The sequence below is a fragment of the Streptomyces sp. NPDC048185 genome (assembly GCF_043202495.1).
Classification (GTDB): Bacteria; Actinomycetota; Actinomycetes; order Streptomycetales; family Streptomycetaceae; genus Streptomyces.
On the sequence record NZ_JBIDAN010000008.1, the window covers coordinates 1 to 110,431 of the forward strand.

Annotated in this window: 113 protein-coding genes, 1 rRNA gene and 2 riboswitches; of the genes, 62 read left to right on the top strand and 52 right to left on the bottom strand. The window is 73.4% G+C overall.

The features are described from left to right. The 11 genes from rrf to ACGF3H_RS23165 form a co-directional block, all read left to right on the top strand. Window positions 1–95, top strand: a 5S ribosomal RNA gene (rrf, locus tag ACGF3H_RS23115); the annotation flags it as partial. Window positions 96–204: 109 nt separating this feature from the next. Then, a complete protein-coding gene (locus ACGF3H_RS23120) occupies window positions 205–813 on the top strand; it encodes a CDP-alcohol phosphatidyltransferase family protein (protein WP_362487849.1) in 609 nt (202 codons plus the stop codon). 110 nt (window positions 814–923) lie between these two features. Next, window positions 924–3,419, top strand: a complete 2,496-nt coding sequence (locus tag ACGF3H_RS23125) for a mannose-1-phosphate guanyltransferase (RefSeq protein WP_362487847.1) — start codon at window positions 924–926, stop codon at window positions 3,417–3,419. A 105-nt stretch (window positions 3,420–3,524) separates the two neighbouring features. Continuing rightward, window positions 3,525–4,421 carry a DUF881 domain-containing protein gene (locus ACGF3H_RS23130; RefSeq protein ID WP_362487845.1) on the top strand — a complete coding sequence of 299 codons (897 nt, stop codon included), beginning with the start codon at window positions 3,525–3,527 and terminating at the stop codon, window positions 4,419–4,421. Next, window positions 4,418–4,750 carry a small basic family protein gene (locus ACGF3H_RS23135; protein ID WP_003977440.1) on the top strand — a complete coding sequence of 111 codons (333 nt, stop codon included), beginning with the start codon at window positions 4,418–4,420 and terminating at the stop codon, window positions 4,748–4,750. The genes ACGF3H_RS23130 and ACGF3H_RS23135 overlap by 4 nt, the downstream gene beginning before the upstream one ends. A gap of 5 nt (window positions 4,751–4,755) precedes the next feature. Further along, the gene (locus tag ACGF3H_RS23140; protein ID WP_362487841.1) at window positions 4,756–5,616 is read left to right on the top strand and encodes a DUF881 domain-containing protein; all 861 of its coding nucleotides are present in this window, start codon (window positions 4,756–4,758) and stop codon (window positions 5,614–5,616) included. Window positions 5,617–5,806: 190 nt separating this feature from the next. After that, complete coding sequence (locus ACGF3H_RS23145; RefSeq protein ID WP_393585283.1) at window positions 5,807–6,637, top strand: FHA domain-containing protein; 831 nt, start codon at window positions 5,807–5,809, stop codon at window positions 6,635–6,637. A gap of 43 nt (window positions 6,638–6,680) precedes the next feature. After that, a complete protein-coding gene (locus tag ACGF3H_RS23150) occupies window positions 6,681–7,418 on the top strand; it encodes a MerR family transcriptional regulator (RefSeq protein ID WP_362487838.1) in 738 nt (245 codons plus the stop codon). Between the two features lie 83 nt (window positions 7,419–7,501). Then, entirely contained in the window at window positions 7,502–7,975 is a 474-nt protein-coding gene (locus ACGF3H_RS23155) for a bifunctional nuclease family protein (RefSeq protein WP_188183535.1), read from the top strand. Between the two features lie 205 nt (window positions 7,976–8,180). Beyond that, the gene (locus ACGF3H_RS23160; RefSeq protein WP_362487835.1) at window positions 8,181–8,864 is read left to right on the top strand and encodes a MerR family transcriptional regulator; all 684 of its coding nucleotides are present in this window, start codon (window positions 8,181–8,183) and stop codon (window positions 8,862–8,864) included. A gap of 64 nt (window positions 8,865–8,928) precedes the next feature. Then, window positions 8,929–10,377, top strand: coding sequence for a DNA polymerase IV (locus ACGF3H_RS23165; protein WP_362487832.1), 1,449 nt, complete (start codon window positions 8,929–8,931; stop codon window positions 10,375–10,377). Window positions 10,378–10,499: 122 nt separating this feature from the next. Here the strand turns inward: ACGF3H_RS23165 and ACGF3H_RS23170 are convergent, their stop codons facing one another. Continuing rightward, a complete protein-coding gene (locus ACGF3H_RS23170) occupies window positions 10,500–10,877 on the bottom strand; it encodes a PRC-barrel domain-containing protein (RefSeq protein WP_239770187.1) in 378 nt (125 codons plus the stop codon). A gap of 157 nt (window positions 10,878–11,034) precedes the next feature. Continuing rightward, window positions 11,035–11,130, top strand: a riboswitch (glycine riboswitch). A gap of 174 nt (window positions 11,131–11,304) precedes the next feature. Here ACGF3H_RS23170 and gcvP point away from each other — a divergent pair. Then, a complete protein-coding gene (gene gcvP, locus ACGF3H_RS23175; protein WP_362487830.1) occupies window positions 11,305–14,190 on the top strand; it encodes an aminomethyl-transferring glycine dehydrogenase in 2,886 nt (961 codons plus the stop codon). Window positions 14,191–14,238: 48 nt separating this feature from the next. Here the strand turns inward: gcvP and ACGF3H_RS23180 are convergent, their stop codons facing one another. The 5 genes from ACGF3H_RS23180 to ACGF3H_RS23200 all read right to left on the bottom strand — a co-directional run bounded on the left by ACGF3H_RS23180 (window position 14,239) and on the right by ACGF3H_RS23200 (window position 18,070). Beyond that, window positions 14,239–14,667: a TOBE domain-containing protein gene (locus tag ACGF3H_RS23180; protein ID WP_362487828.1), complete on the bottom strand. Its 429-nt coding sequence runs from the start codon at window positions 14,665–14,667 to the stop codon at window positions 14,239–14,241. 26 nt (window positions 14,668–14,693) lie between these two features. After that, window positions 14,694–15,779, bottom strand: a complete 1,086-nt coding sequence (locus ACGF3H_RS23185; protein ID WP_362487826.1) for an ABC transporter ATP-binding protein — start codon at window positions 15,777–15,779, stop codon at window positions 14,694–14,696. Further along, the gene (locus tag ACGF3H_RS23190) at window positions 15,776–16,594 is read right to left on the bottom strand and encodes an ABC transporter permease (RefSeq protein WP_362487902.1); all 819 of its coding nucleotides are present in this window, start codon (window positions 16,592–16,594) and stop codon (window positions 15,776–15,778) included. Before ACGF3H_RS23190 ends, ACGF3H_RS23185 begins: the two co-directional genes overlap by 4 nt. Before the next feature lie 44 nt (window positions 16,595–16,638). Continuing rightward, a complete protein-coding gene (gene modA / locus ACGF3H_RS23195) occupies window positions 16,639–17,472 on the bottom strand; it encodes a molybdate ABC transporter substrate-binding protein (RefSeq protein ID WP_362487823.1) in 834 nt (277 codons plus the stop codon). A 202-nt stretch (window positions 17,473–17,674) separates the two neighbouring features. Beyond that, window positions 17,675–18,070, bottom strand: a complete 396-nt coding sequence (locus tag ACGF3H_RS23200) for a helix-turn-helix transcriptional regulator (RefSeq protein WP_362487820.1) — start codon at window positions 18,068–18,070, stop codon at window positions 17,675–17,677. 280 nt (window positions 18,071–18,350) lie between these two features. Here ACGF3H_RS23200 and ACGF3H_RS23205 point away from each other — a divergent pair, with 280 nt between their 5' ends. From ACGF3H_RS23205 to ACGF3H_RS23220, 4 genes are read left to right on the top strand one after another with little or no spacing between them, the layout of a single operon-like run. Beyond that, a complete protein-coding gene (locus tag ACGF3H_RS23205) occupies window positions 18,351–19,643 on the top strand; it encodes an extracellular solute-binding protein (RefSeq protein WP_362487817.1) in 1,293 nt (430 codons plus the stop codon). Between the two features lie 6 nt (window positions 19,644–19,649). Next, on the top strand, window positions 19,650–20,648 hold the full coding sequence (locus ACGF3H_RS23210) for a sugar ABC transporter permease (RefSeq protein ID WP_362487814.1): 999 nt from the start codon (window positions 19,650–19,652) through the stop codon (window positions 20,646–20,648). After that, window positions 20,645–21,484 carry a carbohydrate ABC transporter permease gene (locus tag ACGF3H_RS23215; RefSeq protein ID WP_362487811.1) on the top strand — a complete coding sequence of 280 codons (840 nt, stop codon included), beginning with the start codon at window positions 20,645–20,647 and terminating at the stop codon, window positions 21,482–21,484. The genes ACGF3H_RS23210 and ACGF3H_RS23215 overlap by 4 nt, the downstream gene beginning before the upstream one ends. 55 nt (window positions 21,485–21,539) lie before the next feature. Next, window positions 21,540–22,628 carry an endo-1,4-beta-xylanase gene (locus tag ACGF3H_RS23220; protein WP_362487808.1) on the top strand — a complete coding sequence of 363 codons (1,089 nt, stop codon included), beginning with the start codon at window positions 21,540–21,542 and terminating at the stop codon, window positions 22,626–22,628. Window positions 22,629–22,719: 91 nt separating this feature from the next. Here ACGF3H_RS23220 and ACGF3H_RS23225 read toward each other — a convergent pair whose 3' ends face one another. Beyond that, window positions 22,720–22,923, bottom strand: coding sequence for a DUF5999 family protein (locus tag ACGF3H_RS23225; RefSeq protein ID WP_362487805.1), 204 nt, complete (start codon window positions 22,921–22,923; stop codon window positions 22,720–22,722). A 265-nt stretch (window positions 22,924–23,188) separates the two neighbouring features. Then, window positions 23,189–23,773, bottom strand: coding sequence for a hypothetical protein (locus ACGF3H_RS23230; protein WP_362487803.1), 585 nt, complete (start codon window positions 23,771–23,773; stop codon window positions 23,189–23,191). 577 nt (window positions 23,774–24,350) lie between these two features. On the opposite strand from ACGF3H_RS23230, the gene ACGF3H_RS23235 reads away from it, so the two are divergent. Together ACGF3H_RS23235 and ACGF3H_RS23240 are read left to right on the top strand one after the other, a co-directional pair. Continuing rightward, window positions 24,351–25,868 carry a glutamate--cysteine ligase gene (locus ACGF3H_RS23235; protein ID WP_362487800.1) on the top strand — a complete coding sequence of 506 codons (1,518 nt, stop codon included), beginning with the start codon at window positions 24,351–24,353 and terminating at the stop codon, window positions 25,866–25,868. Window positions 25,869–25,950: 82 nt separating this feature from the next. After that, on the top strand, window positions 25,951–26,778 hold the full coding sequence (locus tag ACGF3H_RS23240) for a type II CAAX endopeptidase family protein (RefSeq protein ID WP_362487797.1): 828 nt from the start codon (window positions 25,951–25,953) through the stop codon (window positions 26,776–26,778). Between the two features lie 40 nt (window positions 26,779–26,818). Here ACGF3H_RS23240 and ACGF3H_RS23245 read toward each other — a convergent pair whose 3' ends face one another. Further along, on the bottom strand, window positions 26,819–27,628 hold the full coding sequence (locus ACGF3H_RS23245; RefSeq protein WP_362487794.1) for a PhzF family phenazine biosynthesis protein: 810 nt from the start codon (window positions 27,626–27,628) through the stop codon (window positions 26,819–26,821). A gap of 164 nt (window positions 27,629–27,792) precedes the next feature. On the opposite strand from ACGF3H_RS23245, the gene ACGF3H_RS23250 reads away from it, so the two are divergent. The 4 genes from ACGF3H_RS23250 (at window position 27,793) to ACGF3H_RS23265 (ending at window position 31,453) form a co-directional block, all read left to right on the top strand. Next, window positions 27,793–28,446 (top strand): PadR family transcriptional regulator, encoded by a 654-nt coding sequence (locus tag ACGF3H_RS23250; protein WP_362487791.1) that lies wholly within the window; start codon window positions 27,793–27,795, stop codon window positions 28,444–28,446. Window positions 28,447–28,707: 261 nt separating this feature from the next. Then, a complete protein-coding gene (locus ACGF3H_RS23255; protein ID WP_362487788.1) occupies window positions 28,708–29,247 on the top strand; it encodes a Clp protease N-terminal domain-containing protein in 540 nt (179 codons plus the stop codon). A gap of 84 nt (window positions 29,248–29,331) precedes the next feature. Next, window positions 29,332–30,336, top strand: coding sequence for an EamA family transporter (locus ACGF3H_RS23260; RefSeq protein WP_362487785.1), 1,005 nt, complete (start codon window positions 29,332–29,334; stop codon window positions 30,334–30,336). Between the two features lie 181 nt (window positions 30,337–30,517). Beyond that, window positions 30,518–31,453, top strand: coding sequence for an EamA family transporter (locus ACGF3H_RS23265; protein WP_362487782.1), 936 nt, complete (start codon window positions 30,518–30,520; stop codon window positions 31,451–31,453). Between the two features lie 65 nt (window positions 31,454–31,518). On the opposite strand, the gene ACGF3H_RS23270 is transcribed toward ACGF3H_RS23265, so the two are convergent. Next, window positions 31,519–32,205, bottom strand: coding sequence for a pyridoxamine 5'-phosphate oxidase family protein (locus ACGF3H_RS23270; RefSeq protein ID WP_362487779.1), 687 nt, complete (start codon window positions 32,203–32,205; stop codon window positions 31,519–31,521). 35 nt (window positions 32,206–32,240) lie between these two features. Between ACGF3H_RS23270 and ACGF3H_RS23275 the strand changes: the two genes are divergently transcribed. After that, window positions 32,241–33,572 (top strand): aminotransferase class I/II-fold pyridoxal phosphate-dependent enzyme, encoded by a 1,332-nt coding sequence (locus ACGF3H_RS23275; RefSeq protein ID WP_362487777.1) that lies wholly within the window; start codon window positions 32,241–32,243, stop codon window positions 33,570–33,572. 357 nt (window positions 33,573–33,929) lie between these two features. Here the strand turns inward: ACGF3H_RS23275 and ACGF3H_RS23280 are convergent, their stop codons facing one another. Beyond that, window positions 33,930–34,901 carry a DMT family transporter gene (locus tag ACGF3H_RS23280; protein ID WP_362487774.1) on the bottom strand — a complete coding sequence of 324 codons (972 nt, stop codon included), beginning with the start codon at window positions 34,899–34,901 and terminating at the stop codon, window positions 33,930–33,932. Between the two features lie 74 nt (window positions 34,902–34,975). On the opposite strand from ACGF3H_RS23280, the gene ACGF3H_RS23285 reads away from it, so the two are divergent. Next, on the top strand, window positions 34,976–35,878 hold the full coding sequence (locus ACGF3H_RS23285) for a LysR family transcriptional regulator (protein ID WP_362487771.1): 903 nt from the start codon (window positions 34,976–34,978) through the stop codon (window positions 35,876–35,878). Between the two features lie 9 nt (window positions 35,879–35,887). Here ACGF3H_RS23285 and ACGF3H_RS23290 read toward each other — a convergent pair whose 3' ends face one another. Both ACGF3H_RS23290 and ACGF3H_RS23295 read right to left on the bottom strand, forming a co-directional pair. After that, on the bottom strand, window positions 35,888–36,355 hold the full coding sequence (locus tag ACGF3H_RS23290; RefSeq protein ID WP_362487768.1) for a pyridoxamine 5'-phosphate oxidase family protein: 468 nt from the start codon (window positions 36,353–36,355) through the stop codon (window positions 35,888–35,890). Between the two features lie 52 nt (window positions 36,356–36,407). Continuing rightward, complete coding sequence (locus tag ACGF3H_RS23295; protein ID WP_362487765.1) at window positions 36,408–36,848, bottom strand: Rieske (2Fe-2S) protein; 441 nt, start codon at window positions 36,846–36,848, stop codon at window positions 36,408–36,410. Between the two features lie 219 nt (window positions 36,849–37,067). On the opposite strand from ACGF3H_RS23295, the gene ACGF3H_RS23300 reads away from it, so the two are divergent. From ACGF3H_RS23300 to ACGF3H_RS23310, 3 genes are all read left to right on the top strand, one after another. Beyond that, window positions 37,068–38,588 carry an MFS transporter gene (locus ACGF3H_RS23300; protein WP_362487762.1) on the top strand — a complete coding sequence of 507 codons (1,521 nt, stop codon included), beginning with the start codon at window positions 37,068–37,070 and terminating at the stop codon, window positions 38,586–38,588. Window positions 38,589–38,688: 100 nt separating this feature from the next. Then, entirely contained in the window at window positions 38,689–39,444 is a 756-nt protein-coding gene (locus ACGF3H_RS23305) for a HipA family kinase (RefSeq protein ID WP_362487759.1), read from the top strand. Beyond that, entirely contained in the window at window positions 39,441–39,824 is a 384-nt protein-coding gene (locus ACGF3H_RS23310) for a DUF3037 domain-containing protein (protein ID WP_362487756.1), read from the top strand. Before ACGF3H_RS23305 ends, ACGF3H_RS23310 begins: the two co-directional genes overlap by 4 nt. A gap of 20 nt (window positions 39,825–39,844) precedes the next feature. On the opposite strand, the gene ACGF3H_RS23315 is transcribed toward ACGF3H_RS23310, so the two are convergent. Continuing rightward, a complete protein-coding gene (locus tag ACGF3H_RS23315; protein WP_362487754.1) occupies window positions 39,845–40,708 on the bottom strand; it encodes a hypothetical protein in 864 nt (287 codons plus the stop codon). Between the two features lie 271 nt (window positions 40,709–40,979). Between ACGF3H_RS23315 and fabG the strand changes: the two genes are divergently transcribed. The 5 genes from fabG to ACGF3H_RS23340 all read left to right on the top strand — a co-directional run bounded on the left by fabG (window position 40,980) and on the right by ACGF3H_RS23340 (window position 45,714). Then, window positions 40,980–41,741 (top strand): 3-oxoacyl-ACP reductase FabG, encoded by a 762-nt coding sequence (gene fabG / locus ACGF3H_RS23320; protein WP_362487752.1) that lies wholly within the window; start codon window positions 40,980–40,982, stop codon window positions 41,739–41,741. A gap of 11 nt (window positions 41,742–41,752) precedes the next feature. Next, window positions 41,753–42,514 (top strand): SDR family oxidoreductase, encoded by a 762-nt coding sequence (locus ACGF3H_RS23325; protein ID WP_362487749.1) that lies wholly within the window; start codon window positions 41,753–41,755, stop codon window positions 42,512–42,514. 200 nt (window positions 42,515–42,714) lie between these two features. Continuing rightward, window positions 42,715–44,301: an ABC transporter substrate-binding protein gene (locus ACGF3H_RS23330; protein WP_362487748.1), complete on the top strand. Its 1,587-nt coding sequence runs from the start codon at window positions 42,715–42,717 to the stop codon at window positions 44,299–44,301. Between the two features lie 104 nt (window positions 44,302–44,405). Next, window positions 44,406–45,089: a uracil-DNA glycosylase gene (gene ung / locus ACGF3H_RS23335; RefSeq protein WP_362487746.1), complete on the top strand. Its 684-nt coding sequence runs from the start codon at window positions 44,406–44,408 to the stop codon at window positions 45,087–45,089. Window positions 45,090–45,189: 100 nt separating this feature from the next. Continuing rightward, the gene (locus ACGF3H_RS23340; RefSeq protein ID WP_362487744.1) at window positions 45,190–45,714 is read left to right on the top strand and encodes a hypothetical protein; all 525 of its coding nucleotides are present in this window, start codon (window positions 45,190–45,192) and stop codon (window positions 45,712–45,714) included. An 86-nt stretch (window positions 45,715–45,800) separates the two neighbouring features. Here ACGF3H_RS23340 and ACGF3H_RS23345 read toward each other — a convergent pair whose 3' ends face one another. The 3 genes from ACGF3H_RS23345 to ACGF3H_RS23355 all read right to left on the bottom strand — a co-directional run bounded on the left by ACGF3H_RS23345 (window position 45,801) and on the right by ACGF3H_RS23355 (window position 47,569). Beyond that, window positions 45,801–46,292, bottom strand: a complete 492-nt coding sequence (locus ACGF3H_RS23345) for a hypothetical protein (protein WP_362487742.1) — start codon at window positions 46,290–46,292, stop codon at window positions 45,801–45,803. Between the two features lie 113 nt (window positions 46,293–46,405). Then, on the bottom strand, window positions 46,406–46,918 hold the full coding sequence (locus tag ACGF3H_RS23350) for a DinB family protein (RefSeq protein WP_362487740.1): 513 nt from the start codon (window positions 46,916–46,918) through the stop codon (window positions 46,406–46,408). Window positions 46,919–46,969: 51 nt separating this feature from the next. Then, window positions 46,970–47,569 (bottom strand): TetR/AcrR family transcriptional regulator, encoded by a 600-nt coding sequence (locus ACGF3H_RS23355; protein WP_362487738.1) that lies wholly within the window; start codon window positions 47,567–47,569, stop codon window positions 46,970–46,972. 95 nt (window positions 47,570–47,664) lie between these two features. Between ACGF3H_RS23355 and ACGF3H_RS23360 the strand changes: the two genes are divergently transcribed. Both ACGF3H_RS23360 and ACGF3H_RS23365 read left to right on the top strand, forming a co-directional pair. Beyond that, complete coding sequence (locus ACGF3H_RS23360; RefSeq protein ID WP_362487736.1) at window positions 47,665–48,864, top strand: FAD-dependent monooxygenase; 1,200 nt, start codon at window positions 47,665–47,667, stop codon at window positions 48,862–48,864. Continuing rightward, window positions 48,861–49,766, top strand: a complete 906-nt coding sequence (locus ACGF3H_RS23365) for a Gfo/Idh/MocA family oxidoreductase (protein ID WP_362487734.1) — start codon at window positions 48,861–48,863, stop codon at window positions 49,764–49,766. Before ACGF3H_RS23360 ends, ACGF3H_RS23365 begins: the two co-directional genes overlap by 4 nt. Here the strand turns inward: ACGF3H_RS23365 and lnt are convergent. Next, window positions 49,690–51,264: an apolipoprotein N-acyltransferase gene (gene lnt / locus ACGF3H_RS23370; protein WP_362487731.1), complete on the bottom strand. Its 1,575-nt coding sequence runs from the start codon at window positions 51,262–51,264 to the stop codon at window positions 49,690–49,692. The genes ACGF3H_RS23365 and lnt overlap by 77 nt on opposite strands. Window positions 51,265–51,540: 276 nt before the next feature. On the opposite strand from lnt, the gene ACGF3H_RS23375 reads away from it, so the two are divergent. The 3 genes from ACGF3H_RS23375 to ACGF3H_RS23385 all read left to right on the top strand — a co-directional run bounded on the left by ACGF3H_RS23375 (window position 51,541) and on the right by ACGF3H_RS23385 (window position 53,354). Beyond that, on the top strand, window positions 51,541–51,825 hold the full coding sequence (locus ACGF3H_RS23375; protein ID WP_362487729.1) for a hypothetical protein: 285 nt from the start codon (window positions 51,541–51,543) through the stop codon (window positions 51,823–51,825). Window positions 51,826–51,983: 158 nt separating this feature from the next. Beyond that, window positions 51,984–52,550: a hypothetical protein gene (locus ACGF3H_RS23380; protein ID WP_393816533.1), complete on the top strand. Its 567-nt coding sequence runs from the start codon at window positions 51,984–51,986 to the stop codon at window positions 52,548–52,550. A gap of 63 nt (window positions 52,551–52,613) precedes the next feature. Beyond that, a complete protein-coding gene (locus ACGF3H_RS23385) occupies window positions 52,614–53,354 on the top strand; it encodes an SDR family oxidoreductase (protein ID WP_362487725.1) in 741 nt (246 codons plus the stop codon). Between the two features lie 57 nt (window positions 53,355–53,411). On the opposite strand, the gene ACGF3H_RS23390 is transcribed toward ACGF3H_RS23385, so the two are convergent. The 3 genes from ACGF3H_RS23390 to ACGF3H_RS23400 all read right to left on the bottom strand — a co-directional run bounded on the left by ACGF3H_RS23390 (window position 53,412) and on the right by ACGF3H_RS23400 (window position 55,502). Continuing rightward, entirely contained in the window at window positions 53,412–53,591 is a 180-nt protein-coding gene (locus ACGF3H_RS23390) for a hypothetical protein (protein ID WP_362487723.1), read from the bottom strand. A 64-nt stretch (window positions 53,592–53,655) separates the two neighbouring features. Beyond that, window positions 53,656–54,531 carry an undecaprenyl-diphosphate phosphatase gene (locus tag ACGF3H_RS23395; RefSeq protein WP_362487721.1) on the bottom strand — a complete coding sequence of 292 codons (876 nt, stop codon included), beginning with the start codon at window positions 54,529–54,531 and terminating at the stop codon, window positions 53,656–53,658. Between the two features lie 191 nt (window positions 54,532–54,722). Then, the gene (locus tag ACGF3H_RS23400) at window positions 54,723–55,502 is read right to left on the bottom strand and encodes a VTT domain-containing protein (RefSeq protein ID WP_362487718.1); all 780 of its coding nucleotides are present in this window, start codon (window positions 55,500–55,502) and stop codon (window positions 54,723–54,725) included. A gap of 49 nt (window positions 55,503–55,551) precedes the next feature. On the opposite strand from ACGF3H_RS23400, the gene ACGF3H_RS23405 reads away from it, so the two are divergent. The 3 genes from ACGF3H_RS23405 (at window position 55,552) to ACGF3H_RS23415 (ending at window position 58,809) form a co-directional block, all read left to right on the top strand. Continuing rightward, complete coding sequence (locus ACGF3H_RS23405; RefSeq protein ID WP_362487716.1) at window positions 55,552–56,274, top strand: DNA alkylation repair protein; 723 nt, start codon at window positions 55,552–55,554, stop codon at window positions 56,272–56,274. A 278-nt stretch (window positions 56,275–56,552) separates the two neighbouring features. Next, window positions 56,553–57,731: an elongation factor Tu gene (gene tuf / locus ACGF3H_RS23410; protein ID WP_362487714.1), complete on the top strand. Its 1,179-nt coding sequence runs from the start codon at window positions 56,553–56,555 to the stop codon at window positions 57,729–57,731. Window positions 57,732–58,017: 286 nt separating this feature from the next. Continuing rightward, a complete protein-coding gene (locus ACGF3H_RS23415; protein ID WP_362487899.1) occupies window positions 58,018–58,809 on the top strand; it encodes a fused MFS/spermidine synthase in 792 nt (263 codons plus the stop codon). A gap of 21 nt (window positions 58,810–58,830) precedes the next feature. Here ACGF3H_RS23415 and ACGF3H_RS23420 read toward each other — a convergent pair whose 3' ends face one another. After that, window positions 58,831–59,865, bottom strand: coding sequence for a hypothetical protein (locus tag ACGF3H_RS23420; protein WP_362487712.1), 1,035 nt, complete (start codon window positions 59,863–59,865; stop codon window positions 58,831–58,833). An 88-nt stretch (window positions 59,866–59,953) separates the two neighbouring features. Continuing rightward, window positions 59,954–60,901: a hypothetical protein gene (locus ACGF3H_RS23425; RefSeq protein WP_362487709.1), complete on the bottom strand. Its 948-nt coding sequence runs from the start codon at window positions 60,899–60,901 to the stop codon at window positions 59,954–59,956. A gap of 92 nt (window positions 60,902–60,993) precedes the next feature. On the opposite strand from ACGF3H_RS23425, the gene ACGF3H_RS23430 reads away from it, so the two are divergent. Further along, window positions 60,994–61,431, top strand: a complete 438-nt coding sequence (locus tag ACGF3H_RS23430) for a DUF4442 domain-containing protein (protein WP_362487897.1) — start codon at window positions 60,994–60,996, stop codon at window positions 61,429–61,431. Between the two features lie 141 nt (window positions 61,432–61,572). After that, entirely contained in the window at window positions 61,573–62,208 is a 636-nt protein-coding gene (locus ACGF3H_RS23435; protein ID WP_362487707.1) for a DedA family protein, read from the top strand. A 22-nt stretch (window positions 62,209–62,230) separates the two neighbouring features. On the opposite strand, the gene ACGF3H_RS23440 is transcribed toward ACGF3H_RS23435, so the two are convergent. Next, complete coding sequence (locus tag ACGF3H_RS23440) at window positions 62,231–62,758, bottom strand: gamma carbonic anhydrase family protein (RefSeq protein ID WP_362487895.1); 528 nt, start codon at window positions 62,756–62,758, stop codon at window positions 62,231–62,233. A gap of 107 nt (window positions 62,759–62,865) precedes the next feature. Here ACGF3H_RS23440 and ACGF3H_RS23445 point away from each other — a divergent pair, with 107 nt between their 5' ends. After that, entirely contained in the window at window positions 62,866–63,663 is a 798-nt protein-coding gene (locus ACGF3H_RS23445) for an acyltransferase (protein ID WP_362487705.1), read from the top strand. 42 nt (window positions 63,664–63,705) lie between these two features. On the opposite strand, the gene ACGF3H_RS23450 is transcribed toward ACGF3H_RS23445, so the two are convergent. Continuing rightward, window positions 63,706–64,563 (bottom strand): DMT family transporter, encoded by an 858-nt coding sequence (locus ACGF3H_RS23450; RefSeq protein ID WP_362487702.1) that lies wholly within the window; start codon window positions 64,561–64,563, stop codon window positions 63,706–63,708. Window positions 64,564–64,660: 97 nt separating this feature from the next. Here ACGF3H_RS23450 and ACGF3H_RS23455 point away from each other — a divergent pair, with 97 nt between their 5' ends. After that, window positions 64,661–65,233: an XRE family transcriptional regulator gene (locus ACGF3H_RS23455; protein ID WP_362487893.1), complete on the top strand. Its 573-nt coding sequence runs from the start codon at window positions 64,661–64,663 to the stop codon at window positions 65,231–65,233. Between the two features lie 43 nt (window positions 65,234–65,276). Continuing rightward, entirely contained in the window at window positions 65,277–65,834 is a 558-nt protein-coding gene (locus ACGF3H_RS23460; protein WP_362487700.1) for a YbaK/EbsC family protein, read from the top strand. Between the two features lie 13 nt (window positions 65,835–65,847). Here the strand turns inward: ACGF3H_RS23460 and ACGF3H_RS23465 are convergent, their stop codons facing one another. After that, window positions 65,848–66,888, bottom strand: a complete 1,041-nt coding sequence (locus ACGF3H_RS23465) for a cation diffusion facilitator family transporter (protein ID WP_362487698.1) — start codon at window positions 66,886–66,888, stop codon at window positions 65,848–65,850. 97 nt (window positions 66,889–66,985) lie between these two features. Between ACGF3H_RS23465 and ACGF3H_RS23470 the strand changes: the two genes are divergently transcribed. After that, window positions 66,986–67,345 carry a metalloregulator ArsR/SmtB family transcription factor gene (locus tag ACGF3H_RS23470; protein ID WP_362487696.1) on the top strand — a complete coding sequence of 120 codons (360 nt, stop codon included), beginning with the start codon at window positions 66,986–66,988 and terminating at the stop codon, window positions 67,343–67,345. Window positions 67,346–67,354: 9 nt separating this feature from the next. Here the strand turns inward: ACGF3H_RS23470 and ACGF3H_RS23475 are convergent, their stop codons facing one another. Both ACGF3H_RS23475 and ACGF3H_RS23480 read right to left on the bottom strand, forming a co-directional pair. Next, entirely contained in the window at window positions 67,355–68,578 is a 1,224-nt protein-coding gene (locus ACGF3H_RS23475; protein ID WP_362487694.1) for a 4-hydroxybenzoate 3-monooxygenase, read from the bottom strand. 169 nt (window positions 68,579–68,747) lie between these two features. Continuing rightward, a complete protein-coding gene (locus ACGF3H_RS23480; RefSeq protein WP_351013661.1) occupies window positions 68,748–69,155 on the bottom strand; it encodes a CoA-binding protein in 408 nt (135 codons plus the stop codon). A 129-nt stretch (window positions 69,156–69,284) separates the two neighbouring features. Here ACGF3H_RS23480 and ACGF3H_RS23485 point away from each other — a divergent pair, with 129 nt between their 5' ends. The 6 genes from ACGF3H_RS23485 to ACGF3H_RS23510 all read left to right on the top strand — a co-directional run bounded on the left by ACGF3H_RS23485 (window position 69,285) and on the right by ACGF3H_RS23510 (window position 76,681). After that, the gene (locus tag ACGF3H_RS23485) at window positions 69,285–70,001 is read left to right on the top strand and encodes a hypothetical protein (RefSeq protein WP_362487691.1); all 717 of its coding nucleotides are present in this window, start codon (window positions 69,285–69,287) and stop codon (window positions 69,999–70,001) included. A gap of 53 nt (window positions 70,002–70,054) precedes the next feature. Continuing rightward, the gene (locus tag ACGF3H_RS23490; protein ID WP_362487689.1) at window positions 70,055–70,681 is read left to right on the top strand and encodes a YigZ family protein; all 627 of its coding nucleotides are present in this window, start codon (window positions 70,055–70,057) and stop codon (window positions 70,679–70,681) included. Window positions 70,682–70,891: 210 nt separating this feature from the next. Beyond that, complete coding sequence (locus tag ACGF3H_RS23495; protein WP_362487687.1) at window positions 70,892–72,055, top strand: exonuclease SbcCD subunit D; 1,164 nt, start codon at window positions 70,892–70,894, stop codon at window positions 72,053–72,055. Next, window positions 72,052–75,045, top strand: coding sequence for an SMC family ATPase (locus ACGF3H_RS23500; RefSeq protein WP_362487685.1), 2,994 nt, complete (start codon window positions 72,052–72,054; stop codon window positions 75,043–75,045). The genes ACGF3H_RS23495 and ACGF3H_RS23500 overlap by 4 nt, the downstream gene beginning before the upstream one ends. Window positions 75,046–75,262: 217 nt before the next feature. Then, window positions 75,263–75,796 carry an immunity 21 family protein gene (locus ACGF3H_RS23505; RefSeq protein WP_362487683.1) on the top strand — a complete coding sequence of 178 codons (534 nt, stop codon included), beginning with the start codon at window positions 75,263–75,265 and terminating at the stop codon, window positions 75,794–75,796. Window positions 75,797–75,835: 39 nt separating this feature from the next. After that, complete coding sequence (locus ACGF3H_RS23510) at window positions 75,836–76,681, top strand: SDR family oxidoreductase (RefSeq protein ID WP_362487681.1); 846 nt, start codon at window positions 75,836–75,838, stop codon at window positions 76,679–76,681. A 7-nt stretch (window positions 76,682–76,688) separates the two neighbouring features. On the opposite strand, the gene ACGF3H_RS23515 is transcribed toward ACGF3H_RS23510, so the two are convergent. After that, window positions 76,689–78,377, bottom strand: a complete 1,689-nt coding sequence (locus ACGF3H_RS23515) for a DUF885 domain-containing protein (RefSeq protein WP_362487679.1) — start codon at window positions 78,375–78,377, stop codon at window positions 76,689–76,691. 78 nt (window positions 78,378–78,455) lie between these two features. Beyond that, on the bottom strand, window positions 78,456–78,947 hold the full coding sequence (locus ACGF3H_RS23520; protein WP_362487676.1) for an Lrp/AsnC family transcriptional regulator: 492 nt from the start codon (window positions 78,945–78,947) through the stop codon (window positions 78,456–78,458). 60 nt (window positions 78,948–79,007) lie between these two features. On the opposite strand from ACGF3H_RS23520, the gene ACGF3H_RS23525 reads away from it, so the two are divergent. Next, window positions 79,008–80,228: a PLP-dependent transferase gene (locus ACGF3H_RS23525; RefSeq protein ID WP_362487674.1), complete on the top strand. Its 1,221-nt coding sequence runs from the start codon at window positions 79,008–79,010 to the stop codon at window positions 80,226–80,228. A 24-nt stretch (window positions 80,229–80,252) separates the two neighbouring features. Here the strand turns inward: ACGF3H_RS23525 and ACGF3H_RS23530 are convergent, their stop codons facing one another. The 4 genes from ACGF3H_RS23530 to ACGF3H_RS23545 form a co-directional block, all read right to left on the bottom strand. Continuing rightward, complete coding sequence (locus tag ACGF3H_RS23530; RefSeq protein ID WP_362487891.1) at window positions 80,253–81,596, bottom strand: GNAT family N-acetyltransferase; 1,344 nt, start codon at window positions 81,594–81,596, stop codon at window positions 80,253–80,255. 141 nt (window positions 81,597–81,737) lie between these two features. Beyond that, window positions 81,738–83,324, bottom strand: coding sequence for an alkaline phosphatase D family protein (locus ACGF3H_RS23535; protein WP_393816529.1), 1,587 nt, complete (start codon window positions 83,322–83,324; stop codon window positions 81,738–81,740). Window positions 83,325–83,449: 125 nt separating this feature from the next. Continuing rightward, window positions 83,450–84,916 carry a PLP-dependent aminotransferase family protein gene (locus ACGF3H_RS23540; protein WP_362487670.1) on the bottom strand — a complete coding sequence of 489 codons (1,467 nt, stop codon included), beginning with the start codon at window positions 84,914–84,916 and terminating at the stop codon, window positions 83,450–83,452. A gap of 323 nt (window positions 84,917–85,239) precedes the next feature. Continuing rightward, window positions 85,240–86,118, bottom strand: coding sequence for an alpha/beta fold hydrolase (locus ACGF3H_RS23545; protein WP_362487668.1), 879 nt, complete (start codon window positions 86,116–86,118; stop codon window positions 85,240–85,242). Window positions 86,119–86,297: 179 nt separating this feature from the next. Here ACGF3H_RS23545 and sigJ point away from each other — a divergent pair, with 179 nt between their 5' ends. Then, complete coding sequence (gene sigJ / locus ACGF3H_RS23550) at window positions 86,298–87,182, top strand: RNA polymerase sigma factor SigJ (RefSeq protein WP_362487666.1); 885 nt, start codon at window positions 86,298–86,300, stop codon at window positions 87,180–87,182. A gap of 254 nt (window positions 87,183–87,436) precedes the next feature. Further along, window positions 87,437–88,198, top strand: coding sequence for a GntR family transcriptional regulator (locus ACGF3H_RS23555; protein WP_362487664.1), 762 nt, complete (start codon window positions 87,437–87,439; stop codon window positions 88,196–88,198). 31 nt (window positions 88,199–88,229) lie between these two features. Here the strand turns inward: ACGF3H_RS23555 and ACGF3H_RS23560 are convergent, their stop codons facing one another. From ACGF3H_RS23560 to ACGF3H_RS23570, 3 genes are all read right to left on the bottom strand, one after another. Next, window positions 88,230–89,384, bottom strand: a complete 1,155-nt coding sequence (locus ACGF3H_RS23560; protein WP_362487662.1) for an ROK family transcriptional regulator — start codon at window positions 89,382–89,384, stop codon at window positions 88,230–88,232. 100 nt (window positions 89,385–89,484) lie between these two features. Further along, complete coding sequence (locus tag ACGF3H_RS23565) at window positions 89,485–90,147, bottom strand: response regulator transcription factor (RefSeq protein ID WP_362487659.1); 663 nt, start codon at window positions 90,145–90,147, stop codon at window positions 89,485–89,487. A 14-nt stretch (window positions 90,148–90,161) separates the two neighbouring features. Then, window positions 90,162–91,319 carry a histidine kinase gene (locus ACGF3H_RS23570; RefSeq protein WP_362487657.1) on the bottom strand — a complete coding sequence of 386 codons (1,158 nt, stop codon included), beginning with the start codon at window positions 91,317–91,319 and terminating at the stop codon, window positions 90,162–90,164. Window positions 91,320–91,426: 107 nt separating this feature from the next. Between ACGF3H_RS23570 and ACGF3H_RS23575 the strand changes: the two genes are divergently transcribed. The 3 genes from ACGF3H_RS23575 to ACGF3H_RS23585 are packed head-to-tail and all read left to right on the top strand — an operon-like array spanning window position 91,427 to window position 93,581. Next, window positions 91,427–92,356, top strand: a complete 930-nt coding sequence (locus ACGF3H_RS23575; protein ID WP_362487655.1) for an ABC transporter ATP-binding protein — start codon at window positions 91,427–91,429, stop codon at window positions 92,354–92,356. Window positions 92,357–92,358: 2 nt separating this feature from the next. Continuing rightward, entirely contained in the window at window positions 92,359–93,084 is a 726-nt protein-coding gene (locus ACGF3H_RS23580; RefSeq protein WP_362487653.1) for an ABC transporter permease, read from the top strand. 56 nt (window positions 93,085–93,140) lie between these two features. Beyond that, window positions 93,141–93,581 carry a hypothetical protein gene (locus tag ACGF3H_RS23585; RefSeq protein ID WP_362487651.1) on the top strand — a complete coding sequence of 147 codons (441 nt, stop codon included), beginning with the start codon at window positions 93,141–93,143 and terminating at the stop codon, window positions 93,579–93,581. 7 nt (window positions 93,582–93,588) lie between these two features. On the opposite strand, the gene mug is transcribed toward ACGF3H_RS23585, so the two are convergent. The 7 genes from mug to ACGF3H_RS23620 all read right to left on the bottom strand — a co-directional run bounded on the left by mug (window position 93,589) and on the right by ACGF3H_RS23620 (window position 100,382). Further along, the gene (mug, locus tag ACGF3H_RS23590) at window positions 93,589–94,140 is read right to left on the bottom strand and encodes a G/U mismatch-specific DNA glycosylase (protein WP_362487889.1); all 552 of its coding nucleotides are present in this window, start codon (window positions 94,138–94,140) and stop codon (window positions 93,589–93,591) included. Next, window positions 94,137–95,579 carry an adenylosuccinate lyase gene (purB, locus tag ACGF3H_RS23595; RefSeq protein ID WP_362487649.1) on the bottom strand — a complete coding sequence of 481 codons (1,443 nt, stop codon included), beginning with the start codon at window positions 95,577–95,579 and terminating at the stop codon, window positions 94,137–94,139. The genes mug and purB overlap by 4 nt, the downstream gene beginning before the upstream one ends. Window positions 95,580–95,667: 88 nt before the next feature. Further along, window positions 95,668–96,447 (bottom strand): SGNH/GDSL hydrolase family protein, encoded by a 780-nt coding sequence (locus ACGF3H_RS23600; RefSeq protein WP_362487646.1) that lies wholly within the window; start codon window positions 96,445–96,447, stop codon window positions 95,668–95,670. A gap of 65 nt (window positions 96,448–96,512) precedes the next feature. Then, complete coding sequence (locus tag ACGF3H_RS23605) at window positions 96,513–97,535, bottom strand: hemolysin family protein (RefSeq protein WP_362487644.1); 1,023 nt, start codon at window positions 97,533–97,535, stop codon at window positions 96,513–96,515. Then, on the bottom strand, window positions 97,532–98,881 hold the full coding sequence (locus ACGF3H_RS23610) for a hemolysin family protein (RefSeq protein WP_362487642.1): 1,350 nt from the start codon (window positions 98,879–98,881) through the stop codon (window positions 97,532–97,534). Before ACGF3H_RS23610 ends, ACGF3H_RS23605 begins: the two co-directional genes overlap by 4 nt. A 94-nt stretch (window positions 98,882–98,975) precedes the next feature. Beyond that, on the bottom strand, window positions 98,976–99,401 hold the full coding sequence (locus tag ACGF3H_RS23615; RefSeq protein ID WP_362487639.1) for a GNAT family N-acetyltransferase: 426 nt from the start codon (window positions 99,399–99,401) through the stop codon (window positions 98,976–98,978). Window positions 99,402–99,491: 90 nt separating this feature from the next. Further along, window positions 99,492–100,382, bottom strand: coding sequence for an LLM class F420-dependent oxidoreductase (locus ACGF3H_RS23620; RefSeq protein WP_362487637.1), 891 nt, complete (start codon window positions 100,380–100,382; stop codon window positions 99,492–99,494). A 141-nt stretch (window positions 100,383–100,523) separates the two neighbouring features. Between ACGF3H_RS23620 and ACGF3H_RS23625 the strand changes: the two genes are divergently transcribed. Then, complete coding sequence (locus tag ACGF3H_RS23625; RefSeq protein WP_362487635.1) at window positions 100,524–100,751, top strand: toxin-antitoxin system HicB family antitoxin; 228 nt, start codon at window positions 100,524–100,526, stop codon at window positions 100,749–100,751. 4 nt (window positions 100,752–100,755) lie between these two features. Continuing rightward, window positions 100,756–101,130, top strand: coding sequence for a fic family toxin-antitoxin system, toxin component (locus tag ACGF3H_RS23630; RefSeq protein ID WP_362487633.1), 375 nt, complete (start codon window positions 100,756–100,758; stop codon window positions 101,128–101,130). 69 nt (window positions 101,131–101,199) lie between these two features. Here ACGF3H_RS23630 and ACGF3H_RS23635 read toward each other — a convergent pair whose 3' ends face one another. The 4 genes from ACGF3H_RS23635 to bioB form a co-directional block, all read right to left on the bottom strand. Continuing rightward, the gene (locus ACGF3H_RS23635) at window positions 101,200–101,889 is read right to left on the bottom strand and encodes a class I SAM-dependent methyltransferase (RefSeq protein WP_362487630.1); all 690 of its coding nucleotides are present in this window, start codon (window positions 101,887–101,889) and stop codon (window positions 101,200–101,202) included. A 543-nt stretch (window positions 101,890–102,432) separates the two neighbouring features. After that, complete coding sequence (gene bioD, locus ACGF3H_RS23640) at window positions 102,433–103,149, bottom strand: dethiobiotin synthase (RefSeq protein ID WP_362487628.1); 717 nt, start codon at window positions 103,147–103,149, stop codon at window positions 102,433–102,435. A 1-nt stretch (window position 103,150) separates the two neighbouring features. After that, window positions 103,151–104,437 carry an adenosylmethionine--8-amino-7-oxononanoate transaminase gene (locus ACGF3H_RS23645; RefSeq protein ID WP_362487626.1) on the bottom strand — a complete coding sequence of 429 codons (1,287 nt, stop codon included), beginning with the start codon at window positions 104,435–104,437 and terminating at the stop codon, window positions 103,151–103,153. Further along, complete coding sequence (bioB, locus tag ACGF3H_RS23650; RefSeq protein WP_362487624.1) at window positions 104,430–105,638, bottom strand: biotin synthase BioB; 1,209 nt, start codon at window positions 105,636–105,638, stop codon at window positions 104,430–104,432. The genes ACGF3H_RS23645 and bioB overlap by 8 nt, the downstream gene beginning before the upstream one ends. Window positions 105,639–105,788: 150 nt before the next feature. On the opposite strand from bioB, the gene ACGF3H_RS23655 reads away from it, so the two are divergent. After that, window positions 105,789–106,916, top strand: a complete 1,128-nt coding sequence (locus tag ACGF3H_RS23655) for an 8-amino-7-oxononanoate synthase (RefSeq protein WP_362487622.1) — start codon at window positions 105,789–105,791, stop codon at window positions 106,914–106,916. Between the two features lie 42 nt (window positions 106,917–106,958). Here ACGF3H_RS23655 and ACGF3H_RS23660 read toward each other — a convergent pair whose 3' ends face one another. Further along, window positions 106,959–107,198 (bottom strand): DUF397 domain-containing protein, encoded by a 240-nt coding sequence (locus tag ACGF3H_RS23660; RefSeq protein ID WP_362487620.1) that lies wholly within the window; start codon window positions 107,196–107,198, stop codon window positions 106,959–106,961. 9 nt (window positions 107,199–107,207) lie between these two features. Continuing rightward, a complete protein-coding gene (locus ACGF3H_RS23665; protein ID WP_362487618.1) occupies window positions 107,208–108,068 on the bottom strand; it encodes a helix-turn-helix transcriptional regulator in 861 nt (286 codons plus the stop codon). Window positions 108,069–108,281: 213 nt separating this feature from the next. Between ACGF3H_RS23665 and ACGF3H_RS23670 the strand changes: the two genes are divergently transcribed. Then, window positions 108,282–108,785: an ATP-binding protein gene (locus ACGF3H_RS23670; RefSeq protein WP_362487616.1), complete on the top strand. Its 504-nt coding sequence runs from the start codon at window positions 108,282–108,284 to the stop codon at window positions 108,783–108,785. Here ACGF3H_RS23670 and ACGF3H_RS23675 read toward each other — a convergent pair. Together ACGF3H_RS23675 and ACGF3H_RS23680 are read right to left on the bottom strand one after the other, a co-directional pair. Next, complete coding sequence (locus ACGF3H_RS23675) at window positions 108,776–109,390, bottom strand: DUF6328 family protein (RefSeq protein WP_362487887.1); 615 nt, start codon at window positions 109,388–109,390, stop codon at window positions 108,776–108,778. The two genes, ACGF3H_RS23670 and ACGF3H_RS23675, sit on opposite strands and share 10 nt — an antisense overlap. Window positions 109,391–109,485: 95 nt before the next feature. Further along, window positions 109,486–109,959 (bottom strand): C40 family peptidase, encoded by a 474-nt coding sequence (locus tag ACGF3H_RS23680; protein ID WP_362487613.1) that lies wholly within the window; start codon window positions 109,957–109,959, stop codon window positions 109,486–109,488. A 3-nt stretch (window positions 109,960–109,962) separates the two neighbouring features. Further along, window positions 109,963–110,107: riboswitch (cyclic di-AMP (ydaO/yuaA leader) on the bottom strand. Between the last annotated feature and the right edge of the window lie 324 nt (window positions 110,108–110,431).

A 110,431-nucleotide genomic window follows, 5' to 3' on the forward strand; every position in this document is an offset into this window, starting at 1 on the left:
AAACGCCCGGTTACATTCCGAACCCGGAAGCTAAGCCTTACAGCGCCGATGGTACTGCAGGGGGGACCCTGTGGGAGAGTAGGACGCCGCCGAACTCCTTTTAGAGCTCTGGCTCTTGGGCACGCAGCCCAAGAGCCAGAGCTTTTTTGCGTTGAGGTAGGGTCGGGGAGCATCATTGGCTCGTTTCTTCCAGGAGGCCCCCGCGTGGAGGTCCAGGAGACCCGCGTGCAGACTGACCGGGTCCTCACCATTCCCAACATCCTCAGCATGGCACGCCTCGCCGGCGTGCCCCTCTTCCTGTGGCTGATCCTCCGGCCCGAGTTCGGCGGCCCGGAGAGCGACGGCTGGGCGCTGTTGGTGCTGGCCCTGAGCGGAGTCAGTGACTACCTGGACGGAAAGCTCGCGCGGCGCTGGAACCAGATCAGCAGCCTCGGCCGGCTCCTGGACCCCGCGGCCGACCGGCTCTACATTCTGTCGACTCTGGTGGGCCTCACCTGGCGGGAGATCCTTCCGCTCTGGCTGACCCTCGTGCTGCTCGCCCGCGAAGCGGTCCTGCTGGTGATGGTGGGGATCCTCCGCCGCCACGGCTACCCGCCGCCGCAGGTGAACTTCCTGGGGAAGGCAGCCACCTTCAACCTGATGTACGCCTTCCCCCTGCTCCTGCTCAGTGACGGCAGCGGATGGATCGCGTCACTCGCCGCAGTTTTCGGATGGGCGTTCGCCGGATGGGGTACAACCCTGTACTGGTGGGCAGGTGTTCTCTATGTGGTTCAGGTCCGCCGCTTGGTCCGTGCGGACACCCTGACCGATTGAACTCGCCCCCTGTGCGGCCTCCGCCCGGATGGCCCGCGCCGCAAAAGTGCGGCACGCTGGACGGGTGAAGTCGGTCAGACCTTCATCTCTTAGAGGAGGACGCTTCCGACATGAAGGCCGTCGTGATGGCCGGAGGCGAAGGCACACGCCTTCGCCCGATGACCTCGAGCATGCCCAAGCCGCTCCTGCCGGTGGCCAACCGGCCGATCATGGAGCACGTTCTGAGGCTGCTCAAAAGGCATGGGCTCAACGAGACGGTCGTCACCGTGCAGTTCCTGGCCTCCCTGGTCAAGAACTACTTCGGTGACGGCGAAGAGCTCGGAATGGAGCTCACCTATGCCAACGAGGAGAAGCCACTCGGTACCGCCGGAAGCGTCAAGAACGCCGAGGAGGCGTTGAAGGACGATGCCTTCCTCGTCATTTCCGGTGATGCCCTGACCGACTTCGACCTCACCGACCTGATCAACTTCCACAAGGAAAAGGGCGCGCTCGTCACCGTGTGTCTGACACGCGTGCCCAATCCGCTGGAATTCGGTATCACCATCGTCGACGAAGAGGGCAAGGTCGAGCGCTTCCTCGAGAAGCCGACCTGGGGCCAGGTCTTCTCGGACACCGTGAACACCGGCATCTACGTCATGGAGCCCGAGGTCTTCGACTACGTCGACCCCGACGTGCCCGTCGACTGGTCCGGCGACGTCTTCCCGCAGCTGATGAAGGAAGGCAAGCCGGTCTACGGCTATGTCGCCGAAGGCTACTGGGAGGACGTCGGCACGCACGAGAGCTACGTCAAGGCCCAGGCCGACGTCCTCGAGGGCAAGGTCGACGTCGACATCGACGGTTTCGAGATCTCTCCCGGCGTATGGGTGGCGGAAGGCGCCGAGGTCCACCCCGACGCCGTGCTGCGCGGCCCGCTCTACATCGGCGACTACGCCAAGGTGGAAGCCGGCGCCGAGATCCGCGAGCACACGGTCGTGGGGTCCAACGTCGTCGTCAAGAGCGGCGCCTTCCTGCACAAGGCCGTCGTCCACGACAACGTGTACGTCGGGCCGCACAGCAATCTGCGAGGCTGCGTCGTCGGAAAGAACACCGACATCATGCGGGCCGCGCGGATCGAGGACGGCGCGGTCATCGGTGACGAATGCCTGGTCGGTGAGGAATCGATCGTCCAGGGCAACGTACGGGTGTACCCGTTCAAGACGGTCGAGGCCGGTGCCTTCGTCAACACCTCGGTCATCTGGGAGTCGCGGGGGCAGGCCCACCTGTTCGGTGCCCGCGGGGTGTCCGGAATCCTCAACGTGGAGATCACACCGGAGCTGGCCGTGCGGCTGGCCGGCGCGTACGCGACCACGCTGAAGAAGGGCTCCACCGTCACCACGGCCCGCGACCACTCCCGCGGCGCCCGCGCACTGAAGCGGGCGGTGATCTCCGCGCTGCAGGCCAGCGCCATCGACGTACGCGACCTGGAGAACGTGCCGCTGCCCGTCGCGCGGCAGCAGACCGCGCGGGGCAGCGCCGGCGGCATCATGATCCGCACCACGCCCGGTGTGCCGGACTCCGTGGACATCATGTTCTTCGACGGGCAGGGCGCCGACCTCTCGCAGGGCAGCCAGCGGAAGCTGGACCGGGTGTTCGCGCGGCAGGAGTACCGGCGCGCGTTCCCCGGCGAGATCGGGGACCTGCACTTCCCGTCCAGCGTCTTCGACTCGTACACCGGATCGTTGCTGCGCAACGTCGACACCACCGGGATCGCCGAGTCCGGGCTCAAGGTGGTCGTGGACGCCTCCAACGGCAGCTCCGGGCTCGTCCTGCCCAGCCTGCTCGGCAAGCTCGGCGTCGACTCGCTGACCATCAACCCCGGACTCGACGAGTCGAGGCCGACGGAATCCGAGGACATGCGGCGGTCGGGGCTGGTGCGCCTCGGGGAGATCGTGGCGTCCTCGCGGGCCGCGTTCGGTGTGCGCTTCGACCCGGTCGGCGAGCGCCTCTCGCTCGTCGACGAGAAGGGCCGCATCATCGAGGACGACCGGGCGCTGCTGGTCATGCTCGACCTCATCGCCGCCGAGCGGCGCAGCGGACGGGTCGCGCTGCCGGTGACGACCACCCGGATCGCCGAACAGGTGGCGGCGTACCACGGCACCCAGGTCGAGTGGACGACGACCTCGCCGGACGACCTCACGCGGGTCGGCGGTGAGGAAGGCGCGATCTTCGGCGGTGACGGCAAGGGCGGCTTCATCGTCCCGGAATTCAGCAGTGTCTACGACGGCACGGCGGCGTTCGTGCGGCTCATCGGCCTGGTGGCGCGGACGCAGCTCACGCTCAGCCAGATCGACGCGCGGATTCCGCGGGCACACGTCCTCAAGCGGGACCTGGCCACTCCGTGGGCCGTCAAGGGGCTGGTGATGCGGCGGGTCGTCGAGGCGGCCGGAGACCGCTTCGTGGACACCACCGACGGTGTCCGCGTGGTGGAGACCGACGGGCGTTGGGTGATGGTGCTGCCCGACCCGGCCGAAGCCGTCACCCACCTGTGGGCCGAGGGACCCGACGACGCCTCCGCGCAGGCGCTGCTCGACGAGTGGTCCGCGGTGGTGGACAGCGCGGGCCGGTAGGACACCGCACGCGCGCGTGCCGGACAAGTGTCCCCAAGGGGGCCTGTCCGGCACGCCGGTGGGGCCGTTCGGAGGTAGTGGCCGTGGCGTGCGACGATGTGCGGCATGCCGCAGCAACCCCCCGTTCGGAGCACATCCTCGCGGCCCGCGCGTCCGGACGCGTCCATGTCGTTGCTCACCAACGTGATGGACCACAGTCTCGACGACGGATACGCCGAGGCCGCCGCGCGGAAGAAGGCCGAGGGCGCCGGTGGTATGCCCAGGACGCTCCGCGCCAAGCTCGCACTGGCGGCAGGACTGGTGCTCGCCGCCCTGGTGGTCACGGTCGGAGCGGCGCAGGCGCGCGTCGCGGCCCCCGTCGTCGCCAAGGAACGTGAGGAGCTGGTCGACCGCATCGAGGGAGAGACCTCGGCGGCCGACAAGCTCGAGGAGAGCGTCGACGAACTGCGCGACGAGGTGAGCGCGCGGCAGCGCGAGGCGCTGGACAAGAGCGGCGAAGGCGACCGGGCCGACCTGGTGAGCGTCCTGGCCGGGGCGGTCGCCGTGCACGGCCCCGGCGTGAAGCTCGTGGTGGACGACGCCAAGGAGGTCGGCAGCGGCAGCGACGGCCGGCCGCGCGGCACCTCGGGCTTCTCCGACACCGGCCGGGTACGGGACCGGGACATGCAGCGCGTGGTCAACGGACTGTGGGAGTCGGGGGCCGAGGCGATCTCCATCAACGGGCAGCGGCTGACCGCCCTGTCGGCGATCCGCGCCGCGGGTGACGCGATACTGGTCGACAACAGGCCGCTCGTACCGCCGTACACGGTGCTCGCGGTGGGGGACGGCAAGCAGCTCGGCAGCACGTTCCAGGACAGCGCGGACGGGCTGTACCTGCATGCCCTCCAGGAGAGCTACGGCATCCGGACCGCACTCTCCACGGAGGAAGAGGTCCGGCTCCCGGCCGCACCGAGTGTGATCGTACGAACAGCACAACCGATATCCGAGAAGGGCACATCGTGATCGCCGTACTGGGCCTCGTCGTGGGAGTCGTGGCCGGCCTCTTGGTCCGGCCCGAGGTGCCGGCGGCCGTCGAGCCTTATCTGCCGATCGCCGTCGTCGCGGCGCTCGACGCCGTGTTCGGCGGACTGCGGGCCATGCTCGACGGCATCTTCGACGACAAGGTCTTCGTGGTGTCGTTCCTGTCGAACGTGGTCGTGGCCGCACTGATCGTGTTCCTCGGCGACAAGCTGGGCGTGGGTGCCCAGCTGTCCACCGGAGTGGTGGTCGTCCTCGGCATCCGCATCTTCTCCAACGCCGCGGCGATCCGCCGGCACGTGTTCCGGGCGTGAGGCCGATGAGCGACCAGGGCGGGCAGCCGGCGAACGGGCTGCGCAGGGAACTCCCCGAGGAGGTGCCGCAGACGCACCCCCCGGCCGCGGACGTTCCAGCGGAGGACGGCCCCCGGGAGGAGCCGTCCCCGTCGCGGACCGGCCTCACCGGACGGCAGCGGCTGGTGAAGGGGCTGTGGCCTCCGCGCGCCACCCGGGCACAACTGATCGTCGCGCTGCTCCTGTTCGGCCTGGGCTTCGGTCTCGCGGTGCAGGTCGCGTCGAACAGCGACAGCGACAGCGCGCTGCGGGGCGCCCGGCAGGAAGATCTCGTCCGCATCCTCGATGAACTGGACGACCGTACTCAGCGTCTTGAAGACGAGAAGCAGGGCCTCGAGAAGCAGCGCGACGAGCTGGAGAACAGCTCCGACCAGGCGGAGGAGGCCCGCAAGCAGACGCTGGAGAAGGAACGGCAACTCGGCATTCTGGCGGGCACGGTGGCCGCGCAGGGGCCGGGCATCACGGTGACGATCGAGGACACGAAGGGAACGGTCGAGGCGGACATGCTGCTCGACGCGGTCCAGGAATTGCGCGCGGCCGGCGCGGAGGCGATCCAGGTGAACGGCGTCCGGGTCGTCGCGGGCACCTACCTCACCGACGCCGACAAGAGTGTCAGCGTCGACGGGAACAAGATCAACGCGCCCTATCGTTTCCAGGTCATCGGCAAGCCGCAGGACCTCGAACCGGCGCTCAACATCCCTGGAGGCGTGGTGCAGACTCTGGAGAAGGAACAGGCCACCGTTACTGTTGAGCGGTCGAGCAAGATCGTCGTGGACGCCTTGCGAGCGGCGAAGCGGCCTGACTACGCTCGGTCGTCGTCCCGGTGAACCGACGGTGCATGGGGGTCGTCCGGCGAGGGCATGAGGTTGCGGGGGGTCGACGCACCGATTGGGTGGTGCGTGGTGGAAACTGTCTGGTGGAGGCGGACGTTGTGAAGGTGTCCGGGTCGGCCAGTAGGTTCAGTCAGGGTTCGTCCTGCCCCACGGGCGGGTCTGTTTCGGTCAAGGGGAATCGCCCGTGAAGTTGTTTGCGAAGTTGTTCGGCAAGAGCGCGCGAGAGGGCAGCGACAACGCGACCGCTCGCCATCGCGCACAGCCAGACGCAGAGGGCCAGCGCCCGATGTTCCGGGACCAGGTGGGTGGTCCAGGCGGTGACATTTCCGGTGGTCAGGGCGCGCCGTCTGTTGACCCTGCGCAGTCCGGCGGCATAGGTTTCGGCCAACCCTCGGCCTCGGGTACGGGCGGAGGGTTCAACCCCGGCCCGTACGCGTCGAACGCCCCGGCGGGGCAGCCGCGGCAGGAGGATCCGTCCATGTCGGCCCTGGTGTGTACGAGGTGCGGCAACCGCAACGCGGAGAACAGCCGCTTCTGCTCCAACTGCGGCGCCCCCCTGCGTCCGGGTGCGGTCCCGGAGCGCGCGTCCGAGACGACCTCGACGATCTCCATCTCCGGCCTGGAGGCGTACGACGCCGAGATGACCGGCCAGACGGCGGTGCCGGCGCTCTCTCCCGAGGCGCAGGCGGCCGTGGACGCGCTGCCGCTGGGTTCGGCGCTCCTGGTGGTGCGCCGTGGCCCGAACTCCGGCAGCCGCTTCCTGCTGGACGGTGAGCTGACCACGGCCGGGCGTCACCCGCAGAGCGACATCTTCCTGGACGACGTGACGGTCTCGCGCCGGCACGTGGAGTTCCGCCGCAGTCCGGACGGTTCGTTCACGGTGGCCGACGTCGGCAGCCTGAACGGCACGTACGTCAACCGCGAGCGGATCGACCAGGTCGCGCTGTCGAACGGTGACGAGGTGCAGATCGGCAAGTACCGGCTGGTCTTCTACGCGAGCCAGCGGGGCTACTGACCGTCCCCGGACTCGTTCCGGGGGAGAGTCCCAGGGAAGGTCCATGCTTCGAACACCGAGCGGCGGTGCCGTGCCCGGAGCCGCCGCCACGGACAGTGGGCTGATGAGCATCGGCACCGTGCTGAACACGCTCCGTGACGAGTTCCCCGACATCACCATCTCCAAGATCCGCTTCCTGGAGTCGGAGGGTCTGGTCGAGCCGCGGCGTACCCCGGCGGGGTATCGCAAGTTCAGTGCCGGCGACATCGAGCGCCTCGGTCATGTCCTGCGCATGCAGAGGGACCACTACCTGCCGCTCAAGGTGATCCGCGAGCATCTGGACGCCATGGAGCGTGGTGAGGCGGTCCCTCTGCCGAGCGTGGGCCGACAGCGCGACGGGGAGGCCGTGCCGGAGCCCGACGAGGGGCCCACGGCGGCCCGGATCGGGCGGGACGAGCTGCTCGCCGCCGCGGGGATCGGGGAGCAGGAGCTGGCGGAGTGGGAGTCGTACGGGCTCGTCACTCCACTGGCCGAGGGCGTGTACGACGCCGAGGCGGTCACCGTCGCCTCGCTCGTGGTCCAACTGGGAAGCTTCGGCATCGAACCACGGCACCTGCGGCTGATGAAGGCCGCCGCCGACCGGGAGGCGGGGCTGGTGGACCAGGTGGTGGCTCCGCTCAGGCGCCATCGCAACCCGCAGACCAGGGCACATGCCGAAGCCCGCACCAAGGAGCTGGCGGGGCTGGCGGTGAAGCTGCACGCGGCGCTGGTGCAGACCGCCCTCGGCGTTCGGCTGCCCTGAAAGGGGCGTCCGCGGGGCCCGGGTCGCCCACCCGTTCCCGGCCCGACTACCCAAACGTCCCGGGCACGGCCTAGGGTTGCTGTGTGAACGAGCTCGATGTCGTAGGTGTCCGGGTCGAGATGCCCTCCAACCAACCGATCGTGCTGCTGCGCGAAGTGGGAGGCGACCGCTACCTCCCCATCTGGATCGGACCGGGGGAGGCGACGGCGATCGCCTTCGCCCAGCAGGGCATGGCCCCCGCGCGGCCGCTGACCCACGACCTGTTCAAGGACGTGCTGGAGGCCGTCGGCCAGGAGCTCACGGAAGTACGCATCACGGATCTGCGTGAAGGGGTCTTCTACGCCGAGCTGGTCTTCGCCAGCGGCGTCGAGGTGAGCGCCCGGCCGTCCGACGCCATAGCGCTGGCGCTGCGTACCGGAACGCCGATCTTCGGCAGTGACACGGTGCTCGACGACGCGGGCATCGCCATTCCGGACGAGCAGGAGGACGAGGTGGAGAAGTTCCGCGAGTTCCTCGACCAGATCTCGCCGGAGGACTTCGGTTCCAGCAACCAGTAGTCACGCACGCGGGCCGGGGACGGAGAGGGGCCGGACCACCGTCGTCCGGCTCCGTCCGAGCGCATTCGGCTAGCCTTTCCCCGCGACGGGGCACGCGAAACCACTCTTAGGGTGATTATCACTCGGCGTGCCGAGTGTGGCGATCGTTGACGCACCCTTGGTGACTGCCTACCGTCGAGGAGGCAGGTCAAGGACGGAGGTCGGCGTGAGAATGAGCGGCGACGGTACGGCTGGGGGTGGCCCCGGACGCGGCCTCGGGGTGGGCGGCTCGTACCCTTCCCCGAGCTCTCGGCTCCGCTCGAGCGGGGGGTACCCCCAGCACGGCGACGCGGCCGACCATGCTTCGCAGCGGCCGGCGGCCGTGCCGAGCGGCGGAGGGGCGACGCCCATGGCGTCCGAGCAGATCGGCTACCGCGGGCCGACGGCCTGCGCCGCCGCGGGCATCACCTACCGGCAGCTCGACTACTGGGCGAGAACGGGCCTCGTCGAGCCCAGCGTGCGGCCCGCCCACGGGTCCGGCACCCAGCGTCTCTACAGCTTCCGCGACGTCGTCGTGCTGAAGATCGTCAAGCGGTTCCTCGACACCGGGGTGTCGCTGCAGAACATCCGCACCGCCGTCCAGCACCTCAGGGAACGCGGCTTCCGCGACCTGGAGCGCATGACGTTGATGAGCGACGGCGCCACGGTCTACGAGTGCACCTCGCCCGACGAGGTGCACGCCCTCCTCCAGGGCGGCCAGGGCATCTTCGGGATCGCCGTCGGCGTGGTGTGGCGGGACGTCGAGAGCGCGCTGTCCCAGCTGCACGGGGAGCGGATCGACACGGGGGAGACCCTGGTGGGTCCCAATCCCGCGGACGAACTGGCGCGGCGCCGCAACCGGGCGGTCTGAGCACCGCCCGGACCCGCGGGGGAGCGTCGGCGCATTGTCAGTGGCGTAGGGCAGCATCGGAGATGTGAGAACCGCGCCCACGATCCTGCATCTCGACATGGACGCCTTCTACGCCTCGGTGGAGCAGGCGTCCAAGCCGAGCCTGCGGGGAAAGGCCGTCGTCGTCGGCGGGCTGGGGCCGCGGGGAGTGGTCGCCACGGCCTCCTACGAGGCGCGGGTCTTCGGTGTCCACTCGGCGATGCCCATGGGCCAGGCCCGCCGGCTCGCGCCCAACGCCGCCTACCTCGTCCCGCGCTTCGAGCTGTACCGGTCGATCAGCGAGCAGGTGATGCGGCTGCTGCGGGCGCTCTCTCCGCTGGTGGAGCCGCTGAGCCTGGACGAGGCGTTCGTGGACCTGGAGGCGGGCGGGACGGCCTGGGACGCGGACTCGGCGCGGCTGGTCGGGGCGAAGCTGCGCGCGGACATCCGGGCCGTCACCGGCCTCACCGGCTCGGTGGGGCTCGCCGCCTCCAAGATGCTCGCCAAGATCGCCTCGGAGGAGGCCAAGCCGGACGGGCTGGTGCTCATCGCTCCCGGGACCGAGCGGGCCATGCTCGGGCCGAAGTCCGTCCGGATCCTCCCCGGGGTGGGACCGGCGACGGGCGACCATCTGCGCAGGGCCGGGATCACGACGGTCGAGGAGCTCGCCGAGGCGGGCGAGGACGAGCTGGTGCGGCTGCTCGGCAAGGCGCACGGGCACGCGCTGTACGCGATGGCGCTGGCGCGTGACGACCGTTCCGTGGTGGCGGAGCGGGAGACCAAGTCGGTGTCGGTGGAGGACACCTACGACGTGGACATCCACGACCGGGTGCGGGTCGGTGTGGAGGTGGCGCGGCTGGCCGACCGGTGCGTGCGGCGGCTGCGCGGGTCCGGGCTGTCGGGCCGGACCATCGTGCTCAAGGTCCGGCGGTACGACTTCTTCACGCTGACGCGCTCGGAGACCCTGCGCGGGCCCACGGACGACCCGGCGGTGGTGCGGGAGGCGGCGGCCCGGCTGCTGGACTCGGTGGACACCACGGGCGGTGTGCGGCTCCTGGGGGTCGGCGTCAGCGGGCTCGCCGACTACACGCAGGAGGACCTGTTCGCGCAGGCCGCGGGGGAACGGGTCGAGGAGCTCGCGGAGGAGCCGGGCGAGAAGCCCGCCGAGGAGGTGGGACGGACGCCCGTGGAGCGCCGCTGGCCCCCGGGGCACGACGTGCGGCACGCGGAGCTCGGGCACGGCTGGGTGCAGGGCAGCGGCCTGGGGCGGGTCACGGTCCGCTTCGAGACGCCGTACTCCGGGCCCGGCCGGGTGCGGACCTTCCCCGTCGGCGACCCTCTCCTGACCCCGGCCGAGCCGCTGCCTCTCGTCGCGTCCGCGCCACCTGGCCCCGGGGAGGGGGCCGGCGGCGCGGACGGCTTCGAGGTGGCCCCCTCGGACTCCGCGGCGGCCCCGGCCGCCGGGGCCGCCGATCCCGGGGGCGCGGTCTCCTGAGCCGCGGCCGTCAGGACACGGGGCTGTCGTGACGTGACACGGGGCTGTCGTGAGGTGCGACGGGTGTGAAGGACCCTCGGCCGGGGCGGTGTGCCCCGTGGCCGGCGTCGGGGCGCCGGGCCTCAGCCCTCCTCGTTGCCCGTGCCCGCCAGCTTGCCGAAGTCGTGGTCGGGGAGCGGGGGAGCGGCGGCCACGTCGAGACCGTAGTGGTGGTAGAGCTGGAGTTCCTGCTCGGGGGAGAGATGGCGTCCGACGCCGAAGTCGGGCGCCTCCTTGATCAGGGACCGGTCGAAGGGCACGCGCAGGGCGCCGTCGACCAGCTCGCTGGGCTCCAGGGGCACGAAGGCGTCCCTGCTGAACAGGCCCGTGCGGATGGCGGCCCACTCGGGGACGCCGGTGGCGTCGTCGAGGTAGACCTCGTCGACGGTGCCGATCCTGGTGCCGTTGCGGTCGAACGCCTTGCGGCCTATCAGATTGCGCGGATCGATGTCGGTACGCACGGGCCCTCCACTTGGTCGCACTCCGGTCGCAAACCATCCGGCGAATCATCCGCCAGTACTACAAAAAGGCACATTGGGGAGAGCGGCCACTCGAAGGTGCGCTCGGTCACTCGCAGACCTGTGCGTCCGCCTCGCTGGTAGGCTGGCTAACGGCTGCTGACCCCGTGCGGGAGAGTCCTCCAGACACCATCGGAGGCGCCGAAGGAGCAAATCCTCCCCGGAATCTCTCAGGCACACGTACCGCACGGACGAGGTCACTCTGGAAAGCAGAGCGGGTGCCGACGGCCCCTGCTCTCACCGACGGTGAAAGCCGGCAGCCCTCGGGCGGCCCGGTGAAGCTCTCAGGTCGAGATGACAGAGGGGGAGGCCGTCCGGGCACCCGCGCCGTGGTGCCCCTCGAAGGTCGTCAGACCAGGAGGCCTCCGCAATGACCGCCCCTCGCATTCCGCTCTCCGAGCTCGAACAGGCAGCACCCTTCGAGCAGCGCCACATCGGCCCCGACCACGAGGCCCAGGCCAAGATGCTCGCGCAGGTCGGCTACGGCTCGCTCGACGAGCTGACGGCCGCCGCGGTACCGGATGTGATCAAGAACGCCGACGCGCTGGACCTGCCGGGCGCCCGCTCCGAGGCCGAGGTGCTGGCCGAGCTGCGCTCGCTGGCCGACCGCAACCAGGTCCTCGACTCCATGATCGGCCTCGGCTACTACGGCACCTTCACCCCGCCGGTGGTCCTGCGCAACGTCATGGAGAACCCGGCCTGGTACACCGCGTACACGCCGTACCAGCCGGAGATCTCCCAGGGCCGCCTGGAGGCCCTGCTGAACTTCCAGACCATGGTCGCCGACCTCACCGGCCTGCCCACCTCCGGCGCCTCGCTGCTCGACGAGGGCACCGCCGCCGCCGAGGCCATGGCCCTGTCCCGGCGCATGGGCAAGAACAAGAAGGGCCTCTTCCTGGTCGACGCGGACGCCCTGCCGCAGACCATCGCCGTGATCCAGACCCGCGCCGAGCCGACCGGCGTCGAGGTCGTCGTCGCCGACCTGAGCGACGGCATCCCGGCGGAGGTCGCCGAGCGGGAGATCAACGGCGTCCTGATCCAGTACCCGGGCGCCTCCGGAGCCGTCCGCGACATCAAGCCGGTCATCGAGCGGGCGCACGAGCTCGGCGCGCTCGTCACCGTCGCCGCCGACCTGCTCGCCCTCACGCTGCTCACCTCGCCCGGCGAGCTCGGCGCGGACATCGCCGTCGGCACCACCCAGCGCTTCGGCGTGCCGATGGGCTTCGGCGGGCCGCACGCCGGCTACATGGCCGTGCACGAGAAGTTCGCGCGCAGCCTGCCCGGCCGCCTGGTCGGCGTCTCCGTGGACGCCGACGGCAACAAGGCCTACCGTCTGGCCCTGCAGACCCGCGAGCAGCACATCCGCCGGGAGAAGGCCACCAGCAACATCTGTACCGCGCAGGTGCTGCTCGCGGTCATGGCCGGCATGTACGCCGTCTACCACGGCCCGGAGGGACTGCGGGCCATCGCCCAGCGCGCCCACCGGTACGCCACCGTCACCGCCGCCGGCCTCGCGGCGGGCGGCGTCGAGATCGTGCACGGCGCCTACTTCGACACGGTCACCGCGCGCGTGCCCGGCCGGGCCGACACGATCGTCCACGCCGCCCGCGAGAACGGCATCAACCTGCGCCTCGTCGACGCCGACCACGTGTCGTTCGCCTGCGACGAGACCACCACGCGCGCCCAGGTCGGCGGCGTGTGGAACGCGTTCGGCGTCGAGGGCGACGTCGAGGCCCTGGACGCCGCCACCGAGGAAGCGCTGCCCGAGGCGCTGCTGCGCACCGACGACTTCCTGACCCACCCCGTCTTCCACGCGCACCGCTCCGAGACCGCGATGCTGCGCTACCTGCGCCGCCTCGCCGACCGCGACTACGCGCTGGACCGCGGCATGATCCCGCTGGGCTCCTGCACCATGAAGCTCAACGCGACCACCGAGATGGAGCCGGTCACCTGGTCCGAGTTCGGGCAGCTGCACCCCTTCGCGCCCGCCGAGCAGGCGCAGGGCTACCTCACCCTCATCCGTGAGCTGGAGGAGCGGCTCGCCGAGGTCACCGGCTACGACAAGGTGTCGCTCCAGCCGAACGCCGGGTCGCAGGGCGAGTTCGCCGGGCTGCTCGCCGTCCGCGGCTACCACCGCGCCAACGGCGACGACCAGCGCACCGTCTGCCTCATCCCGTCCTCCGCGCACGGCACCAACGCCGCCAGCGCGGTCATGGCCGGCATGAAGGTCGTCGTCGTCAAGACCGCCGAGGACGGCGAGGTCGACGTCGAGGACCTGCGCGCCAAGATCGAGAAGCACCGCGACGAACTGGCCGTGCTGATGATCACGTACCCGTCGACGCACGGCGTCTTCGAGGAGCACGTCGCCGACATCTGCGCCCAGGTGCACGACGCCGGCGGCCAGGTCTACGTGGACGGCGCCAACCTCAACGCCCTGGTCGGCCTCGCCAAGCCGGGTCACTTCGGCGGCGACGTCTCGCACCTGAACCTGCACAAGACGTTCTGCATCCCGCACGGCGGCGGCGGCCCCGGTGTCGGTCCGGTCGCCGTACGGTCCCACCTCGCGCCGTACCTGCCCAACCACCCGCTGCAGCCCGCGGCCGGCCCGAAGACCGGCGTCGGCCCGATCTCGGCGGCGCCGTGGGGCTCGGCCGGCATCCTGCCGATCTCGTGGTCGTACGTCCGGCTGATGGGCGGCGAGGGGCTCAAGCGCGCCACGCAGGTGGCCGTGCTGTCCGCCAACTACATCGCCAAGCGCCTCGAACCGCACTTCCCGGTGCTGTACACCGGACCGGCCGGGCTGGTCGCGCACGAGTGCATCGTCGACCTGCGTCCGCTGACCAAGGCGACCGGTGTGAGCGTCGACGACGTCGCCAAGCGGCTGATCGACTACGGCTTCCACGCGCCGACGATGTCCTTCCCGGTGGCCGGCACGCTGATGATCGAGCCGACCGAGTCCGAGGACCTGGCCGAGCTGGACCGGTTCTGCGACGCGATGATCGCCATCCGCGCGGAGATCGAGAAGGTCGGCTCCGGCGTCTGGCCCGCCGAGGACAACCCCCTGCGCGGCGCCCCGCACACCGCCGGTGCGCTGGGCGGCGAGTGGGACCACGCGTACACCCGCGAGGAGGCCGTGTTCCCGGCCGGCGTCTCGGTGGCCGACAAGTACTGGCCGCCGGTGCGCCGCATCGACCAGGCCTTCGGCGACCGGAACCTGGTGTGCTCCTGCCCGCCGCTGGACGCCTACGAGGACTGAGCCGGACCGTGGTGAAGGCCCCGCCCCCTCTTCTTCGGGGCGGGGCCTTCACCCTTGCTGGGCCGTGGCGAGCGCGACCTCGGTCGACTTGATCAGGGCGATGACGTCGGAACCCACGAAGAGGCCCAGGTCCTCGGCGGATTCCTTGGTGATCACGGCGGTGAGCTCGGCGTCCTCCATGGTGATGTGCACGACCGCCATGGCCTCGCCGAGCGTGAGCCGGGTGACCGTCCCGGGGAGCCGGTTCCGGATCGACAGGCCGTCGGTCCGGCCGGTGGAGAGGGCGACCTCCGTCGACTTCACCAGCGCGCGGACGGCCGTTCCGGCGCTCAGTCCTAGGTCGTCGGCGGCCTCCCGGGTGATGGCGGCGGTGAGGTCCTGGCCACCGGTCAGGCGGACGCCGACCGTCGCCATGGCCTCGCCCGGGGTGACCCCGGTGACGGTGCCGGGGAGCTGGTTGCGGATGCTCAGGCTCATGGAGGCACCGTAGCCCGGTGACGCCGTCAGGCCGGGTATGCGTGGGTCTGCGTCGCCTTGACCGTCGCCCACACCGGTGCGCCCGGGTGCAGGCCCAGCTCGGCCGCGGCGACCGTGGTGAGGTCGGCGGCGAGTGCGAGTTGGCCGGTCAGGTCCACCCGGATCTGGTCGCCGTGCGTCTCCAGGCCCGCGACCTCGCACCGCCACAGGTTGCGTGCGCTGGAGCCGGAGGGGCGCTCCCCGTACAGGGTCACGGCGCCCGGCGGGAACGCCACGAAGACCGGTCCGGAGAGGTCCTCCGTGGTCGCGATGGCCGGCCCGGCGTCGAGCAGGACGGTGTGCCCCTCCGCCCGCCCCCGGTAGAGGTTCAGTCCGACCAGCTGGGCGATGTAGTCGGTGCGCGGCCGGCGGGCGATGTCCGCGGGGGTGCCCTCCTGGACGATCGTGCCGTGCTCGACGACCACCAGGCGGTCGGCCAGCACCATGGCGTCCAGCGGGTCGTGCGTGACGAGGACCGCGACGGCCTCGAAGTCGGTGAGGTGACGGCGCAGCTGGGCGCGGACCTCGAGCCGCGTCCGGGCGTCCAGCGCGGCGAGCGGCTCGTCCAGGAGCAGCAGCCGGGGGTTGGTCGCCAGGGCGCGGGCGAGGGCGACGCGCTGTGCCTGGCCACCGGAGAGGCGGCGCGGTTTGGCACCCGCGTGGCCGGCCAGGCCCATGCGGTCCAGCCACGCGGCGGCCAGGGCCCGGGCCTCGGCCTTGGCCGCGCCCCGGCACCGCGGGCCGAAGGCCACGTTGTCGAGCGCGGTCAGGTGCGGGAAGAGCAGGTAGTCCTGGAAGACGACGCCGACCGGACGGGACTCGGGCGGCGTCCGGTCCAGCGCGACCCCGTCGAGGCGCAGATGACCGCCGGTGGGCGGCAGCAGGCCGGCGAGTGCGCGCAGCGCGGTGGTCTTGCCGGCGCCGTTGGGGCCGAGCAGGGCGACGACCTCGCCGGGTGCGGCGGTCAGCGACACGTCCAGGCGGAAGCCGCCGCGGTCCACGACGAGCCGCGCGTCGAGGCCGTCGCCGGACGTGGTGCCGGTGGCGGCGGTGGCGGGTTCCGGTCGGTTCATGCCGCCCTCATCCATCGGTCCCGAAGACCGGCCAGTACGGCGATGGAGACGGCCAGCAGCACCAGGCTGAGGGCGATCGCCGCCGCCGGATCGTTCTGCAGCGCGAGGTAGACCGCCAGCGGCATGGTCTGCGTCCGCCCGGGGAAATTGCCCGCGAACGTGATCGTCGCCCCGAACTCGCCCAGCGCACGCGCCCACGCCAGGACGGAGCCCGCCGCGATGCCCGGCGCGATCAGCGGCAGCGTGACCCGGCGGAACGCGGTGAAGCGGGAGGCGCCCAGCGTCGTGGCGGCCTCCTCGTACCTCGGGTCGGCGGCCCGCAGGGTGCCCTCCACGCTGATGACCAGGAAGGGCATCGCCACGAACGTCTCCGCGAGGACGACGCCCGTCGTGGTGAACGGCAGAGTGATCCCGAACCAGGCGTCCAGCCACTGCCCGATCACGCCGTTGCGGCCGAACGCCAGCAGCAGTGCCACGCCGCCCACCACCGGAGGCAGCACCAGCGGCAGTGTCACGAGCGCGCGCACGAGGCCGCGGCCGGGGAAGTCCGTGCGGGCCAGCAGCCAGGCCAGCGGGACACCGATCAGCAGGCTCAGCACGGTCGCCGAGGTGGCGCACACCAGCGACAGCCGCAGGGCCTGCCACACCTCGGCACTGGTCAGCTGCTCGGGCAGGCTCCGCCAGGGGGCCCGCACCAGCAGGGCGACCAGCGGGAGCAGCAGGAAGGCCAGGCCGACGAGGGCGGGCACCAGCAGGGGCACCGGTACGGTACGGGCGCCCCGCCGGGAGGGCCGGCGGCGCGGCCCGCCCTCCACGACGTCCGTCCCGGGGCCCGCGGACTCGGTCACCGCCGTCCTCGTCACGGCGTGCGGAACCCGGCCCCGGTGAGCACCTTCTGGCCCTCCGCGGACTTCACCAGCTCGACGAAGGCCCTGCCCGCGTCCGCGTTGGGCGCCTGCTTCAGCAGGGCGATCGGATAGTCGTTGACGGCCTTGGCCGACTCGGGGAAGTCCACGCCCGCCACCTTCTCACCGGCCGCCTTCACGTCGGTCTTGTAGACGACGGCGGCGTCGGCCTCCTTCAGCTCGACCTTCGTCAGGGCGCTCTTCACGTCCTGCTCGTACGAGGCGGGGGTGAGCTCGATGCCGCTCGCGTCGAGGGCCTTCTGCGCGGCGGCACCGCACGGCACGGTCTTGTCGCACAGCACGACCTTCAGGCCGGACCGGGTGAGGTCCTTCAGGGAGGAGATCTTGTCGGGGTTGCCGGGCAGCGTGGCGATCTCCAGCTGGTTGCGGACGAAGGTCGTCGGGGCGCCGGCCGCGTCCCCGGCGTCGGTCACCGTGGCCATCGTCTTGGGACTGGCGGAGGCGAACACGTCCGCGGGTGCCCCGCTGGTGATGCTGGCGGCCAGGGTGTCGCTGCCGCCGAAGTTGAAGGTGACCCGGGTGCCGGGGTGCTCCTTCTCGAACGTCTTGCCGAGCGCGGTGAAGCTCTCCTTGAGCGAGGCGGCGGCGAACACGGTGACCGTGCCGGAGACCTTCGGGGACTTCGAGGAGGAACCGGCCGCGTCGGAGCCGGAGTCCGAGCCGGACGACGACGAGCAGGCGCTCAGGACCAGCAGCGCGGCGACTCCCGCGCCGGTCACCGGCAAGGTCCGTCGGATGCGGCGGGTCCTGCGCACGGAACGGGTCATCACGGGCCACTCCCTCTGTCACGGGTCGGGAGTCCGGGCGGGCCCGGCGGCCGGGCGCACGTCGGACTCCCCGATGCGCCGATCATACTTCCGCATCTGCGAGGAATAAGTCTCCTGTCTCATCGCATGAGCAAGCCCATGTGATCGAAAGTCCCGCATGTGCGTTCGTACGGGTGTCGGCGGTGCGGCGCCGTGGGGCCGGTCACGTCCTGTCGATATGGACATTCGTCGACTTCACGCGGGCGGTGGCCTCCATCCCGACCTCCAGGCCGAGTTCCTCGACCGCCTCGCGGGTCAGCAGGGAGACGAGCCGGTGCGGGCCGGCCTGGATCTCGACCTGGGCCGCGACGTCGCCGAGCTTGATCGCGGTCACGATCCCCGGGAAGGCGTTGCGGACCGAGGTGTACGCGGTGTCGCCGTCGGTGCCGCCCGCCCGGGCCAGCTCCACCGAGAAGGCGGCCAGGTCGCGCCCGTCGACGAGTCGCCGCCCGCCCTCGTCGCGGTGTGTGGTGATCCGGCCCGCGTCGGCCCAGCGGCGGGCGGTGTCCGGGCTGACGCCGAGCAGCCGCGCCGCCTGGCCGATCGTGTAGGACTGCATGCCGGTCACGATAGGCGGCCGCGGGGGACCGGTGCGCGTGAGGGCGCCGGCAGGGTCCCTTCGTGGGGGTGCGGGCGCGACGAACGTTCGCAGTGTAGGCCGAATGTTTCGGCCATCCCATCGGCTTCTGGTGCGGGTGAAGTCCACTCAACTGCGGCTGATCGCAGATTCCTTCGGTACAAGGTCTTGCCACCGTTTGCGGGCTGTCTCTAGGGTGCGGCAACAACGCAAGATTTCAGAAATCTCTCCGAAACTTTCGGAATCACTCGAGGAGCGCAAGATGGGCGACCCGGCACTGTCCCGCCGCGGCTTCATGGCGGCCTCCGCCGCGGCCGGTCTGGGAATGACGGCACTGAGCGGCTGTGGCGGCGACTCCGAGGGAGGTTCGTCGGGAACGACCACGATCGAGTGGTGGAACATCTCCACCACCCAGCCGACGAAGGACGTCTGGGCAGCGCTGGCGAAACAGTTCGAGGCGCAGAACCCCAAGGTGAAGGTGAAGATCGTCCAGCTGGAGAACGACGCCTACAAGTCCAAGATGACGGCGCTCACCGCCTCCGGGAAGCTGCCCGACATCTTCCACACCTGGGGCGGCGGCGTGCTCGAGCAGCAGGTCCAGGCCGGGCTCGTCGAGGATCTCACCGACCGGACGAAGGAGTGGGCCGACGGCCTGCTGCCGGTCGCCAAGGAGCCGTACCTCATCGACGACAAGGTGTACGGCATCCCGTTCGACATCGGCATGGTCGGCTTCTGGTACAACAAGGCGCTCTTCGCGAAGGCGGGCATCGCCGCGCCGCCGACCACCTGGAGCGGTTTCCTCGACGCCGTCCGCGCGCTGAAGGCCGCGAAGATCACGCCCATCGCCCTGGCCGGCAAGGAGAAGTGGCCCGGGATGTACTACTGGGCGTACCTGGCGATGCGCACCGCCGGGGCCGAGGCCCTGGAGAAGGCCAACGACGACAAGGACTTCACCGGGGACGAGTTCGTCCAGGCCGGACAGCACCTCCAGGAGCTGGCGGACCTCCAGCCCTTCCAGAAGGGCTTCCTCGGCGCCGCCTACTCCACCCCCAGCGGCCAGGCCGCGGCCGTCGGCAACGGCAAGGCCGCGATGGAACTGATGGGCCAGTGGGCCCCCGTCGTGGAGGCCGACGCGGGCAAGGGCCTCGGCAAGGACCTCGGCTTCTTCCCGTTCCCGGCGGTCGAGGGCGGCAAGGGCGCGATCACCGAGGTGTTCGGCGGCGGCGGCGCGCACGCGCTGCGCCAGGGCGCCCCGCAGGAGGCGTACGACTTCCTGAAGTTCTTCGCCTCGGCCGCCACCGACCGCGAACTGGTCAAGAAGACCGGCGTCCTCCCCGTGGTCCCGGCCGCCGAGGACGCCCTGGCCGACCCCAACCTCCAGGCCGTGCAGAAGCAGCTCAAGGGGACCACCGGCTTCCAGCTCTACCTCGACCAGGCCTACGCGCCCGCCCTCGGGCAGGAGATCAACGACAGCGTCGCCGCGCTCGTCGCCGGCTCCAAGTCGCCGCAACAGGTCGCCGAGTCGGTCACGAAGACCGCGAAGGAAGAGCAGTAGGCCGCGATGACGTCCACGTTCCTGCCGGACAAGCGGACCGGCCCCGACGCCGACCGCCCGCCCCCGCCCGCCGACGCGGCCCGGGGCCGGGCCCGGCGCCGTACGCGCCACTGGCTGACCGCGGTCGGCTTCCAGGTGCCCGCGCTGGTGCTGTTCATCGTCCTGGTGCTGCTGCCCATCCTGTTCGCGCTGTACGCCGCCTTCTTCCGCTGGGGCGGCTTCGGGATGCCTTCGGAGTACATCGGCACCGAGAACTTCACCCGCGCGTTCGACGACCCGGTCTTCCTCGGCGACCTCTGGCGCTGCCTGCTCCTGGTCGTGCTCTCCCTGGCGCTGCAACTGCCGTTCGCGCTCGCCATGGCGGTGCTGCTGAACCAGAGGATGCGCGGCCGGGCGGTGTACCGGATGCTCTTCTTCGCGCCGTACGTGCTCTCCGAGGCCATCACCGGCGTGCTGTTCTCCATGATCTTCGCCCCCGGCGACGGCCTGGCCGACCACATCCTGGGCGGCGTCGGGCTGGAAGGAATCGGCGGTGAGTGGTTCGCCGACCCGTCGATGGTCATGGCGACCCTCTTCCTGGCGATGACCTGGAAGTACTTCGGCTTCCACATGATGCTCTACCTGGCCGGGCTCCAGTCGATCCCCAAGGAGCTGAACGAGGCGGCGCTCATCGACGGTGCGAACGCCTGGCAGCGCTTCCGCGGCGTCACCCTGCCGCTGCTCGCGCCCACCCTGCGGATCAGCGTCTTCCTGTCGGTCATCGGCGCCATCCAGCTCTTCGACCTGGTGTGGGTGATCACCCAGGGCGGTCCCGACCACCACTCCGAGACCATGGCCGTGACCATGTTCCAGTTCGGCTTCAAGCGCTACCAGGTCGGCTACGCCAGCGCGATCAGCGTGGTCATGTTCGGCATCAGCCTCGTCTTCGCCCTCGCCTACCAGCGGTTCGTGCTCCGGCGCGACCTGGAGGGGGCCACCACGACCATGCGAGGAGGCGGGAAGTGACCACCCGTTCCAAGTCCCGTGCGAGGCGGGTCCTTCCCGTGCACGCCGTCCTGATCGTCGCCGGCGCCGTGATGGCCGTACCGCTGCTGTACGCGGTGCTGTCGGGCTTCAAGTCCACCGACCAGCTCTCCAGGAACCCCGTCGGGCTGCCCGACCCGTGGGTGACCTCCAACTACACCGACATCCTGGGGTCGGTCTCCTTCTGGCGGCTGGTCGGCAGCAGCACGCTGATCGCGGTGGCGACCACCGTCCTCGTGGTCGTGGTGTCCGCGCTGGCCGCGTTCTCCTTCGCCCGGTTCGCCTTCCGCGGGCGGGAGTTGCTGTTCACCCTGTTCACCATGGGGCTGATGTTCCCCTTCGCGGTCGCCGCCCTGCCGCTGTTCCTGCTGCTGCGCTCCCTGGGTCTGCTGGACAACCCGCTGGGCGTCATCCTGCCGCAGGCGGCCTTCGGGCTGCCCATGACCATCATCATCCTGCGCGGCTTCTTCCGGGAGATCCCCGGGGAGCTGGAGGAGGCGGCCACGCTCGACGGCTGCGGTCCGCTCGGCTTCTTCTGGCGGGTGCTCCTGCCCATGGCCCGGCCCGCGCTCGGCACCGTCTCGGTCCTGGCGGTGGTCACCAGCTGGAACAACTTCTTCCTGCCGCTGCTGGTGTTCACCGACTCCACGTGGTGGACGATCCCGATCGGCGTCCAGCAGTTCCAGGGGCAGTACTCGGCCGACACGGCCCGTGTCTTCGCCTACCTGGTCCTGGCGATGGTGCCGGCCCTCGCCTTCTACTCCGTGGCCGAGCGCCAGCTCGTCGGCGGCCTGACCGCGGGCGCCACGAAGGGATGACCCGCGCCGCGGACGCCACGCGTCACACCCGCAACCGAACGTGAGGAGTCGCAGTATGCGTACGTCCCGTACGACCGTCCGCTCCCGTACCCGGCTCAGACTCGCCGGCGCGCTGGCCGTCGCGCTGGTCGCGGCCGGCGTCGCCACCGGGCCCGCGGCCCGGGCCGGCGAGGAGCGGCACGGCAAGGACCGCAGCACCCTCGCCGACCTGGCCCAGCGGCACGGCCGGTACTTCGGCAGCGCCACCGACAACCCCGAACTCACCGACGGCCCCTACACCGCGCTGCTGAGCCGGGAATTCGACCAGATCACGCCCGGCAACGGCATGAAGTGGTACGCCACCGAGCCGCAGCAGGGCGTCTTCGACTGGTCGGCGGGCGACGAGATCGTCGGCCTCGCCCGTGCCGGCCACCAGAAGGTGCGCGGCCACACCCTGGTCTGGCACAGCCAGCTGCCGGGCTGGATCACGGACCGCGACTGGACGGCGGACGAGCTCAGGGCCGTGCTGAAGAAGCACGTCCAGACGGAGGTGCGGCACTACCGGGGCAAGGTCTTCGCCTGGGACGTCGTCAACGAGGCCTTCAACGAGGACGGCACCTACCGGGAGACCGTCTTCTACAAGACCCTCGGTCCCGGTTACATCGCCGACGCGCTGCGCTGGGCCCACCAGGCCGACCCGCACGTCAGGCTCTACCTGAACGACTACAACATCGAGGCCGTCGGCCCGAAGAGCGACGCCTACCTGCGGCTCGCGAAGGAGCTGAGGGCCGAGGGCGTGCCGCTGCACGGCATCGGCCTGCAGACCCACCTGGCCCTGCAGTACGGCTATCCGACGACCCTGGAGGAGAACCTCCGCCGCTTCGCCCGGCTGGGCCTCGACACCGCCCTGACCGAGGTCGACGTCCGCATGGAACTCCCCGCGGACGAGGCGAAGCTCGCCACGCAGGCCGACTGGTACCGGCAGCTCACCGAGGACTGCCTCGCCGTGCGGCGGTGCGTGGGCATCACGCTGTGGGACTACACGGACAAGTACTCGTGGATCCCGGCGGTCTTCGAGGGCGAGGGCGCGGCCCTGCCCTGGGACGAGCGCCTGCGTCCGAAGCCGGCCTACCACGCGATCAGGGAGGCGCTCGGCGGGATGTGAGCGCCCCGCACACGCGAGGGCCGGCCCGCGAGCATCCGCGGGCCGGCCCCGGAGTGCCGGGCGGTGCGGTGCCGTACCGCCCGGCGGGTGCTCAGGCGGCGGTCATCAGCCCGGCGCCGACCGGACGGTGCGGGGCGATGACCCTGCCGTCCGGCAGCAGCTCACCGGTGTCCTCGAAGAGGACGACGCCATTGCACAGCAGGCTCCACCCCTGCTCCGGATGGTGCGCCACCAGACGGGCGGATTCCCGGTCGGCGGAGTCGGCTGGAGGACACGGTGGCTGGTGCTGACACATGAGTGGGGTCTCTCGGTCCGTCGTGATGGGTGAGTGCGCTGTCTTGTCTGTCCCGCGGCATGAAACGTCGTCCATGGCCGCCCCCCGTTGCTGAGTCGGTCCGATCCCAGTGTTGCCCCACGGGCGTCGATCCGCAGGTATTTCGCAGCACCGCTTCTCACAGGTTGGAGACGCGTCACCCGCGCGGACGGTTCATCGCAACTGCACTGTCACTTCGGGTGGTTCACCATGGCCGGATGGAACTAGTCCGCCCCGGCACGGACGGTCAGGCGGGGGAGCGCAGCAGCCGCGTCGGCGTCACCCGGTGGGTCAGCACCGGGAGCAACTCGGCCACCCGGTGCGGCCGGTGGGCCGCGATACCGGGCGGCGCCGGCGCGAGCGGCACGAGGAGATCGGTGTCGGCGGGGTGCCCCTCGGCCGGGTCCGCGGCGCAGTCCCCGTGCAGCCACAGCGTGAGCATGTAGAGGCCGGGCACCGACAGCAGACGCGCCTGGTAGGGCTGCGGCAGCGTCTCCGCCTGGCGCAGCGCCCGCTCGGTCGAGGCGATGTACGGGCCCTCGAAGAAGCGGGAGAAGGCCCACCCGTCCGGGGTCGGCATGGTTTCCGCCGCCGCCACCGCCCGGTCGCCGGAGCGGATCAGGAACCGCCAGCCGGTCAGCCGGGTGGCCGTCACGCCCTCGGCGGAGACCCCGTCCAGGACGTGCACGGGCAGTGGCAGCTCGGGGGTGGTGGGCCCCTGGGCGCCGAGCAGGGACGGGGTCCGGGCCTCGCGGACCGCGGTGGGGGACGAGAGAGCGGTCAGGACGGAGCGCAGGGCGGGCGCGGGAGCCGGGGGGACATGCAGCGGCATGGTGGGTCGCCTCTCATTCGAAGGCACGGTGGCGCGAGGGCGGTGCGTGACAGGGCGGGCGGAGCGTGCGGGGCGGACGACGCTGTCAGCTCACGGGGTGGAGAGGCAGGGGCCGGGGTCCGGGAACCGAGAAGTGGAGTGAGGCCTGCCGTGCGTCAGCTCGGCGGCAGGATCCATCGACCGTGGACGCCGGTCTTCTGCCTTGTTCGCGGAGTTTATACGACACGTGTTCAGACTGTGTTTCATCTAGCCGTTCGTGGCAAGCAGAACAAGGGCACTCTCGGTCGTCGAAATGCGGGAATCCTCCGGATTTCGCGGCCGGTGTGCCGGGCTGACCTCGGGGAATGTTCACCGAGCGGTCGGCCAATTCTCGTCGGCGTTTTTCACGAGTTGCCGGGCCCCGAAACTGCGGGATGCGCCATGCCTGGTGAATGTGCCACCGGTCACATCGCCTCAGCGTAGCGGGTGCCGGGGCCGTGCGGGGACGTTATCGATCGCTTCGGCTGGGCATCATCCACCCTGACCGGCACACCGGCGGCCGGATCTTCAACCCACTGCTCCGAGAAGGGACTCTTCCATGGGGGAGAAGGTCGTGGCAGGTCAGTTCGACCTGTCCGATCGCCAGCGCTACCGCGACAAGCTCCAGCGGTGCCTGACGGGCCTGGAGCGACTGCTGGCGGAGAAGCGGTTCGACCGTCCGAAGAACCTGATGGGGCTGGAGATCGAATTGAATCTCGTCGGTGCCGACGGGATGCCGAAAATGCTGAATGCGCAGGTCCTCGAGCGCATCGCGAGCCGCGACTTCCAGACCGAACTCGCCATGTTCAACCTGGAGGTCAACATCGCACCACACCGATTGGGCGGCCGGGTTTTCGACCGCCTCGCCGAGGAGATTCGCACGTCACTGGCGTATGCGGACCGGAAAGCCGGCGAGGTCGACGCGGGAATCGCGATGATCGGGATCCTCCCGACCCTGGACCGGGACGACCTGGTCTCCTCCAACCTCTCGGCCGTCGACCGCTACGCCCTGCTCAACGAACAGATCGTGGCGGCCCGCGGCGAGGACTTCACGCTCGACATCGACGGCGTCGAGCGCCTCACCTGCACGTCCAAGTCCATCGCCCCGGAAGCCGCCTGCACCTCGGTGCAGCTGCACCTGCAGGTCACCCCGGACCGTTTCGCCGACGTGTGGAACGCGGCCCAGGCGGTCACCGCCGCACAGATCGCCCTGGGTGCCAACGCGCCCTTCCTCTTCGGCCGCGAGCTGTGGCGCGAGTCGCGGCCCCCGCTGTTCCAGCAGTCGACCGACACCCGCCCGCCCGAGCTCCAGGCCCAGGGGGTGCGTCCGCGCACCTGGTTCGGGGAACGGTGGGTGACCTCGGCGTACGACCTGTTCGAGGAGAACCGGCGCTACTTCCCGGCGCTGCTGCCGATCTGCGACGACGAGGACCCGCTGGAGGTCCTGGACGCGGGCGGCGTGCCCAAGCTCGCGGAACTCGTCCTGCACAACGGCACGGTCTACCGCTGGAACCGCCCCGTCTACGACATCGCCGACGGCGTCCCGCACCTGCGGGTGGAGAACCGCGTCCTGCCCGCCGGGCCGACCGTCACCGACGTCATCGCCAACGCGGCCTTCTACTACGGCGTCGTCCGCGCGCTCGCCGAAGAACCCCGGCCCGTGTGGACCCGGCTGCCGTTCGAGGCCGCCGCCGCCAACTTCGAGGCCGCGTGCCGCCACGGCATCGACGCCCGCTTCGAGTGGCCCCGGCGCGGCAGGCTCGGCGGCACCGCCGAGGTCGACGCCGCCGTCCTCGTGCGCGACGAACTGCTGCCGCTGGCCGAGGCCGGGCTCGACGCGTGGGGCGTGGAGCCCGCCGACCGTGACCTGTACCTCGGGGTGATCGAGGAGCGGTGCCGGCGCCGGGTCAACGGCGCGTCCTGGCAGGCGGACACGTTCCACCGGGCGCTGGAGGCGGGTCTCTCCCGGGACGCGGCGCTGGCCGCGACGACCAGGCGCTACGTCGAGCTCATGCACCAGGGTGATCCCGTGCACCTGTGGCCGGTGGGCCTGCCGGAGCCGGCGCCGCTGGGCTGACCGGCACCGGGCCCGCCCCCCGCCGCGCGCCGCCCCATACTGATCGGGCAAGCTGTGACGTCCCAGCTGGAGGCAGGTGTGCATGGCGGAGGCGGGCCCGGTGGACGATGCGTACCCTCAGCGGCCACTCGACGAGGAACCCCCTCGCGAGGGGCGGCTCGCGCGGCGGATCCTGCGTGACGAGACGCTGCTCGTCCTGGCGCTGTCGCTCGGCGCGAGCGGGGTGTCCGCACTCATCAGCTTCATCGGCTCCCTCACCAGGCCCGGCGGGCTCAAGGACCAAGCCGCCACCCTGAACGCCTCGGCCGCGCCCGGCCGCCCCTGGCTGGACCTGGCCTGGCAGCTCTTCGGGATCACCACCGCGCTGGTCCCGGTCGCCCTGGTCGCGCACTTCCTGCTCCGCGAGGGACGCAGCCTGCGCACCCTGGGCTTCGACCGCTCCCGCCCGTGGCCCGACCTGGGGCGCGGAGCCGCCGTCGCCGCCGTCATCGGCAGTACCGGCATCGCCTTCTACCTGGCCGCCCGAGGCCTCGGCTTCAACCTGACCGTGGTGCCCGAGGCGCTGCCCGAGGTGTGGTGGAAGTACCCCGTGCTCGTCCTGTCGGCGGTGCAGAACGCGGTGCTGGAGGAGGTCATCGTCGTCGGCTACCTGCTGCGCCGGCTCGACCAGCTGGGCTGGAGCCGGAACGCCTCGATGGCGGCCAGTTCGGTGCTGCGCGGGTCGTACCACCTCTACCAGGGCATCGGCGGCTTCGTCGGCAACATGGTGATGGGCGTGGTGTTCGTGTACCTGTACCGCCGCTGGGGCCGGGTCGGTCCGCTGGTGGTCGCGCACTCGCTGCTCGACATCGGGGCCTTCGTGGGCTACGCGCTGCTGGCCGGGAAGGTCGGCTGGCTGCCCACCGCCTGACGGGGGCCCGGGAGCCTGCCGGGCCCCCGTCACGCGGGTCCTAAGCCAGCAACTCGCCCTCGATCACCGTCACCGCGCGCCCGCTCAGCAGCGTGCGGTCGCCGCGCAGCTCCGTGCGGACGCGGCCGGAGCGGGGTGAGGCCTGCAGCCCGGTGAGGTCGGGGCGGCCCAGGCGCTCGGCCCAGTAGGGCGCGAGAGCCGTGTGCGCGCTGCCGGTGACGGGGTCCTCGTCGATGCCGACGTTCGGGAAGAAGCAGCGGGACACGTAGTCGTAGCCGCGGGCGGGGTCCTCCGCGCGGGCCGTGGCGATGACGCCGCGCCGCGAGTGGGCCGCCAGGGCCTTGTGGTCCGGGGCCAGTCCTCGGACGGTCTTCTCGTCGGCGACCTCGACCAGCAGGTCACCGACGTCGGGACCGGTGTCGAGGACCGCACGCGGCTGTGCGCCCAGCGCTTCGGCGACGCCCGCGGGGGCCGCGAGCGGGGTGAGCGGAGCGGTCGGGAAATCCAGGGTGATCGAGCCGTCCTCGCGGGGCGTGGCGATCAGGACACCGCTGCGGGTGGCGAACCGCACCGGGCCCTCGTGGGCCCCCGTGGTGTGCAGGACGTGGGCCGTGGCCAGCGTCGCGTGGCCGCACATCGCGACCTCGGTGGCGGGCGTGAACCAGCGCAGCGCCCAGTCGGCCTCGCCGCCCGCGGGCAGTGGGTGGGCGAACGCGGTCTCGGCGTGGTTGACCTCCAGGGCGACCTTCTGGAGCCGGTCGTCCTCCGGGAAGGCGTCGAGGAGCAGTACCCCGGCGGGGTTGCCGGCGAAGGGCCGGTCGGTGAAGGCGTCGACGATCCGTATGCGCATGCGGCTGAGGCTAGGTGCCGGGGAAAGCCGCAGGCCAAGGCCAATCCGTGAGTTCTGGCCCGAGTTCCGGTGTGCCGCCCTGTCGGCAGGGCCTTGTCGGCGAACAGTTTCCGATATATCTTTGAAGCATCGCGACTGATCAACGACTGAATGGAGTGATGGCGATGCACACCCACGGACACGAGCGTGGACACGGTGGACGCGGACGGGGCGAGGGCGGTCCCTTCGGCCCCTTCGGACCCGGTGGCTTCGACGGCCGGCGCGCGGCGTTCGGTCCCTTCGGGCCGGGCGGCCCCGGCGGTCCCGGAGGCCCCTTCGGGCCGGGCTTCGGCCATGGAGGGCCCTGGGGCGGCCGAGGACGGGGCGGACCCAGGGGGAGGGCACGTCGCGGCGACGTACGCGCGTCGATCCTCGCCCTGCTCAAGGAGCGTCCGATGCACGGCTACGAGATGATCCAGGAGATCGCCGAACGCAGCGGCGGGGCGTGGAAGCCCAGTCCGGGTTCGGTGTACCCCACCCTCCAGCTGCTGGAGGACGAGGGTCTGATCGTCAGCGAGAGCGAGGGCGGCAAGAAGCTCTTCGCGCTCACCGAGGCGGGCCGCACCGCGGCCGAGGAAGGCCCCGAGGCGCCCTGGGAGGAAGCCTCCCGCGGCGTCGACTGGGAAGCGCTGAACGACATCCGGCAGGCCGGCTTCGGTCTCATGGAGGCCTTCGGCCAGGTCTGGAAGACCGGCAGCAAGGAACAGCGGGAGAAGGCGCTCGCCGTCATCGGTGACGCCCGCAAGAAGCTGTACCTGATCCTCGCCGACGAGGACTGACCGGTACGACACGGCGAGGGCGCCCCGCGGAGCGTTCCGCGGGGCGCCCTCGCCGTGCGCGCCGCACCCGGCCACCAGGACGGCACGCCCGGGGCCGCACCCGCGGACGCGTGGCAAGGCGGCGCGCGGCCGGAGGGGAGGAACGGCGTGATCTCATCCGTAAGGAGGAGATTCCGGCTCGCCGGGTCCACTCTGTGTGGGACGCCGAAATGCTCCCCTTCGGGGATGCCCCGCGCCAAAGGGGCTGATGTGCTGGGTGACGTGCAACCCCGTATCCCCCGGCAGTCGGCCGGTGAGCAAGGCGACCGGCGCCCGGACGGCGCCGACGCCGACGCCCGGTTCGGCGCGGAACTGACGCAGGTCGTCTCCGGCGCCCGCCGCAGGGCGGTGCGGGACGGGGACCGTCAGATCGACACGGCCCACCTGCTGCACTCGCTCCTGGAGCACGACCCCGAGGCGCGCGCCGTCCTCGGCGAGGGGCCGCGGCTCGCCCGCCTGCTCGGCTACCTCGTGCAGCGCAGCATCGGCTACGGCCTGCGCTGGCAGAGCTCCGTCGAGGACTCCGGCGCCGTGCCGGTGGTGCCCGGCGCCGCCGGGTTCTCGCCGGTGGCCGCGGCGGCCATGGAGGACGCCCGCGCCCGCGCCGCCCGGCGGGGAGCGGACGAGGCGTGCGGCATCGACCTGCTCGCCGCCCTCGTCGCGGATCCGCAGGCCCGGGCCGTCGAGGTGCTCGGCCGGGCCGCCGTCGATCCCCGTACGGTCCTCGCCCGGGTGGAGAACCGCTTCGAGGCGACGCCCTGACCCCACGACCCGGGCCGCGCCGGATGTCCAGCCGGTGAGACAGGTGTCATCGGGGGTGACGGTCATGTCGTCCCCTGTCATCATGTGCCGGTGCACACGACTGACAGCCCTCGCGGCAGCCATGGGAAGGGCGCCGGGCTCGGACTCGCGCTCGTCTCGGCGGTCGCCTTCGGAGGTTCCGGTGTCGCGGCCAAGCCGCTGATCGAGGCGGGCCTCGACCCGCTCCACGTGGTCTGGCTGCGGGTGGCCGGCGCCGCCCTGGTCATGCTGCCGCTCGCCGTGCGCCACCGCGCGCTGCTGCGCCGCCGCCCTGGGCTGCTGGCCGGCTTCGGCCTCTTCGCCGTCGCGGGCGTGCAGGCCTGCTACTTCGCCGCGCTCTCCCGGATCCCCGTCGGCGTCGCCCTGCTCGTCGAGTACCTGGCACCCGCCCTGGTCCTCGGCTGGGTGCGGTTCGTGCAGCGCCGGCCGGTGACGCGGGCGGCCGCGCTCGGCGTTCTCCTCGCGGTCGGCGGGCTCGCCTGCGTCGTGGAGGTCTGGTCCGGCCTCGGCTTCGACGCCCTCGGCCTGCTGCTCGCGCTGGGCGCGGCCTGCTGCCAGGTCGGCTACTTCGTCCTGTCCGACCAGGGCAGCGACGCGGGCGACGACGCGCCCGACCCGCTGGGCGTCATCGCGTACGGGCTGCTCGTCGGGGCCGCCGTGCTCACCGTGATCGCCCGCCCCTGGACCATGGACTGGTCCGTCCTCGCGGACACCGCGCCGATGAACGGCACCCCCGTCGCCGCCGCCCTGCTGCTGGCCTGGATCGTCCTCGTCGCCACGGTCCTCGCCTACGTCACCGGCGTGCTCTCCGTGCGCCGCCTCTCGCCGCAGGTCGCGGGCGTCGTGGCGTGCCTCGAGGCGGTCATCGCGACCGTCCTGGCCTGGGTCCTGCTCGGCGAACACCTCTCGGCGCCGCAGATCGCCGGGGGTGCGGTGGTCCTCGTGGGCGCCTTCATCGCCCAGTCCTCGGCGCCCGCGAAGGGCTCCGCGGGCCCGGTGGCCAGCGGCGGGCCCGAAAGGGAGTTGTCCAGCCGGGGGACGGCGACCTAGAGTGCCGATCATGCACGCCACCGCACTCGTCCTCCCGCCTCCGGCCGCCTGAGGCGGGCCCCCGGAAGCCGCCCGGCGCATCGCCGGGCCGGTCGGTGCTGCCCGCAGACGCAGTCCACACACCCCCGCCCAGGGGGTCGTCCCGACGTCCGCGCCACGTGCGCGTCTGCGGAGAGAACTCGTGTCGAATGCCGTCTCCGGCCTGCCCGTAGGGCGTGGCCTGCTCTATCTGATCGTCGCCGGTGCCGCCTGGGGCACCGCCGGTGCCGCCGCCTCGCTGGTCTACCGCACCAGTGACATGGGGCCCGTGACCCTGTCCTTCTGGCGCTGCGCCGCCGGCCTCGTACTGCTGCTCGCCGCCCGTCCGCTGCGCCCGCGGCCCGCCGTACCGGAGCCGCTGCGCCGCAAGGCGCTGCGGGCCGTCCTCACCGGCCTCGGCCTCGCGGTGTTCCAGACCGCCTACTTCGCCGCGGTGCAGGCGACCGGGCTCGCCGTGGCCACCGTCGTCACCCTGGGCGCCGGCCCGGTGCTGATCGCGCTCGGCGCGCGCCAGGCCCTCGGCGAGCGGTTGGGGCGGGGCGGGGCGGCCGCCGTCGTCGGCGCCCTGGCCGGGCTGGGGGTGCTCGTCCTCGGCGACGGCAGGACGTCCGTCGAGCCCCGGGGCGTGCTCCTCGCCCTGCTCTCCGCGGCCGGGTACTCCGCGATGACGCTCCTCACCCGCTGGTGGGGGCGCGACGGTTCGGCGGACGCGGCCGGTACGTCCGTCGGTGCGTTCGCCGTGACGAGCCTGTGCCTGCTGCCCTTCGCCCTCGCCGAGGGGCTGGTGCCGCACAGCGCCGAACCGGTCCGGCTGCTGTGGCTCCTGGCGTACGTCGCGGCCGTCCCGACCGCCCTGGCCTACGGCCTCTACTTCGCCGGCGCGGCCGTCGTCCGCTCGGCCACCGTGTCCGTGATCATGCTGCTCGAACCGGTCGGTGCGGCGGCGCTGGCCGTCGTCCTGCTCGGTGAGCACCTCACCGCGGCGACCGTGGCCGGCACCGTGCTGATGCTCGGTTCGGTGGCGGGGCTCGCGGTGGCGGAGGCGCGACAGGCGCGGATGTCCCCGGCGCCGGCCTGACGGCGGGGCCCGCCGCGCGAGGCCCCCGGCGCCCTCGCGCGGCGCGCCCTACCGGTGCGCAGGCGTCACAGCGCGGCCAGATAGCCCGGCAGTCCGGTGCCCGCTTCCAGGCCGGGGTCGGCCACCGGCGCGTCGTAACCCTTGCGCAGCGGGACGAGGCCGGCCCAGTGGGGGAGGGCGAGGTCCTCGGGCTCGTCGTTCACGCCGCCGGTGCGGAGCTTCGCGGAGACCTCGTCCAGGTCGAGGCGGATCACGGCGGTGGCGGCCAGTTCCTTCTTGCTGGCCGGCCGGGAGTCGTGCGAGCGGCCGGGTACGACATGGTCGACCAGGGCGTCCAGGGCCGTGCGCTTCTCCTCCGGGTCCGTCACGTCGTACGCCGTGCCGTGCACCACGACCGACCGGTAGTTGATCGAGTGGTGGAAGGCCGAGCGGGCCAGCACCAGCGCGTCCACGTGCGTCACCGTCAGGCACACGGGCAGGCCCGGGTCCGCCTGGCCCGTCATCCGCAGCGGGCGGGAGCCCGTGGAGCCGTGCACGTAGAGGCGCTCGCCGACCCGGCCGTACAGCGTGGGCAGGACGACGGGGGCGCCGTCGCGGACGAAACCGAGGTGGCAGACGTAGCCCTCGTCGAGGATCGCGTGCACCAGCTCCTTGTCGTAGGAGGCCCGGTCGGCGGAGCGGGTGGGGACGGTGCGGTCGGTGGGCGAGTAGGCGGTGCCGGGCTGCGACGGCGTCTGCGTGGTCCCCTGCATGGCGCTCTCCATTGTACTAGTGCATAATAATGTTTGTGCTAGGAGAGTATCGGATCGCGGGACGCGGTGCAGCGGAGATCTCCGCGAGCGTCGAACGCGCGGTGGGCGCGGGCGAGCTGGAGCCGGGACAGGCGCTGCCTCCGATGCGGGAGTTGGCCGAGCGGCTGGGGGTGAATCCGAACACCGTCGCCGCGGCCTACCGCACGCTGCGGGAGCGCGGGGTCATCGAGACCGCCGGGCGCCGGGGCAGCCGGGTGCGCGCGAAGCCGGCCACCACGGGGCGCGAGTTCATCGGCGTCGAGGTCCCCGAGGGCGTGCGTGACGTGTCCGACGGCAATCCGGACCCGGCGCTGCTGCCCGCGCTCGGTCCGGTGTTCGCCGCGGCCGCCGAGCGGGGCGACCGGGAGCCGGTGCTGTACGGGCACGCGCCCGTGGAGCCGGAGCTGGCACGGGCGGCGCGGGCCGGAATGGACGCCGACGGAGTGCCGGACGGCCCCCTCGCCGTGATGTCGGGGTCCCTGGACGCGATGGAGCGGGTGCTCGCGGCGCACCTGCGGCCCGGCGACGCCGTCGCCGTCGAGGACCCGGGCTGGGGCAGCCTGCTCGACCTCGTGCCCGCGCTCGGCCTGCGCACGGTGCCCGTCCGCGTCGACGACGAGGGGCCGCTGCCCGACGACGTGCGCCGTGCCCTGGCCGCCGGTGCCCGCGCCCTGGTCGTCACGGACCGCGCGCAGAACCCGACGGGCGCCGCGCTGAGCGCCACGCGCGCGCGTGCCCTGCGGTCCGTCCTGCGGGACCACCCGGAGACACTGCTGATCGAGGACGACCACGGCCACCGCATCGTCGACCTGCCGCTGCACCCGCTCGCCGGTACGACCCACAGCTGGGCCCTCGTCCGTTCCGCGGCCAAGGCCTACGGGCCGGACCTGCGGCTCGCCGTGCTCACCGGCGACGCCGTCACCCTCGACCGGGTGCGCGGCCGGCAGCGGCTCGGCCCCGGCTGGGTCAGCCGCATCACCCAGCGGGCCGTGGCGCTGCTGTGGTCCGAGGGCGCGGTGGACGCGGGGGCGGTGGCGGCGGCGTACGGGCGACGCCGGGACGCGCTGCTCGGCGCGCTCCGGGCGCGCGGGGTCGAGGCGCACGGGCGCAGTGGCATGAACGCGTGGATCCCCGTGCCGGACGAGACCGGTGCCGTCGCCCGCCTGCTGCACGCCGGCTGGGCCGTGGCACCCGGCGCCCGCTTCAGGATCGACGCCCCGCCCGGCATCCGGATCACCGTCTCGACCCTGACCGACGGAGAGGAACGCCCCCTGGCGGACGCGGTCGCGAAGGCGCTGGGCCCGGGCCCGGGTCGGCACTACGCCTGACGGGCGCGGGGCCGGGCCCGGGGCTTCCGGCATGGCTGGGCGGGGGTGGCGCCGGGCATGGCGGGTTCGGCCATGGTGGGGCGCCGCGCGTTGTGCGGCAGGTTCAGGCCGGGCCGTCCGGCGCGGTCGGCCGGGGTCCGGGAGACGCTGCGTCCGGCGCGGTTCAGCCGGGGCAGGGAAATGCCGTGCACGACGCGTCCGGCCCCGGGTGGGCGTCGCGCGTTCTTCGGTCGCGTCGGGGCGGGGCGGCCGGGGTGGTCGGGTCGGGGCCCGGGGTGACGTGTCCGGCGCGGGCCCCGGCCACCCGGCTCGCGGGCCCGGGCCGGTCTGCGCGGGCCCAGGGCGTCCGGGTCGCGGCTAGGCCGGGGTCTTCTGGGGCTCCCGGGTCGGACGTGCCGGCTCGGTGGGGCGGTTCGCCCTGGGGCGTGCCTGGGTCAGTGCCGCGCCCGCGAGGACGACGACCGCGCCGACCGGGGTCGACCAGGACAGCGACTCACCCAGCAGCGCGACGCCCGCGGCCGTGGCGATCACCGGGGTGAAGTACGTGACCATCTGGGCCGTCGTCGGGCCCACTTCGGCGACCAGGTCGTACTGGATCAGGAAGGCGAGCCCGGTGCCCAGCGCGCCCAGCGCCGCGACCGACAGCACCGGCAGCACCGGGAAATGAGTCGGCACCGAGGTGAACAACGGAGTGACGACCACCAGTTGCAGCGTCGCGAGCAGCAACTGCGCTCCCGTCAGGGACAGGTGCGAGTGGCTGGAGCCGGCCAGTGTGCGGCGGACGTAGATCCATCCGACCGGATAGCTCAGCGAGGCGAGCAGCGCCAGCGCCGTGCCCGTGACGTCCAGGCCGTGGAAGCCCTGCCAGACGCCCAGCACCGTCAGGACGCCCAGAAAGCCGATGCCGAGGCCTGCCACCCGCAGCCGGGTCGGCCGGTCCTCGGAGAGGGCGACCAGCGACAGGGCCATGCCCCACAGCGGCGAGGTCGCGTTGCAGATGCCCGCCAGGGACGACGGGACGGTCAGCTCGGAGTAGGCGAAGAGGGAGAACGGCAGCGCGTTGAGCAGGAACCCGGCGACCGCCAGGTGCGCCCACGTCCGCGCCCCGCGCGGCAGCCGCTCCCGCTTCACCGCCATCACCCCGGCGAGCACCGCCGTACCGAACACCAGCCGGCCCAGCGTGACCTGGAACGGGGCGAAGCTCTCGGTCCCCACCTTCATGAAGAGGAAGCTGAAACCCCAGATCAGGGCGAGGACGCCGAAGCGCAGCCGCCAGTCGAGGACGCGGCGGACCCGGCGGGGAGCGGGGGAGGAGGTGACGCTGCTCATGGAGGCAACGATGCGGCACCTCTCCTCGTAGCACAATCGATATTTCGCGCCCGGTATCTCGTAGCATCACTTACATGTTGAACCTGGAGCGCCTGCGCACCCTCGACGCCCTCGCCCGGCACGGATCGGTCAGCGGCGCCGCCGAGGGCCTGCACATCACCACCTCGGCCGTCTCCCAGCAGATGTCCAAGCTGGAACGCGAGGTGGGCCAGCAGATCCTGGCCAAGAACGGCCGGGGCGTGCGGCTGACGGACGCGGGCCGGCTCCTCGCCGAGCACGCGGCGCGCATCCTCTCCCAGGTCGAGCTCGCCCAGTCCGACCTCGAGGCGCACCGCGGTCAGGTGGTGGGCGAGCTCCGGCTGTCGGCGTTCCCCACCGCCGCCCGCGGGCTGTTCCCCACCGCGCTGTCCGCCCTGCGCGCCGAGCACCCCGCGCTGCGCATCCGCTCCAGCGAACTGGAACCGGAACGCGGCATCCGGGGGGTGGTGCGCGGCGACCTGGACCTGGCCGTCGTGCTCGACTGGTACAACAAGCCGATGCCGCTGCCCGACGGCCTGGTCAAGGCGCCGCTCCTGGACGACCCCGCGGACGTGGCCATGCCGACCGGCCACCGGCTCGCCGGACGGGACGAGGTGGACCTCACCGAGTTCGCCGAGGACGAGTGGATCACGTGGGCCGAAGGCGAGTTCTGCCACGAGTGGCTGATGTTCACGCTGCGCTCGAAGGGCATCGAACCGATCATCGGCCACCGTGCCGCCGAGACCCACACCCAGCTCGGCCTCGTCGCCGCGGGACTCGGCGTGTGCATCGCCCCGCTGCTCGGGCGCGACCCGATGCCCTCCGGCGTCGTCACCGTGCCACTGCGCCGGCGGGCGCGCCGGCACGTGTACGTCGTCTGGCGCGCGGACGCCGACCGCCGCCCGTCGATCCGGGCGGCGGTGGAGGCGTTGCGGGTGGCGGCGGGCCGGCTCGGCTGACCTCCCGTCCTACGCGGACGACAGCTTGCGGAAGTCCCAGGAGACGATCTTGCCGGGCGTCAGCCGCAGCCAGGCGTGGCGGCCGTCGTGCGGCATCTCGTCCAGGCCGAAGTTCTTCCGCGCGAACAGCGTTTCGGGAAGGTCCAGTTCGGCGCAGAGCTCGCCGGTGCGGGGCGCCTCGCCCACGAACTCGGCGCGGCCGGACAGCTCCGCGCCCCGCAGCTCGTCGTACTCCTCACCGGTGTCGACCACGATCGCCATCCGCGCGTCGCGCCGCAGGTCGGCCCACCGTCTGCTGCGCACGACCGAGTACAGCCACACCGAGGAACCGTCCCAGGCGAACCAGAGCGTGCTCACGTGCGGCGCGCCGTCCGCCGAGACCGTGGCGACCCGGCAGGTGCGCTGAGCGGTGAGGAACGCGTCCAGCTCGCCGGGCGTCATCATGATCTTCCGGCCCCGGCGCTGAGCGACGGTCATGCGGTCCCTTCCCCGTACCTCGTGTCGGTCTGCCCCGCCCTCCGCACCGCCCTCACGCGAGTTCGATCGAGTCTCCGCTGACCGTGATCCGCACGGCGGGCAGCGGCTCGGGAGCGGGACCGCCCTGCACGCTGCCGTCGGTGATCGAGAACCTGCTGTTGTGGCAGGGGCAGTTGATGACGCCGTCGGAGACGTCCTTCACGGCACATCCCTGGTGGGTGCAGATGGCCGAGAACGCCTTGAACTCGCCCGCCGTGGGCTGGGTGACCACGATCTTCCGGTCGGCGAGGACCTTGCCGCCCCCTTCGGGGATGTCCGCGGTCGCCGCGACCGCGCCCGCTGCCTTCTCGGGTGCGGCACCGGACTCGCTCGACGCGTCGTCGTCCGAACCGCCGCACGCGGTCAGGGCGACGGCGAGCCCCGCGGCCCCGGCCGCCGCCACGACCGTACGACGAGCCGGTCCCGACGCGGGGTGAAACGATGCGCTGGTCATACTGATGACGTTCCCTTCCGGGGCTGGATGCGTGATCTGCCGAGAGGTACGGCCGCGGGGCACGTGCCGTTCAGCCCGCCAGGCGCTGTTCATGGGGGACACCACACCGCACGGGCTCATCGCGGCGCAAGAGGCCGCCGCGTCGCCTTCCGCCGGTCCGATGACGCCCCTTGCCGCTTCCCGCGAGCGCTCCGTGGCGGTCACCGGCAGGCTGGAGACGTGAGCGGAAACGGAGACGGCGCGGACGGTCTGCGGCTGACCTCGGCTCGCGGGCGCTGGGTCCTGGCCTGTGTCGTGCTCGCGTCCGGCATGGCCATGCTCGACGGCACGGTCGTCAACGTGGCCCTGCCCAGGATGGGGCGGGACCTCGGCGCCTCCCTGTCGGTGCTCCAATGGGTCGTCAACGCCTACATGCTGACGCTGTCCGCGCTGATCCTCTGGGGCGGCGCGCTCGGCGACCGGATGGGCAGACGGCGCACCCTGCTGCTGGGCGTCGCCTGGTTCGCCGGGGCCTCGGCACTGTGCGGCTTCGCACCGAACGAGTACGTGCTGATCGGCGCGCGTGCGCTCCAGGGCGTGGGCGGCGCGCTGCTCACCCCGGGCTCGCTGGCGCTGGTCCGGGCGTCCTTCCATCCCGACGACCAGTCGCGCGCGGTGGGCGCCTGGTCCGGCCTGACCGGTGTGGCGGGCGCCCTCGGCCCGTTCCTCGGGGGCTGGCTGATCGACGGGCCGGGGTGGCGGTGGATCTTCCTCATCAACGTGCCCGTCGCGGTCGCCGTCGTGCTGGTCGCGGTCGCCTCCGTACCGGAGAGCCGTGACCCCGCGGCGGCCGGACGTCCCTTCGACACGCTGGGTGCGTGTCTCGCGGCGGTGGCGCTGGGCGGTGTCAGCTACGCGCTGATCAGCGCGTCCTCGGCCGGCCCCGCCGTCCGCGTGGCGCTTCCGGCGGTGGTCGCCGTGGCCGCCGGGGCGGTCTTCCTCGTGGTCGAACGCCGGGCCCGCAACCCGATGATGCCGCTCTCCCTGTTCTCCTCCCGGCTGTTCTCGGCGACCAACGGGATGACGGTGTTCCTGTACGCGGCCATCGGCGGTGTCCTGTTCCTGCTGCCGGTCCAGCTGCAGACGGCGCTCGGGTACGACGCGCTGGAGGCCGGCCTCGCGACGCTGCCCATCACCGTGCTGATGCTCCTGCTCTCCGCCCGGGCGGGCGCGCTGGCCACACGCATCGGCCCGGCGATCCCGCTGATCACCGGGCCACTGGTGGCCGCGGCCGGAGCGGCGCTGCTGCTGCGGGTCGCGCCCGGCTCCGCCTACGTACCGGACATCCTCCCTCCCGTGCTGGTGATGGGTCTGGGCATGAGCCTGTTCGTGGCGCCGCTCACGGCCACCGTCCTGGCCTCCGTCGACGCCGGGCACGCCGGGTTGGCGAGCGGGGTCAACAACACCGCGGCACGGGTGGCCCAACTGCTGATCGTCGCCGCGCTGCCCCTCCTGGTGGGCCTCTCCGGAGACGCCTACACCTCCGGTGCCGCGGTGAACCGCAGCTTCCACCGCGCCGCCGTCGTGACCGTCGTGCTCTTCGTCACCGCCTCGGCGACGGCCGTCCTGTTCGTCCGCCCCCAGCGCGTACGCCACCGGGTCGAGACAGCCCCGCGTCCCGTGTGCCGCTCCCACCTGTCCCTCACCTGCCCGCCGCTGGAACCCGGGCCGGGCGCCTCCCGGGACCGTCCTCGCCGGTGATCACCCTCGGTTACTATGCTCACTTCATGCCCGAGGCCGGAAGCAAGGGGCCGACGGCCCGTGACGGCTGCACGGCTGAAGAGACGGATGGCCCGGGAGAATGCTGAAAGAGGTCACCGCGACCCGCTACATCACGCCCCTGCGTGAAGGGGGTTCGCTCCCGGGACTCGTCGAGGCCGACGACCTCGGGACGTACGTCCTGAAGTTCACCGGGGCGGGGCAGGGCCGCAAGACGCTCGTCGCCGAGGTGGTCTGCGGCGAACTCGCCCGCCGCCTCGGCTTCCGGGTGCCGCGGCTGGTGACCGTCGACCTCGACCCGGTCCTCGGGCTGGGCGAGCCGGACCAGCAGGTGCAGGAGCTCCTCAAGTCCAGCGGCGGCACCAACCTCGGCATGGACTTCCTCTCCGGCGCCCTCGGGTTCGACCCGCTGGCCTTCGACGTCAGCCGGGAGGAGGCCGGGCGGATCGTCTGGTTCGACGCGCTGGTCAACAACGTCGACCGGTCCTGGCGCAATCCGAACCTGCTGCGGTGGCGGGGCGACGTGTGGCTCGTCGACCACGGCGCCACCATGATCTGGCACCACAACTGGCCCGGCGCCGAGGCCTCGGCCGCCCGTCCGTACGACGCCCGCGACCACGCCCTCGCGCCGTTCGCGCCCGACGTCCACTCGGCCGCCGCCGCGCTCGCGCCCCTCGTCACCGAGGAACTCCTGGCCGAGGTCACCGCCGAGATCCCGGACGTCTGGCTGGCCGACGAGCCCGGTTTCGCGACGCCCGACGACCTGAGGCGGGCCTATGCCCGGCCACTGCTCGCGCGGGCCGCCACGATCCACGACCGCGTCGAGGGGGCCCGGTGAACGACCGCCACGTCTACGAGTACGCGCTGCTGCGCGTCGTGCCGCGGATCGAACGCGGGGAGTGCGTCAACGCGGGAGTGCTCGTGTACTGCCGGGCCGCGTCCTACGTCGGCGCCCGCACCCATCTCGACGAGGGCCGGCTGCTCGCGCTCGACCCGCACGTCGACCTGCCCGGCGTGCGCGCCGCGCTGCGTGCCGTCGAGGGCGTGTGCGCCGGCGGGACCGCGGCGGGGCAGGCGGCCCCCGACGATCCGGGCCGCCGCTTCCGCTGGCTGATCGCGCCCCGCTCCACCATCGTCCAGCCGGGCCCCGTGCACACCGGCCTCACGGCCGACCCGGCCGCCGAGACGCAACGGCTGCTCGACCTGCTGGTGCGGTAGGCGGCCCGCGCGTCCGGGCGTCAGGCGCGCCGGCGGCGCCGGAACACGTAGGCGGTGCCGAGCGCGGCGCTCGTCACGCAGGCCAGGCCGATGCCGAGGTCCCAGCCGGCCGGCCCGGTGGCCGAGGCGCCGCCCAGCCCGCCCTGGGTGCCGAGTGTCGGCGTGACGGCGGGGGAGGTCGCGGGACCCGGTACGGCGGTGGTCGGCCGGGACGTGGTGACCGGGGCCGGTGTGGTGGGGGCGGGACGCGGCTTGGAGGTCGCGGAGATCGACGCCGGCGAGTCCCGCCGCGGCGGGCCTCCGACGGCCTCCCGGGCGGCATCGATCCGGCCCTGGCCGTTCCCGCCTTGGCCGTTCCCGCCTTGGCCGTTCCCCTGGCCGTTGCCGCCCAGCCCGTTCCCGCCCTGGCCGTCACCGTGTTGGCCGTTCCCCTGGCCGTTTCCGCCCTGGCCGTTTCCGCCCTGGTCGTTCCCGCTCTGGTCGTTCCCGCCCGGGTCGGGCCGTCCGCCGTCGGGGCTGCCGGGGTCGAAACCGCCCTGGCCGGTCCCGCTCTGGTCCGGGCCGGGCCCGTCCGGTCCGCCCCCGTCGGGCCGGTCCTCCTCGAAGCCGCCCGCGTCGGGCCGGTCCGTGTCGGCTCCGCTCTCGTCGGTCCGGCCCCCGCCGGGCGGGCCGTCGCCGAAGGCGTCCGCCGGGAGCGCGTCCGGGGACAGCGGGTCGGAAGCGAACGGGTCCTGGTCGCCCGGGTCGTCGGCGAGGACCGACTGGGCCGCCCTCTGGTGGGTGAGAGTCCGGGAATCCATCTCCTGGGGGTGCGCGGGGTCGGCCAGGGGCACGATCGCCGCTATCGCGACGGCTATGCCTGCGGCACCGGTACGACGGCGCATGGACGCCTCCTTTCCGGCCACGAAGGGCTCGGCCTCCGACGCTAGGGGCCCGGCGCCGCGCGGGCCCGCAGCGCTGGGCCGTCCGGGGGAGTCCGGCGCGGCCGGCGCACCGGAAGCCCAGGTAATGGATCACACCGCCCCGGTGTCCCGTTGACACCGGGTGCCAGGGCTTCTAGCGTCACGTCTGCGGAAGGTACTAAGCGGTCGCTCACCCATGGGCGTGCCGAGGGGCCCCGCACGGGCCGCATCCCCAGGACGAGGAGAAGCAGCAATGTCCACCAATGAGCAGCGGGTCGCCGTCGTCACCGGAGCCGCGCGCGGCATCGGTGCCGCCACCGCCGTACGACTGGCCGCCGAAGGCCGCGCCGTCGCCGTGATCGACCTCGACGAGGCCGCCTGCAAGGACACCGTGGAGAAGATCACCGCGGCCGGCGGCAAGGCCATCGCGGTCGGCTGCGACGTCTCGGACGAGGCGCAGGTCGAGGCGGCCGTCGCGCGTATCGCCGAGGAGCTGGGCGCGCCCACGATCCTCGTCAACAACGCGGGCGTGCTGCGCGACAACCTGCTGTTCAAGATGAGCGTCTCCGACTGGGACACCGTCATGAACGTGCACCTGCGCGGCGCCTTCCTGATGTCGAAGGCCTGCCAGAAGCACATGGTGGACGCCGGCTTCGGCCGCATCGTCAACCTCTCCTCCTCCTCCGCACTGGGCAACCGCGGCCAGGTCAACTACTCCGCCGCCAAGGCCGGTCTGCAGGGCTTCACCAAGACCCTCGCCAAGGAGCTCGGCAAGTTCGGCGTCACCGCGAACGCCGTCGCCCCCGGCTTCATCGCCACCGAGATGACGAAGGCCACCGCCGACCGCGTCGGCATGGGCTTCGAGGACTTCAAGGCCGCCGCCGCCACCCAGATCCCGGTCGCGCGCGTCGGCGAGCCCGAGGACATCGCCAACGCCATCGCCTTCTTCACCGGCGAGGCCGCCGGCTTCGTCTCCGGCCAGGTGCTGTACGTGGCCGGCGGACCGCTCGACTAGGGAACACGGACATGACTGAACTCCCCGCACTCTCCGGCCAGGTCGCGATCGTCACGGGCGCCAGCCGCGGAATCGGCTACGGCGTCGCGGAGGCGCTCGTCGCGCGCGGCGACCGGGTCTGCATCACCGGCCGCAACGAGGACGCCCTGAAGGAGGCCGTCGAGAAGCTCGGCGCCGACCGGGTCATCGGCGTCGCCGGCAAGGCGCACGACGAGGCCCACCAGGCGGCCGCCGTCGAGCGCACGATGGAGGCCTTCGGCCGCGTCGACCACCTGGTCAACAACGCCGGCACCAACCCGGTGTTCGGGCCGATCGCCGACCTCGACCTGAACGTCGCGCGCAAGGTCTTCGAGACCAACGTGATCTCGGCGCTCGGCTTCGCCCAGCGCACCTGGCACGCCTGGCAGAAGGACAACGGCGGCACGATCGTCAACATCGCCTCCGTGGCGGGCCTGTCGCCCTCGCCCTTCATCGCCGCCTACGGCGTCAGCAAGGCCGCGCTGATCAACCTCACCGCGCAGCTGGCGCACGAGTTCGCACCCGGGGTCCGGGTCAACGTGATCGCCCCGGCGGTCGTGAAGACCAAGTTCGCCGCCGCCCTGTACGAGGGACGCGAGGAGGAGGCCGCCGCGAGCTACCCGCTGGGCCGGCTCGGTGTTCCCTCCGACATCGGCGGCGCCGCCGCGTTCCTCACCTCGGAGCAGTCCGCCTGGATCACCGGCCAGACGCTCGTGGTCGACGGCGGCATCTTCCTGAACGCCGGCGTGGGCTGACGCACCACCCGCGCACACCGCTCGCGGCACGGGCGCCCTGGACGGAGAGGCGCCCGTGTCCGCGTGCTGAGATCATCCGGGCCATGACAACGTAGTCATCGCGAAAATGATCAAAAGCCCTGTTCACAGGGGAGTTCAGGGAGCCCGGTGCTGCGGTATGGTCTGCCGACCCTTGGTACGGCGGATCGAGGAGCGTGCGCGTGTTCAACCGGAACCGATGCCTGCGGAGTGTCGCGGCCATCGCGTCCATATCCTGGCTGGTCACCGGATGCGGCATCTGGTCGTCCGACAGCTCCGAGGACGAGGGACCGATCGTCGTGGGTACGACCAGCGCGCCCAGCACGCTGGACCCGGCGGCCTCGTGGGACGGCTCCTGGGAGCTGTTCCGCAACATCTACCAGACCCTGCTCAGCTACCCCAACGGCGCGACCACGCCCCAGCCCGACGCGGCCAAGAGCTGTGCGTTCAGCGACGCGGCGAACCAGGTGTACCGCTGTGAGCTGCGCGACGGCCTGACCTTCTCCAACGGGCACACGCTGGACGCGCAGGCGGTCAAGCACTCCATCGACCGCATCAAGCAGATCAACGTCAACGGTGGCCCCGCCGGTCTGCTGGGCAGCCTCGACCGGGTCCAGGCGCCCAGCGACCACGAGGTGGTCTTCCACCTCAACAAGCCCGACGCCACCTTCCCGTTCGTGCTCGCCACGCCCGCGATGTCGATCGTCGATCCCGCCGGATACCCGGCGGACGAGCTGCGCAAGGGCGACGGGATCGCCGGCTCCGGCCCCTACACGCTCCAGTCGTACCAGGACGGGGAGCGGGCCGAACTCGTCCGCAACGACCACTACAAGGGCTTCGCGGAGCGCCACAACGACGCGGTGACCATCCGGTACTTCAAGGACTCCGCCGGCATGGTGAAGGCGCTGCGCGACCACGAGATCCAGGCCACCTACCGGGGTCTCGCGGCGGACGACATCGTCACGCTCCAGGGCAAGGCCGCCAAGGAGGAGGAGCTCCAGCTGGTCGAGGGCACCGGTGCGGAGATCAGCTACCTGGTGTTCAACCCGAAGGACCCGTGGGCGGGCCGCAAGGCCGTGCGCCAGGCCGTCGCCCAGGTCGTCGACCGTGCGGCGATCGCGCACACGGTCTACCAGGACACCGTCGACCCGCTCTACTCGATGGTCCCCAAGGGGCTGACGGGCCACACCACGGGCTTCTTCGACGACTACGGCGACCCCAGCGTCTCCAAGGCCCGCGAGATCCTCGCCGACGAGGGCATCACCGAGCCCGTCCCGCTCACCCTCTGGTACACCACCGACCGCTACGGCTCGGAGACCGAGGCGGAGTTCAAGGAGCTCGAGCGGCAGCTGGACGACTCCGGCCTCTTCACGGTGACCCTCAAGAGCCGGCCCTGGAAGACGTACGTCGAGGGGTACCAGAAGGGCGAGTACCCGGTGTTCGGCCGCGGCTGGTCCCCGGACTTCCCGGACGCCGAGAACTTCATCGCCCCCTTCGTCGGCGAGCAGAACGCGCTCGGCACCCCGTACCCGGCCCCGGAGATCACGGGAGAGCTGCTGCCCCGGTCCCGCCGCGAGAGCGACCGTGCGAACGTGGAGAAGGACTTCGAGCGGGCACAGCAGATCCTCGTGAACGACGCGCGGCTGCTGCCGCTGTGGCAGGGCAAGCAGTACGTGGCCGCCAGCAACGACATCTCGGGCGCGGAGCGGGCGCTGGACCCCTCGACGATCATGATGATGTGGCAGCTGTCCCGGAAGACGAGCTGGTAGACGATCCGCTCCCGGTCCGGCCGAGCGCCCCCGGGAGCGGACTGTCAGTGGTCGCCGGTAGGTTCTGAGGACCGCAAGCGACCGCACACCGTGAGGAAGTTGACGTGACCGACATCGCCATGCTGCCCGAGTCCTGGCGCGAGGTGCTGGGCGACGAACTGCAGAAGCCCTACTTCAAGGAGCTGACGGAGTTCGTCGAGGAGGAGCGGGCGAACGGCCCCGTCTACCCTCCCCGCGAGGAGGTCTTCGCCGCGCTGGAGGCGACGCCGTACGACCAGGTGAAGGTGCTGGTCCTCGGGCAGGACCCGTACCACGGCGAGGGGCAGGGCCACGGCCTGTGCTTCTCGGTCCGGCCGGGGGTGAAGGTGCCGCCGTCGCTGCGCAACATCTACAAGGAGATGCACGCCGAGCTGGACGTCCCGATCCCGGACAACGGCTACCTCATGCCGTGGGCGAAGCAGGGAGTCCTGCTGCTCAACGCGGTGCTCACGGTCCGGGCCGGCGAGGCGAACTCGCACAAGTCCCGGGGCTGGGAGCTGTTCACCGACGCGGTGATCCGCGCGGTGGCCGGCCGGCCCGACCCGGCGGTGTTCGTGCTGTGGGGCAACTACGCGCAGAAGAAGCTGCCGCTGATCGACGAGACGCGGCACGTGGTGGTCAAGGGCGCGCACCCCTCGCCGCTGTCGGCGAAGAAGTTCTTCGGTTCCCGCCCGTTCACCCGGATCAACGAGGCCGTCGCCGCGCAGGGGCACGAGCCGATCGACTGGACCGTGCCCGACCTGAGCTGACCCGTCGGCCGGTCCGCGCGTCCCGGGCCGCCTGACCTGGAAGACCGCCGCCTGCGGTTAGCGTCGTCGGGGACAGCCGACGAGGGGCACGGAGGACGTGGTGGCCAAGGGACAGGAGCAGGCGGCGCCGGACGCCGTACCGACGCGGATCGGGCAGGTCGTCATGCTGCACCACGCCGGCGACCGCGAGGAGGCCCGGCACCGCTACCTCGTCCTGTGGGCGGAGCTCGGCGAGCACGGCGACCCGCTGCACCGCTGCACCCTCGCCCGCTACCTGGCCGACACCCAGGACGATCCGGGGGACGAACTGGCGTGGGACCTCAGGGCCTTGGCGGCCGCCGAGGAACTCACCCAGGACGACGGCGACGAGCGGCACGGAGGCAGGGTCGCCGCACGGGCCCTGTTCCCCTCGCTGCACCTGGACCTGGCCGCCGACTACGACCGCCTCGGCCACCGCGAGACCGCCCGGCTGCATCTGCGGCGGGCCCGCCGCGCGGCGGAGGCGCTGGCCGACGACCGGTACGGCGAGGGCGTGCGGGCGGCGATCCGCCGGCTGGAGACGCGGCTCGGCGACGGCGGCCCCGCGGCGGACGGCCCGTGGGGGCCGCCGCGCCGGCGGCCGTAGGGGGCCGCGGGCCGAGCGGCCGTGGACGGCGGACCGACCCCGGACGGACCGGGACGTGCCTCCGTGCCGACGGGCCGGCAGGTTTCTCAGTGGCCGTACGTCCGCTCGCAGATGACCGCCTCCGGACTGCCCGGCCGCCAGCCGCCGTACTGCTTGCCCAGGGAGCACACGTCCGCCTCCGTGCCGGTGCCCCCGCCGGCCGGCCTCGGCAGGTCGGGGACGCCGGCCCGTGGTTCGCGAGCCGTTCCGCCCGGTCTCCGGGACGCCTCGGGGCGCGCGGGCCGCGGCCGCGGCTCCGGGCGGGCGGCCGGGGGCTTGCGGGACGCCGGGGCCGTCGGGCGGTCCGCGCGGCGCGGTTCCTCCGAGGCGCGGGCGGGGGACGGGGAGGGGCCGGTCCTCTCCAGCGCCTCACGGGCCGGGGCCTGTACCACTCGCGGCCCGGCCGGACCGTCCGGACGGGGCGCGGACGAGCGGGCGCCGGCCGCCGGGCCGGAGGCGGGCTGGACCGTCGTACAGCCGGACAGGGCCGCGAGCGCCACGGTCACCAGAAGCGTTGCGGTGGTCGTCGTTCGATGCACCCGCGCCACTCTGGCGGGGCCGGACCCGCCGCGCGACGGCGGACGGGCGGAGGTTGCCCCGCACGGGTGATCTCCACCCCCGTAAGGAGGCCCCGCGCCCGCGGCCGCTGACGTCAGTCGCCGGTCGCGCCGTCGAGGCACTCGCGGATCAGGTCGGCGTGGCCGTTGTGGCGCGCGTACTCCTCGATCAGGTGCGTGTGGATCCAGCGCAGGTTGTACCGCTCCCCGGTACGCCGGTGCTTCCCCCGGGACATCTCGTCGAGACCGAAGCCGGCCGCGTGGCGCCGGGCGGCCTCGATCTCGGCCTGCCAGGTGGCGTACGCCTCCTGCCACGTGTCCGCCTCGGTCAGGTGGAACTCGCCGTCCGGGTCCTCGTCGCTGTAGTAGAGCGGTTCGGCGTCCTCGGCCGCCAGCACCCTGCGGTACCAGCTCCGCTCCACCTCGGCCATGTGCCGCACCAGCCCCATCAGCGACAGCGAGGAGGGGGGCACGGCTGCGGTCCGGAGCTGAGCGTCGGTCAGGCCCTCGCACTTCCAGGCGAGGGTCTGCCGGTGGTAGTCCAGCCAGCCCTCCACCATGGTGCGTTCGTCGGCGTCGGTCGCGGGTTCGCGGCGGTCGGTAGTCATGACACCGCATCCTGGCCCAACCCCTCTTGATCCACCAGGGAATTCCCCGGGTCAGCGGCCCAGCATGCCGTCGATCAGCTCGCGCAGACCCGCCCGCACCTCGTCCGGACCCGGCATCTCGGCACTGAACGACCCGGCCACGCAGGAGAACATCAGCCCGTCCGCCCAGGCGACGAGGGACAGCACGTGGCGGGCCGGGTCGGCCGAACCCATCGCCGTGACGAGCGTGCCGAGCTGCTCGCGGAAGCGGGCGCCGGTGGCGTCGAAGTAGGCCCGCAGTTCGGGCCGGCGCGTGGCCTCCAGGGCCAGTTCGTAGCGCGCCAGGGTCAGTTCGCGGTTGCGGGTCAGGGCGCGGTGCGTCGCCAGCGCCAGCGCGTCCACCAGGGCGTCGAGGCCGCCGCGCGGGTCGGGCATCTCGTGCAGGGCCAGTACCCGCGCCTCCCGCTCGGCCAGCCGCCGCACCGCCAGTTCGAGCAGCGCCTGCCGGGTCCGCGCGAGGTTGGACGTGGAGCCCTGGGGGAGCCCGGCCGCCTCGTCGACCGCGCGGTGCGTGAGCCCGCGCATCCCGCGCTCGGCGAGCAGGGCGAGCGCGGTGTCGGCGACGAGGCCGGCGCGGGCGGCGCCGGTGGCGGGTGCGGTGCGGGCGGACATGCGGCCAACCTACCTGGCGCACTACGGCTGTAGTACAGTCGAGGCGTCGGCTCACTACATCTGTAGTGAGCGCAGGGCAAACACGAGGAGCAGCCATGGGAAGGACCCGGCAGGCCGTCGTCATCGGCGGCGGGATCGGCGGACTCGCCGCGGCGGCGGCCCTGCACGGCAGCGGCGTGCGGGTCACCGTCCTCGAGCGCTCCCCGACCCTGGAGCCCGTCGGCGCCGCCATCTCCCTGTCGCCCAACGCCCTGCGCGCCCTGGACGTCATCGGCCTCGGCGACGAGATCCGCGACCTCGCCGCCTGGCAGGGCGACGGAGGCCTGCGCACCCCGGGCGGGCGCTGGCTCTCCCGTTCCAGCGCCGAGGCCGCGGCGGCCCGGTTCGGCGGCCCGCTCGTGCTGCTGCACCGGGCGACCCTCATCGACCGCCTCGCCGCACAGTTGCCGCCCGGCACGGTCCGCACGGGGGTCGCCGCGTGCCTCGCCGATCCCGGGGACGGCGACCGGCCGGCGCGCGTGGTGACACCCGACGGCGAGCTGGAGGCCGACCTGGTCGTGGCCGCCGACGGCATCCGCTCCGCCGTGCGCCGGACGCTGTTCCCCGGCCACCCCGGACCCGTCTACTCCGGCTTCACCACGTGGCGGCTGGTCATCCCCCTGCCCGGCGTCACCTTCGCCTCGCACGAGACCTGGGGCCGGGGCCGAATCTGGGGCACGCACCCGCTCAAGGACGGCCGGGTCTACGCGTACGCCGCCGCCGTCACCGCGCCGGGCGGGCACGCGGCGGACGAGAGGGCGGAACTGCTGCACCGGTACGGCGACTGGCACGACCCGGTCCCCGCCGTCCTCGCCGCCGCCCGCCCCGGGGACGTCCTGCGCCACGACGTGCACCACATCGCCGAGCCCCTGCCCGCCCACCACCGCGGCCGGGTCGCCCTCCTCGGGGACGCGGCCCACGCCATGCCGCCGACCCTCGGCCAGGGCGGCAACCAGGCGATCGAGGACGCGATCGTGCTCGCCCACCACCGCGACGACCTCGCCGCCTACACGGCCGCCCGGCTGCCCCGTACGACCGCCGTCGCACGGCAGGCCGTCCAGGTGGCCCGGCTCAACATGGCGCGCGGCCGCGCCGTGACCGCCGTGCGCGACGCCGCGATGGCCGCGCTGTCGAAGGCCCGCCCCGCGCTGTTCCTGCGGAGCTTCGACGGCATCGCCGACTGGCGGCCCCCGCAGGCGCCGTATGCTTCGCAGCGGACCCGGGCCGGCGAGACGTCAGAGGAGCACATCCAGTGAAGGTCGGTTGCATCGGACTCGGCGACATCGCGCAGAAGGCCTACCTGCCGGTGCTCGCCGTCCTGCCCGGTACGGAGCTGCACCTGCAGACCCGTACCCCCGCGACCCTCACCCGCGTCGCCGACGGACTGCGCATCCCGGAGGGACAGCGCCACACCGACCTCGCCTCCCTCCTCGCCCAGGACCTCGACGCCGCCTTCGTGCACGCACCGACGGCGGCCCACCCCGAGATCGTGACGAGGCTCCTGGAAGCCGGCGTGCCGACCTACGTCGACAAGCCGCTCGCCTACGAGCTGCCCGCATCCGAGCGGCTGGTGGAGCTCGCCGAGCGGCGCGGCACGAGCCTCGCCGTCGGCTTCAACCGGCGCCACGCCCCCGGGTACGCACAGTGCGCCGAGCACCCGCGCGAGCTGATCCTCATGCAGAAGAACCGCACGGGGCTCCCGGAGGAGCCGCGCACGATGATCCTCGACGACTTCATCCACGTCGTCGACACCCTGCGCTTCCTGGTGCCCGGCCCAATCGACGACGTCACCGTGCGCTCCCGCGTCGAGGACGGCCTGCTCCACCACGTCGTGCTCCAGCTCGCCGGGGACGGCTTCACCGCGCTCGGCGTGATGAACCGGCTCAGCGGGTCGGCCGAGGAGATCCTCGAGGTCTCCGGGCAGGACACCAAACGCCAGGTGGTCAACCTCGCCGAGGTGATCGACCACAAGGGCCAGCCGACCCTGCGGCGGCGCGGCGACTGGGTGCCGGTGGCCCGGCAGCGCGGCATCGAACAGGCGGTGCACACCTTCCTCGACGCCGTGCGGTCGGGCACGGTGCTCAGTGCCCGGGACGCGCTGGAGACCCATGAGCTGTGCGAGCGCGTGGTACGCGCGGTGCTGGATCCGACCGCCTGAGCCGCAGCGTCCGCACCCCCTCGCAGGCGGCCCACGCCGCCAGGACCAGCAGCGCCCCGTGCGCCGTCCAGTCGCCGAAGCGGACGTACAGGGTGGTGCCGTGCGCGAGCGGTACGTCGTACACCCGGGCCGCGCTCGCATCGGTGCCGAGCCAGGGGCCGATCCGCGCACCCGTCGCGCCGTGCACGGCGGAGACCCCGGTCAGCGTCGCGTGGACCATCGGACGGCCCGTCTCGGCGGCGCGCAGTGCGGCGAGCGAGGCGTGCTGCGCGGGCGCCCACGTGTCCTGGAACGTCGACGTCGACGACTGGGCGAGCAGCACCTCGGCGCCGTCGGCGGCCAGATGCCGGCTCATGTCGGGGAAGGCGCTCTCGAAGCAGACCATCGGGCCGATCCGCAGCCCCTTCCCCACGTCCATCACGACCTGCTCCGAGCCGCGCCTGCGGTCCTCGCCCGCCGCCTTGCCGACGGAGGTGGCCCAGCCGAGCAGCGAGCGCGCCGGCACGTACTCCCCGAAGGGGACCAGCCGCATCTTGTCGTAGCGGTCACCGGTCGGGCCGTCCGGGCCGACCAGCACCGAGCTCTTGTAGATGCCGGGCCTGTCCGAGCGCCGCGCGTCCACGTTGACCAGGATGTCCGCACCGGTCTCCCGGGACAGGGCCGCCAGCCGCCGCGCCAGGTCGGGCCGGTCGTCCAGGTCGAAACCGACGCTGCTCTCGCCCCAGACGATCAGGTCGGCGCCCCGGTCCGCCAGCCCGCGGGTCAGCTCCTCCTCCCGGTCGAAGCGCCGGTCGGCGCTGTCGCGTCCGGCGACGACGCCGGGCTGCACCACGGCGACGGCGACCCGCTCACCGGTGTCGGGGCGCGGCGCCCACACCCAGGCGGCGGAGGTGGCGGCGGCGGTGGCGACGAGCCCGGCCACGGCCGGCACCCGGGCCCGGCGGACGGCGACCAGGACGGCGACGGCCACGTTGACGGCCACCACCAGGAAGCTGAGCAGCCACACCCCGCCGACCGAGGCGAGCCGCAGCGCCGGGGCGACCTCCCACTGGCTGGCACCGATCATGCCCCAGGGACCGCCGAGCCCCTGCCAGGACCGGACCAGTTCCACGGCCAGCCAGCCCGACGGCAGCACCAGGAGCGCCGTCACGACCCTGCCGGCCGCCGGGACCCCGCCCAGCAACCGTCGCACCAGCCACCCCCACGGCGCCCACAACGCGCCGAGCAGTGCGGCGATGACGAACGTGAACACGTGCAGGCTGGGCAGCAGCCAGTGGTGCATGGCCAGCATGAATCCGAAGCCCGCGCACCAGCCGTCGTACGCGGCCCGCCTGCCGGCCGGCGCACTCCGGGCCAGCAGCAGCCACGGGACCAGCGCGACCCAGGCCCACCACCACAGTGAGGGGGCGGGGAAGGCGAGGACGGGCAGCGCGCCGGCGAGGACGGCGACGGCAGAGCGCCGCCAGGGGGGTACGAGCCAGTGGCCGAGCGTCTTCATGGGCGGCTCCCTACCCCGTGGTGCTTTCAGTGTGCGCTCACGACGCGTACCCGTTCAGTTGATCACACCGGCGGTGCCCCCACCGGGCGGGCGTCCGCGTCGTGCCCGTCCCGTGGGTCGTCCGCGAGGGGCCTCGACGCCGGGCCGGCGGCAGCCGTTCGGATCACCCGGAGTGGCCCTTCAGGTGATTGCCGGACACCGCCCGGGCCGCACGGCCGTCGCCGGGGTACGACGGCTGAGCACAGGACGAACCCACAGGCCGTGAGGAGCTCGGGGATGTACGCAGCAGTCCGGCGATACGAAGGGGTGACCGACGCGGCCGAGGCGGCACGTCTGGTGAACGAGGGGTTCCTGCCGCTCCTGCGTCAGGTGTCCGGCTTCGTGGCCTACTACTGGATCGACGCCGGGGGCGGGGTGATGGTCTCGACCAGTGTCTTCCAGGACCGTGCCGGTGCCGAGGAGTCGGTCTCCAGGGCAGCGGACTTCGTGCGGGACAACCTCGCGACGGTGCTCCCCGAAGCGCCGCAGGTGATGGCCGGCGAGGTGGTCGTGTCCGCGTGAGGGCGCCCGGGACGGCCAGGGCGAGCTCAGGTCTCTCCGGGGCCGGCCGGGCCCTCGCCGGACCGTGGATCATGGGGCGCGTGAAGCAGCGGACGAAGTATGCGGCCCCGGTCGGGCAGTCGGAGCACGAGCCGGAACTCTCGGCGTACCAGAGGGCGATGCGGGACCGGCTTCTCGCGGCCCCCGTGGTGCCCGCGCCCGAGCCGTGGCGGCCCGTCTTCGCGGACCGGTACGGCGTGCCGGTCGGCGGACTGCTGGGCATCGGCTTCGCGTCGGACCCGGGTACCGGCCGTGACCTGGTGATGGTCGTCTCGCGCGACGGGCACGGGCTCTTCGACGCGGTCACCGGTGAGAAGGTCGCCCGAAACCGCGACCCCGACCCGGAGGACAGCACCCCCGACGCGGCCGACGACCTGTCCTGCCCGGGGCTGGGGCCGGTCGCCGGGAGCCGTGTGCACATCGCCGGGCTCTTCGGCGGAGGGCTGCACAGCACCACCGAGGACGGCTGGTGCCTCGAGGTCGTCACCCCGGCCTGGCCGAACGAGCGTGTCCTGCTGTCCCGCGACGGCGGACTGCCGCACGCGGGTCCGCACGGAGAGCGGTGGTGGCACATCGTCCACGCGAACTACTCCACGTTCCGCGCAGCCGGCTTCTCCCCCTCCGGACGCACCATCGCCGTGGCGACGAGCAGCGACCTGGCCCTGTGGACCCGCGCGGACCGGTGACCTGGGGAACACGTCGGCCTAGGATGATCGATGATCGATCAAACGCCGTCGCAGGAGGTTCTCATGTCGCGTCCCGTCACCGTCGTCACCGGAGGAAGCCGGGGGATCGGCGCCGCGACCTGTCTGCGCCTCGCCGCCGACGGGCACGACGTCGTCATCGGCTACGTACGGGACGAGGCCGCCGCCCGGGCGGTGGCCGACCGGGTGCGGGAGGCGGGCGGCAGTGCCCTCGCCGTGCGGGCGGACACGTCGGTCGAGGCCGACGTCGAACACCTCTTCGAGGTCGCGGAGCGGGAGCTCGGTCCGGTGACGGGCCTGGTGAACAACGCGGGCGTGACCGGTCCGCTGGGACGCCTCGCCGACAGCGACACCGCCGACCTGCGCCGGGTCCTGGACGTCAACCTGCTGGGCGCGCTGCTGTGCGCGCGCCGCGCCGCGCAGCTGATGACCCCGCGGGGCAGCGGCGCGATCGTCAACGTGTCGTCGGGTGCCGCGACCATCGGCAGCCCGGGCGAGTACGTCCACTACGCGGCGTCCAAGGCGGGCGTCGACGCCCTGACCGTGGGCCTGTCCAAGGAGCTGGGACCGGCCGGCGTCCGCGTCAACGGCGTCGCCCCGGGCGTCACCGACACCGAGATGCACGCCGCCATGGGCGACCCCGGGCGGGCCGGGCGGATGGGGGCGGCCGTACCGCTGGGGCGGGCGGGCCGGGCCGAGGAAGTGGCCGCGGCCGTCGCCTGGCTGATGTCGCCGGACGCGTCGTACACGACGGGGACGGTGCTGCGCGTCGCCGGCGGACGCTGAGACGTCACTGCGGCGCGCGCCGGGGGAGGCCGCTCACGGGCCGGCCTCCCGGGCCGCTCAGGCGGCCTCGATGATCTCGCAGCGGATCGCGGCGGCCCATTCGACCACGAGCAACTCGTACTCCACGCGCTCCTGGGCCGACAGGGATCCGCCCGCACGTCGCCACAGGGCACGGATCTGGGCGTTCAGCTCCGCGGCGGAACGCGCGGAACCAGGGGTCACGTAATCGGGGGACATGCGGACAAGCGTAGGTGCAAGCACTGACACTGCGCTACCGGACGGCTACGCAGGCATATGCCCGTCAGCCGGCGGACTCGGCGGCGTGCGGGCTGAGGACGCCGGCCGCGACCAGGGCGATGATGAGGACACCGAGCGCGATGCGGTACCAGACGAACGGCATGAAGCTCTTCGTCGAGATGAACTTCATGAACCATGCGATGACCACGTAGCCCGTGCCGAAGGCGATGACCGTCGCGAACAGCGTCGGGCCCCAGGAGACGTGGTCGCTCTCCATCGCGTCCTTGAGCTCGAACAGGCCCGAGGCGAGCACCGCGGGGACGGCGAGAAGGAACGAGTACCGGGCCGCGGCCTCGCGCCGGTAGCCCATGAACAGGCCGCCGCTGATGGTCGCGCCGGAGCGGGAGACGCCCGGGATGAGGGCCATGGCCTGGCAGAGACCGTAGATCAGGCCGTCCCGGACGCCCAGGTTGTCCAGGTCCTTGCGCTGCTTCGGCGCGCGGTGCCGGCCGCCCTTCTCGTCGCGCGCCGCCAGCCGGTCCGCGATGCCTATGACCACGCCGACGACGATCAGCATCGTCGCGGTGATGCGCAGGTCGCGGAACGGGCCCTCGATCTGGTCCTTCAGCGTCAGGCCGAGCACGCCGATCGGGACCGAGCCGATGATCACCAGCCAGCCCATGCGGGCGTCCGGGTCGCCGCGCATCTCCTTGCTCGCGAGCGAGCGGGTCCACGCCGAGATGATCCGCCCGATGTCCTTGCGGAAGTAGATGAGGACGGCGGCCTCCGTGCCGATCTGGGTGATCGCCGTGAAGGCCGCACCCGGGTCGTGCCAGCCGGAGAACGCCGCGGTCAGGCGCAGGTGCGCGCTGGAGGACACGGGGAGGAACTCGGTCAGCCCCTGGACGAGTCCGAGGACGAGGGATTCAAACCAAGACATGAAGTTACGGAGTCCAAGTGCCGATCGAGGAACGGTCGATGGACACACCGAGCCACCGTCCGCGGTGATCAGGATCAGGCGTGTCGAGGGGCAGCGTAGCGCCCCGAAATGACGGCCGGACGACAGGGGTGACGGGGCCCGGGACCCCGGCCGGGGTCCGGTCGCGCCTCGTCACCCCGGGCGGGGCCGAGTCAGCGTCCGCGCAGCTGGTGACGCTTGCGCCAGGCCACCACCGCGCCCGCCAGCCCCGGCAGGGCGATGCAGGCCAGGGCGATCAGGAAGGCCGGCGAGGTCGGTGTCGAGGCGCGGGCGCCGGCGACCGCGTAGGCGGCGGTGTTCGGGATCGACCCCAGGCCCGTCGCCAGCAGGAACGGCAGCAGGCCCATGCGGGAGACGGCCGCGCAGTAGTTGGCGGCGGCGAACGGCACCCCCGGGAACAGCCGTGCCGCCAGCATCGAGCGGAAGCCGTGCCGGCTGAGCTGCCCGTCCGCCGCCTTCAGCCACTTGCCCCGCAGCAGCGGACGCAGCGCCTCCTGGCCGAGCACCCGCCCCAGGCAGAAGGCGACCCCGGCGCCCAGCACCGTGCCGGCCAGGGCCGAGGCGAGGCCGAGCTGCGAGCCGAAGAGGGCGCCCGCGGCCAGGTTCAGCAGGGGACGCGGTACGAAGGCGACGGTGCACAGTCCGTACGCCACCGCGTAGGCGAGCGCCGCGGCGGCGCCGCCGAGCTGTGGCGGCCAGCCGTTCGTCAGCATCCGCTGCGGCTGGAACAGCACCACGGCCGTCCCGGCCGACGCGAGCAGGGCGACGAGCAGGGAGAAGCGGGACCACGGGGAGAGCAGAACTCTCGTCACGCGGGCGGTGAGACGGGTCGGTGCGACGGGCCCGGCGGCCGCGGCGACGGCGAGCTCCGTCGCGGCGGCCCGGGGAGAGGCCGTGATGGTGCCCCCAGAGCGGGTGGTGGCATCGAGCATCCGGTGACACTAACCGACATATGTGTGTGATCGCCGTAGGGTGCGTCTCATGAGCGTCACAGACACGGGAATTCCGGACGTGCCGCACAGCCCTCTCGCCGACACCCTGCTGGAGCGGCTCACCGCCGTGTACGGCGGCGCTGCCGATCCCGGGCGGGCCGTGACGATGCGGGCGTACATGAAGGACGTGGCCCCTTTCCTGGGCCTGACCACGCCTGTTCGCCGTGCCCTGTCCCGCACGGTCCTGGACGGCCTGCCCCGCCCGGCCGAGGCGGACTGCACCGCGATCGCGCTGCGCTGCTGGCGGCTGCCCGAGCGCGAGTACCACTACTTCGCCGTCGATCTCCTGCGCCGTCATGTGACGTATTGCTCCTCCGGTCTCCTGCCCGTGGTCCGGCATCTGCTCACCACCGTTCCCTGGTGGGACACCGTCGACCTGCTCGCCGCACATGTCGTCGGAGGGCTGGTCGCGGCCGACCGCGGTCTCACGGCCGACATGGACGCCTGGATCGCCGACGAGGACCTCTGGCTGGTCCGCGCCGCACTGCTCCACCAGCTGCGCTACCGGGAACGCACCGACACCGACCGCCTCTTCGGCTACTGCCTGCGCCGCTCCGGCCATCCCGACTTCTTCGTCCGCAAGGCCATCGGCTGGTGCCTGCGCGAGTACGCCAGGACCGACCCCGACGCCGTACGTGCCTTCGTGGCCGCCCACGGGCGGGCCCTCGCCCCGCTGTCCGTGCGGGAGGCACTGCGGAACACCGGCCCGTAGCGCCGGGTTTCCGGTCCCGGTGTGCGAACTCCCGTGTCCCGAAAATGATTCGACGCGCGACGGAGCGTCGGCGATGATCGGCGTCATGTTCCGGTACGCCTTCCACCTCGCAGCATCCGCGGTCGCGGATGCCCCGAAGGCTGCCGTCGCCCACTTCACCGCCGCAGTCGACGGCGCCCGAAGCTGACCCTCCCCGGATCGTCCGGCGGACCCCGCAGGGGGAGGGTCGGCCGGCCCCAGGGGTCCCCACCACCGCCACGAGGCTTCGAGGTACCGCCATGTCCAAGACGGCGTACGTCCGCACCAAACCGCATCTGAACATCGGCACGATGGGCCATGTCGACCACGGCAAGACCACCCTGACCGCCGCCATCACCAAGGTCCTCGCCGAGCGCGGCGCCGGCAGCACCACCCAGTACGTTTCGTTCGACCGCATCGACCGCGCCCCGGAGGAGGCGGCGCGCGGCATCACCATCAACATCGCGCACGTCGAGTACGAGACCGACACCCGGCACTACGCGCACGTCGACATGCCCGGACACGCCGACTACGTCAAGAACATGGTCACCGGAGCCGCGCAGCTCGACGGGGCGATCCTCGTCGTCTCCGCGCTCGACGGGATCATGCCGCAGACCGCCGAACACGTCCTGCTCGCCCGGCAGGTGGGCGTCGACCACATCGTGGTCGCGCTCAACAAGGCCGACGCGGGTGACGAGGAGCTGACCGACCTGGTCGAGCTGGAGGTCCGTGAACTGCTCACCGCGCACGGCTACGGCGGCGACGCCGTGCCCGTCGTACGGGTCTCCGGGCTGAAGGCCCTGGAGGGCGACCCGCGGTGGACGGCGTCCGTCGAGGCACTGCTCGACGCCGTGGACACCTATGTGCCCATGCCCGAGCGGTATCTGGACGCGCCGTTCCTGCTGTCCGTGGAGAACGTGCTCACCATCACCGGCCGCGGCACCGTCGTCACCGGCGCCGTCGAGCGCGGCACCGTCCGCGTCGGCGACCGGGTCGAGGTGCTCGGGGCGTCCGTCGAGACGGTCGTCACCGGCCTGGAGACCTTCGGCAAGCCGATGGAGGAGGCGCAGGCCGGGGACAACGTGGCGCTGCTGCTGCGCGGGGTCGCCCGCGACACGGTGCGCCGCGGCCACGTGGTCGCCGCACCCGGCAGCGTCGTGCCCGGCCGGCGCTTCTCGGCGCGGGTGTACGTGCTGTCGGCGCGCGAGGGCGGGCGGTCGACGCCGCTGACCACGGGGTACCGGCCGCAGTTCTACATCCGCACCGCGGACGTGGTCGGCGACGTGGACCTCGGTGAGGTGGCCGTCGCCCGGCCCGGGGACACCGTCGAGATGACGGTGGAGCTGGGGCGGGACGTGCCGCTGGAGACCGGGCTCGGGTTCGCCGTCCGCGAGGGCGGGCGGACGGTGGGGGCGGGAACGGTGACCGCCGTCGGCTGAACGCCCCGTGCCCCCCCGGCCCGCGCGCCGGGGGGGGGCACGGCCGTGAACGGGGGCCCGCGGGCCTGCCGTCGCGACCGGTCGCCGCCCCACGACGGGGCCGCGCGCCGGCCGGAGCGCGGGCCCGCCACCGTGACCGGTCGCCGCCCGCACCGCGGGGCCGTACACCGGTGCGGCCCCGCGCCCCGGCGTCGCCGCCCGGCCGCACAATGGAGGAGTGAACCATGAGGGAGTCGACGAAGCCGTGCCCGTCAGCCGCGTCACCGACCACGGCACCGTGAAGCTCATGCCCGACGTCGACCGGCGGCGGGCCTGGCTGCTCACCGTAGACGGGGCGCCGCAGTCGTACGTCGACCTGGACGAGCCGGAGCACCTGGAGTTCGAGTACGCGCGGCGGCTCGGCCACGCCCTCGACACCGTGGCGGAGCCGGGCCGCCCGCTGGACGTGCTGCACCTCGGCGGGGGCGCCTTCACCCTGCCCCGGTACGTGGCGGCGACCCGGCCCGGCTCGCGGCAGGACGTCGTGGAGGCCGACCTCGGTCTGCTGGACCTGGTCGCCGAGCAGCTCCCGCTGCCGGACGGTGCCGGCATCACCGCGCACGGCGCGGACGCCCGGGCCTGGCTGGAGACGGCGCCCGCGGACTCGGCCGACGTCGTGGTCGCCGACGTCTTCGGTGGCTCCCGGGTGCCGGCGCATCTGACCACCCTGGCCTGGGCCGGCGAGGCCGAGCGGGTCCTGCGGGGCGACGGCGTCTACCTGGCCAACCTCGCCGACGCGGCGCCGTTCGCGTTCCTGCGTTCGCAGCTCGCCGCCTTCGCCACGCTCTTCGAGGAGCTGGCGCTCGTCGCCGAACCGGGTGTGCTGCGCGGACGCCGGTTCGGCAACGCCGTCCTCGTCGCCGCGCACCGGCCCCTCGACACCGCCGCGCTGGCCCGTCGTACCGCCGCCGACGCCTTCCCGGCCCGCGTCGAACACGGGCCCGCCCTACGGGACTTCATCGGCGACGCGCGCCCCGTGCGGGACGAGGACGCCCTGCCGTCACCGGAGCCGCCCGCCGGGGCGTTCGGCATCGGCTGAGCGGCCAAGGGCCGGACACACCTACGCCTCCGTCGGCGGGTCCTCGGTCAGGCGCACGGTGCTCAGGATCTTCTGGATCGTCGCCTCGGGGATCTCGTCCTTGACGCCCTTGGCGCCGTAGAGGTTCCAGGTGACGAAGTTGCCCGCGCCGTTCTTGAACGCGAAGGTGATCGCCTTGCCCTCGCTGTCGCACTTGCCCTTCTGAGGGGTGCCCTCCGAGTGGGCCGTGGCGACGCTGCCCTTGATGCCGGAGGCCGTGGTGTAGTCCTTCGGCTTGTCGTACTTGACGCTCTTGCGGTCCGGCTCGGTGTAGCCGCCGTAGATCCACCACGGCACCCGGGTCTCGGCCGCCATGGCGGTGTCCTTGGCGCCGTCCTCACCCCGGGTACCGGCGGTGGCGAGGGCGGTGCTCTCCTTGCGTCCGTCCTTGTTCGCGTCCTCGGTGCACCACTCCGACTTGAGGTAGGCCGGGGCGGTGACGGTGGTGCGGTCCGTCTTCCCGTCCTCCTCCCACTCGAAGCCGACGCTCGTGTCGGTGCTGTCGATCTCCCAGTCCGCGGGCACGTCGAACATGGTGCCGAAGCGCGGGTTGGCGACGACCTTCCAGCCCTCGACGGTCGGCTTCAGCTCGCCGTCGCCGCGCGGGTTGTCGCCGCCACCGGACGCGGTCGGATCGGCCGTCGGGGACGCGGACTTGTCCGCGGACGCGCTCGCGGACGGCTTCTTGTCCTTGCCGTCGTCCGCCGTGTCGTCCTTGTCACCGCCCAGTACCAGGAATCCGGTCACGCCGGCGGCCACCACCACGGCGAGCGCCGCGACGATCGCGACCACCTTCGTCCGGTTGCCACCGCCGCCGCCACCGCTGCCGACGACGGTCGGCGGTTCAGGCCTGCCGGGGGGCTGGTTGGCGCCCCACTGCGGCTGCTGTCCGTACGGACCGGGCTGTTGCTGCCAGCCGGGCTGCTGGTACGGATTCGGCTGCTGGTACCCCGGCTGCTGGTACGGGTTGTTCTGCGGATTCTGCTCGCCCCCGGGCGGCTGCTGTCCTGGCCACATGTGCAGTCACCCTAATGCGGTACCGGACACGATTCGGTCACTGCCCCTTGTCAGGGACGTACCGAAACCGGCGCCGGGCGGCGGTGCCTCAGGACTCCGAGGGCGTGAATTCCCGTACCGTGCCCGCGATCCTCCGGACGGTGGCGTCCGGCACCTCGTCACCGACCCCCGCGGCACCGACGAACGACCAGGACACGAGGTCGCCGTCGGCGGACTCGAAGGCGAACGTCGTGGCCTTGCCGTCCACGTCGCACTTGCCCCTCCTCGTCACTCCGGCCGACCGGGAGGTGGCCAGGCTGCCGGTGATGCCGGAGGCGGTGGTGAAGGAGACCGGAGGCTCCGTGGTGATCTTCTTCCGGTCGGGCTGGGTGAACGCCCCGTACACCCACTCCGCCGAGTCGGACCGGGCGATCTCCTCGGTGCTCCGCGCACCGTTGTTGCCCCGCGTGCCCGCGGAGGCGAGGGGTGTGTGGTCGACGGAGCCGTCCCTGTCGTCGTCCGAGGCGCACCACTCCTCCTCGAGCACGGCCGGGGCCTTCATGGCGACCAGGGGCTTGTCGTCGGGGTCCCGGTCGTCCGCGACGAAGCTGACCCAGTCGGCCGACTGCCGTTCCCACGAGGCCGGCACGTCGAAGGCGACACCGAGATCCGGGTTCACCACGGTGTTCCAGCCGGGGACGGTGGGCCGCGGGGCGTCGTCCGCGTTCCGCGGGTCGCCGGCGGGCGAAGGAGCGCGCGCCGACGACGCGGCCGGGTCGGGCTCGGCCCGGCCGTCCTCGCCGCCGCCCAGGAGGACGGCCCCCGTCACGGCGGCGGCCACCACGACGGCCGTGGCGGCGACGACCGCCACCGCCTTCGTGCGGCGCCCGCCCGGCCCGCCGCCGGGCGGCGGACCCGCCGTGACCGTGGGGGCGTTCCACGCGGCGGCCGGCTGCCCGCCGGGATGCGCGGCGTGCTGCTGATGTCCCGGCTGCCGGTAGGGGTTCGGCTGCCCGGAGTGCGGGCCCCCGGCGGATGACTGCTCTCCTGGCCACATGGGCGGCAAGCATACGGCGATCGACGAAGGCGCCCGACCTCTGGTCCTCGCATGCTACTCGTGGGTAACCTGTCGCCATGAGCGCAGATCAGATGTCGATCGGCGAGTTGCTCGCCGCCACGGTGCCGATGGTCCGGACCCTGAACCTCGATTACCTGGAGACCACCCCGGAGAAGGCGGTCCTGGCCCTGCCGGACCAGAGCGAGTACCGCAACCACGTCGGCGGGCCGCACGCCGGAGCCATGTTCACGCTGGGCGAGTCGGCCAGCGGGGCGATCGTCCTGGCCGCCTTCGGCGACCAGCTCTCCCGCGCCGTGCCGCTGCCGGTCACCGCCGAGATCGCGTTCAAGAAGATCGCCCTGGGCCCGGTCACCGCCACCGCGACCCTCGGCCGGCCGGTCACCGAGGTCGTCGCCGAACTGGACGAGGGCAAGCGCCCCGAGTTTCCGGTGAGCGTCGCCATCCGGCGCGAGGACGGAGCGGTGACCGGGGAGATGACCGTGGTGTGGACCCTGCGGCCCAACAGCTGAGCGGCCGGCCGGCCGCCCGGGCCCGGGCCGGCACGGCTGCGCGGACCGGTAGGCTTCCCGGGTGCGCCTCCTTCGGGGCGCACCCGGGAAGCGGCGGGGCACCCCCGCGCACGGCAGGGACGCGAATCGGAGGATGCGGCGTTGCACGTCCAGGAGTGGCTCGACACGGTGCCCGCGGCGGCCGTCTACGCCGTCGTCGGACTGGTCATCGGTCTGGAGAGCCTCGGCATCCCGTTGCCCGGCGAGATCATCCTGGTCTCGGCGGCCCTGCTCTCCTCCCAGCACGGCGGCGTCGACCCGGTGGTCCTCGGCGCCTGCGCCAGCGCCGGAGCGGTGATCGGCGACTCCATCGGGTACGCCATCGGCCGCAAGGGCGGCCGGCCCCTGCTGGCCTGGCTGGGCAGGAAGTTCCCCAAGCACTTCAGCGAGGGACACATCGCCACCGCCGAGCGGTCCTTCCAGAAGTGGGGCATGTGGGCCGTGTTCTTCGGCCGCTTCGTCGCCCTGCTGCGCATCTTCGCCGGCCCGCTGGCCGGTGTGCTGCGGATGCCCTACTGGAAGTTCCTGATCGCCAACGTCCTGGGCGGCATCGTCTGGGCGGGTGGCACCACCGCCGTCATCTACTACGTCGGCGTCGTCGCCGAGTCCTGGCTCAAGCGCTTCTCGTGGCTGGGCCTGGTGCTCGCGGTCCTCATCGGCGTCGGCTCCATGCTCGTCGTCAAGCGCAGGGCGGCGAAGGCCCGGCCGGAACCGGACCCCGTCACCGCCGGCGACTGACGTACCCCCGCCCTCGCTCCGCTCAGTCGTGGAGCTCGCCGTGGGCCTTCGCCAGCTCCGCGTACATCGTCCCGTTCAGCGTGACGCCCTGACGCTCCTCCTCCGTCAGCTCGCGCCTCACCTTCGCCGGCACACCGGCGACCAGGGAACCGGGCGGCACGACCATGCCCTGTGGGACCAGCGCCTGGGCGGCCACCAGCGAACCGGCGCCGATCACCGCGCCGTTGAGGACGGTGGCGCCCATGCCGATGAGGCAGTCGTCCTCGACCGTCGCGCCGTGCACGACCGCGTTGTGCCCGAGGGAAACGCGCTCGCCGACCGTGACGGGGAAACCGGGGTCGGCGTGGAGCGTGCAGTTGTCCTGGACGTTGCTGCTCGCCCCGACGGTGATACGTTCGACGTCGCCGCGCAGTACCGCGCCGTACCAGACGCTCGCCCTCGCATGCAGCGTCACGTCCCCGATGACCGTGGACGTCGGTGCCACGAAGGCCTCCGCGTCCACCTTCGGGTCCTTGCCGCCGATGCCCTTGATCAGCGCCTTGTGCGTCATCATCGCCTCCTGGTCCGGTGCTGCAGTGCACCGTACGCCACCCAGTGGGGTGAAGATCACAGGCCTGGGGCTCCTTCCCCGTACCGCGTGCTGAGTACCGTGAGCGGGTGCCGATGCGCAAGAACACGTTCTCGTCCTGGTCCACCCGCCTCGCGCAGCGAGCCGTCCACGCGGGGTGGGCCTGGGTGCAGCGCACCGGCTCCGTCACCGCCGCGCACCCCGGGCGCTTCCGCTTCGGCGCGCTGGGCACGGGCACCCGGCTCGCCTTCCCGCTCGGCACGGTCTTCGGCGAGCCCTGGATCCACGTCGGCGCGCACTGCATCATCGGCGAGCAGGTCACCCTGACCGCGGGGCTCATGCCCGACCTCGACCTCGGCCCCGACCCCATCCTGCGCATCGGCGACGGAGTCGTCCTCGGCCGCGGCAGCCACGTCATCGCGGACACCACCGTCACCATCGGCAGCGACTGCTACTTCGGCCCGTACGTCTACGTCACGTCCACCAACCACTCCTACGACGATCCGCACCAGCCCATCGGCAAGCAGTGGCCGCGGATGGAGCCGGTGGAGATCGGCTCCGGCTGCTGGATCGGCACCGGCGCGGTGATCCTGCCCGGTGCGCGGGTCGGACGGAACGTGGTGGTCGCCGCCGGTGCCGTGGTTCGGGGCACGGTCCCCGACCACGCCGTGGTGGCGGGCGCCCCCGCCCGCGTCGTGCGGCGCTGGACGCCCGCGGAGGGCTGGCAGCCGCCGCTGCGGACCCCGGCCCCCGTGCCGGTGCCCGACGGGGTCACGCCGGAACAACTGCGGGCCCTGGCACGGCTGGACGAGGAGGCGGTGGCCCGGCTGGCCGAGCTGGACGACCGGACCGAGGGGAAGCTCGCGGAGCCGGCCGCCGAGGGCTGACCCGCGCGCGAGGGTGAGGGCGTCGACGGCGCCCCGTCCGCCTCAGCCCGCCGCCAGCAGCAGCGTGCCCACCAGGGCGAGGCCCGCGCCCGCCGCCTGGACGCCGCGCAGCCGCTCGCTCAGGAAGCCGCGGGCCGCCAGCGCCGTCACCACCGGGTAGAGCGAGGCGAGCACCGCGGCCACCGTGACGGGGCCGTGGTGGGCGGCGATCGAGTAGGTGCCGTTCGCCGCGACGTCGGCGAGTCCGACGAAGGCCAGGGCCGGCAGCGCACTCCAGACGAAGCCGCCCGGCGGCAGCGCGGGTGCACCGCGCCGGACGGACGCCCACAGGGCGAGGCCACCCGCGGCGACATTGGTGACGCGCTGCACGAACAGGGCGAGGAAGAGACCGGTGAGCGTGGTCGACGCCTCGGCGATCAGGGACATCACCGCGCCGAAGCCGAAGGCCGCGACCAGGGTGAGGAGGACCGTCCGGCGCTGCACCGGGGCGCCCCGCAGCTGGGGCCCGCCGGCGAGCACCACCCCGGCGACGGCGATCAGGATGCCGGCGAACTGCGGCAGCCCCGGGCGCTCGCCCAGGACCAGGCCGACGGTGACCGGGACGGCCACGCCGATCGAGCCGAGCGGCGAGACGACGCCCATCGGTCCGAGGGCGAGGGCCTTGTAGAAGGCGAGCATCGCCACCGGCCCGACCAGTCCGGCGGCGACGGCGAACCACAGGTGCGGTGAGGCCTCGCTCCAGGCGCCGGTGAGGGCGACGATCGTGCCGAGCACGGCCACGGCGATCGACTGCGAGACGACCACCACCGTGAGCGCGGGCGTGCGCCGGGTCAGCGTGCCGCCGCCGAAGTCGGCCAGGCCCCACAGCAGGCTGGTGGCCAGGGCGAAGAGCGCTGTCATGATCCGGTCGCCTCGCAGTACAGTTCGATGAACGATCAGGTGCAGTCCACCGTAGTTCAGTATGATGCACCACGTCATCCAAAATAATGGACGGAATGTGTCGGACCTCGACCTGCTGACCCAGTCCCTGGCGCGGAACGTCAAACGCTGGCGCACCGAGCGCGGCTTCACACTGGACGCCCTGGCCGCGCGGGCCGGGGTCAGCCGCGGCATGCTCATCCAGATCGAGCAGGCCCGCACCAACCCCAGCCTCGGCACGGTGGTGAAGATCGGTGACGCGCTCGGCGTCAGCATCACCACCCTGCTCGACTACGAACAGGGCCCGGCGGTCCGCATCGTCCCCGCCGAGCAGGCCGTACGGCTCTGGCACACCGACGCCGGCAGCTACAACCGGCTGCTCGCGGGCACCGAGGCCCCCGGCCCGCTGGAGATGTGGGACTGGCGGCTGATGCCGGGCGAGAGCAGCCCCTCCGACCCCCATCCCGCCGGCACGGTCGAGCTCGTGCACGTCACGTCCGGGGTCCTCACGCTCACCGTCGACGGCGTGGCCCACCGCGTGCCCACGGGCGCGAGCGCCTCCTTCGAGGCCGCCACCCCGCACACCTACGCCAACGAAGGCGGGGAGCCGATGGAGATGATCATGGCCGTGTCGGTGCCGCCCGTCCGCTGAGACGGCCCGCCGCGAGCCGGCCCGGGGTTGTTAGCGTGCGGCCATGCACGCACCCATCGGACACTTCGACAGCGCCACTCCCGCTCCGGACTGCCTCGACGAGCTGACCGCCCCCGTCGCCGACGCCGTGCGCCACTGGAGCGGCAGCGTCCCGGCCGGCCAGATCGTCTACGTCGACACCGACCCGCAATGGGCCGACACCGCCGTCTTCGTCGAGCACTACGGCCGTGACCTGCTGGAGCGGTCCGCGAACTGCGTGGTGGTCTCCGGCAAGCGCGGCGGCGGGACGACGCTCGCCGCATGCGTGGTGCTCTCCACGACCCGGGTCGACGTCAACGGGGTCGTGCGCCGTCATCTCGGCGCCCGCAAGGCGTCGTTCGCCTCGATGGACACCGCCACGGGCGAGAGCGGCATGGAGTACGGCGGGATCACCCCGGTCGGCCTGCCCGCCGACTGGCCGGTCCTGGTGGACTCGGCCGTCGTCGACCTGCCCTACGTCCTCGTCGGCAGCGGACGCCGGCGCGGCAAGCTGCTGGTCCCGGGCAAGGCCCTCGCGGAGCTGCCCGGCGCGGTGGTGCTGGACGGGCTCGGCGTCGCCTGACGGCCCGGCCCGTTCACGCGGGGGCGTGGTGGGCCAGCGCCAGATGGGGGTCCGACTCTCCCGGAGCCGGCGCCGGGTCCGCGTGGACCAGGGCGGCGGTGAGTCCCGGTACGGCGTGCAGCAGGGCGTGCTCGGCCTCGACGGCGATGCCGTGGGCCTCGCGGACCGTGGCCCCGCCGTCCACCACGACCGCCACCTCGGCGCGCAGCCGGTGCCCGATCCAGCGCAGCCGCAGCTCGCCCACCGCACGCACGCCGGGGACCTCGGTCAGCGCCCGCTCGGCACGGTCCACCAGCGCCGGATCGACGGCGTCCATCAGCCGCCGGAACACCTCCCGTGCCGCGTCCCGCAGGACGAGCACGATCGCGGCCGTGATCGCGAGCCCCACCACCGGGTCGGCGAGCCGCCACCCCAGTGCCGCGCCCCCGGCGCCCAGCAGTACGGCCAGCGACGTGAAACCGTCCGTGCGGGCATGCAGCCCGTCGGCCACCAGCGCGGCCGAACCGATCGCCCGGCCGACGCGGATCCGGTAGCGGGCCACCCACTCGTTGCCGGCGAAACCGACCAGGGCGGCCACGGCCACGGCCGGGACGTGGGCGACCGGGCGCGGGTCGAGCAGCCGGTCGACCGCCGTCCACGCCGCGAACACGGCGGACGCGGCGATCGTCAGCACGATCACGACGCCCGCCAGGTCCTCCGCCCGTCCGTAGCCGTACGTGAAGCGACGGGTGGCCGCGCGCCGGCCCAGGACGAAGGCGATGCCCAGGGGGACGGCGGTCAGGGCGTCCGCCGTGTTGTGCACCGTGTCCCCGAGCAGGGCCACCGACCCGGAGACGGCCACCACGACCGCCTGGGCCAGTGCCGTCGCGCCGAGCACCGCCAGCGACACCCACAGTGCGCGCAGACCGCGGGCCGAGGACTCCAGGGCGGGGTCGGTCCTGTCGGCGCTGTCGTGGGAGTGCGGGGCGAGCAGGTGCGCGAGCCGGTGACGCGGGGACGATTCGGCGTGGGCGTGGGCGTGGGCGTGGGCGTGGTGCCGGTGCGGGTCGCTCACGAGGTTCCCCTTCCGGGGGGTCCGGTGGTCCGGTGGGTCCGGTGGGTCCGGTGCGGACGGGTGGACGTGTGACGGCCCACGGCGCCATTATGTGCGTATGAGTGCACGCATGCACCTCTCACCTGCGCATGATGCGCATCCGCGCCCGCCGGGCGACGAGCGGTTCGCGCTCGCCGCCGACCTCCTCGCCCTGCTCGGCGACCGCACCCGCCTCGTCCTGCTGCACGCCCTGACCGAGGGCGAGGCCGACGTCGGCACGCTCACCGAGGTGTGCGGGGCGGCCCGGCCCGCGGTCAGCCAGCACCTGGCCCGGCTGAGGCTGGCCGGCCTGGTGGGCACCCGCAAGGAAGGCCGCCGCGTCGTCTACTCGCTCCGGGACGGACACCTGCGCCGCCTGGTCGGTGAGGCGCTGAACGTGGCCGGCCACAGGCTCGGCGACCGGCCGCCCCACGGCTGAGGCGGAGGTTCAGCCGGTGGCCGCCGTGCCGAGGTACTGCTCGGCGAACGCCGTCGCCGCGACGGGGGAGGCGAACAGCCGGCGGAGCCGCGCGTGCGTGAGGCCCGCGCGGTACGGGTCGCCCGACGCCGTGCCGTGGTACAGCTCCGAGAGCCACTGCGTGAACTCCTGGTACTCCCACACCCGGGCCAGACAGGCGGCCGAGTAGCCGGCCAGCCCGCTCTCGTCGCCGCCGGTGAGCCGGGCGACCAGTGCGTCGCCGAGCAGGAAGGCGTCGTGCAGGGCGAGGTTCATGCCCTTGGCGGCGATGGGGGCGGTCAGGTGGGCGGCGTCGCCGGCGAGGTGGAGCCGCCCGGACGTCATGGGTTCGACGACGTAGCCGTGCATGTCGAGGACGCGCTTCTCGATCAGCCGCCCCTCCTTCAGCGGCGGGGCGCCGGCCGCGCCGAGGCGTTCCCGCAGCTCGGCCCAGACCCGGTCGTGCGGCCAGTTCGCCGGGTCGTCGCCCGGCGGGCACTGCAGGTAGTAGCGGGTCACCTCGGGGCTGCGCTGCATGTGGCCCGCGAACCCGCGCGGGTGCATGCCGAAGACGACGCAGTCGCAGGACGGCGGTGCCTCGGCGAGGAGCGCCAGCCAGCCGACGCCGTAGTCGTACCGCGTGACACCGGCCCGCCCCGGCGGCAGCGCCGCACGGCTCACGCCGCGCGCCCCGTCGCAGCCCGCGACGAACTCGCATTCCACGACACGGCGTTCACCCGTCTCCGGGCACAGGTACGACACCGAGGGCCGGGCGGACTCCAGGTCGTGCAGGCGGACGTCCCGCACCCCGAACCGGACCGCCCCGCCGCGCACGTCGGCGTACTCACGCACCAGGTCCGCCACCAGGAAGTGCTGCGGATACACGTAGTGGTGACGACCTGTCAGCTCCGTGTACCGCAACCGGTACCGCTCCCCGGCGAAGCGGAACTCGCACTCGTCGTGCACCTGCCCCCGCGCCAGCAGGTTCCGCGCCAGCCCGCGCCGTTCCAGCCCGCGCACGACCCGCTCCTCGACGACCCCGGCCCGGGGGCGCCGCTCGACGAACTCGCGGCTCTCGGTCTCCAGGACCAGACAGTCCACACCGGCGGCACGCAGGATGTTGCCGACGGTCAGCCCGGCGGGGCCGGCGCCCACCACGACGACCGGGAAGCGTTGCGCGGCGCCGGAGTCGGCGCGGGGGGAGGCGGCGGTCACGGAAGCATTATGGCGATGCCCCGTGCCGGCGGGAACGTCGGCGACGGCCGCCTCGCCGGCCGTGCGCCCCATCCGCCGCGCGCCGCATCCGCCGCGCGCCGCGACGGTCGTGGGCCGCGACGGCCGTGTGCGGCGACGGTCGTGGGCCGCGACGGCCGTGTGCGGCGAGTTAGCCGAGCCGCGGGATCTCGATCGCCGGGCAGCGGTCCATCACCATCTCGAGACCCGCGGCCCGGGTCCGCTCGTACGCGGCCTCGTCGACCACGCCCAGCTGGAACCAGACCGCCCCGGCCCCCTTGGCGACCGCCTCGTCGGCCACCGCCCCGGCGAGGTCGCTGTTGACGAACACGTCGACCACGTCCACGTCGAACGGGATGTCCTCGAGGGAGGCGTAACCCCGCTCGCCGTGCACCGTCTCCGCCTTGGGATGCACCGGCACCACCCGCTTGCCGAAGCGCCGGAGCACCTCGGCGACGCCGTACGCGGCGCGCTGCCGGTTCGACGACAGGCCCACCACGGCCCAGGTGTCACCCAGCTCGGTGAGGATCTTGCGGACGGTTGCCTCGTCGCCGTACACCGGCGGCCTCCTCGGAATCCTGAACGGACGGTCCTCGGCGACAACCGAGGACGGCGGGCGGTGATTCCCCGGGGCCCTCCGGCGCGCGCCCACGGTGCGCCGCGGGCGCGGCCCGCCTACGCTCACCCCGTGCTGCGCATCATCGACGCCCGGACCGGCGAACCGGTCCCCGCCGCCCCCGTCCGGCGGGGCTTCACCCGCGTCGAGGCACATGTGCCGGGCCGGGACACGACCGGCCTGCGCGTGCTCCTCGTCGCCGACGTCCTCGTCCGTGCCCTGGAGCTCGGCGGCACGCCCGTGTGGGCGCTGCTGAAGGGTGCCGGGGACCGGGACGGCCTGCTCACGGATGCCGCGGCGCTCGGCATCCGGCCCTTCGAGGACGGGCCGGACGGCCCGAACGCCTCGCAGGCACTCCACGTCGTGCGGGAGGGCGCCGCCGCCCCCGACGGCGCGACGGTCGCCGTCGCCCCCGCCGATCCGGCCCGGCCGGACGCCGTGGCCGACGCCGACCCCTATGCCCTGCGCCTGGCCCTGCTGGAACGGCACCGCAGCGCGCCCGTACGGCTCGACTCGGCCGTGCTGGACGACGCCGCCGCCACCCTCACCCGCCTGCGCCGCGCGGTCGCCGCCTGGGCACGGCAGCCCTCCCGCCCCGTTCCCGACGGGGTGCGCGACCGGCTCCGGGCCGCCTGGGAGGACGACCTGGACACCCCTGCCCTCCTCGGGGTGCTGCGCCGGGCGGCGAGCGACCCGGACGTCCCGGACGGTGCCCGCTTCGAGACCTTCGCCTACGCGGACCGGCTCCTCGGCCTCGATCTGACCCGCGCCGTGGGTTCCCCGGCCTGACCACGCGCCGGGCGGCCCCCGGGGTGCCCACGGCCACGGACTAGGCTGGCCGGATGCAGGACGAGTACCGCACGGTGCCCCGCGCGGGCGTGCACGAGACCGAGATCAACCGCTCGCGCTTCCTGTGCGCCCTCGCCCCGGCGGCCACCGAGGAGGAGGCCCAGGCGTTCATCGCGTCGGTGCGCAAGGAGCACGCCGACGCCAACCACAACTGCTGGGCGTACGTCATCGGCGCCGACGCCGCCGTGCAGAAGGCCGGCGACGACGGGGAGCCCGGCGGCACCGCGGGCGTCCCGATGCTCCAGATGCTGCTGCGCCGCGACATGCGGTACGTCGTCGCCGTCGTCACCCGCTACTTCGGCGGCGTCAAGCTCGGCGCGGGCGGCCTCATCCGCGCCTACGGGGGATCGGTCGGCGAGGCCCTGGACGCCCTCGGCACGCTCACCCGCCGCCGGTTCCGCCTGGCCACGGTGACCGTCGACCACCAGCGGGCCGGCAAGCTCCAGAACGAGCTGCGCGCGACCGGGCGGGAGGTGCGCGACGTGCGGTACGCCGAGGCCGTCACCATCGAGATCGGCCTGCCGGACGCCGACGTGGACGCCTTCCGCGGCTGGCTGGCGGACGCGACCGCGGGGACGGCCGGCTTCGAGCTCGGGGGAGAGGCGTACGGGGACGCGTGAGTCGGACACCCCACAGTCCGCCCGAGCCGCACGGTGTACGAAAGCCCCTGTAACCGGGCAATCCGGGCGCTGACGCGTGCGAGGGGTGCTCGTTCGTGGGTGAAGCGGTGCGCGGACGTACTAGCGTGGTCGGGGCCGACCACGATCAGGTGGTCGTTCGTGCCGGTCGCGAGGGTGCGCAGGAGTGGGTGTGCGGGGCGGAGCTGACGCGTGAGAGTGCTGCACACGTCCGACTGGCATCTCGGCCGGGCGTTCCACCGGGTGAACATGCTCGGCGCCCAGTCCGCGTTCATCGGTCACCTCGTCGAGACGGTGCGTGAGCACGACGTCGACGCGGTGGTCGTGTCGGGGGACGTGTACGACCGGGCGGTGCCCCCGCTCGCCGCGGTCGAGCTCTTCGACGACGCCCTCCACCGCCTCGCCCGCCTCGGGGTGCCGACGGTGATGATCTCCGGCAACCACGACTCGGCCCGTCGGCTCGGCGTCGGAGCCGGACTCATCGACCGGGCCGGCATCCACCTGCGCACCGACCCGGCCGGATGCGGCACCCCGGTGGTGCTCGCCGACGGCCACGGGGACGTGGCCTTCTACGGGCTGCCCTACCTGGAACCCGCCCTGGTGAAAACCGAGTTCGCGGTGGAGAAGGCCGGGCACGAGAGCGTGCTCGCCGCCGCCATGGACCGGGTCCGCGCCGACCTCGCCGGCCGCGCGCCGGGCACCCGCTCCGTCGTCCTCGCGCACGCCTTCGTCACCGGCGGCGAGCCGAGCGACAGCGAGCGGGACATCACCGTCGGCGGAGTCGCCGCCGTGCCCGCCGGGGTCTTCGACGGCGTGGACTACGTGGCGCTGGGGCACCTGCACGGCTGCCAGACCATCACCGAGCGCGTCCGCTACTCGGGCTCGCCGCTGCCGTACTCCTTCTCGGAGGCCGCCCACCGCAAGAGCATGTGGCTCGTCGACCTGGACGCCGGCGGCTCGGTCACCGCCGAGCGCCTCGACTGCCCGGTGCCGCGCCCGCTGGCCCGGCTGCGGGGCCCCCTGGAGGAGCTGCTCGCCGACCCGGGGCTGACCCGGCACGAGAACGCGTGGGTCGAGGCGACCCTCACCGACCCCGTGCGGCCGGCCGACCCCATGGCCCGGCTCACCGAGCGCTTCCCGCACACCCTCAGCCTCGTCTTCGAGCCCGACCGGGCCCCGGACGACCCGGCGGTCTCCTACGCCCGCCGCCTGGCGGGCCGCAGCGACCAGCAGATCGCGGAGGACTTCGTGGCGCACGTGCGCGGCGTCGGACCCGACGACCGCGAGCAGACCGTCCTGCGGGACGCCTTCGACGCGGTGCGCGCGGACGAGACCGTGCGGGAGGTGGCCCGGTGAGGCTGCACCGGCTCGACATCACGGCCTTCGGGCCCTTCGGCGGATCGCAGAGCGTCGACTTCGACGACCTCTCGGCGGCCGGGCTGTTCCTGCTGCACGGGCCGACGGGCGCCGGCAAGACGTCCGTCCTCGACGCCGTCTGCTACGCGCTGTACGGCTCCGTCCCCGGCGCCCGGCAGAGCGGCCAGGGCATGACCCTGCGCAGCGACCACGCCGCCGTCGGCACCCGCACCGAGGTGCGCCTCGAACTCACCGTCGCCGGACGGCGGCTGGAGGTCACCCGGCAGCCGCCCTGGGAACGCCTCAAGAAGCGCGGCAAGGGCACCACTGTCGACAAGGCCCAGACCTGGCTGCGCGAGTACGACACCAAGGCCGGGGCCTGGAAGGACCTCAGCCGCTCCCACCAGGAGATCGGCGAGGAGATCACCCAGCTGCTCGGCATGAGCCGTGAACAGTTCTGCCAGGTCGTGCTGCTGCCCCAGGGCGACTTCGCCCGCTTCCTGCGCGCCGACGCCGAGGCACGCGGCAGACTGCTCGGCCGGCTCTTCGACACCCGCCGCTTCGCCGAGGTCGAGAAGCGCCTCGCCGAGCGGCGCCGCACGACCGAGGCCCAGGTGCGGGAGGGGGACGCCGCGCTGCTCGCGGACGCCCACCGGATGCAGCAGGCCGCCGGCGACGCCATGGTCCTGCCGGAGCTCGCACCGGGCGATCCGGGCCTCGCGGAGGCCGTGCTGGGCGCGGCCGCCGTCGCCCGCGGTACCGCCCGGGAACTGCTGGACGTGGCCGACTGCCGGCTCGTCGCCGCCGAGTCGGCCCAGGCCGCCGCCGAACGCGGCCTCGCCGACGCGCGCGAACGGGACCGGCTGCAACGCCGGCATGCCGAGGCACGGCAGCGGGCCGAGCGCCTGGAGGAGCGGGCCGGTGCGCACCACGCCGCGCAGCAGCGCATGGAGCGCGCCCGCAAGGCCGGTGCGGTCGCCCCCGCCCTGGAGCTGCGCGACACCGCCGACGCCGAACACCGGCGGGCGGCCGACGCGGAGGCACGGGCGCGCGCCCTGCTGCCCGACGCCCTCACCGACGCCGGTGCCGCCGGACTGGCCGCCGCCGCACGCCGGACCGCCGAGGAACTGGGTTCCCTCGAGTCGGCCCGGCGGGCGGAAGGGCGCCTTGCCGACCTCGCCGCGGAACGCGCCGGCCTGGACCGGCAGGAACGGGTCGACGAGGACGTCCTGCACGAGGCGGAGACCTGGCTGGCCGACTGGGAGGCGCACCGCGGCGGTCTCCAGGCCCGCGTCGACTCCGCGCAGGAGGCCGCGACCCACGCCGAACAGCTCGCCGTGCAGCGCGACCCGGCGCGGCGGCGGCTGGACGCGGCCCGGGAACGGGACCGGCTCGCCGTCGCGGCGGACACGGCGCGGCGACAGGCGCTGGCCTCCGCGCAGGACGCCGTCGAGGCCCGCGCCCACTGGCTCGACCTCAAGGAACAGCGACTGAACGGCATCGCCGCCGAACTCGCCGCACACCTCACCGACGGCGAGCCCTGCGCCGTGTGCGGAGCCACCGAACACCCCGCCCCCGCGCGCCGGATCGCCGGGCACGTCGACCGGGAGGCCGAGGACCAGGCCCTCGCCCGCCACCAGGAAGCGGAGGAGCGGCGCGCTGACGCCGAACGGCGCCTCGGCTCCGTACGGGAGGCGCTCGCCGCCGCCACGGCGGAGGCCGGCGGCACCTCCGCGGAGGAACTGGCCGAAGAGGCCGAGGCACTGGAGCGCCGGTACGCGCGGGCGCGGGCCCTCGCCTCCGGACTGCACGCCGCCCAGGAGGAGCTGCGCCGGGCGGAGCGGGAACGGGAGCAGCGCGTCGCGGCCCAGCAGGAGGCCGCCGTCCGGGCCGCCTCCCGCGTGGCCCACCGTGAACGGCTGCAACGCGAACAGGCGGATCTGGAAGGGGAGTTGGCTCAGGCGCGCGGCACGGCCGACAGCGTCGCCGCGCGGGCGGCCCAGTTGGAGCGGCGTGCCGCCCAGCTCACCGAGGCCGCCGACGCCGCGCGCGCCGCCGAGGACACCGCCCGGCGGCTCAAGGACGCCGACGCCCGTCTCGCGGACGCCGCGTTCCGGGCCGGGCTCGACACCCCGCGGGAGGCGGCCGACGCGCTCCTCGACGACGCCGCGCACCGCGACCTCCAGCGACGGCTGGACGCCTGGGCGACCGAGGAGGCCGCCGTCCGCGCGGTCCTCGCCGAGGCCGACACCGCGGCCGCCGCCCAGCAGCCGCCGGCCGACCTCGCCGCCGCGGAACGTGACGCGGCCGACGCGGGCCGGCGACTGCGGGACGCCGCCTCCGCGCGCGACGCCGCCGCCCGGCGCTGCGCCGAACTCGCCCGGCTCTCCACGACCGCCACCGCCGCGGTGCGCCGGCTCGCCCCCTTGCGCGACGAGTACGACCACGTCGCCCGTCTCGCGTCCCTCGCAGCGGGCACCTCGGCGGACAACGAACGCCGCATGCGCCTGGAGTCGTACGTGCTGGCGGCACGCCTGGAGCAGGTCGCCGCCGCCGCGACCGCGCGGTTGCAGCTGATGTCCTCGGGCCGCTACACCCTCGTCCACTCCGACGACCGCACGGGGCGCGGACGCAGCGGCCTCGGACTGCACGTCGTCGACGCCTGGACCGGCCGGGAGCGGGACACGGCGACGCTGTCCGGCGGCGAGACCTTCTTCGCCTCCCTCGCCCTGGCGCTCGGCCTCGCCGACGTCGTCACCGACGAGGCGGGCGGGGTCCGCCTGGACACGCTCTTCATCGACGAGGGGTTCGGCAGCCTCGACGACCAGACCCTCGACGAGGTCCTCGACGTCCTGGACGCGCTGCGCGAGCGGGACCGCAGTGTCGGCATCGTCAGCCACGTCGCCGACCTGCGGCGTCGTGTCCACGCCCAACTGGAGGTCGTCAAGGGCAGGTCGGGGTCCGTGCTGCGGCAGCGGGGCGCGGGCTGAGCCGGTCCCGGTTCCCCGGCGGACGCCGGGGCCGCCCGGTTCCCCGGCCCCGGCGTGCCGGTCGAGGAGATGCTCGGCGGTCCGAGTACCGGACCGGGTGGGCGAGGGCTTCGCGTACGAGACCCGGCAGGGGCCCGAACGGCCTCCCGCCGGCCGGCCGGCCGCCGCGGTGGACGCGGCCGACCGCGGCTGCTGACGGACGTGTAGGTTCTGCCGCATGGTGCGAAACGCGGAGCCGGGCGCGGTGGAGTGGGTCGAGTCGGGCGGCGGTCCGCTCATAGCGGTGCCGGAGACGGTCCTGTCGTTCTGGACCGGTGCCGACGGCGAGGAAACGGCCTCCGACTACGACCGGGCCTGTGAGGTCGACGGTCAGGTCGGCCTCCTCCCGGTCGGTGACTCGGCGGCCCTGGTCCTCGGCGACGAACCCGCCTCCACGGCGTACCTGCCGGGCCACGGCGTCTTCGTCCGCTGGTGCGCGGCCGACTCCGAGGACGAGGTGCTGGCCGGCGTGCCCGGCGCCCTCGACGCGGCCGACTGGCAGCCCGAGCTGACCTGGCAGGTGCCCGGGCCGGTGCTCCTGTTCGACGCCGCCTGGCCCGGCACCGCGTGCGACCGGGCCGACCACGTGCGGGTGACCCTGGAACCCGGCCGGTACGCGGTGCGCGCGGCCGACGTCCGGCCCGGCCCCGAGACCTGGCTGAACGTCGTACAGCTGCGGCGGCTCACCGGCCGGGAGACCCCGCGATATTGACGTGCGCCGGGGCAGCGGGCCGCCCCATCATGGGTGCCCATGTCCCGACTCGATCACCCCGCACCCGAAGACCTGCGCCGCGACCCCCTGCCCCTGCGCGGCCGGACCGCGCTCGTCACCGGCGCCAGCAGGCGCGCCGGCATCGGGCACGCGGTGGCGCGGCGGCTCGCCGCGTACGGCGCGAGCGTCTACCTGCACCACCATGTCCCGCACGACGCCGCCATGCCCTGGGGAGCCGACCGGATCGACGACGTCGTCGCCTCGGTGCGCGCGGCACTCGGTGACCCGGACGCCACCGTGCACGCCGGCCCCGGCGATCTGGCCGACCCCGCCGTGCCCGGCGAACTCCTCGCCAGGGCCGCCGACGCGCTCGGCGGACGGCTGGACGTCCTGGTCGCCAACCACGCCCTCAGCGGCTCCGACGGCACCCTCGGCACGATCGACGCCGGGATGCTCGACGCGCACTGGGCGGTCGACACCCGCTCGGTGCTGCTGCTCGTCCAGGCCTACGCCCGCCACCGTGCCGCGCTCGCGCACCGCACGCCCGGCGGACGCGTGGTGATGATGACCTCCGGGCAGGACATCGCCGGCGGCATGCCGGGCGAGATCGCCTACGCGCTGCAGAAGGGCGCGCTCGCCTCCATCACCCGGTCCCTGTCGACGACCCTCGCCGAGCACGCGATCACCGTGAACGCCGTCAACCCCGGCCCGGTGGACACCGGTTACCTGACCGGCGACGACCACAGGGCCGTCGCCGCGCTCTTCCCCGCCGGGCGGTGGGGCACGCCCGACGACCCGGCCCGCCTCATCGCGTGGCTCGCCACGGACGAGGCGGAGTGGGTCACCGGTCAGGTCGTCGACTCCGAGGGCGGCTTCCGGCGCTGATCCCCGGTCAGAGCCGCGACAGCTCGTCCACCAGGTCGTCCAGGCCCAGCGCCCCCTGGGAGAGCGCCGCCATGTGCCACGCCTTCGCGTCGAAGGCGTCGCCGTGCCGCCTGCGGGCGTTCTCCCGGCCCAGCAGCCAGGCCCGCTCACCGAGCTTGTAGCCGATCGCCTGGCCGGGGATCGTCAGGTACCGGGTCAGCTCGCTCTCCACGAAGTCCGCCGGTCGGCTGCTGTGCGCGCCGAAGAACTCCTGCGCCAGCTCCGGCGTCCACCGCTCACCCGGGTGGAACGGGGAGTCCGCCGGGATCTCCAGCTCGAGGTGCATGCCGATGTCCACGATGACCCGGGCGGCCCGCATCATCTGCGCGTCCAGATAGCCGAGCCGCTGCTCCGCGTCCGTCAGGAAGCCCAGCTCGTCCATCAGCCGCTCCGCGTACAGCGCCCAGCCCTCGGCGTTGGCGCTGACCATGCCGACCGAGGCCTGGTAGCGGGAGAGGTTCTCGGCGACGTGCGCCCACTGGGCGAGCTGGAGGTGGTGGCCCGGGACGCCCTCGTGGTACCAGGTGGAGACCAGGTCGTAGACCGGGAAGCGGGTCAGGCCCATCGTCGGCAGCCAGGTGCGCCCGGGGCGCGAGAAGTCCTCCGACGGAGGCGTGTAGTACGGCGCCGCCGCGCTGCCGGGCGGGGCGATGCGCGACTCCACCTTCCGCACCCGCTCGGCGAGTTCGAAGTGGGTGCCGTCCAGGGCCTCGATCGCCTGGTCCATCAGGCCCTGGAGCCAGTCGCGGACCTCGTCCACGCCCTCGATGTGCCGGCCGTGCTCGTCCAGGTGCGCCAGCGCCACCCAGGGCGTCTCGGCGCCCGGCAGGATCTTCTCCGCCTCCTGCTTCATCTCGGCGAGCAGCCGGTGGTACTCGGCCCAGCCGTACGCGTACGCCTCGTCCAGGTCGAGGTCGGTGCCGTTGTAGTAGCGCGACCAGCGGGCGTAGCGCTCGCGGCCCACCGTGTCAGGGGCACCCTCGATCGCCGGCGCGTACACGTCGCGCATCCAGTCCCGCAGCTCCACCACGGCCGCGGTGGCACCCCGCGCGGCCTCGTCCAGCTCCGTGCGCAGCGCGTCGGGGCCGGCGGAGGCGAAGTCCTCGAACCAGCCGCGTCCCTCACCCGTGTCCGCCCACTCGCCGAGCTGCTCGACGAAGGTCGCGGTCGGGCGCGGAGCCGCGTACAGCTTGCGTTCCAGGCCCAGGGCGAGGGACTCGCGGTACCCCGCCAGCGCGGCCGGCACCGCGCGCAGCCGCTCCGCGATCCGCGCCCAGTCCTCGTCCGTCGCCGTGGGCGTCACCGTGAACACCTCGCGCACCGCGTGCGCGGCCGTGCCCATGTTGCCGACCGAGCGCAGGCCCTCCTCGGCCTCGTGCACCGCGAGTTCGGCGGTCAGGCGCTCCCGCAGCAGCCGGGCGCAGCGCCGCTCCACGTCGCTGTCGCCGCCGGGCCGGCGCTCCGCCTCGTCCAGCCGGGCGAGGGTGGTCCGCGCCAGCTCGGCGAGGGCCTCCTGCCCCGCCGGGGAGAAGTCGGGCAGGCGGCTGGAGCTCCCGGCCACGCCGAGATACGTACCGGTGACCGGGTCGAGGGCGATGAGCTCGTCGACGTAGGCGTCGGCGACCTCGCGGGGCAGCGGGCTCTTGGTCTCTGACATGCGGACATCCTCATACGGATAGCGGTGCCGCGTCAGCCCGCTTCGCCCGGCCCGGTACCGCGGGCGGGCGGATTTCGCTCAGGGCGTTGCCACGGAGGAGGAGGGCGGCAGCAGGGGGCCGCACTCCCACTGCTGGAAGATCAGCCGGGTCTCGACGCGTGCCACCTCCTTGCGGGACGTGAACTCGTCGAGGACCAGCCGCTGCAGGTCCGCCATGTCCGCGACCGCGACATGCACCAGGTAGTCGTCCGGGCCGGTCAGGTGGAAGACGGTGCGCGACTCGGGCAGCGCCCGGATCCGCTCCACGAACGGCCCGACCAGCTCCCGCCGGTGCGGGCGCACCTGCACCGACAGCAGCGCCTGGAGTCCCCGACCCAGCTTCGCCGGGTCCAGCTCCAGCCGGTGGCCGAGGATCACTCCGGCCCGCCGCAGCCGGGTCACCCGGTCCAGGCAGGTCGACGGGGCGACGCCGACCTGGGCGGCGAGGTCGCGGTAGGTGGTCCGGGCGTCGTTCTGCAGCAGCCGCAGCAGATGAAGATCCACCGGATCCAGTACGACAGATTCGGCCATACGCCGAACGTAGCACGGCCTCCGACCCTGCTGACCCGTTGGCTGTTCACTCTTCCGCCCATGGACTCAGCGCGCATGCCCACGTCACCGTCCGACGACGCACGCACCACCGCACCCGGAAGCAGGGCACTGGCCACCGAGGCCGTGCACGCCGGCCGCGACGACCTCGCCCGCCAGGGACTGCACGCCCCGCCCATCGACCTGTCCACGACCTACCCGTCGTACGACAGCCGCGGCGAGGCCGCCCGCATCGACGACTTCGCCGCCACCGGCGCCGAACCGGACGGCCCGCCGGTCTACGGCCGCCTCGGCAACCCGACCGTCGCCCGGTTCGAGACCGCGCTGGCCCGGCTGGAGGGCACCGAGGCCGCGGTCGCCTTCGCCAGCGGCATGGCCGCCCTGAGCGCCGTCCTGCTGGTGCGTGCCTCGATGGGGCTGCGGCACGTCGTCGCGGTGCGGCCCCTGTACGGGTGCAGCGACCATCTGCTGACCGCCGGGCTGCTCGGCTCGGAGGTCACCTGGACCGACCCGGCGGGCATCGCGGACGCCCTGCGCCCGGACACCGGCCTGGTGATCGTGGAGTCCCCGGCCAACCCCACGCTGGCCGAGGCCGACCTGCGGGCCGTCGCCCACGCCTGCGGGTCCGTGCCGCTGCTGGTGGACAACACCTTCGCCACGCCCGTGCTCCAGCGGCCCGCCGAGAGCGGTGCCCGGCTGGTCCTGCACAGCGCCACCAAGTACCTCGGCGGGCACGGGGACGTGCTGGCCGGCGTGGTGGCCTGCGACGAGGAGTTCGCGGGACGGCTGCGGCAGGTCCGCTTCGCCACCGGCGGCGTCCTGCACCCCCTGGCCGGCTATCTGCTGCTGCGGGGCCTGTCCACGCTGCCGGTGCGCGTGCGGGCCGCCTCGGCCAACGCCGCCGCGCTCGTCGCGCGCCTCGCCGGCGACCCGAGGGTGGCCCGCGTCCACTACCCGCGCATCGGCGGCGCGATGGTCTCCTTCGAGGTGCACGGCGACCCGCACGACGTCATCGCCCGGGTCCGCCTGATCACCCCGGCCGTGAGCCTCGGCAGCGTCGACACGCTCATCCAGCACCCGGCGTCCATCAGCCACCGCATCGTCGACGCCGACGACCGCCGCGGCGCCGGGGTGAGCGACCGGCTGCTGCGCATGTCGGTCGGTCTGGAGGACGTCGAGGACCTGTGGGCCGACCTGGACGCGGCACTGGGGGAGCGGGTGGAGGCGGTCCCGCTGCGGGAGGCGCTGTCGCGGGCCGAGTGACGCCGCCCGCCGCCCCCGGGACGGTTACTCCCCGGCGATCCGCTCCGCCCGCGGCAGCCGCGCCGCCGCTCGGGCCGCCGCGTCCAGACGTGCGGTGACGACCAGGGTCCCCTCCTCGATCTGGTAGTCGAGGGGGAGGCCCAGGCCGCGCATCGCGGCGACCATGCCGGTGTTCGACGCCTGCGTGACGGCGTACACGCTGGCGCAGCCCGTCTCCGCGGCCATCGCCACGAGCCGCCCGAGCAGCTCGCCGCCGATGCCCCGGCGCTGCCAGGAGTCCTCGACGACCAGGGCGACCTCCGTCTCGTCGCCGTCCCACAGCAGATGCCCGAGCCCGACGATCCGGCCCGAAGCGGTCTGCACCGCGAGGGTTCGGCCGAAACGCGGGCTCAACAGGTGGTTCAGATAGCGGTCGGTGTCCCCGACCGGGCCGTGGTACCGCATCCCGAGGGTGCGGTCCGAGCACCGCTCGTGCATCGCCTTCGCCGCCCGCAGGTCACGGGTGTCGGCGCGGCGGACCGTGATGTCGTGCCCCTCGGGCAGCGTCAGCACGTCCCGGCCGCGCGGGAGGCGCGGTCCGAGCCGGGCGTCCAGTTCCACCAGCGCACGCGCGCGGGCGAACTCGGCGGGTGTGAAGGGCAGATACGGCCGCTCCACGCTGATCACTCCGCCCTCCGGTGCGCGCAGCCGCAGCACGGTGCCGTCGAGGTCGCCCTGCGCCGGGACCCCGGCTTCCGCGCGGGTCCCGGCGGGCAGCGACCGGATCGTGCACCGGCCCAGCAACTGACGCAGCGCCAACGGCAGTTCCGCGGCGTCCTGGGCCGTGCGTGCGGCCAGCCCCAGGATCCGGGTCGGCGCGTCGACCAGGTCGTGCGCGTCGGCCCGCTCGGTCCACGTGTCGGCGCCGCCCGCCGCCGACACCACCCCGGCCAGCTCGGATCCGCTCAGCCCGCCCGGGGCGCGGAGCAGGAACTCGTCCACCGTGCCGTCGGCCAGCGGATGCGTCTGGAGACTCAGGATGTCCACCCGCCGGTCGGCGAGCGCCGCGCACAGCACGGCCAGCGACCCCGGCTCGTCCCGCACGGTCGTCCGCATCCGCCACAGCGCGCTGTCCCCGGAGTCCGCCTCCGGCGCCCGGTCCGGCCCGGGCTCCGCCGCGACCCGGTCGGACGGCCCGGTCCGCAGTCCGGCGGACGGCGGCCGGGCGCCGGTATCCTCCGCCGGCGGCGCGTGCCCGTGACGCCGTACCCACCAGGTGTGGAAGCCCGCCGTGGCGAGCAGGGCGGCCATCGAGGCCACGAGCATGAGGCCCGGTGTCCCGAGGCCGTGCCCGGCCTCCTGCGCCAGCGCCCCGGTCACTTCGGACATGTATCGACTCATGCGACCACTGTGGAGGAACCGTGTTGCGTGATCACGAACGCCCTGTGACCGATGGGTAAAAGGCGCCCGCACCGCGCCGCGCACCGGGGGATGACGCCGGTGCGCGGCACACGCGACAGGCTACGTGACCTACTGGCCGACCAGCCCCGGCCGGAGCACCTTGGTGAAGAGCACCGTGCCGTCCTGCTCGCGCAGCCGCACCGTCATCTCGGCGCTGTCGCCGTCGATGTCGACCTCGCCGAAGAACTGGTAGCCGCCGGCGGGCGAGACGTTCGAGGCGGTCGGCGCCTTCACGAACACCCGCTCCGGACCGAAGGTGCCGTCGAGGGCGCTGGCCGGGAACGCGCCCGCGTTGAGCGGCCCGGACACGAACTCCCAGAACGGCTCGAAGTCGGCGAACGCGGCCCGCGAGGGCTGGTAGTGCTGGGCCGAGGTGTGGTGCACGTCGGCCGTGAGCCACACCGTGCCGGTGATCCGCCGGTGCTTGACGAAGCGCAGCAGCTCGGCGATCTGCAGTTCGCGGCCCAGCGGCGCCCCCGGATCGCCCTGCGCGACCGCCTCGACGTTGGCCGCGCCCTCGGTGGCGTCGGGCACGACCAGGCCGATCGGCATGTCGGCCGCGATCACCTTCCACACCGCCCGCGAGCGCGCCAGCTCCCGCTTCAGCCACTCCAGTTGCTCGCGGCCGAGGATGCCCTGCGGGTCGGTCTTCTGGTCGTCGGGGGAGTTGGCGTTGCGGTACGTCCGCATGTCGAGGACGAACACGTCCAGCAACGGCCCCTGGCGCAGCACCCGGTGCATGCGCCCCTCGCGCGCGCCGGGCCGCAGCGTGGAGACCGGGAAGTACTCGGAGAACGCGCGCCGCGCCCGGGCGGCGAGCACGTCCACGCTCTTCTCGGTGTAGCGTGCGTCCGTCTCCGCGACGGTCTGGCCGGGGTACCAGTTGTTGCGGACCTCGTGGTCGTCCCACTGGACGACGGAGGGGACCCGCGCGTTGAAGCGCCGCAGGTTCTCGTCCAGCAGGTTGTACCGGAAGTTGCCGCGGAACTCGGCGAGCGTCTCGGCGACCTTGGACTTCTCCTCGGTCGTGATGTTCCGCCAGGTGGAGCCGTCGGGCAGGGCGGCCGTCGCGGCGATGGGGCCGTCGGCGTAGATGCTGTCGCCGCTGCACAGGAAGAAGTCCGGGTCCAGGGCGCCCATCGCGTCGTAGATGCGGTAGCCGCCGAGGTCGGGGTTGATGCCCCAGCCCTGCCCCGCCTGGTCGCCGGACCACACGAAACGCACCCCGTCGCGCCGGCGCACCGGCACCGTGCGGAAGGTGCCGGTCACCGGTTCGCCGGTGCGGCGCGGGTCGTCCGGGTCGGCGAGCAGCACGCGGTAGTGGATCTGCTCGCCCGGCGGCAGCCCGCGCAGCCGGGTGGTGCCGGTGAAGTCCGTGTCCCGGCCGAGCAGCGGCCCGTGCCACCGGTGCGTATTGCGGAACGACTCGGTCGCGGACGTCTCGACGATCATCCGGGCCGGCCGGTCGGACCGCACCCACACCAGACCGGAGTTCGCCGTCACGTCGCCCGCCTGCACGCCCCACCCCGCGGCCGGCCGGCCTGAGCGGGCGAACGCCGGTGCCGACCCGAGGGCGGTGGGCAGGGTCAGGGCCGCCGACGCGGCGAGGGAGCCGCGCAGCACGCTGCGGCGCCCGGGGAACGGACGGTGGGACATGGAAGCGCCTCCAGGGGACGTGATCCGGCCGGTGTGCGCAGCAACACCTACTGGGGCGGCGCGGCGCCCGCGCGAACCCCGGGTGAACAACCGGCGGGCGTGCCCGGTCGAGGCACCTCACGGCCTCACCGGCCCCCGGGCCGCGCCGCCCCGGCCATCAGCCGCACCCCCTCGCGGATCCGGGCCGGCGCCAGGTGCGCGTACCCCAGTACCAGCCGCACCCCCGGGCCCGCACCGGCACCGCCGCCCGTGTGCCCGTACGCCGTCAGGGGCCGCACCGCGACACCGGCCCCGGCCACGTCCGCGAGGAAGCGCCCCTCGGGACCGTGCCGGCCGGGCAGCGCGGCGATGGCGTGGAGTCCGGCGGCGATCCCGGAGACCCGGGCGCCGGGGAAGTGCTCCGCCAGCGCGGCCACCAGCGTGTCGCGCCGCTCACGGTAGGCGCGCTGGCACAGGCGCAGCTGACGGTCGTAGTCGCCGCGCTCCAGGAACCGGGCGAACACCGCCTGGTCGAGGGCCGGATGCCCGAGGTCCGTGGTCCGCTTGCGCTCGACCACCTCGTCCATGAGCGACGGGGGGACCAGCAGCCAGCCCAGCCGCAGCCCCGGTGCGAGGGACTTGCTCACCGAGCCCGTGTAGGCGACGTGTTCCGCGTCGAGCCCCTGGAGCGCGCCCACCGGTGCGCGGTCGTAGCGGAAGTCGCCGTCGTAGTCGTCCTCGAGGACCAGCCCGTCCACCGACCGTGCCCAGTCCAGCAGTTCGGCACGCCGCCGGGCCGAGTAGGCGATCCCGGTGGGGAACTGGTGGGCCGGCGTCGTCACGACCGCGCGGACGCCCGAGGCGCGCAGCGGGCCGACGGCGAGGCCCTCCTCGTCCAGCGGCAGCGGCACGGCGCTCACGCCCGCCGACGCGTAGAGGGCGCAGTGCTGCGGGCTGCCGGGGTCCTCCACGCCGACCGCGCGCACACCGCGGGCGTGCAGGACACCGCCGAGCAGCGCCGACGCCTGCGCCACCCCGGAGACCACCACGATCCGCTCCGGGTCCGCCACTACGCCCCGGCGCCGCGTGAGCAGTTCGGCCAGCGCGGTCCGCAGCCGGGGCAGTCCGCGCGGGTCCGGATAGCCGAGGTCCTCGTGCGGCAGCTCCGCCAGCACGCCGCGCTGCGCGGCCGCCCACGCCGAGCGCGGGAAGAGCGAGAGGTCCGGTGTCCCCGGCACGAAGTCGACCAGGGCGCCGGGGGAGCGCGGGGCGAGATCACGCGTGCGTGGGACGGCGGCCCGCGCGGCGTCGCCCACCCAGGTCCCCGCGCCCCGCCCGCTGCGCAGATAGCCCTCGGCGGTCAGCTGCTCGTACGCCTCCGTGACCAGCCCCCGCGACACCCCGAGGTCGGCCGCGAGGTCCCGGCTCGACGGAAGGCGGGTGCCCTGGGCGAGCCGCCCCGAGCGGACCGCGTCCCGCAGCGCCGCCTGGAGGGCCCGGCCGCGCCCCCGGGCCGGTGCCGAGGCGGCGGGCAGCAACAGCTCCCACGCGGCGGAACCCGGCCGGCCGCCCGGACCGGTCGACGGCGTCACGAAAGCAGCCCCCCCGAACATCGCGTCCTCCCAATCGCCGCCACTTTACGAGGGGTTGGACCCGCCGATGCGTCAACCGGAGTGACAGACCACGGCGAGGGGGCAGGCCGGTGCCGGGCCCCGGGATCGTACGCGCGATCCAGGAGCGCCCGGGCCCCGCCGGTGAGGTCGTGCCGGGCCGGCCCCAGCTCCAGCACGGCCACCCCTTCCGGTACGAGGGGCCGGGCTCGGCGAGACGGCGGAGGGCGTCCGTCACACCGTGGTCGCCACCCGGTACGACGACGTGGTCACCCCGTACACCTCGTGCGCCCTCGAACAGGCCGGGGTGGCTGCGTGAGCCTGCCCTACGACCCCGCTGTGCTGAACGAGGTCCTCGGGGCACTGGCCTCCTGAGCGCGGCTGCCGTCCAGGATCACCCGCGCGACCAGCGCCGGATCGTCGTTCATCGGGACGTGGCCGCAGCCGCGCAGCCGCACCAGCCGGGCCCGCGGCATGGTGTGCTTGGCGCGTATGCCCTGCCGGGGCAGGAGCAGCCGGTCCCGGTCGCCCCACGCCACGGTCACGGGAATGCCAGGGACGTCGTCGGTGAACCGGACGCTCCGTCCGGCCCGGAGTGTCTCGGCGAACCCCTCGGCGTGGGCGAGCGCCAGCGTCTCGGCGACCACCGCCTCGGGGGAGCGGCGGCCGGGGCGGGCGTAGATCGTGCTGGTCAGAGCGGTGCGGCCGGCCGCCGTGCGGGACAGTCGCTCGACCAGGGGGAGAGGCAGGCTCCGGGCGGTCCGGCGCATCCCCGCCAGCACGGTGAAGGCGTAGCGCCGCTCGGCCTGCGACCAGAAACCGGCCGGGGACAGGGCCGTCACCGACCGCACCAGCTTCTCCCGCCCGAGCTCCAGGGCCAGCAGGCCGCCCAGGGAGTTGCCCGCGACGTGCGGCCGCTCCAGTCCCAGGGCCGCGCAGAAGGCGCCCAGTACCGCGTTCGTCGTGGCCAGGTCGTGCGGCAGACCGTGCGGCAGCGCGGGCGACTGCCCGAACCCCGGCAGATCCACGGCTGTCACCTCCCGCTCCGTCGCGAGGATGTCGATCACCGGGTCCCAGGCCTGGAGGTGGTGACCGATGCCGTGCAGCAGGAGCAGCGGTTCGCCGGCGCCCACGCGCGCGTAGGCGAGGGTGACGTCCTGCGGACCGTGCTCGGTCGGGGCGGTGAAGGAGAGCGTCGCGGTCATGGGGCTCCTTGTCTGGGACACGTGGTGCCGGGAGGGCGCGAACGGTGCCGGCGTTGCGTAGACAGAGTGTCAGTAAGAGCTACCGACGGGTAGCCCCCGGTCGACGTCGTTCCCGGGCGGCCCGTGACGGCGGCGGGTTGACCTGGACAACGGCCGGACGCGTCCGCTGGGATGGGACGGTGACCACCGACATTCCCACCGACGTCTTCGAGGAGCACCGCCCCGTCCTCCTGGGCGTCGCCTACCGCATGCTGGGCCGCCTCGCCGACGCGGAGGACGTGGTCCAGGAGGCCTGGCTGCGCTGGTCCCGGGCCGACCGGACCGACGTCCGCGAGCCGCGGGGCTACCTGGTGCGCGTCACCACCCGCCTCGCCGTCGACCGGCTGCGCCAGATCACGTCACGGGGCGAGACGTACGTCGGCCCCTGGCTGCCCGAGCCCTACGTCACCGGCTTCGGCGACGCCGTACCGGACACCGCCGAGCGGGCCGTGCTCGCCGACTCGGTCTCACTGGCCGTCCTCGTCGTACTGGAGTCGCTGTCACCGCTGGAACGGGCGGTGTTCGTGCTGCGCGAGGCGTTCGGCTACCCGTACGCCGAGATCGCCGCGGTGCTCGAGCGCGAGGAACCCGCCGTACGCCAGCTCGCCGCACGGGCCCGCAAGCACGTCGACGAACGCCGGCCCCGCTACGACGTCGACCCCGCGCAGCGCCGCGACCTCACCGAGCGGTTCCTCGCCGCGGCGGCCGGCGGCGACCTCGAAGGGCTGATGGCCATGCTCGCCCCCGGCGTCCGGCTGGTCGGCGACAGCGGCGGCAAGGCCAAGGCACCGGTGCGCGTGCTGGAGAGCGCCGACAAGGTGGGGCGCTTCCTCATCGGCGCCGCCCGCAAGAGCGCCCCGGACTCCACCGTGCGCTTCCTGGAGGTCAACGGCGGCCCGGCCGCGCTGGTGCTGGCCGGGGGCGAGCCCGACTTCGTCCTCCAGCTGGACATCGCCGACGGGCGCGTGCAGTCGGTCTACGTCATCCGCAACCCCGACAAGCTGCGGTCCCTGCCCACCGGCTGACGGCCGCACCCACCGGCCGCCCCGACGCCGGCCCCCGTCCGCGCGACGGGGGCTTCGCCGTCGTGTCGCCCGCACGACCCCGTACGAACACCCCGTGAACACCGCCCCGCTCCGCGCCCCTGCCCCGCGCACGGGATGGAGGATTGGTCTTGACCAAGGGGGTGGGCCGTCCTATCGTCGCAGAGAACTTCAACAACCTTTAATAAACAAGGGCGCCGAAACGCCGCCGGAGCACGGCGATTGCGGAGGACAGGGTGGGGACCACGCAGTTGGAATCGGTACCGGAGCCGAAGTACTGGCATCTCAGGACCATGCTCAGCGAGGCCCTGGACTCGGAGTTCTCGGTGGGCGAGGTCCTGCCCAACGAGCGTGACCTGGCCGCGCGCTTCGGCGTCGCCCGTGCCACGCTCCGCCAGGCCCTGGAGCAGCTCGAACTGGAGGGCAGGCTCCAGCGCCGCCGCGGCGTCGGCACCACCGTCGCGCCCCCGCGCGTGGGCGTGGCCGTCGGCCCCCGGCAGCACGCCTGGCCCGGCACGGCCGACGACGCCTGGCAGCCGGCCGACTGCGTCACCGCGGCACCCCCCGCGGCCGTCGCCGACGCCCTGGGCACCGGCCGTGACGAGCCCGTGCACACCGTCCGCCGCTCCCGGGTGAGCCACGGCCGGCCCGTCGCGGCGGAGCTGCTGTACATCCCGTCGGCGTCCGTGCCCGACCTCACCGCGATCGACGCCCCGTCCGGTGCCGCCCGCGCGCGTGCCGTGCTGCGCGAGCTGCAGCGGCTGGAGCTGGAACACCGGGAGAACGCCGTGGAGCTCGGCTCGGCCGGCGCCGAGGACGCCAAGGAGCTCGACCGTCTCCCCGGAGCACCGGTCCTGGTCGTCACCACCCGCTACCTCGCCGGCGGCCGCACCGCGGCGCTCTCCGTCGCCACCTACCGCGCGGACACCTGCCGGCTGACCTTCGGCGACTCGGGCGACATGGAGATCCACCACGGCCCGGAGAAACGGGCCTCCTGACCCACGACGCGGGCGGCCGCGCGGCGAGCGGTCAGCGGCGGGCCGTGGCGCCCTCCACCGCGAACAGCTGCTCCTCCACATGGTCGAGGGCCAGCCGCAGCGCACCGGTCGCCACGGCGGCCTCGCCGAGCAGCGACAGCGTCACCCTCGGCGGACGCAGGCAGTAGCGGGCCAGCTCCCGCCGCAGCGGCTCCAGCACGCCGTCCAGCCCGGCCGCCCACCCGCCGATGACGACCAGCTCCGGGTCCAGCGCCAGCACCAGCGCCGCCACGTCGTGCACCAGCCGCCGGAGGAAACGCTCGACGGCGGCGCGGGCCCGCTGGTCGCCGTCCCGCGCCTCGGCGAAGACCCTGGCGACCGCCTGCTCGTCCAGCGGATGCAGCGGCTGGTCGGTGGTGGACAGCAGCGTCTCCGGCGTCACGTCCCGGCCCAGCAGGTGCAGCGCGCCGATCTCGCCCGCCGCCCCGCCGTACCCCCGGTGCAGCCGGCCGCCGATCAGCGCGCCGGCCCCGGGACTCAGTCCCGCCAGCACGAAGACCACGTCGTCCGACTCGGTGGCGGCCCCCTTCCAGTGCTCGGCGACCGCCGCCGCGTTCGCGTCGTTCTCCACCAGCACCGGGCACTTGAAGGAACGGCGCAGCCGCTCGCCCAGCCGCAGCCCCGTCCACTCGGGCAGCGCGGTGCCCAGCCGCACCGTGCCGTCCGCCTCGACGATCCCCGGCGTGGCCGCCCCCACGGCCCGCAGGGAACCCCGTGCGACACCGGCCCGGCGCAGCAGCTCGGCGACCGCGGTGCGCAGCCGCTCCAGACGCTCGTCGGCCGGGGCGGTCTCCTCGACGTCCTTCGCCTGGGCGCCGATCACCCGCCCGTCCAGATCACCGAGGACCGCGGCGACGCGGTGCGGACCGATCTCGAGCCCCAGCAGATGCCCCGCCTCCGCCCGGAACCGGAACCGCCGCGCGGGCCGTCCCTGCCGCCGCGCCATGCCGTCGTCGGCGGCCGTCTCGACGACCAGGCCGGCCTCGATGAGGCCCTCGACGACGCCCTCGACGGTCGGCCGGGACAGGCCCGTCACCCGGGTGATCTCGGTCAGCGTCGCGCAGTCCGTGGCACGCAGCGCGTGCAGCACCACCGCGGAGTTGATCCTCCGCAACAGCGACGGATCCCCGCCGGTCAGCCCGCCCAACGTCCGTCCTCCCAGCTCGTGCGCGTGTTGGCCGGATCGTACTCGGCCCGCTCCCCGCGGGCGAGCGCCGGCCCGCACGTCCCCGGCCCGCGAGCGGGCCTCAACCCGGCGCCACGAAACCGGACTCGTACGCCGTGATCACCGCCTGCGTGCGGTCCCGCGCCCCCAGTTTCGCCAGCACCGCGCTCACATGCGACTTGACCGTCTCCGTGCCGACGACGAGCCGGGCGGCGATCTCCGCGTTCGACAGCCCGCGCGCCATCAGCCGCAGCACCTCGCCCTCCCGCTCGGTCAGCCGGGCCCGCTCCAGCACGGCGCGGGCCGCGCGGTTCCCGCCACCGTCCCCGTACTCCGCGGCCAGCTGCCGCACCGACGCGGGGAACAGCAGGGAATCGCCCTCGGCGATCAGCCGCACCGCGTGCACGATCTCCGCCGGCCGGGCCCGCTTCAGCAGGAACCCGTCGGCACCCGCGCGCAGCGCCTCGTACACGTACTCGTCGTTCTCGAAGGTCGTCACCACGAGGATCTTCGGCGGCTCGGGCACCGTCCGCAGCAGCGCGCGCGTCGCCTCGATGCCGTCCATCAGCGGCATGCGGACGTCCATGGCGACCACGTCCGGCCGCAGTTGACGCACCAGCGGGATGACCGCCGCCCCGTCGGCCGCCTCCCCGGCCACCTCGATTCCGGGCTGCGCCTCCAGCACGGCACGCAGTCCCGCGCGTACGAGGGGCTCGTCGTCGACGAGGAGAACTCTGACCGGCACCCGCCCAGCGTAGATCAGCCGAGCGGCAGCTCGACGTGGACCTGCCAGTCACCGGCGTCGTCGGGTCCCGTGTGCGCCCGCCCGCCCAGCAGCGCGGCTCGCTCGCGGATGCCGCGCAGGCCGCTGCCGCGTCCGGCCTCCGCTCTGCCGTCCGGCAGCGCATTGCGCACCTCCAGACCGAGGCTGCCGTCCGCCACCCGGACGCGGACCCGCACCGGGACCGCCCCCGCGTGCCGCAGCACATTGGTCAGCGCCTCCTGCAGGATGCGGTACCCCTCCCGCGAGACCGGACCCGGCACGGTCTCCAGAGGGCCCGTCACCTCGGCGTCGACCTTCGCCCCGGAGACGCGGGCGGACTCCAGCAGCCGGTCGGCGTCCACCAGCGTCGGCCGGCTGCTCACCGGACGCTCCGCCTCCCGCAGCACCCCGAGCACCCGCTCCAGATCCTCCAGGGCCGCCCGCCCGGTCTCCTCGATCGCGGTCAGGGCGCGGTCGGTGAACTCGGGGCTGCCGGCCGTGCGGGCGGCCCCCGCCTGGACGACGGCGACGGTCAGGGCGTGGCCGATGGAGTCGTGCAGCTCGCGGGCGATGCGCGTGCGCTCCAGGAGCTGTTCGGTGCGCTCCTCCAGGGCCACGAGGCGCTCGGCGGCGGACGGGCCGAGCAGCCGCCGCGCCAGGAAGGTGGCCAGCTCACCGAGGCCGACCACCGTCGCGTACAGGAGCAGCAGCGGAACGGGAACCAACAGCGCCCAGGCCCAGTGCGGTTCCGTACCAGCCACCACCGGCATGTCCTCGGGGGCGTGGCCGACGACGCACGCGGCGGCCGTGTAGGACAGGATCGGCAGCCAGACCGTGGCGAAGCCGGCCACGCACCCCAGGGCGATGCGCGCCTCCAGCCACAGCACGGTCCGCAGACGGTCGGACCAGGTCGTGGCCGGCCGCACGGAGAAGTCCGGCTCCCTCTGCCCCGGCGTCAGCATGAACCGCGCCTGGACCCCCTCGCCCACCCGCACGGCCGGGATCAGACCGACCGGGACCAGCACGAGCGCCGGCACCCACGGCAGCCTCGGTTCCACCCACATCCACACGCTGAAGGCCGCCACCGGCACCCACAGGTGCAGCAGGCGTGTGTACGTCGCCGCGCGCAGCAGCGGGCGCAGGAAGCGTGCCATGGCGCCATCGTGCCAGCGCCCACCGGCAACGGGCTCCCCCGCACGGGGGAGACGCCGCCCACCGACGGGGGAGGGCCCGCACCCGTACGACAGGTCACGCTGCTGTCATGACCAGCATCGACGTCCAGAACCTCACCAAGGAGTACGGCACCCGACGAGCCGTCGACGACCTCACCTTCACCGTCCGCCCCGGCCGCGTCACCGGATTCCTCGGCCCCAACGGCGCCGGGAAGTCCACCACCATGCGACTGGTGCTCGGCCTGGACCGGCCGACCTCCGGGACCGCGACCGTCGGCGGGCGGCCCTACGCCACGCTCCACGAGCCGCTCCGGCACGTCGGCGCCCTCCTCGACGCGCACGCCGCGCACGGCTCGCGCACCGCCCGGGACCACCTGCGCGTCCTGGCGGAGAGCAACCGCGTCCCGGTGCGCCGGGTCGACGAGGTGATGGAGGAGACGGGCATCGCCTCGGCGGCCCGCCGCCGGGTGAGGACGTACTCCCTGGGCATGCGCCAGCGGCTGGGCATCGCCGCCGCACTGCTGGGCGACCCCGGGGTGGTGCTGCTGGACGAGCCGTCCAACGGGCTGGACCCCGAAGGGATCATCTGGATCCGGGAGTTGCTGCGGCGGCTCGCGGCCGAGGGTCGCACGGTCCTGGTCTCCAGTCACCTGATGAACGAGACCGCGTCCTTCGCCGACCATCTGGTGGTCCTGGGCCGGGGGCGCCTGCTGGCCGACACCCCGATGCGGGAGTTCATCGACGCGCGCGTGCGTCCGCGCGTCCGCGTCCGCACCTCGGACGCCACCGCCCTGAAGTCGGTCCTCGCCCACCACGGTCACGACGCCGTGGAACACGACGACGGGTACTGGACCGTGCACCACGCGCGCGTGGAGGACATCGGCCGGGCCGTCTCCGCGGCGGGTGTGCCGATCCTCGAACTGGCCTCGGACGAGGGCACCCTGGAGCAGGCGTACCTGGACCTGACGGCCGGCGAGACCGAGTTCACCGCGCAGCCCGCACAGCCGCAGGAGGCCTGACCATGCACTTCACGCCCGTACTCCGCTCCGAGGCGCTCAAGATCCGCACCCTGCGTTCGCTGTGGGGCACGCTGTCGGCCGTGTTCGCGGTCACCACCGCGTTCTCCGCGCTGGCCGGTTCGTCCGGCACGTCCGACCCGGACTTCGACCCCCTGTTCACGGCGCTGTCCGGGGTCTGGCCGGGACAGATCGCCGCGATCGCCTTCGGTGCCCTGGCCGTGTCGTCGGAGTACCAGGGGAACGCGATCCGGCTCTCCCTGGCCGCGGTTCCGCGGCGCGGCCGGTGGTTCGCGGCGAAGCTCCTGGTCGTCGCGGTCCCGGTCCTGGCCGTGGGGCTGCTCACCGCCTGCGCGGCCCTCGTCGCGGCCAGGGCGGGCCTCGGACCGGCGGCGGACGGACTCACGGCCGGCGAGCAGGCGCGCGGCGTCGTGGGCTGCGGGATCTACCTGATGCTCATGGCCCTGCTCGCGGCCGGCCTCACCGCCCTGTTCCGCAGCGGCACGGCCACCCTGTCCACTCTCATCCCCTTCATCCTGATCGTCGCGTTCGTGATCGGGGACGCGGCGGGCGGCGCCACCAACTTCCTGCCGGACCAGGCCGGCCAGGTCGTCCTGCACCAGGCGCACGACGGGTCCCTGGGGCCCTGGACCGGGCTCGCGGTGACCGCGCTGTGGGCGGCCGCCGCCGTCCTCGCGGGGGCCTGGCGGCTGCGCCACCGGGACGCCTGAGCAGCGGACGGCTGACGCCCCGCCAATTGTCAGTGGCGGCCGGTTTACTGGACCGCATGGACATCGCGCAGCACATCGCGCTCATCGACGAGCTGTGCCTCCGGCCCTTCCCGGTGGAGCACGGCCCGTCGGGCGACGGCACGGGGGGACCGGGCCGGTTCGTCGTGACGCTGGAGAGCAGCCACGGCCTGCGCGGCGGCGACCGGGCGGAGCGGGCGGCGACGGTCGGGCAGTACGAGAAGTACAGGGACGCCCTGTACGAGCACCTGGCTCCGCGCTGGGGGGAGACGGACCCGTGGAACCTGCAGACGGTCCTGCTGCGCACCGCCGATGAGGAGATACCCGAGCCGTGGGCCGCTCTCTGCGCCCGCGCCCGCGTCGCCTACCTGTGGGACGCGGAGGGGACGGGGCGCTGGATCGCGGTGGCCGTCGCCGACCGGGACGAGGCGGACGAGGTGCAGCTGCTGGCCGTGGTCACGGAGCAGGCCCCGCCCTGAGGGCCGCTCAGTCCTCGGACCCGGCGGCGACCCGCAGCCGCGCGAACTCCTCCGCCATGGTCTGCGCGGTCCAGTGCGCGTTCAGCCCGCTGGGGTTGGGCAGCACCCACACCCGCGTGCCCCCGATCGTGCGCTCCTGCGGGCCCACCTGGGCCTTGCGGTCGTCGAACGCCGCCCGGTAGGCGGTGACACCGACGACGGCCAGCCGGCGGGGCCGCAGCCGCGCCACCTTCAGCGCCAGCAGCCGGCCGCCCTCCCGGTACTCCTCGGCGGTCAGCTCGTCCGCCCGCGCGCTCGCCCGCGCCACGACGTTGGTGATGCCCAGTCCGTACGACAGCAGTTCCCGCTGCTCCGACGGCTTCAGCTGCCGCGGGGTGAAGCCGGACAGGTGCAGCACCGGCCAGAACCGGTTGCCCGGACGGGCGAAGTGATGGCCCGTCGCCGCCGACAACAGCCCGGGGTTGATGCCGCAGAAGAGCACGCGGAGGCCGCCCGCGACGACGTCCGGTACGAGACGGTCGCGGGCGGCCTCCAGTTCGGCCCGGGTGAAGCGGGTCAGAGGATCGCTCCGGGGGTGTAGCCGGCCGCCGCCGGGTGCTGCTTGACGATCTCCTCGATCCGGCCGACGACGACGCCGACCTGACCGGCCGCGGCGCCGGTGAAGGAGAGCTTGTCGGCCATCAGGGCGTCCAGCCCGGCACGGTCCAGCGGGATGCGCTCGTCGGCGGCCAGCTTGTCGAGCAGCTCGTTGCGCTCGGCGCCCTGCTCGCGCATCGCCAGCGCGGAGGCCACGGCGTTCTCCTTGATCGCCTCGTGCGCGACCTCCCGGCCGACCCCGGCCCGCACCGCGCCCATCAGCACCTTAGTGGTGGCGAGGAACGGCAGGTAGCGGTCCAGCTCGCGGGCCACGACGGCGGGGAAGGCACCGAACTCGTCGAGCACGGTCAGGAACGTCTCCAGCAGGCCGTCCAGCGCGAAGAACGCGTCGGGAAGGGCCACCCGGCGCACCACCGAGCAGGACACGTCGCCCTCGTTCCACTGGTCGCCCGCCAGCTCGCCGGTCATCGACGCGTAGCCGCGCAGGATCACCATCAGGCCGTTGACGCGCTCGCAGGAGCGGGTGTTCATCTTGTGCGGCATCGCCGATGAGCCGACCTGGCCGGGCTTGAAGCCCTCGGTGACCAGCTCGTGCCCGGCCATCAGCCGGATCGTCTTCGCCAGCGACGACGGCGCCGCGGCCAGCTGCACCAGCGCGGTGACGACCTCGTAGTCCAGCGAGCGCGGGTAGACCTGGCCGACCGAGGTGAACGCCTGCGAGAAGCCGAGGTGCCCGGCGATCCGCTGCTCCAGCTCCGCGAGCTTGCCGGCGTCCCCGCCGAGCAGGTCGAGCATGTCCTGGGCGGTGCCGACCGGGCCCTTGACGCCGCGCAGCGGGTAGCGGCCGAGCAGCTCCTCCACCCGGCCGTACGCCACGAGGAGCTCGTCGGCGGCGGTGGCGAACCGCTTGCCCAGCGTCGTCGCCTGCGCGGCGACGTTGTGCGAGCGCCCGGCCATGACCAGCTCGGCGTACTCGCCGGCCAGCTTGCCGAGGCGGGCCAGAACGGCCACCGAACGGTCGCGGATCAGCTCCAGCGACAGCCGGATCTGCAGCTGCTCGACGTTCTCCGTCAGGTCGCGGGAGGTCATGCCCTTGTGCACGTGCTCGTGCCCGGCGAGGTCGTTGAACTCCTCGATCCGCGCCTTCACGTCGTGCCGCGTGACCTTCTCGCGCTCGGCGATGGAGGCCAGGTCGACCTGGTCGAGGACGCGCTCGTAGTCGGCGATCGCGGCGTCGGGCACGTCGATGCCCAGGTCCTTCTGGGCACGCAGCACGGCGAGCCAGAGCTGGCGCTCGAGCCTCACCTTCTGCTCGGGAGACCAGAGCGTGGCGAGCTCGGCGGAGGCGTAGCGTCCGGCGAGGACGTTCGGGATGCGGGGCTTGGCGGGAGCGGAAGTCACGTAAACGGATTCTACTGGCGATTCGTGCAGGCCAGCGCCCCGGGGTTGTTCGTCGGAAGCTACGAACGCCGCGCCGGCCGGGAAAGGATCACGTCACGTCCTCGTACGGCAGCAGCTCCGGGCGCTTGGGCGGCAGGCCGTCGCCGGACGAGCGGCCCGTCAGCCTGCGGCCTATCCACGGCAGCAGGTGCTGCCGGGCGAACCGCACGTCCGCGGTGCGGCGCATGATCCAGCCGGGCGGCGGCGTCGCCGGGATCGGCGCGTGCCACTGCGGGTCCTCGGGTGCGTAGCCGAGCGTCTGCCACACGGCCTCCGCGACCCGGCGGTGACCCTCGGCGGTCAGGTGCAGCCGGTCCACGTCCCACAGGCGCGGGTCGGTCAGCGAGTCCGCCCCGTACAGGTCCACCACCACGGCGCCGTGCCGCGCGGACAGGTCGTCGATGATCGCGAACAGCGCCTCCATGCGCGGCCGGAACCGCTCCAGCACCGGGCCCTGGCGGCCGGGGCTGCGCATCAGCACCAGCTGCTTGCAGTTCGGGGCCAGCCGCTCCACGGCCTGCGTCAGCAGGTCCCGCACCCGGGCCATGTCGCACTTGGGCCGCAGGGTGTCGTTGAGCCCGCCGACCAGCGTGATCACGTCGGCCCCCATGGCGGCCGCGACGTCCACCTGCTCGTCGACGATCTGACCGATCAGCTTCCCGCGCACGGCGAGGTTCGCGTACCGGAAACCGGGGGAACGGGCGGCCATCCGCGCCGCGAGGACGTCGGCCCAGCCCCGGTAGGAACCGTCGGGCAGCAGGTCGGACATGCCCTCGGTGAAGGAGTCGCCGACGGCGACGAGGCTGGTGTGGGTGGGGTTCGTCTGCATGGCGACGAAGATGGTAACCCGACTCCATACCCGCCGGTCGGTCGCCCTCCGCCGGGACGGCGGGGTCAGGTCCGCCGGCCGAACAGCTCCCGCAGCACGTCCTCCATGGTCACCAGCCCCGCCAGCCGTCCGTCCGAGCCCAGGACCGCCGCCAGATGCGTGCGGCTGCGGCGCATCGCCGTGAGCACGTCGTCCAGCGGCGTGGCCTCCCGCACCCGGGCGATGGGCCGCATGTCCCGCAGCCGGAACGGCTGGTTCCGGGGGGAGGCGTCCAGGGCGTCCTTGACGTGCAGGTAGCCGACGATCCGCCGTCCGTCGTCCACCACCGGGAAGCGCGAGAAACCGGACTCGGCCGACAGCCGCTCCAACTGCTCCGGCGTGATGCCCACGCGCGCGTGCACGACGCGTTCCAGCGGCAGCACCACGTCACGCACCGGCCGGCGGCCCAGCTCCAGGGCGTCGTGCAGCCGCTCCTGGGCGCGGTCGTCGATCAGCCCGGCCTCGCTGGCGTCCTTGACGATCTCGGCCAGCTCCCGGTCCGTGAAGGTCGCCGCGACCTCGTTCTTCGCCTCCACCCTGAGCAGCTTGAGCAGCGCGTTCGCGAACGTGTTCACCGTGAAGATCACCGGGCGCAGCGCGCGGGACAGTCCCACCAGCGGGGGCCCGAGCAGCAGCGCGCTGCGCACCGGCTCGGCCAGCGCGATGTTCTTCGGGACCATCTCGCCGAGCAGCATGTGCAGATACGTCGCCAGGACCAGGGCGATCACGAAGGAGACCGCGTGGCCCGCCCCCGACGGCACGCCGACCGCGTGGAAGACCGGCTCCAGCAGATGCGCGATCGCCGGTTCCGCGACGATGCCGAGGACCAGCGTGCACAGCGTGATGCCGAGCTGGGCCGCTGCCAGCAGCGCGGACACGTGCTCCAGGCCCCACAGCACGCTTTTCGCCCGCCGGTCGCCCTCCGCCCCTTCCGCGACGTACTGCTCCACCTGGCTGCGGCGCACGGAGATCAGCGCGAACTCGGCCCCCACGAAGAAGGCGTTGACGACGAGCGTCGCCAGACCGATCAGCAGCTGTACGGCGGTCACCGTCCGGCCTCCCCGTCGTCGCCGTGGCCGGCTGGTCCGTCGTCGCGCGGAGCGCGCAGCAGCACCCGGGCCGCCCGGCGCCCCGTCGCGTCCACGACGTCCAGCCGCCACCCCTCGAGGTCGACGGAGTCGCCGACGGCGGGGATGCGGCCCAGCCGGGCCGCGACCAGCCCGGCGACCGTCTCGTACGGGCCTTCCGGCACCCGCAGGCCGAGGCGGGCGAGGCGGTCCACCCGCGCCGCGCCGTCGGCCCGGTACAGCGCGTGGCCCTGTTCGTCGGTGCCGGCCGCGTCCAGCTCGGGGATCTCGTGCGGGTCGTGCTCGTCGCGCACCTCGCCGACGACCTCCTCGACGATGTCCTCCAGCGTGGCCACCCCCGCCGTGCCGCCGTACTCGTCGATGACCACGGCCATCGTGCGCCGCCCGGACAGCCGGTCCAGGAGCCGGTCGACGGTCAGGGACTCCGGGACGAGCAGCGGCTCGCGCATCAGCTCGGCGACCGGTACCCGGGGCCGGCGCTCGGCGGGCACCGCCAGCACGTCCTTCACGTGGGCCGTCCCCACCACCGCGTCGAGGGTCTCCCGGTAGACCGGGAACCGGGACAGGCCCGTCGCTCGCGTCGCGTTCGCCACGTCCTCGCAGGTCGCCCGCCAGTCCAGGGCGATGACCTGGACGCGCGGTGTCATCACGTTCTCCGCCGTCAGGTCGGCGAGGTTCAGGGTCCGCACGAAGAGTTCGGCGGTGTCGGGCTCCAGGGCGCCCTCCTTGGCGGAGTGCCGGGCGAGCGCCGCCAGCTCCTGCGGCCCGCGCGCGGACGCGAGCTCCTCCGCGGGCTCCACGCCGAGGCGGCGCACGACGCGGTTGGCCGAATTGTTCAGATGGGTGATGAAGGGCCGGAAGGCCGTGCTGAACCAGCGCTGCGGACCGCCCACCCGCTTGGCGACGGCCAGCGGCGAGGAGATCGCCCAGTTCTTCGGCACCAGCTCGCCGACGATCATCAGGAAGACCGTGGACAGGGCGGTGCCCAGCACCAGCGCCAGCGAGGAGGCCGCCGAACGGGACATCCCGGCGTCCTCCAGCGGGCCGGCGATGAGCGCCGCGACCGACGGCTCGGCGAGCATGCCGACCACCAGGTTGGTGACCGTGATGCCCAGCTGAGCCCCGGACAGCTGGAACGTCAGGTTCCGCACGCCCTTCAACGCGCTCGCCGCGCCCCGCTCGCCGCGCGCGGCGGCGCGCTCCAGTTCGCCGCGCTCGACGGTGGTCAGCGAGAACTCGGCCGCGACGAAGGCGCCGCACGCGAGCGAGAGCAGGACCGCCACCAGCAGCAGGAGCACTTCGGTCATCGGGTCACCTCGGCTCCATGATCGGACAGGACGTGGAGGTTCGCGCGATGTCGTGCGCCGGGACACTCGCTCATGCGCCGGTGCTCACTGCCTTTCAGTCGGTGAGGGGCCTGACCCAGCGTCGCCACTGCTCCTCGGGCGCGTACCCGGCGGCCCGCCACGCATGCTGCGCCTGTTCGTTGCGCACCAGCACCATCGCGTCCGCGCGCCGGCCGCCGAGGCGGACGAACCGCTCCGCAGCGGCGTCCAGCAGGGCCGAGCCGATTCCCCGGCGCCGGTGGCCGGGGTGCACCGCCAGCCGGTACAGGTGGCACCGCCAGCCGTCGAAGCCGGCGATCACCGTGCCCACCAGGGCGCCGCCGTGCTCGGCGAGGATCAGTGCGTCGGGGTCGCGGGCGACCAGGCGTTCCACGCCGTCCCGGTCGTCGCTGATGCTCGTGCCCTCAGCGGCCGCCTTCCAGAAGGCCAGAATGGCATCCAGGTCCTCGGTCCCGGCGGCCCGTATACGAAGATCGTTCATGCGGTGATCCCAGCACGCGCCGCGGAACCCCGGACATGAATTCCGGCATGTGGACGGCACCCGGACTGCACCCGGACGGCACGCGGACCGTCAGGCGTCGCGCAGGGCCCGCATCACCGGTGCGAAGGCCTCCATGAACGGCTCCAGGACGGTCAGGTACGTGAAGCCGTACCGCTCGCGCTGCGCGCGCACCTGGGCGGTGATCTCCTCGAGGGTGCCCATCAGGAAGAGGGGAAGGTCCAGCGCCTGGCCGGCGGTCAGGTGCGGAACGCGTTCGAGGAGGGGGCGCACGGCCGCCTCGCGGTCCTCGGTGACGGCCACCAGCTGGATGAGCAGGTTCAGTTCCGCCGGCTCCTTGCGGCCCGCCGCCAGGTCGCGGTACCGCGCCACGCGTTCGTCGAGTTCCTCCGCGGTGACGGGCGCGAGCCGCCCCGTCGTCCCCGACACCGTACGGCCGCCCGTGAACGCGGCGATGTCCGCGTGCCGCGCGGTCAGTTCCAGCATCCGGTCCCCGTTGGCGCCGATCAGCAGCGGCACCCCGGGCCGCTGCACCGGCCGCGGCCGGTACTCCTCGTCGCCGAGCAGCCGCTCCAGTTCCTCCACCGTGCGCCGCAGGTGATCCACGCGTTCGCCGGGCGAGCCGAAGGGCAGCCCCGCCGCATCGTGCTCCGCCCGTACGTAGCCGGTGCCGAGCCCCAGCTCCAGGCGCCCGCCCGTCAGGGCGTCCGTGGTCGCCACCTCCCGGGCCAGCAGCGCCGGGTTCCAGAAGCCGGTGTTGAGCACGAACGTGCCCACCCGGGGCCGCTCGGTGGCCCGCGCCGCCGCGACCAGCGCCGGGAACGGGGCCACCGCGCCGAGGTGGTCCGGCACCAGGATCACGTCGTAGCCCAGCTCCTCGGCCCGCCGGCACTTCGCACTCCACTCCGCACCCGGGGCGGGAACCGTCAGACTGACACCGAAACGGAACGGGCGAGTGGACAAGACGGCCTCCTCGGTGGTCTGCGTCGGCATGCGCCGGCGCCAGCCTAGGGGGATCCCGCCGCGCCCGGAATCCTCCCGCGGCACCGGTTCCGCCGGAGACGGCCCTTGCCGCTGCTAGCGTTCCGGCGCTAGCGTCGGGGTATGCGGAAGACCCAGAAGGCCCAGCTGAACGTGCGGGTGGACGAGGGCACCGCCAGGGCCGCCCGGGAACGGGCCATGGCCCGGGGGATGAGCGTCAACCGCTACATCGAGGAACTGGTCCGGCAGGACACCGGCGAGGCCGGCCGCACCTTCGTGGAGGCGGCCGCCGACTTCATGCAGCAGTACGAGAAGGTCTTCGCGGAGGAGGTCGGCGAGCGCCGCCGCTGAGCCGTTGAACGATCTCACCATCGACCTCGCCTGGCTGCTGATGCTCGCCGAACAGCGCACCCCGGGGGACCCCCAGGTCACCGACTGGGGTGCCCTCGTCGCCGCCGTCGCCCGCCACCGCGCGGAGATACTCGACGTCCCCGTCTACGACGGCCCGTACGCCCGCGCCGCGGCGCTGCTCCAGCTCCTGATCCACGTCCCCGCGCTGGAGCGCTCCAACGCCCTGTTCGCCTCCGCGGTCGCCTACGCCTACCTGGTCGCCAGCGGCGTCAAGGTCGCCACCACGCCCGAGCAGGTGCGGGATCTCGCCCTGCTGGTCAAGGGGGGCGGGGCGTCGGTCGACGACATCGCGCACGAACTGCGCCAGTGGAGCGTGTGACGCCCGCACCCCGCGCCCGCGCAGGGGTTGTCCGGCGGATCGTGCCGCGGGGGCGGCGCCGGACAGACCCTAGGAGTCGTCCCCGGGCGGTCGCCAGGCCGTGCCGAGGACGCAGTACGACATCGGCAGCGCCGGCCCGTTCTCCGGCAGCAGCATCCGCCGGTACGGGCCCAGCGTGAACCCGGCGTCCCGCAGCGCGGCGACCGGGTCGCGGGACACGTGGCAGCCGCCGGCCAGCGACGGCCACACCGTCCGGTCCAGTGCGCGCTGGGTGAACCTCATCATCCGTCCACCGCCCCGCCCGTGCTCGAAGAACCGCAGCTCGCCGCCCGGTCGCAGCACCCGCCGCAACTCCCCGAGCGCCCGCGGCACGTCCCGGACACTGCACAGCACCAGGGACACGACCGCCGCGTCGAAGGCCTCGCTCTTGACCGGCAGTGCCTCCGCCGCACCCGGCGCCACGTCGACCGGCACCTGCGCGCGCAGCGCCGCGTCCACGGCCAGCTGCCGCAGGGAACGCTCCGGCTCGATCGCGACGACCTCCGAGACGGCGCCCGGATAGTGCGCGAAGTTCAGGCCGTTGCCCGCGCCGACCTCGATCACCCGTCCGGACAGTCCGGCGAGCAGCCGCTCGCGCACCCGCGCCACCCCCATCCGGCTCTCGGCGCTCACGCTGACCCGGGCGTAATAGCGGGCGAAGAGCGGGTGGTGCACGGCGTCCGGGGGCACGGGGCGGGAACGGGCGGATCGCAGCGGCATGGGACCTCCCTCACGAGGCGGAGCCTTACCGCGATTGTCCCCCGCCCGAGCACCGCGCACCCGTCCACCGACGTGCCGACACGACAACTGCCGTCACACCCGCCCCCACCGCCCGCGTGACCGGCCTGCGTGCGCCCCGACGGCCCTCACCGCCCACGTGACCGGCAGGTGTGTCCTGACCGCTCCCGCCCCGTCCGCGTGACCGGTGTGTGGGGCCTGACCGCTCTCGCCCCGTCCCGGTGACCGACCTGTGCGTCCCGACCGCTCCCGCCCCGTCCGCGTGACCGGTGTGTGGGGCCTGACCGCTCCCGCCCCGTCCCGGTGACCGGCCTGTGCGTCCCGACCGCTCCCACCCGTCCGCGTGACCGGCCTGCGTGTGTCCCGACCGCCCCCGCCGTCGGCGCGACCGGCAGGCGCGCGTCCCTCGGCGCCCGCCTGCCCCTCGGCCCGCGGCACCTGCGTGCCCCCGGTCCGACCAGGGGCACGCCGTGCGGACGCGGGTCCGTCAGGGTGTTCCCCGCGACCCCTCGTGGTGTCCGGCGGTCAGGGGGCCTCCCGGAGGCGGAACGCGTCCGCGTCCCAGGTGCCCTCCAGGCGGGGGGCCAGCCACTGCGGGGCCGCCGACCGGAAGGCCGCCGGTGCGAGCGAGCCCGCGCCGGCGGGGAGCGCGCCCAGCAGTGGTGCCCCGGACACGTCCGGCAGATCCGCGAGGTTGCAGCGCGAGGCGAGGTCCGGGTCCGCGGGCCAGCTGCCGATCACCACACCCGGCAACTCGAGTCCCCGTGACGCGAGTTCACGAGCCGTCAGCTCGGTGGTGTTCAACGTGCCGAGCCCTGCCGACGCCACCACGAGCACCGGCGCGCCCAGCAGCGCCGCGACGTCCGCCAGGGTGCCGCCCGCCTCGTCGAACCGGACGAGCAGTCCGCCCGCCCCCTCGACCAGCACCACGTCGTGCTCGGTCGCCAGCTTGGCCGCGGCCTCCGCCACCTCCCCGGGACGCACCGGCGCCCGCCCGGCCCGCCGTGCGGCCGTGCCCGGCGCCAACGGCTCGGGATAGCGGGCGACCTCGGCCGCGGTCACGGCACCCGCGAGGCGCGCGACCTCCTGGGCGTCCCCCGGCTCGTCCGGCCGTACGCCCGTCTGGGCGGCCTTCAGCACGGCGACGGACCGGCCGGCCGCCAGCGCCGCCGCGGCCACGGCGGCAGTCGCGACCGTCTTGCCGACCTCCGTGCCCGTCCCCGTGATCACCAGTACCGCCATGTCATCCCTCCCGTGCCGCCGCGCACACCGCGCGCGCGATGCGTGCCACGTCCGCGTCGCCCGTGACGTACGGCGGCATCGTGTAGATCAGGTCGCGGAACGGCCGCAGCCACACGCCCTCGCGCACGGCCGCCTCGGTCGCCGCCCGCATGTCGACGGCGTGGTCGAGCTGCACCACGCCGATCGCGCCGAGCACGCGCACGTCCCGCACGCCCGGCAGGCCGGCGGCCGGCGCGAGTCCCTCGGTGAGGCCCGTCTCGATGCGCTTGACCTCCGCGCGCCAGTCCTGGCCGAGCAGCAGCCCGATCGACGCGCACGCCACCGCCGCGGCGAGCGGATTGCCCATGAACGTCGGCCCGTGCGCGAGCACCGGCACGTCGCCCCGTGAGATGCCGTCCGCCACCCGGGAGGTGCACAGCGTCGCCGCCATCGTCAGGTAACCGCCGGTCAGAGCCTTGCCCACGCACATCACGTCCGGCGTCACCGCCGCGTGCTCCGCCGCGAACAGCGCGCCCGTCCGCCCGAAGCCGGTGGCGATCTCGTCGAACACCAGCAGCACGTCGTGCGCGTCGCACACCTCGCGCAGCACCCGCAGGTAGGCGGGGGAGTGGAACCGCATCCCGCCCGCGCCCTGCACCACCGGCTCCACGATCACCGCGGCCAGTTCGCCGGCGTGTTGCTCGACCGTCGCGCGCAGATGGTCCGCGTACGACTCCTCGTACTCGGCGGGCGGGGCGTCCGCGAACACCTGACGCGGCAGCACCCCGCTCCACAGCTCGTGCATCCCGCCCTCGGGGTCGCACACCGACATGGGCTGCCAGGTGTCGCCGTGGTAGCCCCCGCGCCAGGTCAGCAGCCGCCGCTTGGCGGGGCGGCCCAGCGAACGCCAGTACTGGAGGCACATCTTGACCGCCACCTCGACCGCCACCGAGCCGGAGTCGGCGAGGAACACATGCTCCAGCCCTTCCGGCGACATGTCGACAAGGAGCTTCGCCAGCCGCACGGCGGGCTCGTGGGTGAGCCCGCCGAACATGACGTGACTCATCCGGTCCAGCTGCTCGCGCGCGGCCTCGTTCAGCACCGGGTGGTTGTAGCCGTGGATCGCCGACCACCAGGACGACATCCCGTCGACCAGCTCACCCGAGCCGTCGGCCGGCCGCAGCCGCACCCCGCTCGCCGACTCCACGACGAGCGGGTCCTGCCGGCCGGGCATGGGGCCGTACGGGTGCCAGACGTGCCGCCGGTCGAGGGCCAGCAGTTCGTCCACGGTCAGCGCGGGCTCAGGCATTGGGCGCGAGGTCGGTTCCGGCACCGCGACGGCGCACGGCGACCAGGTCCGTACGCGCCTCGCCCGCCGCCGGTGCCTCCGCGGCCGGCGCGGAACCGCACCCGCCACCGGCCGGGGCGGAACCGCAGACGCCGCCGTCCTCGTGCGACCCGCAGGGCCCCGCCTCCGCGTGCGACCCGCAGCCGCCCCGGCCCGCCGCGCGGTGCTCGGGCAGGGTCACCTCGCCGGTGCCCTCCACCTCGAAGCCGGCGTCCGCGATCATCTCCAGGTCGGCCTTGCCCGCCTGGCCCTCGCTGGTGAGGTAGTCACCGAGGAAGATCGAGTTGGCCAGGTGCAGGGCGAGCGGCTGCATGGTGCGCAAGTGCACCTCGCGTCCGCCGGCGATGCGCACCTCGACGTCCGGGCAGACGAACCGCGTCATCGCCAGGATGCGCAGGCACCGCTGCGGGGTGAGGTTCCACTCCTTCGCCAGCGGCGTGCCCTCGAACGGGATCAGGAAGTTGACCGGCACCGAGTCGGGGTCCAGCTCGCGCAGCGAGAAGACCACGTCGACCAGGTCCTCGTCGCTCTCGCCCATGCCCGCGATCAGCCCCGAGCAGGCGGACAGCCCGGCCGCGTGCGCCTTGTTGACCGTGTCCACCCGGTCGGCGTACGTGTGCGTGGTCGTGATGTCCCCGTACGTCGACTCGGACGTGTTGAGGTTGTGGTTGTAGGCGTCGGCGCCCGCCTCGCGCAGCCGCTCCGCCTGACCGTCCGAGAGCAGCCCCAGGCAGGCGCAGACCTCGACGCCCTCGTTCTGCTCCTTGATGGCCTTGATGGTCTCGGAGACCCGGTCCACGTCCCGCTCGGTGGGGCCGCGCCCGCTGGCCACCAGGCACACCCGCTTGGCGCCGCCGGCCACGCCGGCGGCAGCGGCCTCGGAGGCCTGGCCGGGCTTGAGCCAGGTGTACTTGAGGATCTCGGCCTTCGAGCCGAGCCGCTGCGAGCAGTAGGAGCAGTCCTCGGGACACAGGCCCGACTTGAGGTTGACCAGATAGTTGAGTTTCACCCGTCGGCCGAACCAGTGACGGCGCACCTTGCCGGCCGCGGCCACCACGTCGAGCAGGTCGTCGTCGGAAGTGGCGAGGACGGCCAGAGCTTCCTCGCGGGTCGGCGTCTCGCGCCGAAGCCCCTTGTCCACCAGCGTGTTCAGCAGGTCCATGAGAGCCGATCCTGTCCTACGGGGCCGCCCGGGGCCAAGGAGACTTCGCACAACAGTGACAGATCACCGTGTGGGTATCGCCACACCTCGGGCAGCCCGTCGTGCCGCTAGTGTCTGTCCACTGCCTACAAAACCGCGGAGGGCGAAGCCATGGCGTTCGGCTGGATCGACGAGCAGGCCGGGGCGCGCCGCCGGGCCGGCCTCGTACGGACACTTCGGCCCCGTCCGGCCGACTCGCCCCTGCTGGACCTGGCGAGCAACGACTACCTGGGTCTGGCCCGGCACCAGGAGGTCACCGAGGGCGCGGCGCGGGCCGCGCGGGCCTGGGGCGGCGGTGCGACCGGCTCCCGGCTCGTCACCGGAACGACCGAACTGCACGCCGAACTCGAGCGCGAACTGGCCGCGTTCTGCGGCTTCGAGGCCGCGCTCGTCCTCTCCTCCGGCTATGCCGCCAACCTCGCCGCGGTGACCGCGCTGGCGCCGCACGGCTCCCTCGTCGTCTCCGACGCGGGCAACCACGCCTCGCTGATCGACGGCTGCCGGCTGGCCCGGGGGGCGACCCACGTCGTGGCGCACGCCGACCCGGACGCGGTGCGAAAGGCGCTGGCGACGCACGACGGGCCCGCCGTCGCCGTCTCCGACACGGTCTTCTCGGTGGACGGTGACGCGGCGCCGCTGGCCGCCCTGGCCGAGGCGTGCCGGGAGCACGGCGCCGGGCTGGTCGTCGACGACGCCCACGGCCTCGGCGTCCTCGGCGACGGCGGCCGGGGCGCCCCGCACGCGGCGGGGCTCGCGGGTGCCGACGACGTCGTCGTGACGGTCACGCTGTCCAAGTCGCTGGGAAGTCAGGGCGGTGCCGTGCTCGGCCCCGCCCGGGTGATCGACCATCTGGTGAACGCGGCCCGGACGTTCATCTTCGACACCGGACTCGCCCCCGCCGCGACGGGCGCGGCCCTCGCGGCCCTGCGGCTGCTGCGTCGTGAGCCCGGGCGGGCGGCGCGGGCGCGCGAGGTGGCGGCCGAGCTGCACGCGCGCCTGACCGCCGCGGGTCTGGAGGCGGTGCGTCCGGACGCCGCGGTGGTCTCGGTGCGCGCTCCCTCCCCGGAGGGGGCCGTGCGCTGGGCGGCCGACTGCCGTGCGGCCGGCCTGTCCGTGGGCTGCTTCCGCCCTCCGTCGGTGCCCGATGGCATCTCACGGCTCAGGCTGACCGCTCGCGCGGACCTCTCCGGGGAACAGATCGAACGTGCGGTACGGGTGATCGGCGAAACGCGGCCATGAGTCGGCGTGGCACGGCCGTGCGTCGCGCGTCACCCGGTCGGATCAGCCGGTCCTGCCGACGCGGACCGCGGCCGTGAACGACGCCCAGCTCCCGGGGGAGAAGAGCAGCGCGGGCCCGGCCGGGGCCTTGGAGTCGCGCACGGCGAGGAGCCCGGCCCAGGGGCCGGCCGCCGGCCGTGCGGTCTCCACGCAGTTGTTGGCTCCTGTGCTGTAACTGCTGCGCAGCCATCGCACATCGTGCAGTTCGGTACTCGCGGGGATGTTCCGGGGACATGCGGACATGGTGCCTCCTTACGCGCCGGCCGCTGTCGCGGCGATGTAGTCCAACGAGTCCGCGGGCGAAAGGGCATGGAGCAGGAGAGCGTCGAAGGCCTCGGTGTAGGCCTCCAGGTCTTCTTTCCGTTCGAGATGGAGGCTACTCGTCAAGTGGTCGAGAACAACCACGTCGAGATCAGAAGTGCTCGGAAATGAGAAGATTACGAAAGGGCCGGTGACACCGATGTGCGCCCCGGCGGTGAACGGAAGCACCTGGAGCCGGACATTGGGCAGCCGCGCGGCCTCCACCAGCCGGGTCAGCTGCCGGGCCATGACCCCGGGCCCGCCCACCTCCCGGCGCAGCACCGCTTCGTCGAGGACCGCGTTCAGCTCCAGTGGCGGGTCGGCCCGCAGCACGTCCTGCCGGGCCAGGCGGACCTCCACCAGCGTGTCCAGCCGCTCGTCCGACAGCCCGTCCACCGCCGCCCGCGTGACCGCGCGGGCGTACTCAGGCGTCTGCAACAGCCCGGGAACGACGGTCGTCTCCAGCGTCCGCATCGCGCTCGCCTGCGACTCCAGACTGATGAAGTCCCGGTACGTCGGCGGCAGCACCCCGCGATAGGCGTGCCACCAGTGGTGCCGGCCGCCCGCGTCCTCGGAACCCGCCAGCACCACCAGCAGCTCCCGCAGTTCGCGGTCGTCCACACCGTAGGCGTCCAGCAGTAACCGCACGTCGGCCGGTTTCGCCCCGCTGGTCCCGGTCTCGATCCGGCTGACCTTCGACTGGTGCCAGCCCACCAGCCGGGCCGCCTCGCCGCTGGTGATCCCCGCCGACGTGCGCAGGGCGCGCAGTTCCGCGCCCAGCTTTCGGCGGCGCACCACCGGACCGTGCTGCATGGGCCACTCCTCCGATGCCGACGAGCCGCCCGAATACGCTCTGCCGTCGCAGAGTTCACCGCTTCGAGCGACAGATATATGCATATCTTGGTGGATCGCCGCCCTTCGCCGGGCGGTGATGGCAGTCTGGCGGCGAAGCACCAGTCCGGGACCGTACTCGAACCATCCGCCCCGTGTCGGGCCGCGGTCCCGTGGGAAAGGGACGACGTCGCCATGGCAGACCATCTGGAAGCATCCGTCACTCTGCCGAGCGATCCCGCCTCGGTGGCCGCCGCGCGCACCTATGTGGTGGGCACCCTGGCGGAGTGGGGCCTGCCCGAGGACGCCGAGGTGTCCGAGACCGTCCGGCTCATCGTCTCCGAGCTGGCCACCAACGCGGTCCAGCACACGTTCGGGCAGTCACCGACCTTCACGGTGGACCTCGTGCTCGACTGCGACGAACGGCTGTGCATCGGCGTCACCGACAGCCACCCGCGTTTCCCCAAACGGCTGCCCGCCGCGGTGCAGCAGGACAACGGCCGGGGCATGGTGATCATCCGCTGGCTGACGGCGGAGTGCGGCGGCAGGCTGAGGGTGCGGCCCACGCGCGAGGGCGGCAAGACCGTCTCCATCGAACTGCCCTGGACGGCACCGGGCCCGGTGGTGCCCGCCGAACCGGTCACCGTCGTGGGGCGTCCCCGGGGCGAGACCGTGGGGCCGCAGGAGCCTCAGCGGTGAGGCGTGGACGGCACCCGGCGCGAGACGGACGGCGCCCGCCGGGCCGCCCGGACCCGTGCGGCCCTGTCCCGGGCCGCGCCGGCCGCCTCCGCCGCCGGGCGCCGGTCGGCGGCGCGGCGGTCACCGGTCGCGTGGCTCCGCCGGACCAGGCGGGGGAGCAGCCACCACAGGCCGAGGCAGACCAGCAGGGTCGCCGCACCGGCGGCCGCTCCACCGGCCCGGCCGGTGGTCACGTCGACCACGAGCATCACCGAGCCGGTGAACGCGAACACCAGTACGCCCAGGCCGGCCGTGGCGAGCCGCGAGGACACCCGCACTATGCGTGCCTTGGCGCCCCGCTGGAAGAGCGAGCGGTGCAGCGCGGCCGGGGCGGTGAACAGCGTCGCCGCGAGCACCGCGAACAGCAGCGTGGTGACGTAGACGGTGCGCCGGACCGTGTCGAGCTCCGGGAAGCGCGACGTGAAGGCCAGGGACAGCAGGAAGGCGAAGAGGATCTGCACCCCGGTCCGGGTGACGCGCAGTTCCTGGAGCAGCTCGACGAAGTTGCGGTCGGCGCGCTCCAGCGGTGTCTCGTTGCGAGCGGTGCAGCGGCGGTGGTCGGCCATGCCGTGCGGGTGACCGCAGAGGGCCGTGTCACGCACCGCGGCACGCACCCGGGACGGTGACGGCGCGTCAGGAAGCCGTCACCGCCCCGGGCGGATCACTTCACCCGGCCGTACCAGACGTTGCTGGTCCAGATCTTCTGCAGCCGCACCACGTCCCCGGTCTTCGGGGCGTGCCAGATCTTGCCCTTTCCGGCGTAGATGCCGACGTGGTACACACTCCGGCCCGAGTGGAAGAACACGAGGTCTCCGGCCTTGCGGCTCCTGGCGGAGACGTGCCGGGTCTTGTTGTACTGCTGCGCGGCGGTCCGCGGCAGCTTCTTGCCGGCCTTCTTGAACGAGTACAGCGTCAGTCCGGAGCAGTCGAACCGGTACGGCCCGGTGGCGCCCCACGCGTAGGGCGCGCCCTTCTTGGAGGCCGCGATCCTGAGGGCCTTCGTCGCGTGGCTCGCCGCGGCGGCCTCGGAGGCGACGCCGGGAACCACGATGGAGCCGCCCACGGCGGCGATGGTCAGGGCCGAGGCCGTACCGGCACGGGCCATCAGCGACGGGACGCGATTGAGCGCAGTCATGCGCAACCCTTCGTCAGCCGCCTGTGAAGGATGACCTGTCGGATTCGGGCTGGCGAAGTTGCCCGGCCGCACGAGTGCGGCTTCACCCCAAGGGCTGCTCGGCCCGGCGGCTCCCTCTCGGGGGCGACCGTTCCGGCGACCCGTCGTGCTCGGGTCCTCCACTCCTGCCGATCCACTCCTGTCGACCGGTCGTCCGGGCGGCGGCAGGACTCGGCGTCCGCCCGGACCGCCCCGCCGCTGCGGCGGGGGCTTGTCGTCAGTCATGGATCTTGGCGCACCGAAGTCGGAAAATCCCAACGGAACCGGGTTGTTGTGTGGTTACTCACCACCCACCCGTTCGGGTGGACATGTCGTGTTCGATCCTCCGGGGGACGCCCGTGGCGACCCCGGGACCAGCGACGGAATGACAAGTTCCGCCGTCCGGGTGCGCACGTCGCGCAAGCCCGGGGGGCCGGAAATTCGAGGTGTTCCT

Bases quoted from the DNA above. Each gene is read 5' to 3' on its own strand.
- ACGF3H_RS23230 (WP_362487803.1), bottom strand. From the start codon at position 23,773: ATGCCGCTGCATGTCCCCCCGGCTCCCGCGCCCGCCCTGCGCTCCGTC.
- ACGF3H_RS23530 (WP_362487891.1), bottom strand. From the start codon at position 81,596: ATGTCCGAAGTGACCGGGGCGCTGGCGCAGGAGGCCGGGCACGGCCTC.
- bioB (WP_362487624.1), bottom strand. From the start codon at position 105,638: ATGGACCTGCTGAACACGCTGGTGGACAAGGGGCTTCGGCGCGAGACG.
- ACGF3H_RS23670 (WP_362487616.1), top strand. From the start codon at position 108,282: ATGGCAGACCATCTGGAAGCATCCGTCACTCTGCCGAGCGATCCCGCC.
- ACGF3H_RS23130 (WP_362487845.1), top strand. From the start codon at position 3,525: ATGCCGCAGCAACCCCCCGTTCGGAGCACATCCTCGCGGCCCGCGCGT.
- modA (WP_362487823.1), bottom strand. From the start codon at position 17,472: ATGACCCGTTCCGTGCGCAGGACCCGCCGCATCCGACGGACCTTGCCG.
- ACGF3H_RS23450 (WP_362487702.1), bottom strand. From the start codon at position 64,563: ATGACAGCGCTCTTCGCCCTGGCCACCAGCCTGCTGTGGGGCCTGGCC.
- ACGF3H_RS23545 (WP_362487668.1), bottom strand. From the start codon at position 86,118: ATGACCGCGACGCTCTCCTTCACCGCCCCGACCGAGCACGGTCCGCAG.
- ACGF3H_RS23680 (WP_362487613.1), bottom strand. From the start codon at position 109,959: ATGACTGCGCTCAATCGCGTCCCGTCGCTGATGGCCCGTGCCGGTACG.
- ACGF3H_RS23580 (WP_362487653.1), top strand. From the start codon at position 92,359: ATGCACTTCACGCCCGTACTCCGCTCCGAGGCGCTCAAGATCCGCACC.
- ACGF3H_RS23660 (WP_362487620.1), bottom strand. From the start codon at position 107,198: ATGTCCGCATGTCCCCGGAACATCCCCGCGAGTACCGAACTGCACGAT.
- ACGF3H_RS23210 (WP_362487814.1), top strand. From the start codon at position 19,650: ATGACGTCCACGTTCCTGCCGGACAAGCGGACCGGCCCCGACGCCGAC.
- ACGF3H_RS23225 (WP_362487805.1), bottom strand. From the start codon at position 22,923: ATGTGTCAGCACCAGCCACCGTGTCCTCCAGCCGACTCCGCCGACCGG.
- ACGF3H_RS23295 (WP_362487765.1), bottom strand. From the start codon at position 36,848: ATGACCAGCGCATCGTTTCACCCCGCGTCGGGACCGGCTCGTCGTACG.
- ACGF3H_RS23280 (WP_362487774.1), bottom strand. From the start codon at position 34,901: ATGAGCAGCGTCACCTCCTCCCCCGCTCCCCGCCGGGTCCGCCGCGTC.
- ACGF3H_RS23625 (WP_362487635.1), top strand. From the start codon at position 100,524: ATGCGGAAGACCCAGAAGGCCCAGCTGAACGTGCGGGTGGACGAGGGC.
- ACGF3H_RS23655 (WP_362487622.1), top strand. From the start codon at position 105,789: ATGGCGTTCGGCTGGATCGACGAGCAGGCCGGGGCGCGCCGCCGGGCC.
- ACGF3H_RS23185 (WP_362487826.1), bottom strand. From the start codon at position 15,779: ATGAACCGACCGGAACCCGCCACCGCCGCCACCGGCACCACGTCCGGC.
- ACGF3H_RS23200 (WP_362487820.1), bottom strand. From the start codon at position 18,070: ATGCAGTCCTACACGATCGGCCAGGCGGCGCGGCTGCTCGGCGTCAGC.
- ACGF3H_RS23390 (WP_362487723.1), bottom strand. From the start codon at position 53,591: ATGTCCCCCGATTACGTGACCCCTGGTTCCGCGCGTTCCGCCGCGGAG.
- ACGF3H_RS23415 (WP_362487899.1), top strand. From the start codon at position 58,018: ATGCCCGACGTCGACCGGCGGCGGGCCTGGCTGCTCACCGTAGACGGG.
- ACGF3H_RS23575 (WP_362487655.1), top strand. From the start codon at position 91,427: ATGACCAGCATCGACGTCCAGAACCTCACCAAGGAGTACGGCACCCGA.
- ACGF3H_RS23240 (WP_362487797.1), top strand. From the start codon at position 25,951: ATGGCGGAGGCGGGCCCGGTGGACGATGCGTACCCTCAGCGGCCACTC.
- ACGF3H_RS23235 (WP_362487800.1), top strand. From the start codon at position 24,351: ATGGGGGAGAAGGTCGTGGCAGGTCAGTTCGACCTGTCCGATCGCCAG.
- bioD (WP_362487628.1), bottom strand. From the start codon at position 103,149: ATGGCGGTACTGGTGATCACGGGGACGGGCACGGAGGTCGGCAAGACG.
- ACGF3H_RS23140 (WP_362487841.1), top strand. From the start codon at position 4,756: ATGAGCGACCAGGGCGGGCAGCCGGCGAACGGGCTGCGCAGGGAACTC.
- ACGF3H_RS23405 (WP_362487716.1), top strand. From the start codon at position 55,552: ATGAGCGTCACAGACACGGGAATTCCGGACGTGCCGCACAGCCCTCTC.
- ACGF3H_RS23515 (WP_362487679.1), bottom strand. From the start codon at position 78,377: ATGTCAGAGACCAAGAGCCCGCTGCCCCGCGAGGTCGCCGACGCCTAC.
- ACGF3H_RS23520 (WP_362487676.1), bottom strand. From the start codon at position 78,947: ATGGCCGAATCTGTCGTACTGGATCCGGTGGATCTTCATCTGCTGCGG.
- ACGF3H_RS23510 (WP_362487681.1), top strand. From the start codon at position 75,836: ATGTCCCGACTCGATCACCCCGCACCCGAAGACCTGCGCCGCGACCCC.
- ACGF3H_RS23315 (WP_362487754.1), bottom strand. From the start codon at position 40,708: ATGCGCCGTCGTACCGGTGCCGCAGGCATAGCCGTCGCGATAGCGGCG.
- ACGF3H_RS23525 (WP_362487674.1), top strand. From the start codon at position 79,008: ATGGACTCAGCGCGCATGCCCACGTCACCGTCCGACGACGCACGCACC.
- ACGF3H_RS23325 (WP_362487749.1), top strand. From the start codon at position 41,753: ATGACTGAACTCCCCGCACTCTCCGGCCAGGTCGCGATCGTCACGGGC.
- ACGF3H_RS23150 (WP_362487838.1), top strand. From the start codon at position 6,681: ATGCTTCGAACACCGAGCGGCGGTGCCGTGCCCGGAGCCGCCGCCACG.
- ACGF3H_RS23350 (WP_362487740.1), bottom strand. From the start codon at position 46,918: ATGACTACCGACCGCCGCGAACCCGCGACCGACGCCGACGAACGCACC.
- ACGF3H_RS23220 (WP_362487808.1), top strand. From the start codon at position 21,540: ATGCGTACGTCCCGTACGACCGTCCGCTCCCGTACCCGGCTCAGACTC.
- ACGF3H_RS23375 (WP_362487729.1), top strand. From the start codon at position 51,541: ATGTACGCAGCAGTCCGGCGATACGAAGGGGTGACCGACGCGGCCGAG.
- ACGF3H_RS23610 (WP_362487642.1), bottom strand. From the start codon at position 98,881: ATGACCGAAGTGCTCCTGCTGCTGGTGGCGGTCCTGCTCTCGCTCGCG.
- ACGF3H_RS23635 (WP_362487630.1), bottom strand. From the start codon at position 101,889: ATGCCGCTGCGATCCGCCCGTTCCCGCCCCGTGCCCCCGGACGCCGTG.
- ACGF3H_RS23645 (WP_362487626.1), bottom strand. From the start codon at position 104,437: ATGCCTGAGCCCGCGCTGACCGTGGACGAACTGCTGGCCCTCGACCGG.
- ACGF3H_RS23205 (WP_362487817.1), top strand. From the start codon at position 18,351: ATGGGCGACCCGGCACTGTCCCGCCGCGGCTTCATGGCGGCCTCCGCC.
- fabG (WP_362487752.1), top strand. From the start codon at position 40,980: ATGTCCACCAATGAGCAGCGGGTCGCCGTCGTCACCGGAGCCGCGCGC.
- ACGF3H_RS23600 (WP_362487646.1), bottom strand. From the start codon at position 96,447: ATGCAGACGAACCCCACCCACACCAGCCTCGTCGCCGTCGGCGACTCC.
- ACGF3H_RS23245 (WP_362487794.1), bottom strand. From the start codon at position 27,628: ATGCGCATACGGATCGTCGACGCCTTCACCGACCGGCCCTTCGCCGGC.
- ACGF3H_RS23125 (WP_362487847.1), top strand. From the start codon at position 924: ATGAAGGCCGTCGTGATGGCCGGAGGCGAAGGCACACGCCTTCGCCCG.
- ACGF3H_RS23250 (WP_362487791.1), top strand. From the start codon at position 27,793: ATGCACACCCACGGACACGAGCGTGGACACGGTGGACGCGGACGGGGC.
- ACGF3H_RS23535 (WP_393816529.1), bottom strand. From the start codon at position 83,324: ATGTCCCACCGTCCGTTCCCCGGGCGCCGCAGCGTGCTGCGCGGCTCC.
- ACGF3H_RS23615 (WP_362487639.1), bottom strand. From the start codon at position 99,401: ATGAACGATCTTCGTATACGGGCCGCCGGGACCGAGGACCTGGATGCC.
- ACGF3H_RS23305 (WP_362487759.1), top strand. From the start codon at position 38,689: ATGCTGAAAGAGGTCACCGCGACCCGCTACATCACGCCCCTGCGTGAA.
- ACGF3H_RS23470 (WP_362487696.1), top strand. From the start codon at position 66,986: ATGAGTGCACGCATGCACCTCTCACCTGCGCATGATGCGCATCCGCGC.
- ACGF3H_RS23290 (WP_362487768.1), bottom strand. From the start codon at position 36,355: ATGACCGTCGCTCAGCGCCGGGGCCGGAAGATCATGATGACGCCCGGC.
- ACGF3H_RS23380 (WP_393816533.1), top strand. From the start codon at position 51,984: ATGCGGGACCGGCTTCTCGCGGCCCCCGTGGTGCCCGCGCCCGAGCCG.
- lnt (WP_362487731.1), bottom strand. From the start codon at position 51,264: ATGAAGACGCTCGGCCACTGGCTCGTACCCCCCTGGCGGCGCTCTGCC.
- ACGF3H_RS23270 (WP_362487779.1), bottom strand. From the start codon at position 32,205: ATGCAGGGGACCACGCAGACGCCGTCGCAGCCCGGCACCGCCTACTCG.
- ACGF3H_RS23505 (WP_362487683.1), top strand. From the start codon at position 75,263: ATGGTGCGAAACGCGGAGCCGGGCGCGGTGGAGTGGGTCGAGTCGGGC.
- ACGF3H_RS23180 (WP_362487828.1), bottom strand. From the start codon at position 14,667: ATGAGCCTGAGCATCCGCAACCAGCTCCCCGGCACCGTCACCGGGGTC.
- ACGF3H_RS23430 (WP_362487897.1), top strand. From the start codon at position 60,994: ATGTCGATCGGCGAGTTGCTCGCCGCCACGGTGCCGATGGTCCGGACC.
- ACGF3H_RS23540 (WP_362487670.1), bottom strand. From the start codon at position 84,916: ATGTTCGGGGGGGCTGCTTTCGTGACGCCGTCGACCGGTCCGGGCGGC.
- ACGF3H_RS23570 (WP_362487657.1), bottom strand. From the start codon at position 91,319: ATGGCACGCTTCCTGCGCCCGCTGCTGCGCGCGGCGACGTACACACGC.
- ACGF3H_RS23425 (WP_362487709.1), bottom strand. From the start codon at position 60,901: ATGTGGCCAGGAGAGCAGTCATCCGCCGGGGGCCCGCACTCCGGGCAG.
- ACGF3H_RS23490 (WP_362487689.1), top strand. From the start codon at position 70,055: ATGCAGGACGAGTACCGCACGGTGCCCCGCGCGGGCGTGCACGAGACC.
- gcvP (WP_362487830.1), top strand. From the start codon at position 11,305: ATGACCGCCCCTCGCATTCCGCTCTCCGAGCTCGAACAGGCAGCACCC.
- ACGF3H_RS23285 (WP_362487771.1), top strand. From the start codon at position 34,976: ATGTTGAACCTGGAGCGCCTGCGCACCCTCGACGCCCTCGCCCGGCAC.
- ACGF3H_RS23460 (WP_362487700.1), top strand. From the start codon at position 65,277: ATGCACGCACCCATCGGACACTTCGACAGCGCCACTCCCGCTCCGGAC.
- ACGF3H_RS23420 (WP_362487712.1), bottom strand. From the start codon at position 59,865: ATGTGGCCAGGACAGCAGCCGCCCGGGGGCGAGCAGAATCCGCAGAAC.
- ACGF3H_RS23440 (WP_362487895.1), bottom strand. From the start codon at position 62,758: ATGACGCACAAGGCGCTGATCAAGGGCATCGGCGGCAAGGACCCGAAG.
- ACGF3H_RS23675 (WP_362487887.1), bottom strand. From the start codon at position 109,390: ATGGCCGACCACCGCCGCTGCACCGCTCGCAACGAGACACCGCTGGAG.
- ACGF3H_RS23360 (WP_362487736.1), top strand. From the start codon at position 47,665: ATGGGAAGGACCCGGCAGGCCGTCGTCATCGGCGGCGGGATCGGCGGA.
- ACGF3H_RS23665 (WP_362487618.1), bottom strand. From the start codon at position 108,068: ATGCAGCACGGTCCGGTGGTGCGCCGCCGAAAGCTGGGCGCGGAACTG.
- ACGF3H_RS23385 (WP_362487725.1), top strand. From the start codon at position 52,614: ATGTCGCGTCCCGTCACCGTCGTCACCGGAGGAAGCCGGGGGATCGGC.
- ACGF3H_RS23355 (WP_362487738.1), bottom strand. From the start codon at position 47,569: ATGTCCGCCCGCACCGCACCCGCCACCGGCGCCGCCCGCGCCGGCCTC.
- tuf (WP_362487714.1), top strand. From the start codon at position 56,553: ATGTCCAAGACGGCGTACGTCCGCACCAAACCGCATCTGAACATCGGC.
- ACGF3H_RS23395 (WP_362487721.1), bottom strand. From the start codon at position 54,531: ATGTCTTGGTTTGAATCCCTCGTCCTCGGACTCGTCCAGGGGCTGACC.
- ACGF3H_RS23400 (WP_362487718.1), bottom strand. From the start codon at position 55,502: ATGCTCGATGCCACCACCCGCTCTGGGGGCACCATCACGGCCTCTCCC.
- ACGF3H_RS23585 (WP_362487651.1), top strand. From the start codon at position 93,141: ATGGACATCGCGCAGCACATCGCGCTCATCGACGAGCTGTGCCTCCGG.